Annotated in this window: 104 protein-coding genes, 2 pseudogenes and 1 other annotated feature (1 of these 107 running past the window's edge); of the genes and pseudogenes, 33 read left to right on the forward strand and 73 right to left on the reverse strand. The window is 58.4% G+C overall.

Annotated elements, in window-relative coordinates; translation table 11 throughout:
• Positions 1-127, forward strand: a pseudogene (locus JNB88_RS12985) (IS5/IS1182 family transposase); the annotation flags it as partial.
• Here JNB88_RS12985 and JNB88_RS12990 read toward each other — a convergent pair.
• Positions 99-752, reverse strand: coding sequence for a bifunctional transcriptional activator/DNA repair enzyme AdaA (locus tag JNB88_RS12990; protein ID WP_220355798.1), 654 nt, complete (start codon positions 750-752; stop codon positions 99-101). The pseudogene JNB88_RS12985 and the gene JNB88_RS12990 sit on opposite strands and share 29 nt — an antisense overlap.
• Complete coding sequence (locus JNB88_RS12995; RefSeq protein ID WP_220355799.1) at positions 752-1,156, reverse strand: YybH family protein; 405 nt, start codon at positions 1,154-1,156, stop codon at positions 752-754. The genes JNB88_RS12990 and JNB88_RS12995 overlap by 1 nt, the downstream gene beginning before the upstream one ends.
• A 175-nt stretch (positions 1,157-1,331) precedes the next feature.
• Between JNB88_RS12995 and JNB88_RS13000 the strand changes: the two genes are divergently transcribed.
• The 4 genes from JNB88_RS13000 (at position 1,332) to JNB88_RS13015 (ending at position 3,595) form a co-directional block, all read left to right on the forward strand.
• A complete protein-coding gene (locus JNB88_RS13000; protein WP_220355800.1) occupies positions 1,332-1,844 on the forward strand; it encodes an RrF2 family transcriptional regulator in 513 nt (170 codons plus the stop codon).
• An 11-nt stretch (positions 1,845-1,855) separates the two neighbouring features.
• On the forward strand, positions 1,856-2,608 hold the full coding sequence (locus tag JNB88_RS13005) for an SDR family oxidoreductase (RefSeq protein ID WP_220355801.1): 753 nt from the start codon (positions 1,856-1,858) through the stop codon (positions 2,606-2,608).
• A 14-nt stretch (positions 2,609-2,622) separates the two neighbouring features.
• Positions 2,623-3,060, forward strand: a complete 438-nt coding sequence (locus JNB88_RS13010) for a cupin domain-containing protein (protein WP_220355802.1) — start codon at positions 2,623-2,625, stop codon at positions 3,058-3,060.
• A gap of 88 nt (positions 3,061-3,148) precedes the next feature.
• Positions 3,149-3,595: a carboxymuconolactone decarboxylase family protein gene (locus tag JNB88_RS13015; RefSeq protein ID WP_220355803.1), complete on the forward strand. Its 447-nt coding sequence runs from the start codon at positions 3,149-3,151 to the stop codon at positions 3,593-3,595.
• A 264-nt stretch (positions 3,596-3,859) separates the two neighbouring features.
• On the opposite strand, the gene JNB88_RS13020 is transcribed toward JNB88_RS13015, so the two are convergent.
• Positions 3,860-4,837: an oxidoreductase gene (locus JNB88_RS13020; protein ID WP_220355804.1), complete on the reverse strand. Its 978-nt coding sequence runs from the start codon at positions 4,835-4,837 to the stop codon at positions 3,860-3,862.
• Positions 4,838-4,928: 91 nt separating this feature from the next.
• Here JNB88_RS13020 and JNB88_RS13025 point away from each other — a divergent pair, with 91 nt between their 5' ends.
• Positions 4,929-5,870: an AraC family transcriptional regulator gene (locus JNB88_RS13025; protein WP_220355805.1), complete on the forward strand. Its 942-nt coding sequence runs from the start codon at positions 4,929-4,931 to the stop codon at positions 5,868-5,870.
• 664 nt (positions 5,871-6,534) lie between these two features.
• On the forward strand, positions 6,535-7,686 hold the full coding sequence (locus JNB88_RS33560; RefSeq protein ID WP_223217181.1) for a hypothetical protein: 1,152 nt from the start codon (positions 6,535-6,537) through the stop codon (positions 7,684-7,686).
• Positions 7,687-7,895: 209 nt separating this feature from the next.
• Here JNB88_RS33560 and JNB88_RS13035 read toward each other — a convergent pair whose 3' ends face one another.
• From JNB88_RS13035 to JNB88_RS13045, 3 genes are all read right to left on the reverse strand, one after another.
• Positions 7,896-10,337: an AAA family ATPase gene (locus JNB88_RS13035; RefSeq protein WP_220355806.1), complete on the reverse strand. Its 2,442-nt coding sequence runs from the start codon at positions 10,335-10,337 to the stop codon at positions 7,896-7,898.
• The gene (locus JNB88_RS34380) at positions 10,327-11,349 is read right to left on the reverse strand and encodes an SIR2 family protein (protein WP_220355807.1); all 1,023 of its coding nucleotides are present in this window, start codon (positions 11,347-11,349) and stop codon (positions 10,327-10,329) included. Before JNB88_RS34380 ends, JNB88_RS13035 begins: the two co-directional genes overlap by 11 nt.
• Before the next feature lie 506 nt (positions 11,350-11,855).
• Entirely contained in the window at positions 11,856-12,788 is a 933-nt protein-coding gene (locus tag JNB88_RS13045; RefSeq protein WP_220355808.1) for a LysR family transcriptional regulator, read from the reverse strand.
• A gap of 82 nt (positions 12,789-12,870) precedes the next feature.
• Here JNB88_RS13045 and JNB88_RS13050 point away from each other — a divergent pair, with 82 nt between their 5' ends.
• Positions 12,871-13,215 carry a helix-turn-helix domain-containing protein gene (locus JNB88_RS13050; protein ID WP_220355809.1) on the forward strand — a complete coding sequence of 115 codons (345 nt, stop codon included), beginning with the start codon at positions 12,871-12,873 and terminating at the stop codon, positions 13,213-13,215.
• Between the two features lie 347 nt (positions 13,216-13,562).
• On the opposite strand, the gene JNB88_RS13055 is transcribed toward JNB88_RS13050, so the two are convergent.
• The 3 genes from JNB88_RS13055 to JNB88_RS13065 form a co-directional block, all read right to left on the reverse strand.
• Positions 13,563-14,792, reverse strand: a complete 1,230-nt coding sequence (locus JNB88_RS13055) for a metal-dependent hydrolase family protein (protein WP_220355810.1) — start codon at positions 14,790-14,792, stop codon at positions 13,563-13,565.
• 48 nt (positions 14,793-14,840) lie between these two features.
• A complete protein-coding gene (locus JNB88_RS13060) occupies positions 14,841-15,317 on the reverse strand; it encodes a GAF domain-containing protein (RefSeq protein WP_220355811.1) in 477 nt (158 codons plus the stop codon).
• Between the two features lie 70 nt (positions 15,318-15,387).
• Entirely contained in the window at positions 15,388-16,758 is a 1,371-nt protein-coding gene (locus tag JNB88_RS13065; RefSeq protein WP_220355812.1) for an MFS transporter, read from the reverse strand.
• A 100-nt stretch (positions 16,759-16,858) separates the two neighbouring features.
• On the opposite strand from JNB88_RS13065, the gene JNB88_RS13070 reads away from it, so the two are divergent.
• Positions 16,859-17,782, forward strand: coding sequence for a MurR/RpiR family transcriptional regulator (locus JNB88_RS13070; RefSeq protein ID WP_220355813.1), 924 nt, complete (start codon positions 16,859-16,861; stop codon positions 17,780-17,782).
• A gap of 347 nt (positions 17,783-18,129) precedes the next feature.
• Here the strand turns inward: JNB88_RS13070 and JNB88_RS13075 are convergent, their stop codons facing one another.
• Entirely contained in the window at positions 18,130-18,933 is an 804-nt protein-coding gene (locus JNB88_RS13075) for a metallophosphoesterase (protein WP_223217182.1), read from the reverse strand.
• Positions 18,934-19,304: 371 nt separating this feature from the next.
• On the opposite strand from JNB88_RS13075, the gene JNB88_RS13080 reads away from it, so the two are divergent.
• Positions 19,305-19,565, forward strand: coding sequence for a type II toxin-antitoxin system prevent-host-death family antitoxin (locus tag JNB88_RS13080; protein WP_220355814.1), 261 nt, complete (start codon positions 19,305-19,307; stop codon positions 19,563-19,565).
• 140 nt (positions 19,566-19,705) lie between these two features.
• Here the strand turns inward: JNB88_RS13080 and JNB88_RS13085 are convergent, their stop codons facing one another.
• The 3 genes and pseudogenes from JNB88_RS13085 to JNB88_RS13095 all read right to left on the reverse strand — a co-directional run bounded on the left by JNB88_RS13085 (position 19,706) and on the right by JNB88_RS13095 (position 23,533).
• Complete coding sequence (locus JNB88_RS13085; RefSeq protein ID WP_220355815.1) at positions 19,706-20,485, reverse strand: ABC transporter ATP-binding protein; 780 nt, start codon at positions 20,483-20,485, stop codon at positions 19,706-19,708.
• Positions 20,486-20,857: 372 nt separating this feature from the next.
• Complete coding sequence (locus JNB88_RS13090; protein WP_220355816.1) at positions 20,858-22,324, reverse strand: SulP family inorganic anion transporter; 1,467 nt, start codon at positions 22,322-22,324, stop codon at positions 20,858-20,860.
• Between the two features lie 69 nt (positions 22,325-22,393).
• Positions 22,394-22,449, reverse strand: a sequence feature (sul1 is cis-regulatory element that is thought to sense ions involved in sulfur or methionine metabolism; They are found in Alphaproteobacteria).
• Between the two features lie 177 nt (positions 22,450-22,626).
• A pseudogene (locus tag JNB88_RS13095) lies at positions 22,627-23,533 on the reverse strand (LysR family transcriptional regulator).
• A 104-nt stretch (positions 23,534-23,637) separates the two neighbouring features.
• Between JNB88_RS13095 and JNB88_RS13100 the strand changes: the two are divergent.
• The 7 genes from JNB88_RS13100 (at position 23,638) to JNB88_RS34590 (ending at position 28,785) form a co-directional block, all read left to right on the forward strand.
• Entirely contained in the window at positions 23,638-23,847 is a 210-nt protein-coding gene (locus JNB88_RS13100) for a helix-turn-helix domain-containing protein (protein WP_220355817.1), read from the forward strand.
• Positions 23,848-23,914: 67 nt separating this feature from the next.
• Positions 23,915-24,892: a helix-turn-helix domain-containing protein gene (locus JNB88_RS13105; protein WP_220355818.1), complete on the forward strand. Its 978-nt coding sequence runs from the start codon at positions 23,915-23,917 to the stop codon at positions 24,890-24,892.
• 55 nt (positions 24,893-24,947) lie between these two features.
• Positions 24,948-25,466 carry a hypothetical protein gene (locus tag JNB88_RS13110; RefSeq protein WP_220355819.1) on the forward strand — a complete coding sequence of 173 codons (519 nt, stop codon included), beginning with the start codon at positions 24,948-24,950 and terminating at the stop codon, positions 25,464-25,466.
• Positions 25,467-25,589: 123 nt separating this feature from the next.
• Positions 25,590-26,579 (forward strand): AraC family transcriptional regulator, encoded by a 990-nt coding sequence (locus tag JNB88_RS13115; RefSeq protein WP_220355820.1) that lies wholly within the window; start codon positions 25,590-25,592, stop codon positions 26,577-26,579.
• Positions 26,580-26,638: 59 nt separating this feature from the next.
• Entirely contained in the window at positions 26,639-27,847 is a 1,209-nt protein-coding gene (locus tag JNB88_RS13120; RefSeq protein ID WP_220355821.1) for an MFS transporter, read from the forward strand.
• A gap of 276 nt (positions 27,848-28,123) precedes the next feature.
• Positions 28,124-28,378 (forward strand): type II toxin-antitoxin system VapB family antitoxin, encoded by a 255-nt coding sequence (locus tag JNB88_RS13125; RefSeq protein WP_220355822.1) that lies wholly within the window; start codon positions 28,124-28,126, stop codon positions 28,376-28,378.
• On the forward strand, positions 28,378-28,785 hold the full coding sequence (locus JNB88_RS34590) for a type II toxin-antitoxin system VapC family toxin (protein WP_420832186.1): 408 nt from the start codon (positions 28,378-28,380) through the stop codon (positions 28,783-28,785). Before JNB88_RS13125 ends, JNB88_RS34590 begins: the two co-directional genes overlap by 1 nt.
• Here the strand turns inward: JNB88_RS34590 and JNB88_RS13130 are convergent.
• From JNB88_RS13130 to JNB88_RS13140, 3 genes are all read right to left on the reverse strand, one after another.
• On the reverse strand, positions 28,694-29,728 hold the full coding sequence (locus tag JNB88_RS13130; protein ID WP_338110989.1) for a D-alanyl-D-alanine carboxypeptidase family protein: 1,035 nt from the start codon (positions 29,726-29,728) through the stop codon (positions 28,694-28,696). The genes JNB88_RS34590 and JNB88_RS13130 overlap by 92 nt on opposite strands.
• A gap of 219 nt (positions 29,729-29,947) precedes the next feature.
• Positions 29,948-30,607 carry an HAD-IA family hydrolase gene (locus JNB88_RS13135; RefSeq protein ID WP_220355824.1) on the reverse strand — a complete coding sequence of 220 codons (660 nt, stop codon included), beginning with the start codon at positions 30,605-30,607 and terminating at the stop codon, positions 29,948-29,950.
• A 162-nt stretch (positions 30,608-30,769) separates the two neighbouring features.
• Positions 30,770-31,549 (reverse strand): thermonuclease family protein, encoded by a 780-nt coding sequence (locus tag JNB88_RS13140; protein WP_220355825.1) that lies wholly within the window; start codon positions 31,547-31,549, stop codon positions 30,770-30,772.
• Positions 31,550-32,076: 527 nt separating this feature from the next.
• Between JNB88_RS13140 and JNB88_RS13145 the strand changes: the two genes are divergently transcribed.
• On the forward strand, positions 32,077-33,117 hold the full coding sequence (locus JNB88_RS13145) for a porin (RefSeq protein WP_220356076.1): 1,041 nt from the start codon (positions 32,077-32,079) through the stop codon (positions 33,115-33,117).
• 264 nt (positions 33,118-33,381) lie between these two features.
• Here the strand turns inward: JNB88_RS13145 and JNB88_RS13150 are convergent, their stop codons facing one another.
• Both JNB88_RS13150 and JNB88_RS13155 read right to left on the reverse strand, forming a co-directional pair.
• The gene (locus JNB88_RS13150) at positions 33,382-34,173 is read right to left on the reverse strand and encodes an aldolase (protein WP_220355826.1); all 792 of its coding nucleotides are present in this window, start codon (positions 34,171-34,173) and stop codon (positions 33,382-33,384) included.
• 13 nt (positions 34,174-34,186) lie between these two features.
• Positions 34,187-34,894: a haloacid dehalogenase type II gene (locus tag JNB88_RS13155; RefSeq protein ID WP_220355827.1), complete on the reverse strand. Its 708-nt coding sequence runs from the start codon at positions 34,892-34,894 to the stop codon at positions 34,187-34,189.
• Positions 34,895-34,983: 89 nt separating this feature from the next.
• On the opposite strand from JNB88_RS13155, the gene JNB88_RS13160 reads away from it, so the two are divergent.
• The 4 genes from JNB88_RS13160 to JNB88_RS13175 all read left to right on the forward strand — a co-directional run bounded on the left by JNB88_RS13160 (position 34,984) and on the right by JNB88_RS13175 (position 37,139).
• Positions 34,984-35,841 (forward strand): LysR family transcriptional regulator, encoded by an 858-nt coding sequence (locus tag JNB88_RS13160; protein WP_220355828.1) that lies wholly within the window; start codon positions 34,984-34,986, stop codon positions 35,839-35,841.
• A gap of 148 nt (positions 35,842-35,989) precedes the next feature.
• Positions 35,990-36,304 carry an ArsR/SmtB family transcription factor gene (locus JNB88_RS13165; protein WP_220355829.1) on the forward strand — a complete coding sequence of 105 codons (315 nt, stop codon included), beginning with the start codon at positions 35,990-35,992 and terminating at the stop codon, positions 36,302-36,304.
• Between the two features lie 89 nt (positions 36,305-36,393).
• Positions 36,394-36,801, forward strand: coding sequence for a PAS domain-containing protein (locus tag JNB88_RS13170; RefSeq protein ID WP_220355830.1), 408 nt, complete (start codon positions 36,394-36,396; stop codon positions 36,799-36,801).
• Between the two features lie 122 nt (positions 36,802-36,923).
• The gene (locus JNB88_RS13175) at positions 36,924-37,139 is read left to right on the forward strand and encodes a hypothetical protein (RefSeq protein ID WP_220355831.1); all 216 of its coding nucleotides are present in this window, start codon (positions 36,924-36,926) and stop codon (positions 37,137-37,139) included.
• A 68-nt stretch (positions 37,140-37,207) separates the two neighbouring features.
• Here JNB88_RS13175 and JNB88_RS13180 read toward each other — a convergent pair whose 3' ends face one another.
• The 5 genes from JNB88_RS13180 to JNB88_RS13200 form a co-directional block, all read right to left on the reverse strand.
• Entirely contained in the window at positions 37,208-37,807 is a 600-nt protein-coding gene (locus tag JNB88_RS13180; RefSeq protein ID WP_220355832.1) for an Isoquinoline 1-oxidoreductase subunit, read from the reverse strand.
• Between the two features lies 1 nt (position 37,808).
• Positions 37,809-40,076: a xanthine dehydrogenase family protein molybdopterin-binding subunit gene (locus JNB88_RS13185; protein ID WP_220355833.1), complete on the reverse strand. Its 2,268-nt coding sequence runs from the start codon at positions 40,074-40,076 to the stop codon at positions 37,809-37,811.
• Positions 40,073-40,555, reverse strand: coding sequence for a (2Fe-2S)-binding protein (locus JNB88_RS13190; protein WP_220355834.1), 483 nt, complete (start codon positions 40,553-40,555; stop codon positions 40,073-40,075). Before JNB88_RS13190 ends, JNB88_RS13185 begins: the two co-directional genes overlap by 4 nt.
• 438 nt (positions 40,556-40,993) lie before the next feature.
• On the reverse strand, positions 40,994-42,007 hold the full coding sequence (locus JNB88_RS13195) for an aldo/keto reductase (protein WP_220355835.1): 1,014 nt from the start codon (positions 42,005-42,007) through the stop codon (positions 40,994-40,996).
• 219 nt (positions 42,008-42,226) lie between these two features.
• Positions 42,227-43,153, reverse strand: coding sequence for a glycine betaine ABC transporter substrate-binding protein (locus tag JNB88_RS13200; protein ID WP_220355836.1), 927 nt, complete (start codon positions 43,151-43,153; stop codon positions 42,227-42,229).
• A gap of 414 nt (positions 43,154-43,567) precedes the next feature.
• On the opposite strand from JNB88_RS13200, the gene JNB88_RS13205 reads away from it, so the two are divergent.
• Entirely contained in the window at positions 43,568-44,026 is a 459-nt protein-coding gene (locus JNB88_RS13205; protein ID WP_220355837.1) for an MEKHLA domain-containing protein, read from the forward strand.
• Positions 44,027-44,563: 537 nt separating this feature from the next.
• Positions 44,564-45,238 (forward strand): type 1 glutamine amidotransferase domain-containing protein, encoded by a 675-nt coding sequence (locus JNB88_RS13210; RefSeq protein ID WP_220355838.1) that lies wholly within the window; start codon positions 44,564-44,566, stop codon positions 45,236-45,238.
• Between the two features lie 441 nt (positions 45,239-45,679).
• Here the strand turns inward: JNB88_RS13210 and JNB88_RS34785 are convergent, their stop codons facing one another.
• Positions 45,680-48,418: a winged helix-turn-helix domain-containing protein gene (locus JNB88_RS34785; RefSeq protein WP_223217205.1), complete on the reverse strand. Its 2,739-nt coding sequence runs from the start codon at positions 48,416-48,418 to the stop codon at positions 45,680-45,682.
• Here JNB88_RS34785 and JNB88_RS33575 point away from each other — a divergent pair.
• Positions 48,314-48,643 (forward strand): hypothetical protein, encoded by a 330-nt coding sequence (locus tag JNB88_RS33575; RefSeq protein WP_223217216.1) that lies wholly within the window; start codon positions 48,314-48,316, stop codon positions 48,641-48,643. The genes JNB88_RS34785 and JNB88_RS33575 overlap by 105 nt on opposite strands.
• Positions 48,644-49,100: 457 nt before the next feature.
• Positions 49,101-49,406, forward strand: a complete 306-nt coding sequence (locus tag JNB88_RS13220) for a UBP-type zinc finger domain-containing protein (RefSeq protein WP_081931133.1) — start codon at positions 49,101-49,103, stop codon at positions 49,404-49,406.
• A gap of 209 nt (positions 49,407-49,615) precedes the next feature.
• Here the strand turns inward: JNB88_RS13220 and JNB88_RS13225 are convergent, their stop codons facing one another.
• From JNB88_RS13225 to JNB88_RS13270, 10 genes are all read right to left on the reverse strand, one after another.
• Entirely contained in the window at positions 49,616-50,647 is a 1,032-nt protein-coding gene (locus JNB88_RS13225; RefSeq protein ID WP_220355840.1) for an L-idonate 5-dehydrogenase, read from the reverse strand.
• Positions 50,648-50,656: 9 nt separating this feature from the next.
• On the reverse strand, positions 50,657-51,604 hold the full coding sequence (locus tag JNB88_RS13230) for a 2-hydroxyacid dehydrogenase (protein ID WP_220355841.1): 948 nt from the start codon (positions 51,602-51,604) through the stop codon (positions 50,657-50,659).
• Positions 51,605-51,615: 11 nt separating this feature from the next.
• Complete coding sequence (locus JNB88_RS13235; RefSeq protein ID WP_220355842.1) at positions 51,616-52,182, reverse strand: gluconokinase; 567 nt, start codon at positions 52,180-52,182, stop codon at positions 51,616-51,618.
• Positions 52,151-52,918, reverse strand: a complete 768-nt coding sequence (locus JNB88_RS13240) for an SDR family oxidoreductase (protein WP_037136563.1) — start codon at positions 52,916-52,918, stop codon at positions 52,151-52,153. The genes JNB88_RS13235 and JNB88_RS13240 overlap by 32 nt, the downstream gene beginning before the upstream one ends.
• A gap of 28 nt (positions 52,919-52,946) precedes the next feature.
• Entirely contained in the window at positions 52,947-53,621 is a 675-nt protein-coding gene (locus JNB88_RS13245; RefSeq protein WP_037136564.1) for a 4-carboxy-4-hydroxy-2-oxoadipate aldolase/oxaloacetate decarboxylase, read from the reverse strand.
• A 226-nt stretch (positions 53,622-53,847) separates the two neighbouring features.
• Positions 53,848-54,606, reverse strand: coding sequence for an amino acid ABC transporter ATP-binding protein (locus JNB88_RS13250; RefSeq protein ID WP_222858017.1), 759 nt, complete (start codon positions 54,604-54,606; stop codon positions 53,848-53,850).
• Between the two features lie 12 nt (positions 54,607-54,618).
• Positions 54,619-55,350 (reverse strand): amino acid ABC transporter ATP-binding protein, encoded by a 732-nt coding sequence (locus JNB88_RS13255; protein ID WP_220355843.1) that lies wholly within the window; start codon positions 55,348-55,350, stop codon positions 54,619-54,621.
• The gene (locus JNB88_RS13260) at positions 55,347-56,057 is read right to left on the reverse strand and encodes an amino acid ABC transporter permease (RefSeq protein ID WP_220355844.1); all 711 of its coding nucleotides are present in this window, start codon (positions 56,055-56,057) and stop codon (positions 55,347-55,349) included. The genes JNB88_RS13255 and JNB88_RS13260 overlap by 4 nt, the downstream gene beginning before the upstream one ends.
• On the reverse strand, positions 56,057-56,755 hold the full coding sequence (locus tag JNB88_RS13265; RefSeq protein WP_220355845.1) for an amino acid ABC transporter permease: 699 nt from the start codon (positions 56,753-56,755) through the stop codon (positions 56,057-56,059). Before JNB88_RS13265 ends, JNB88_RS13260 begins: the two co-directional genes overlap by 1 nt.
• Positions 56,756-56,775: 20 nt before the next feature.
• Positions 56,776-57,612, reverse strand: coding sequence for a transporter substrate-binding domain-containing protein (locus tag JNB88_RS13270; protein WP_220355846.1), 837 nt, complete (start codon positions 57,610-57,612; stop codon positions 56,776-56,778).
• A 122-nt stretch (positions 57,613-57,734) separates the two neighbouring features.
• On the opposite strand from JNB88_RS13270, the gene JNB88_RS13275 reads away from it, so the two are divergent.
• Positions 57,735-58,664 carry a LysR family transcriptional regulator gene (locus tag JNB88_RS13275; RefSeq protein ID WP_220355847.1) on the forward strand — a complete coding sequence of 310 codons (930 nt, stop codon included), beginning with the start codon at positions 57,735-57,737 and terminating at the stop codon, positions 58,662-58,664.
• 117 nt (positions 58,665-58,781) lie between these two features.
• Here JNB88_RS13275 and JNB88_RS13280 read toward each other — a convergent pair whose 3' ends face one another.
• From JNB88_RS13280 to JNB88_RS13300, 5 genes are read right to left on the reverse strand one after another with little or no spacing between them, the layout of a single operon-like run.
• Complete coding sequence (locus JNB88_RS13280) at positions 58,782-59,615, reverse strand: ABC transporter substrate-binding protein (RefSeq protein ID WP_220355848.1); 834 nt, start codon at positions 59,613-59,615, stop codon at positions 58,782-58,784.
• A 32-nt stretch (positions 59,616-59,647) separates the two neighbouring features.
• Positions 59,648-60,415, reverse strand: a complete 768-nt coding sequence (locus JNB88_RS13285) for an amino acid ABC transporter ATP-binding protein (protein WP_220355849.1) — start codon at positions 60,413-60,415, stop codon at positions 59,648-59,650.
• Complete coding sequence (locus JNB88_RS13290) at positions 60,412-61,170, reverse strand: amino acid ABC transporter permease (RefSeq protein ID WP_220355850.1); 759 nt, start codon at positions 61,168-61,170, stop codon at positions 60,412-60,414. The genes JNB88_RS13285 and JNB88_RS13290 overlap by 4 nt, the downstream gene beginning before the upstream one ends.
• Positions 61,167-61,874, reverse strand: a complete 708-nt coding sequence (locus tag JNB88_RS13295; protein WP_220355851.1) for an amino acid ABC transporter permease — start codon at positions 61,872-61,874, stop codon at positions 61,167-61,169. The genes JNB88_RS13290 and JNB88_RS13295 overlap by 4 nt, the downstream gene beginning before the upstream one ends.
• Entirely contained in the window at positions 61,871-62,650 is a 780-nt protein-coding gene (locus JNB88_RS13300; RefSeq protein ID WP_220355852.1) for an SDR family oxidoreductase, read from the reverse strand. The genes JNB88_RS13295 and JNB88_RS13300 overlap by 4 nt, the downstream gene beginning before the upstream one ends.
• 219 nt (positions 62,651-62,869) lie before the next feature.
• Here JNB88_RS13300 and nac point away from each other — a divergent pair, with 219 nt between their 5' ends.
• On the forward strand, positions 62,870-63,775 hold the full coding sequence (gene nac / locus JNB88_RS13305) for a nitrogen assimilation transcriptional regulator NAC (protein WP_220355853.1): 906 nt from the start codon (positions 62,870-62,872) through the stop codon (positions 63,773-63,775).
• Positions 63,776-63,782: 7 nt separating this feature from the next.
• On the opposite strand, the gene JNB88_RS13310 is transcribed toward nac, so the two are convergent.
• The 34 genes from JNB88_RS13310 to JNB88_RS13475 all read right to left on the reverse strand — a co-directional run bounded on the left by JNB88_RS13310 (position 63,783) and on the right by JNB88_RS13475 (position 111,586).
• A complete protein-coding gene (locus JNB88_RS13310) occupies positions 63,783-64,988 on the reverse strand; it encodes a pyridoxal phosphate-dependent aminotransferase (RefSeq protein WP_220355854.1) in 1,206 nt (401 codons plus the stop codon).
• Positions 64,989-65,029: 41 nt separating this feature from the next.
• Complete coding sequence (locus JNB88_RS13315) at positions 65,030-65,797, reverse strand: 5-oxoprolinase subunit PxpA (protein WP_220355855.1); 768 nt, start codon at positions 65,795-65,797, stop codon at positions 65,030-65,032.
• A gap of 28 nt (positions 65,798-65,825) precedes the next feature.
• The gene (locus JNB88_RS13320) at positions 65,826-66,821 is read right to left on the reverse strand and encodes a 5-oxoprolinase subunit C family protein (RefSeq protein ID WP_220355856.1); all 996 of its coding nucleotides are present in this window, start codon (positions 66,819-66,821) and stop codon (positions 65,826-65,828) included.
• Positions 66,818-67,525 carry a 5-oxoprolinase subunit PxpB gene (gene pxpB / locus JNB88_RS13325; RefSeq protein WP_220355857.1) on the reverse strand — a complete coding sequence of 236 codons (708 nt, stop codon included), beginning with the start codon at positions 67,523-67,525 and terminating at the stop codon, positions 66,818-66,820. The genes JNB88_RS13320 and pxpB overlap by 4 nt, the downstream gene beginning before the upstream one ends.
• Position 67,526: 1 nt before the next feature.
• Positions 67,527-67,934, reverse strand: coding sequence for an acetyl-CoA carboxylase (locus JNB88_RS13330; RefSeq protein ID WP_220355858.1), 408 nt, complete (start codon positions 67,932-67,934; stop codon positions 67,527-67,529).
• Positions 67,931-69,319, reverse strand: coding sequence for an acetyl-CoA carboxylase biotin carboxylase subunit (locus JNB88_RS13335; protein ID WP_220355859.1), 1,389 nt, complete (start codon positions 69,317-69,319; stop codon positions 67,931-67,933). The genes JNB88_RS13330 and JNB88_RS13335 overlap by 4 nt, the downstream gene beginning before the upstream one ends.
• Positions 69,316-69,744, reverse strand: a complete 429-nt coding sequence (locus JNB88_RS13340) for an acetyl-CoA carboxylase biotin carboxyl carrier protein (protein WP_220355860.1) — start codon at positions 69,742-69,744, stop codon at positions 69,316-69,318. The genes JNB88_RS13335 and JNB88_RS13340 overlap by 4 nt, the downstream gene beginning before the upstream one ends.
• A 316-nt stretch (positions 69,745-70,060) precedes the next feature.
• On the reverse strand, positions 70,061-70,870 hold the full coding sequence (locus tag JNB88_RS13345) for a hypothetical protein (RefSeq protein WP_220355861.1): 810 nt from the start codon (positions 70,868-70,870) through the stop codon (positions 70,061-70,063).
• Positions 70,871-70,886: 16 nt separating this feature from the next.
• On the reverse strand, positions 70,887-77,873 hold the full coding sequence (locus JNB88_RS13350; protein WP_220355862.1) for a hypothetical protein: 6,987 nt from the start codon (positions 77,871-77,873) through the stop codon (positions 70,887-70,889).
• A 2-nt stretch (positions 77,874-77,875) separates the two neighbouring features.
• Positions 77,876-79,999: an ATP-binding protein gene (locus tag JNB88_RS13355; RefSeq protein ID WP_220355863.1), complete on the reverse strand. Its 2,124-nt coding sequence runs from the start codon at positions 79,997-79,999 to the stop codon at positions 77,876-77,878.
• On the reverse strand, positions 79,996-81,849 hold the full coding sequence (locus tag JNB88_RS13360) for a hypothetical protein (RefSeq protein ID WP_220355864.1): 1,854 nt from the start codon (positions 81,847-81,849) through the stop codon (positions 79,996-79,998). Before JNB88_RS13360 ends, JNB88_RS13355 begins: the two co-directional genes overlap by 4 nt.
• A gap of 44 nt (positions 81,850-81,893) precedes the next feature.
• On the reverse strand, positions 81,894-82,115 hold the full coding sequence (locus tag JNB88_RS13365) for a hypothetical protein (protein WP_220355865.1): 222 nt from the start codon (positions 82,113-82,115) through the stop codon (positions 81,894-81,896).
• Positions 82,112-82,360 (reverse strand): hypothetical protein, encoded by a 249-nt coding sequence (locus tag JNB88_RS13370; protein ID WP_220355866.1) that lies wholly within the window; start codon positions 82,358-82,360, stop codon positions 82,112-82,114. The genes JNB88_RS13365 and JNB88_RS13370 overlap by 4 nt, the downstream gene beginning before the upstream one ends.
• Before the next feature lie 14 nt (positions 82,361-82,374).
• Positions 82,375-84,438, reverse strand: coding sequence for a hypothetical protein (locus JNB88_RS13375; RefSeq protein WP_220355867.1), 2,064 nt, complete (start codon positions 84,436-84,438; stop codon positions 82,375-82,377).
• 31 nt (positions 84,439-84,469) lie between these two features.
• Positions 84,470-86,362 carry a hypothetical protein gene (locus JNB88_RS13380; protein WP_220355868.1) on the reverse strand — a complete coding sequence of 631 codons (1,893 nt, stop codon included), beginning with the start codon at positions 86,360-86,362 and terminating at the stop codon, positions 84,470-84,472.
• A complete protein-coding gene (locus JNB88_RS13385) occupies positions 86,359-88,956 on the reverse strand; it encodes a lactonase family protein (RefSeq protein WP_220355869.1) in 2,598 nt (865 codons plus the stop codon). The genes JNB88_RS13380 and JNB88_RS13385 overlap by 4 nt, the downstream gene beginning before the upstream one ends.
• Before the next feature lie 12 nt (positions 88,957-88,968).
• Positions 88,969-91,173 (reverse strand): phage tail protein, encoded by a 2,205-nt coding sequence (locus JNB88_RS13390; protein WP_220355870.1) that lies wholly within the window; start codon positions 91,171-91,173, stop codon positions 88,969-88,971.
• Complete coding sequence (locus JNB88_RS13395) at positions 91,173-93,179, reverse strand: putative baseplate assembly protein (protein WP_220355871.1); 2,007 nt, start codon at positions 93,177-93,179, stop codon at positions 91,173-91,175. The genes JNB88_RS13390 and JNB88_RS13395 overlap by 1 nt, the downstream gene beginning before the upstream one ends.
• Positions 93,180-93,181: 2 nt before the next feature.
• Complete coding sequence (locus JNB88_RS13400; RefSeq protein ID WP_220355872.1) at positions 93,182-93,598, reverse strand: GPW/gp25 family protein; 417 nt, start codon at positions 93,596-93,598, stop codon at positions 93,182-93,184.
• On the reverse strand, positions 93,595-94,356 hold the full coding sequence (locus JNB88_RS13405) for a hypothetical protein (protein WP_220355873.1): 762 nt from the start codon (positions 94,354-94,356) through the stop codon (positions 93,595-93,597). The genes JNB88_RS13400 and JNB88_RS13405 overlap by 4 nt, the downstream gene beginning before the upstream one ends.
• Before the next feature lie 12 nt (positions 94,357-94,368).
• Positions 94,369-94,884 carry a phage baseplate assembly protein V gene (locus JNB88_RS13410; protein WP_220355874.1) on the reverse strand — a complete coding sequence of 172 codons (516 nt, stop codon included), beginning with the start codon at positions 94,882-94,884 and terminating at the stop codon, positions 94,369-94,371.
• Positions 94,881-96,116 (reverse strand): phage late control D family protein, encoded by a 1,236-nt coding sequence (locus tag JNB88_RS13415; protein ID WP_220355875.1) that lies wholly within the window; start codon positions 96,114-96,116, stop codon positions 94,881-94,883. Before JNB88_RS13415 ends, JNB88_RS13410 begins: the two co-directional genes overlap by 4 nt.
• An 8-nt stretch (positions 96,117-96,124) precedes the next feature.
• Complete coding sequence (locus JNB88_RS13420) at positions 96,125-96,826, reverse strand: CIS tube protein (protein ID WP_220355876.1); 702 nt, start codon at positions 96,824-96,826, stop codon at positions 96,125-96,127.
• Position 96,827: 1 nt separating this feature from the next.
• Complete coding sequence (locus JNB88_RS13425; protein ID WP_220355877.1) at positions 96,828-97,010, reverse strand: hypothetical protein; 183 nt, start codon at positions 97,008-97,010, stop codon at positions 96,828-96,830.
• 27 nt (positions 97,011-97,037) lie between these two features.
• Entirely contained in the window at positions 97,038-97,565 is a 528-nt protein-coding gene (locus JNB88_RS13430) for a phage tail protein (protein ID WP_220355878.1), read from the reverse strand.
• On the reverse strand, positions 97,562-99,919 hold the full coding sequence (locus tag JNB88_RS13435) for a phage tail sheath subtilisin-like domain-containing protein (protein ID WP_220355879.1): 2,358 nt from the start codon (positions 99,917-99,919) through the stop codon (positions 97,562-97,564). The genes JNB88_RS13430 and JNB88_RS13435 overlap by 4 nt, the downstream gene beginning before the upstream one ends.
• A 6-nt stretch (positions 99,920-99,925) precedes the next feature.
• On the reverse strand, positions 99,926-100,372 hold the full coding sequence (locus JNB88_RS13440; RefSeq protein ID WP_037123514.1) for a phage tail protein: 447 nt from the start codon (positions 100,370-100,372) through the stop codon (positions 99,926-99,928).
• Positions 100,373-100,390: 18 nt separating this feature from the next.
• On the reverse strand, positions 100,391-102,451 hold the full coding sequence (locus tag JNB88_RS13445; protein ID WP_220355880.1) for a phage tail sheath subtilisin-like domain-containing protein: 2,061 nt from the start codon (positions 102,449-102,451) through the stop codon (positions 100,391-100,393).
• A 31-nt stretch (positions 102,452-102,482) separates the two neighbouring features.
• Complete coding sequence (locus JNB88_RS13450) at positions 102,483-103,571, reverse strand: hypothetical protein (protein ID WP_220355881.1); 1,089 nt, start codon at positions 103,569-103,571, stop codon at positions 102,483-102,485.
• Between the two features lie 8 nt (positions 103,572-103,579).
• Positions 103,580-104,167 carry a Pvc16 family protein gene (locus tag JNB88_RS13455; RefSeq protein WP_220355882.1) on the reverse strand — a complete coding sequence of 196 codons (588 nt, stop codon included), beginning with the start codon at positions 104,165-104,167 and terminating at the stop codon, positions 103,580-103,582.
• A gap of 2 nt (positions 104,168-104,169) precedes the next feature.
• Positions 104,170-104,544 carry a hypothetical protein gene (locus JNB88_RS13460; protein WP_220355883.1) on the reverse strand — a complete coding sequence of 125 codons (375 nt, stop codon included), beginning with the start codon at positions 104,542-104,544 and terminating at the stop codon, positions 104,170-104,172.
• Positions 104,545-104,831: 287 nt separating this feature from the next.
• Positions 104,832-105,518 (reverse strand): LuxR C-terminal-related transcriptional regulator, encoded by a 687-nt coding sequence (locus JNB88_RS13465; protein WP_220355884.1) that lies wholly within the window; start codon positions 105,516-105,518, stop codon positions 104,832-104,834.
• Between the two features lie 565 nt (positions 105,519-106,083).
• On the reverse strand, positions 106,084-108,411 hold the full coding sequence (locus JNB88_RS13470) for a peptidoglycan-binding protein (protein ID WP_220355885.1): 2,328 nt from the start codon (positions 108,409-108,411) through the stop codon (positions 106,084-106,086).
• 106 nt (positions 108,412-108,517) lie between these two features.
• The gene (locus JNB88_RS13475) at positions 108,518-111,586 is read right to left on the reverse strand and encodes a type 2 periplasmic-binding domain-containing protein (protein ID WP_220355886.1); all 3,069 of its coding nucleotides are present in this window, start codon (positions 111,584-111,586) and stop codon (positions 108,518-108,520) included.
• Positions 111,587-111,967: 381 nt separating this feature from the next.
• On the opposite strand from JNB88_RS13475, the gene JNB88_RS34790 reads away from it, so the two are divergent.
• The 5 genes from JNB88_RS34790 to JNB88_RS13500 form a co-directional block, all read left to right on the forward strand.
• Entirely contained in the window at positions 111,968-112,372 is a 405-nt protein-coding gene (locus JNB88_RS34790) for a hypothetical protein (RefSeq protein ID WP_476705529.1), read from the forward strand.
• Positions 112,369-112,644: an AbrB/MazE/SpoVT family DNA-binding domain-containing protein gene (locus JNB88_RS13485; protein ID WP_220355888.1), complete on the forward strand. Its 276-nt coding sequence runs from the start codon at positions 112,369-112,371 to the stop codon at positions 112,642-112,644. The genes JNB88_RS34790 and JNB88_RS13485 overlap by 4 nt, the downstream gene beginning before the upstream one ends.
• Positions 112,641-113,045, forward strand: coding sequence for a type II toxin-antitoxin system VapC family toxin (locus JNB88_RS13490; protein WP_220355889.1), 405 nt, complete (start codon positions 112,641-112,643; stop codon positions 113,043-113,045). Before JNB88_RS13485 ends, JNB88_RS13490 begins: the two co-directional genes overlap by 4 nt.
• A gap of 258 nt (positions 113,046-113,303) precedes the next feature.
• Complete coding sequence (locus JNB88_RS13495) at positions 113,304-114,458, forward strand: MFS transporter (RefSeq protein WP_220355890.1); 1,155 nt, start codon at positions 113,304-113,306, stop codon at positions 114,456-114,458.
• A 196-nt stretch (positions 114,459-114,654) separates the two neighbouring features.
• On the forward strand, positions 114,655-115,343 hold the 5' portion of the coding sequence (locus tag JNB88_RS13500) for an RNA polymerase sigma factor (RefSeq protein ID WP_220355891.1). It continues 16 nt past the right edge of the window; 689 of the gene's 705 nt are visible here — the first part of the coding sequence; the start codon lies at positions 114,655-114,657; its stop codon lies beyond the right edge, outside the window.

The raw sequence follows: 115,343 nt of genomic DNA on the forward strand, positions 1-115,343 counted from the left end.
CAATCGTATCAAACACATGCGGGGCTTGGCCACGCGCTACGACCGCCGCCCTGACAATTACCTTGCTGCACTGAAACTCGTTGCGACAAGAATTTGGATCAATTCAGTTTGCGAGTCCACGTCCTAGCCGGATCATCCCCCATCAGGATCGCGACGACGCCCTTTTTGCTCGACGCGACGAGGATCGAGCCAAGAGACGCCAGACCGAGGGCGAAGCGGAGAGTTTCCGCGCGTCCGCCAGCGCGGTAGTCTGCAGGCGCCATCCCGAGAGCACGATTGGACACCGCGTAGAACCGGCTGCTCGAGCCGTATCCCGCCTCGTAGAAGGTCGCCGTCACTGATATTCCCGGCCGTAGTCCTTCTCGTAAGAGGGCTGCCCGCTTCTCCTGAATGTATGCTCGCGGGGTCACTCCTGTCTGCGCGCGGAACGTCCGGTGGAAGTGCCCCTCGCTGATCCCCAAGGCATGCGCGAGAGCCGCCACCGTCGGCGAGCTGTCTCCAGCGTCGATCAGCCTGCAGGCCTCCGCGACCAAGGCCGTGTTTCTCTTTGCGAACTCCTCATCGTTCGGGCGGCATCGCCGACAAGGGCGGAAGCCGGCTGCCTCCGCCTCCGCCACGCAGACGAACCGGCGCATGTTCTCCGGCCGAGGCGGACGCGAGATGCAGTTGGTCCGGCAGTAGACGCCCGTCGTGACGACGCCGCGGAATGCGAGCGCTGTCGCTTGGGTCATAACTTCCGCGGCATCCGTCATCAGGCCGCGCTCCTCTGCATCGAGCCAAACGGGTTGTCGATCAGGTAACGCCACAGGCCATCTGGCCCGCGGCGGGCGATGTCGGTCGCGGTGGCGACAATGTTAATCTCCGTGCCGTCCCGCGCCGTGCCGATATAGGACCAGTCGAGGATGAGATACGCGACGTCGCCGGCGACGAACAGGTGGCGCTGGGTGATCGACATCTGAAGGCCGAGGCTGAAGTACTTGGCAAGCTCCTTGCCGATCGCCTCCTTGCCGACGTGAACGACGCCCGCCGCGCCGACGATCAAGCCTTCCGGGTCGTAGAAGCCGAGCATGGTCTCGACGTCGAGCGAGTTCAGATGGGCGAGAAGCGCTGGGACGATGCCTTCCGGCGTCGAGGAAAGTGCGAGCTTGGTGGTCATTCGTTGTCCTTCGTTGTTGTTCTGCTCCTGCGAGCGTCCTGACTATGGCGAGGCACCAAGGCGTCGAAACTCCGTTTTCTGATCTCATATTCCGATTTTCGACCGTTCTACGTGATCGGGGATTGACACCGATCTAAATCGTAGACATTTTATATCCACGATTAGGAGATGCAACATGAAACTGAGCGAAGGCGTCGAGCAGGCCATACACTGCACGGCATTTCTGGCAGGGTTGTCCGAGGATGGCGTGCTGTCGGCCGCGGCACTGGCCGAACTCCACGGCGTGTCGACGAGCTATCTGCTGAAGCATCTGCAGGCGCTGTCCGGCGCGGGCATCGTTGCGACGACGCCAGGTCCAAAGGGTGGCTATCGGCTGGCGAAAGCGCCAAAAGACATCAGCCTCCTCGACATCGTCCTCGCGGTCGAAGGGCCGGCGCCTGCCTTCCGGTGCGCCGAGATCCGGCAGCGAGGGCCGAACCCTCTGCCGAAGCGCTATTTCACAAAACCCTGCCAGATCAACGCCGCGATGCTGAGGGCCGAAAAGGCCTACCGCGCAGAACTCGCCAAGGTATCCGTCGCGGACCTTCTGGCGGACCTCGGTGCAGACGACGACGGCGGTATCGCCGCCCGCGGATGCGCCTTCCTCGAACTCCACGAACGCAAGACGGGCAATCGAGCCCCGTTATAGGAGCAAGCACCATGACTAAGATGAAGAAGGTCGTCGTCATCGGCGGCACGGGCCTGATCGGCTCGAAGGCAGTGAAGCTGCTGCAGGATGCCGGCCACGAGGCCGTCGTCGCCAGCTCCCGCAACGGCATCAATGCCTATACGGGAGAAGGACTGGCCGATGCGCTCGCGGGCGCCGACGCCGTCATCGACGTGTCGAACATGATGTCGTTCGACAAGGCCGTGATCACCGACTTCTTTGGAACGTCGAGCCGGAACTTGACGAGCGCCGAGCGGGCCGCGGGCGTGCGCCATCACGTCGCGCTCTCGATCGTTAATGCCGACCAGCTTGCGGCCAATCCTTACATGGCAGGAAAGCTGGCGCAGGAGCAGGCCGTCGCGTCGTCGGGCCAGGCCTATACCATCGTCCGAGCAACGCAGTTCCACGAGTTTATCGGAACCCTGGCCGGCGCATATGCAGCCGACGGCGTGGTGAATGTGCCGGATATCAACTTCCAGCCGATTGCTGCCGACGACGTCGCCGCTGCCCTGGTGGAGGCCGCGCTCGGCGAACCGAGGAACGGAACGGTGGATCTTGCCGGGCCGGAGCGGGCAACCTTCGAATCCTTCATCCGGGCGTATCTCGGCTCCAAGAGCGATGCCCGACCTGTGGCCGCCGACGCAGCAGTCGACTACTTCGGAGCCCCGGTCGTCGCAGGCTCTCTTGTTCCCGGCGGAGACTACATCAAAGGCCGCGTCACGGTCGCCGAATGGCTTAAGGCATAGAAGGACTCACCATCATGAAGACCATTGCATATGCGGCTGCGGCACTCGCGGCCACCCTTGCCACCGCGTCCGCTCACGATGTCGCTAAGCCAGGACTCGCCTACGATACGAAGGACGCCAAGGTGACGCTCGTCTACGAGCATCCCCTGCCCGACGTTCCTGGCAAGAGCGTCAAGGGCGTGCTCGTCGAATACGGGCCGGGCGGGTACAGCTCCGCTCACACACATGCGAAGTCCGCGCTGATCTACGCCACGGTTCTCGAGGGAGCGATCCAGAGCGCCGTCAACGGCGGCGAGACGAAGACTTTTACCGCCGGTCAGAACTTCACCGAGCTGCCAGGCGACCGCCATGACGTCAGCGCCAATGCAAGCAAGACCGAGCCGGCGAAGCTGCTCGCCGTCTTCGTCGTCGATACCGACGACACCGTCCTGACGACGCCGCGCAAGCCGTAGCGCTACCTACCACATCCACCCCCTCACCTACCGCAACGACGGTTTCACCGGCGAACGGAGAACCGCGTCCACAAGAAAGGAAAACAATATGTCCCGCATGAACTGGTCCGAAGTCGCGCCCGAGGGCGCAAAGGCGCTCTATGGTGTCCACCACTATGTCACAGCCAAGACGAACCTGCCGGACGAGTTGATCCACCTCGTCTTCCTGCGCGTGTCACAGATCAATGGTTGCGCCCACTGCATCGACCTGCACAGCCGCGATCTGCGCAAGACGATGTCCATCGACAAGATCACGCTGCTGCCGGTGTGGGACGAGGTGCCTCATCTATTTACCGATCAGGAACGGGCCGCTCTTGCCTGGGCCGAGGAAGTGACGAATGTCAGCCAGACACATGCCTCTGACGAGGCTTATGCCGCGGCCGCAGCCGCCTTCGAACCGAAGGAGCTCGTCGACCTGACCATCACGATCGCGGCGATGAACGCCTTCAACCGTCTCGGAGCGCCGTTCCGGCTTCCGGTAGCGGCCAAGGCCTGATCGCGCTACCAGCGCAACGCATAGGCACCTCCCTGCCGGGCCGTCGAGGTCCGACAGGGTGTTCTGGCCAGTGGCAATGCGACCATCCGCGTCGCCATCTCCCAAAGACCGAAGGCATTATCGCATCGATCACGTCATTAGGTTTCTGAAGGTGAGCCGCTGCTTTACCATTGCCCGATACCGACAGACCATAATGTAGCCGGTCGTCGACTGCCCAAAGGCCTCGCCTGGCGACATCGCAAAGCGCTAGTCTGCCGATATGCCTCAGCCTCGACGATCACCTACTGACAAGCCGGTTAAATGCTCAGAAAGCAGCCAGAGCCGTTCAGCAGCCTGTGGATCCATGGCCCACGGGGCCACGCCTCTGGTCCCATCCGTCTCTGCCTGCGGCAGGGCGACTTCGCAATCTTCGCAGTAGACGCCGCCAATACCGTTGAGTTCGGGTCGCGTTGCTGCCCAGACGCTTGTTGCTGCTCCCTGTTCCGGCGTTTTGAGATCGCGCGATGGATCAACCCGGCGATTACCATTCTCGTCATAGACATCGAAAGAATTGATCTCGTCTTCGCTCAGATGGCGGGCGAGATCGGTGAGGATAACGCCCGGGTGCAACGAAAATGCCCGCACGCCAAGCGCGGCTCCGCGGCGATCAAGTGCCAGCGCGAACAGAGCATTTGCCGTCTTCGCCTGTCCATAGGCCTGCCACTTGTCATAGGGGCGCGTCCTGAAATCGATATCGTCGAAATCGACCGGCCCGATTTGGTGGCCGCGCGACGATACAGAGATCACCCGCGCGTTGCCCGCTTTGACCAGCACAGGCCACAGACCTGCAACCAGCCGGAAATGGCCGAGATGATTGGTGGCAAACTGGCTCTCGTGCCCAGCCTCATCACGGGCAAGCGGCGTTGCCATGATGCCAGCGCTGTTGACCAGGATTGAGATCGGCATGCCCGTCGCAACGATCCTGCCAGCGAAGGCGGCAACCGATGCGGGATCTGCGAGATCCATCGCTTCGATAACAACATTGTCGATACCGGCAAGTGTGCGTTCGGCCTTTTCGCGATTGCGAGCTGGTACGATGACAGTAGCGCCGGCACCAGCGAGTGCCCGCGTCGTCTCGACGCCGAGACCGGAATAGCCGCCGGTGACAATCGCCGTCTTGCCGGAAAGATCGATGCCCTCGATGACCTCGCGCGCCGTGCTAGATGCGCTGAACCGAGATCCAATAGGTTTTTGTTCGGACATGTCGTTGCTCCTTCATTTATGGCTCTGGTGTCCCTCCCTTATATCGGATAGGTTGCTGGAGCCCCCAGCCTCCAGGATCCAGATTTCTGTCGTGATCGTCCAAAACCTCCAGGATCCCCTATCCGACGTGCTCAGCGCCATCGATGCGCGGGCGCTGTTCTCCGTGCGTTTCGCGGCCGGCGGCTCGTGGTCTGTTGCTTTTCCTCCACCGGGCTACCTCAAGTTCAACGCGATCCGCGAAGGCGGTACCTGGCTGATCCCGCAGGAAGAAGCACCGTTGCGCATTGAAGCTGGCGATTGTCTTGTGGTTAGCGGCAAGGCGTTTACGCTTTGCAGCGATCTCAACGTGAAGCCGATAGCGGCGGCAGAGGTATTTGCCGGGGGCAATCTCGATGTTTCAGTGGGCGATGGTCGGGATTTCGTTCTCCTCGGGGGCAGCGTCAACCTCGACACAGTCGACGGATCACTCCTGACTGACGCCTTGCCGCCGATCGTAGTCGTCGATCGCGAGGAGGCAGGACCGATTGGCTGGCTGCACGAACAGCTTGACCTGGAGTGGAACAGCACCGCGCCAGGTGCTCGCATCGCCTGCAACGATCTGCTGCGGCTCGTCTTCATCCATGTGCTGCGTGCCTATATGGCACGGCAGACATCGCAGCATCCCGGCTGGCTCGCCGGCCTTGCGGATGCCCGCCTGGCGCCGGCTATGCGGGCAATCCACGCCGATCCGTCGCACCGATGGACAGTGGAGGCACTGGCGTCTCTTGCGGGCCAATCCCGCTCCGGATTCGCCGAAAGATTTCGCGCCATCGTTGGAGCATCACCGATAGACTATCTAGCGGGCTGGCGGATGCGGCTTGCGGCCGCCCGGCTGAGGCGTGGAAACGAGCCGCTGCCAAAGATCGCTCAATCTCTCGGCTATGCGTCCGACAGTGCTTTTGCGGCCAGCTTCCGCCGCGCCCTCGGCCAATCGCCAGCGCGTTACCGTAGTACGTATCGCGACGCAATGCACAGTGGGGCGATCAACTCTTGACTGTCGCCTTGCCACTTGGCTGAACGAGTGGACCGGGAGATGCTGAATTTCAGCAAGTCATTGTTTGCGACCGCTTTCAATTTGGACACACTCCGCATCATACGCCTTGAAGAGATCTGAACCGGCGACGCCTTACCCAGATGGGTCAAGTGCTTGAAGAAATATAGCGCGGCGATCAGGATGAGACGGCTCACCGTGATTGTCGCCGCGCAAAGAAACGAACTTCGAGGCAAGACGCCAAATATGGGATTGTCAATCGACACCTATGCGCTTCGTGCTGGTGATTTAAAACGAGATCACCAGTCAACACGGTGCGCCCGGTAAGGCCTGTTGCTACCACGGTTGACGCTAGCAACTTGATGGCCGCCGGCGTTTTCGGCCTTCGGTGAGCGATGCGGTATCTTGGGTCGCCTTGACCCCAGCTTTAAAGGCGACGAAGAACCATTCGGTCGCTGGCTGCGCGTGCCAATTCGCCGTGGGTAAATACCGATCGGCTTGACCGTAATCGCCGTACTTGGCATACAAAGCGTGGCCCTACAACGCGGGCCGGTGTGCCCGCCACGCAAAGCTATGTCAGCGTTCCATTTTTGAAGCGTCACTCCGTGCCGACAGGCATGGTCTGACCATTAGCGGGCACATGGTCGGATCATTTCAGGATATGGATATGACCGAGACAAGAAAACTAAGCAGCCTCAAACATCTTGCTAAACGATACGCGCGGGCCAACAGGATCACGCAACACCAGGCTCTTGACTTGGTTGCGGGAAAACTGGGTTTCGCCAACTGGATCAAACTCGTCTCCGCTTGCAAGAATGAGTGGATGCCTGATTCCGACCAGATGGCAAGCATCGAAGCCTTCGTGGCACATGCTCTTCCGGCGGCAGATTTTCGGACTGGCCATCCCGAAATATTGACCCGCCGGTTTGCATATCTCGAACAGGCCGAACATGGCACGATTGGAGATCATGCATACCGCCTTCAGGTAATTTTTCACGACGTCGTTGTGGCGGGAGACGGATGGAGTATTAAGGTGCCTGAGAACCTTGGCGCAGCACCGATTGTCGAGACATCTACTGAAAATGATGGGAGGTGTCCGGTGTTTGACCCGGAATTCCTCCAGGAAGCACTTAGTCTGGCGAGAGAGCGGGCTATCCAGGTGCGTGGAGAAATCTCCACCAATTGGCCCCGACGCTCCACAAAGCCTGACCTCGACGGGGTGGTTCGCCACCCGCTATGGGGCAGCGATTCAGACGTGTGGTTTTGCTTGCATTGCAATGGAAAGATCACCGGCGCTCAGATCGCTCAAAGCCTCTGGCATTGCCCGGCGTGCGGGGCATCTCCTCTCGACATCTTTGACACGGCGTTCTGGTGCGAAGAAGGGGGCGAGTCTCTTAGGCCTATGAAAACTAACGGAGCCGTGGATAGAGCCGAGGCCGATTTTTGTGTTGTTGATGACAAGCCAAGGCTCGACCTGAATGAAGAGAAGATTATTCTTCTCATTCGCAGTGCTTTGCTCGAGGACGCTACAAACATCAGTGAAAAGCTTGGCGCTCTTCGGGCTGAGATCAACGTCGATGACGAAAATGACGTCTGTATCGCACTTGAGGAGGATTTGTGGCCGCAGGACAAGGAGCCCATTAAAGCTTTGATTGTGGCGGCGCAACTGGGACTTGAGGTTGAATTTGAATCGATGTGGTCGACAATACCTTTTGCCTGGCCAGGACTGGGCGAGGGAACCGCGAGCACGAGTGAGTATACGCAAATGATGCTAGACGCCTATGCTCAGCATGGAGCCTCACCAGACACGGAAACGTAAGTGGCTTGCGACCAACCTGCCTATCCAGAAAGCTACGTTAACGTGCAGGCTGGTTGGTCGCGATCGCCTTCCACAGGGCGATCGTGAACAGGCGCACGGCAGTCACTCAGTGGTCCACTTAGCGAAACGAGCGCAATGTGAGGGCCACTTATGCCCCGCCTCGAACGGATTCAATGATCGCGGTCTCTCTGGGGTTGCTACACACGGTGTCAGGCTGCAATCGCTTTATCAGGCTCATAATGGATGACCCTTGGTGTTGCCACCGCCGCGCCATTGAAATTACGTGTGATCTCGACCGCGATCAGACTGTCGCCGGGGTAGGATGGGCTGAGTTCGAGGGTAAGATAGTCGAAGAGCGCCCTCTCATGAACGGCGACCACAAGCTGTTTACCGTGTCCTTTCGACAATGTTCTGAGCAAGGCAGCGAACTGGGCGATGTGGACGTCATCCATGGACTGTACCGGATCATCGAGCACTAGCCACGGCATGCGGGCAGGAACCGACAGGTGCAGCGCAAGGAACAGGGTCAGGGCGGCAGTATTCAGATTGCCCTGGCTGAGCATCGCGCCCGGCGATCCCGACGACTGTCCAGATCGATGGATGGTTTCAAGAACAGCTTCGACTTTGTCTTTGTCACTCGCCGGAAGTTTGAACATCGGCACGAACTGTTCCGATGGAGCAAGTCGCACGAAGAGGTCGCGCCAGAGCTTGTTCAACGTGTTGTTGAAGACCGATTTGATGATCTTGGCGCGTGCTTTTTCAGCGGCATCTGAAATCACTTTTGCGCCGCTTCTGACGTCGTCGACTTTGGCGATTGCCGCCTCTAGATCGCGTTCTTCTGCCAACAACTGTTCGCGGCGCTGCGCCAATTGCGCGAGAACTCGAAGGTCTTCCTCATAGAGCCCGATTTCAGATAGTGCCAGCACGCGTTTAGATACCAACGCTTCGGCAGCCTCAATGCGTTGATCCACGATTGTCATTGCTCGCGGCAACGCCTCGTCGATGCTCTCCGAAATCATGGGGGCCGCGCCAGTCACCCATCCGAGGAGCGAGTGAACGTCGGGGACAATCGAGGCCGAGAGTTCGTCCTGCCGCCGGGCAAGGGCTGCATAATCGCGAGCTGTCGACGCTGCCCGCGTCAATCGTGCGCCTTCCGCGGCGCTTTCCTTCAGCATGTCGAGCCGCTGAACAATTTCCTCCATCCTTGCGGCGCGATTGGCGAAGTCCGCTTGATCCTCGGCGGAGAGGAGCTGTTGCTCAACGCTTAAGCGTTCGCGCTGCGCGGTTGTGAGGCGGCCTGTCTCATTCGCCCGTTCAGTCGCAAACGCCTGCAGTCGGCCGGCTTCGCTAGTCAGCGCGGCAATTCTTGCGGCAATGTGGAGTGTGAGCGGCTCGGATGAGTGTTCGCTGTAATTTCGTTCGCAGACCGGGCAGATGTCGCCGTCGACATGCGGAGCGATACCAGCAAGAGCATTGGCGAGTGCACGTGCATCCTGCGCCCCTGCCGATAGGGCAAGATCAATTTCGCCAAGGCGGGCCGTGGCCCGCTGGATCGTTGCGTCGATCGTCTCGAGGCGCTGGCTGGCGGCCAGTCCGCTTGCAAGCAGGTTCCGCGAGCGCTCGGCTTCTCCTGCCGCCGAGCGCCGCGCCGCCTCAACTGAGGATTCGGGATCGGCATCGAACTCGGGGAGATCCGGAAAATCGGCCTTCAAATCCGCCAGCAACGACTGGATCACCGCGCCATTGCTGTCACGCCAGGCAGCGAGTTCTGTCGCCGAAACCGCTTCGAGACGCTCCCGCTCTGCCCGGTCGCGGGCTGGGCCTTCGGGTAGCGCCTGCCAGCGCAAGCTAATCGAATTCAGTTCTGAACGTTGGCGGGTTAGTTCTGCCAGAGAATGGTCTTCGTCACGAGCTCCGGCAAGCCGCGACGCAATGTCGCCGATCGTGGCTTGGCTGATCGAATGTTTCTCGCCGGGCAGGATGTCCTGTAGCAGGGCATTTATGGTCTGTTCTCGGGTCCGCGCTGCGGTCCGTCTGGTTTCGCTCAGAACTACGTTCGATTTTAAATCTTCGCCGACGCCGGCCTTCTGTGTCTCTATGCGCCGAAAATCTGGCACGAGGCTTCGGATACGAGTGACATTGAACACTGGAAAAAGCCCGTCGACGAGCGCATCGAGTGGATCTAGGCCCAGCAGTTCCTTGACGAATTGCGTCAGAGGCGACGATGTATTGGTTTTGCGGGCATCGTAAATTTCGAGAAGGCGGCCGAGTGTCGCTTGCGGCAGGTAGGCCCTCTCGGCAAAGAATCGCGCATCCTCCCCCGAAAGAAGCGGTTCCGGTGAAAACGTCTCGTCGCTAAATTGCAGCTTGCCGCTTGCCCGCGCATTCGGACTCAACAGCTCTGATGTCGTCAATTCGATCGAACCACCCTCGGTGCCGAGATTGGTAAGATACGTCTGATAGCGGCTACCGCTATTGGAGAGATGGTTGATCTTGCCGGTCAGTCCGAGTTCGATTGCCGAGAGTACGCTCGTCTTGCCCATCCCGTTAGACCCATGAACGAGCACGACCTGTGCGTCGAGGGGGATGACGACCTTACCGCGCAGGCTTCTAAAATTCTCGATTACGAGCGTCTTTAACCTAGCGGGCATCTGACAGAGCCTTCGTCAGTGCGCTCTCCACGGGCGCGGAAATGTTCTCTCTGAGGACGTTCTCGACCGCCTCCTTGCCGAGGGGAGCGGCATTCAAGAGTTGGCTGGTTAGCGGGTCGTCCGTTTCCTGTTCAAGCAGCACGGAGTCCCATTTCCACCCCTTGTGCGCGCCAATCTTCGCAAAGAGGTTCTGAATATTAACGTCCTGTGCCGACAAACCGATCATCAGTGTCTGGCGACGTTGAATCAGCGCCAAAAGCTGGTCACGAACGATCTTGAACGTGTCATTGTTCATCCATTGGACTATCTGCGCGCTCCTCGCAATCAACAGTTTGCGATAGTGGTTCTCATCTTCGATTGCGCGCAACGCGCAACCGTGAAACTTGTAAACGATCCCGGCGGCGGGCGGACCGCGCAGATCGTCACCATCGACGGTAATTTGAAAGAAAGTCCGAGGGTCGTATCCGAGGTCTCTGATGGCCGCTTCCAAAAGACCGTCCCAGTTAGCTGTTGCCACGCTGCCAACGGATCCTTCGAGGGCAAGCATCGCGATCGCGAGGTGCTCGACGTCTGGAAGCTGATTGCCAAATGTCACCGGAAAGTCGAGAGCGTCCCACAGCAGAAAATCCTGCCCCTCCCCTGAAACCGGTACGGAAAGAACTTCTGAATATTTGTTCCAGAGACGCGAGATCAGCGCCTTCAGACATGGCCATTCCGTTGCCGGACGAGCCATATCGATCGTCTCCATGTCTGAATCAGTCGGCTCGGCCATCTTCAGGACCCGCATGAGCGCATCTTTGAAACGGCAACCGACATCCTCGGTGGCATGTTGCCGCAGAAACTCGATGAGTTTCGACAGGATGCCGTCGAGGCCAATGACCCGATCCCGCGAGATGCCCGATCCAAGCCAGAAAGCGTATGAGCCTTGGGCGACACCGGATTTGACGGCCGAAAACGGCCCGTCAAGAAGATCAAGCGTCTCCTTGAGAGTAATAGAACTAGCGGTAGGCACTCATGAATTCCCCATTTCCCGTTACAAGTGTAACGCAGGAAATTGTGCCGATAAAGGGGGGAGCGGGCAATCCGGGTTGAAATGTGATCATGGCGGATCCCTGAGATCCCTGTGAGCTCGCCTGTCGAAAGCGATGTCACTACGATCGCGTCAAAAGGTTGCGGCCATGAACCGAGGCCTAAGCATCAAGGAGGCTTCACACTCGGTGCCGACTTCTACATCGGGATCATGAATATCGTAACCCATTGGAATCATGGTAAACACTCTATTAATCAGAAGCGATATCACATTTACCTTCCGTCATGGCGGCGAATTTTGAGCGACGTTCTCACCATCGATAATGATCGGTTATCGATAGGTAGTGAACTTTGCCTAACAAAATCATGAACTTAGTGCGCGCTATCAAACGCCGTCCTTCCGGCGTATGCAGCCGCTTTCAAACGCCAAACAGACAGCGTCCGTAACCTTGCCATTTCGCGAGTTGTGAGATCGCAAAGGTTAACGTCCTATCGGCCGGCTGTGACGGTCGGTGGAACTTTGTCCACTATTCCGCGCCCCGGCCTAGCCAAAGACCGTGCGATATCAACAATGTCATCGCGCGAGGCGGTTGGGTCCTCCCTATTCCAGGCAACGCCAAGGCCGATCCGGAAGTCGATCCCCCTCACCTTCTTGAGCTCGAATGCACGGTTTGGAAGCTCAAGCGTCCATTCCGGCGCAAAGCCGATGCCAAGACCGGCCGAGACCAGGGATACCAAAGACCAGGTGTCGTCACAGGAATAGGCGATGTTCTTGGTCAGGTCGTATTCCTCGAACTTCTCATTGAAGTAGCGCTCCGTGAACGACAGGTTCTGCCGGTTGAAGGCGATAATCTTCTGGTCGCGCAGATCATCGATGGTGATGTCATCACGCTTTGCCAGCGGATTGGAATGGCCAACGGCCAGATAGTAGCGTTCATGGGCAATCGAGAAGAAGCGCAGCGAGCCGATGTTCTCGACCGGGCGGATGAAGCCGAGATTGATCTGGCCACTCTCCAAATTGCGGATGATGTCGCCGGTGTTACCCGACGAGATATGGATACGGACATCGGGGAACTTGCGGGCGATCTTCGACAGGAACGTCGGCAGCATGCCAATGGTGGCGGGATAGACGGTGCCGATCCTGATTTGGCGGATGCGGCTGCCGCCGGCAGCCCTCGTCAGCTCGGTGCCGAGCTCGACCTCGCTGAGGATGCGGACACAGCGATCGTAGAAGGTTTCCCCTGCCCTGGTCAGTTCGACCCGCCTGGTCGAGCGGATGAACAGGGCACAGCCAAGCTCCCGTTCCAGCGACATGACATGATTGCTCAGCGCTGGCTGGGCAATCCGCATCTTGGCTGCCGCCCTGCCGAAGTGCAGTTCCTCGGCCACTGCTTTGAAATAGGAGAGTTGGCGCAATTCCATATCCGGAACACCACATAACGTTCACATATAATACCACGTATTGTACATAGACCCGTTTGGTTTGTCATGAACAAAATGTGGTATGGACCCATTTTCGACGAATCTTAAAAGACGTGCCGAACAGCTCGGCATTACAAATGCTGAAGTAGCCAGACGCGCCGGCCTGAGCGACCGAAGGTATGGGAACTACGTCAACGGTGTGCGCGAGCCCGATCTCGCAACACTCGTCCGAATTGCAACAATCTTAGAGACATCCGTCGACGAACTACTGGGACTTCGTGGTGAGGAACGAGTTCGGAGTGTGGAAGAGGTTTTTCAAGAGCGTATCTCGTCGGCGCTAAAGGCCTTGCATGAGCAAGATCTAGCACAACTAGTTGTGATGATAGAGGCGTTAGCGAAGGCGAAAGGCAAGGCTAACTCGCGGTAAGAACGTTGTCGTCGATGACAAATTCAGAGCAGGCCGATGCTTCTTCAATGAGGATCTTCCTGATTATGGTCGACGTCACCTTGCGCGATAATGGCGTCGTCCGTCACGGCAATTCGGTCCGTGGCATGCCCCCTGTTGTTCAGATCGCGTGGAACGGGGCGCCAGATTTTGGTTAGATCGGCCTGTGCGGAAGGCCGTGGCTCCCGGTGGCACAATGAAATTCGTGAACCTCCTCGAGCTTACAGCTGACGACCGCGGGAGAAGATAAAGTTGAATTTCGGCCGGCCCCGTCGTTTCCAACTAGGCCGACCGCACTGCGCACGACAGCATGCGCAGCGCATTGCTCGTTACAATTGGTCTTTGACGATCTGGCCGCCTTTGATGATAAGCGGCATGTGACGACCCTGGCCCGTCAACAGCGACAGGTCTTCGAGCGGATTGCCGTTAACGACGATCAAATCGGCGAAGGCGCCGGCCGTAACGGCTCCAAGTTTACCCTCGTATCCGAGCGCCTTTGCTGCATCCAGAGTTGCGGAGCGGATAACATCTACTGCCGGCAGATGTTCTCCTCTCAGCACAAACTCCTCCGACTGATGTTCATGCATTTCACCGAGGAGGTCGGTGCCGTAAATCATCGTCACTCCCACCTCCTGAAGAACTTTCAATGCGTTGAAGCCGGCACTGCGTACGTCCTCGATCTTAGCGACGGACACCGGTGGAAGCCCAAGTGATGCGCCATCCTTGGCCAGACGGTCATAAACAATATTGGTTGGCACGACGAATGCACCGTGTTCCTTGGCCAGTTTTGCTGTCTCCGGCGTGATCAGGTTGCCGTGCTCGATAGATTTCACGCCGCATTCAATGGCACGACGGATGGCAGCGTCCGTATAGAGGTGGGCAGCCACGTAGGTCTGGGCGTTTTCTGCTTCCTCTACGGCGGCCAGCAACTCCTCGCGGGAGAATCCGAGATTGGCAATCGGGTCGGTCGGCGAAGAGACCCCGCCATTGGCCATCAGCTTGATGAACTGCGCGCCACCCTTTATTTCCTCGCGGCAGGCGCGACGGACTTCGTTCACACCGTCGCAGACGCGACCAAGCGCGCCAAGCTGATCCGGATAATGCTCGATCGAGCGACGATTGAACCGGCCACGATAGTCCGTATGGCCACCCGTTTGTGAGAGTGCCTTGCTACAGATGATCAGGCGCGGCCCAACGATCGCGCCCTCTTCCAGAGCTTCCACGAGACCATGATCCGCACCGCCAAGATCGCGAACAGTTGTAAAGCCGCGCATCAACATCGCCTTCAGGATGTTGGCTGAACGCAGGGCCACCAGCGAATTGGGAAGATCGGCATTGGCGCCGAGATCGAGCATGGTGGCGATCACGTGGACATGGCCGTCGATCAGACCCGGCATTACCGTCTTGCCCGCAAGATCGATCACAGTATCGGCCTCCTCGCTCAGGCCGTTGCCGACCTCTGCGATCAGGTCGTCGCGAATAAGGATGTCGACCGGATCGGTCGGCGTGTCCTGAGATCCATCGACCACACGGGCATTTTTCAGGAGAATTATTGTCATGGTAGAAGCCTTCAATAGAAATTCAAAGGGTGTTGGGGCGACGCCACCTCAAGCCTGCCGGGCAGCCTGGAGGAAGTAAGGCACGAGCCAAGGCGCGAATGCTTCTGCACGCGCCAGATGAGTTTCGTCGTAGACGCCTTCACGATGGGTGAGATTGATCGTTCCGATACAGGCGCCGTCGAATACGACCGGCACGTTGATCTGCGTACCGCCCCCAAGGCTTGCAATCAGTTCATGATCAAAAAAGGCCCATTTCAGGCTGTCCATGTCCTTGCCGAGAAAGCTCTTCTTTTCACCGATGACATGGCGACCCCATGGCGTATCGGTCATCGGCTTTCGGCCGGATACCGGATAATGCTCGGTATCCGACGAATAGATGCGCACGACCTCGGCGCCATCGACGGCAAGCAGGGTGAAGAGGACATAGCCGACTTCCTCGTGCAGCAGGGCGTCCAGTTCCTGAAAAAAGGGTGCAGGCTGGTTCAGCTTTTGCATAGCCTGGTAAAGGCGCGTTTCATGATGCATTGCAGCTATCCTTTGCAATAGCGGGAGCGGACACCGCCGCTCCCGGAAGCTGGATTGAACGTGGTCCGGCTCAGTTGCCGGTCGGGGCGAATTCTTCAGCCTCGATTTCCTCCAGCGAGCGGTTCTTCGTCGGGATACCGAGGAGGAGAACGGACAGCGCTCCGACGAAGAGGATCACCGTCGTCATACCGAATACGCCGGCGAACCCGCCGATCGGGTAGACGGCGCCGACCAGGATCGGCGCTGCGATGCCACCGATGCGTCCGATGGCCGAGGCCGTCCCGACACCGGTCGCACGAATGCGGGTCGGGAACACTTCAGGCGTATAGGCATATTCGCCGGCGGCGACACCGTTGATAAAGAAGGACAGGGTCATGGCGAGGACGATGACCTGCATGTCACCGGTCGCGAATGCCAATGAAAGAGCCGAGACGGCGGCGAGCGCCATGTAGAGGACGATCGTATATGGACGGCCGATTTTTTCGCAAAACCACGCGGCGGTGAAATAGCCCGGGATCTGGGCGGCAAAAATCAGAATCGAGAACGAAAAGCTCTTGGTCATCGTCATGCCGCGCTCAACAAGCAGGCTTGGGATCCAGGTCATGAATGCGTAGATGCTGAACGTAACAGAAACCCACAAAAGCCAGGTCATGATTGTGATGCGCAGAAAGCGCGGCGAAAGCAGGACCTTGAAATTGGCGATAAGCGAGGTGTTGGGGGTCGCGACAACCTTTGGCGCCGGAGCAACCGGAGGCAGGGAAACGCCTCGGGCGACATAGTCCCGTTCGATCGCTGTCACGATCGCGTTTGCCTCTTCATGACGCCCCTGGTTCTCCAGCCAACGGGGAGATTCGGTTAGGCCGCGACGCCACCATAGAACTATCACCACCGGCATCGCCGTCACGACCAAGGCATAACGCCATCCGTCATCAGAAGCCGGCACAAGGAGGTAGCCTAGAACGGCGGAAACCACGAAGCCGAAGGAAAAGAATGCGGCGAGCGAAGCAGTAAACCGTCCACGATACTTGGCACCGACGAATTCGGACAGGAACGGTGCGATGATGGCGGCTTCCGCGCCCATGCCGATACCGCCGATCACCCGCAGTGCGAAAAACTGGTGCCAGTCGTTGACGGCTGCGCCCGCAAGGCTCGCCAGGCAAAAGAGTACGAGCGCCCATAGCATGACGTTCTTCCGACCGTATCGGTCGCCGATTGCGCCCGCGATCAGCGCGCCAATCAGAAATCCGACATACGTGCTGCTGGCCAGATAACCGACCTGGAGACTGGTCAGCTGCCATTGCACGCGTAGCGCGGGCAGGAGGAAGGCGATGATGCCGGCGTCCCAGGCTTCAAACATGTAGCCAAGGCCGCCCATCATGAGCAGCTTGTACTGGAAACGGCCGACGGGCAGCCTTTCAAGTCGTGCAGCGGTATTCGACATTTTTGTTCCCCAACATATGGTATGACCGCGGTCCGCAGGTGCAGCGGACCGGGTAGAGCTGTAATATCACGCAATATTTTTTGCATGAGGTGAAACAAATATGCAATACGCAAAAAACGCTGCAGACGATTTTGCGGAATCTCTTGAGGACTGGCTTCGCAACCTCGATGAAAAATACGGCTTAACGCCTGCGGCCCACGAGGTCGTCCAGGCAGTGATAAATGACCCTCGACATGCCTCCTTTGCCTCAGCGGCAGAGCTTGCAAAGAAGGCCGAAGTCAACGTGGCGACAATCACGCGAACCGCGCAAAGCCTTGGTTTTTCTGGGTGGCCGGACCTGCGCCAGGAAATTCGCGCCCGTTTCATGAGCAAGCTCTCCGCACCGGAGGTCAGCGTCGTTCACCAGCAGGAGACCGGCAACGACCGTCCGTTTGACGCGGCGGTGAACCGACAGATCGAGCAACTAACAGCGCTGCGCCGGCGGACCGACCGGCAATCGGTCCGCGACGTTGCAAAAATTATTGCAGGTGCAAAGCGACGAATCGTACTTGGATCGGGAAGTTTCGAGTCGATTGCCAACATTCTTGCGCACCATTCGACGCTCTGTGGTTATCGCATGGAACTGGCGACCGATGGAGTGACGATCGCGAACGCGCTGGGAGATGTGAAAGAAGGCGACGTGGTGATCATAATCACCTTCTGGCGCCTATATAACTCGGCGATCAAGGCGGCCCGGCAAGCCAAGGCGAAGGGCGCGACAACTTGCGTTATTACCGATGCGGCCGTCGATGCATTGGCAGAGACCGCCGATCACCTTTTGTTGGCGCCAGCGGAAAGCACCTCGTTCTTCGCGACCATCCTTCCCGCCATCAGCCTTGTGGAGGGTATATCAGCGGAACTCGGCGCACTCGATCCTGAAGTGAGCAGCCGCTCCGTCGCACGCTTCGAGGAGCAGTGGCAGGATCAGGATTTGCTTTTTACCAAGACCGCGCCAATGGCAGGCAAGCCTTTTGATTCCATTTGATAAAGACCAAAAGTCCGATGGTAAGTGGATACGTCGTATTTGTTGGTCTTGAAAGGCCCCAAACCGGCGACACGCGAAGGCAGAATTGCATGTCGTTCCGCACACAAGGTCGCCGGCGGGCTGCGCGTGAAACTGCCCATTTCAGCGGGTTCATAGTCTCAACTTCACCCTCAACCGGGACCACTATCGCTCGAAATGCCCGCGCGGTAGTGGGGATGCGAAGATTCACGGCAACGATATCCCCATAAAAGCGGAGATTACTGCCATTCTGCGCATTTGCACCCTATTTGGGGACAGGCCTATATCGTTCCGCTGTCAACCAGCACGCTGCAATAACCTTCAAGTGGTTACCCGACTTCCAACGTGCGCGAGGTCATGTCCTCAGTACCCCATTCTTCGATTGTGATATCGCCTCCCAGATCAAGCTTCGTACAAATGAAATGCGACAGCGCGTCCTTCCGGATCACCGCCGCGCTCAGACGTCCGGTTCGGTATGCTGCGGTATCGACGGCAATGCGATTGTCGTAAACTTCAGGGCGCAGCGAGCTTGTGATCGTGTGGCCATGCACGACGACATGATCGAAAGGGTTCACGTGGTCGAGGAACCCTGCCCTGATCCATCGCAAGTCGTAATCGGTCTGTGCGGACAGAGGAACCCCGGGACGGACGCCAGCATGGACAAAACAATATCGTCCAATCTCCCTGTAGGTCAGCGCACTATCAAGAAGGGCCGCATGATGGGGGAAGGCCTCGCGAACGTCTGCAGCAATACCCTTGAAATCTGGAACCGGACGCCTCGAATAGGCATTGACGGTCGCCATCCCGCCCCAGTCCATCCAGTTCACAGCATCTTCGGGAGACAGTTCCTCGCGGAGCAACGAGCGGAGGTAGAAATCGTGATTGCCCAGGACGAGTGACGAACCGGGATAAAGGTCAAGCGTCGAAGCGACGAGATCAAGCACCTTCGGACTGCGAGGGCCGCGATCGATCAAATCACCCAAGAATATCACAATCGGCTTCGTGGAGCTCTTATTGGCCGAGACAGCGATGTGAGACAACAGGACTTCGAGAAGATCGACACGACCGTGAATATCGGCTATTGCATAAATTTCCGGCACGGCATCATCGTTCATAGCGATCAAACTCTCCATTGCAAACATCCTGCGCCATCGCGCCTGGGACGGCAAAGCTCTACCTCACCGGTTGTGTACTACACAAGACGACGACGAATGAGCAGACAAACGGTCGTCTCCACCGTGAGCACCACGGCCAAGATGATAGTCGGGCCCTTGACTAGAAAATGTCAGCATCGGACACGCCCGTCGGGGTCATGGTCGTCGGAAAGCAGGCCGGCGGACTGCTCTTTCTCTCCGTGCTCGTCCCAATCGTCGGGACGGGCCGGAGGAAGGAAAGGTGCACCCGCACGGCATTACTAGCTGATGCAAAAAGGATGCGCTTAAACGCTTGTTCCTGCAAAAATAGAGAATCTGGATATTCTGAAAATCCCAATCGGAGTTCGTTCATGCGCCAGTTCACAACGGGTGACCTCAATAAGCTGATCGGTAACGTCACCGATGCAGCGAGCCGCGAGCCGGTTGTGCTCACCAAACACCGGAAACCGCGGTTTGTCCTTATGAGCTACGATCACTACGAGCGTCTACGCAGCGGCGGCGATAGTCGCACAGTGCATCGTGCGTCGGAAATGCCAGCAAAGCATCTAGAGCTTCTTGAAGCGGAAGTCGATCGTCTGGCGCGTGGCGAGGGTTACGGCGATGAGCCGTGAATTTCTCCCCGGCCAAATCATCGCCGTCGATCCGCTTGACCATGGCATGTCAACGAAATGCGCGAACGAATAGAGATGGCCGGAACGATGTCGAGGCGACACCAATCGTGGTAAGCTCAGCGTTCATGATCGCCCTGCCGTTAGAGCATGTAGCTGATCGGTACGTCGCTGACCGGGTGCGGGAAGACGCCCATGTCCACGCCGAACACCGACTTTAGGACCTCCGACTGAACAATATCTGCGGGACGGCCTTGCGCCGCAATCCGGCCGCCGTTGAGAGCGATGATTTCGTCGCAGTAGCGCGCAGCGAGATTGATGTCATGGAGGACGACCACGATGGTCAAACCGCGCTCGTGACTAAGCTCGCGCAAAAGCGCGAGGACCCCGTCCTGGTGAAGCAGATCAAGCGCCGAAGTGGGTTCATCGAGGAGCAGGCAGCTTGCGTTTTGAGCAAGCATCATGGCGATCCAGGCGCGCTGGCGCTCACCGCCGGACATGTTCGCTACCAGACTGTCCCGGAAACGTTCAAGATCAGTCCGTTCGATCGCGTTGTCGACAAGCTCCTGATCGGCCTTGGTAAAGCGGCCAAGCGTCCCATGCCAAGGGAAGCGGCCAAGCGCCACCAGCTCGCTGACCGTCATGCCGTCGGTTGCGGGCGTGAATTGCGGCATATAGGCCACCTGGCGCGCGAAAGCCCTGTTTGCCCAGCGTGCCGCAGGCTCTCCCTGTAGCGAAAGATCGCCTGACGTTGGTACGACCTGACGAGCCATGATCTTGAGAAGGGTGCTCTTGCCGCTGCCGTTTTGGCCGACCAGCCCGTACACTCGTGCTTTTTCGAGGCTAAGGTCGATACCCTGTAGGATGCGCTTGCCACTTGCTTCAAACTGTAGCTGAGACATTGTCAGGAATGCGCATGCCATTCTAGGCTCTCCGTATGCCAGGGTCGATGGATCACCTCACGCTCCTGCGAAACTTTACCTCGCCTGTCAACTTATAACTACTTAGCGGGCCGTCGCGTGGGTGATTTCGGGCTGTCTTGGTCTAGGGGGTGGTGGGCGGCTAAGTTGAAATCACTTCGAGACCACACCCGTGAACTCGAGCAGGTCTAAAGTAACGAGCCCGGCAAGAGTAGAAGCTTCCGACTAGGCTCCTCATGTTTTTCGACTGGAACGTCGCCGGCAGTAGCGTGCTCCGCTCGTTACCCAAAGCTGAAAGAGGTGGCGCCTCTCGTCTCATCGGCCCCGATGGGACGCTGCCCACCAAAATTCGCAAGGACCACATCCAGGCGAAGATCAGACTTCCCTAGGCCGTGTTGGCCCCTCCAAACTTCCAATCAGGGTCGCGCTTGCATCGTTCAAACCTAGGACTTCCGTAGGAATATTATGGACCGTGAACCGTTTCACGACCCGATCGAGGGCCGCGACGGCTGTGATGTCCCAGAAGTGAGCCTGAGACACATCGATTATCACTGCACGGCCAACTGCTGCCTCAATGTCAAATGCGTCGATGAAGATATCTGCGGAGGCGAAGAACACCTGCCCTGATACTCGATATTTCACCTCGTTCCTGACATCGTCGATCTCGGTCTTCACCTGAAGCAGACGGGCCACCTTGAAGGTGAAAAACACCCCGCTCAACAAGACACCAACAGTTACACCAAGAGCAAGATTGGCGCTGAACACCGTGACAAGAACGGTCATCACCATAACCGCGCTCGACATCTTTGGATGGACCACCACAGTCCTTAGCGACGACCAATCGAACGTGTCGATCGACACCATTACCATGATAGAAACCAATGCTGCGACGGGAACCTGGGAAACCCATGGCTTCAGGAGGACCATCAGTACGAGCAAAAACGCACCGGCAAAAAGTGTCGAGAGACGTCCGCGGCCTCCGTATTTCACGTTGCTGACGGTCTGGCCGATCATGCCACAGCCCGCGATCCCACCAAACAGACTAGCAGCCAGATTGGCGATACCGAGACCTGTGCATTCCCTGTTCTTCGAGCTCGACGTGCCGGTGAGATCGTCGACGACGCTCGCCGTCATCATGGACTCCAGCATACCAACCATGGCGATGGCCAGCGCGGGCCCTGCGATTATCTTCAGGGTTTCCAACGTTACTGGCACGATGGGCCAGCTGAAGATTGGGAAAGAGTCCGGCAGTTTACCGAGATCCGCGACCGTCGTGACCGGAAGATGCAACGAGATCGATGCGGCCGTCAGAACGAGAATGCAAATCAACGGAGACGGAATCGCTGTTGTAATCCTGGGCACCAGATAGATGACAGCCAATCCCGCGGCCAGCATGCCATAAGATAGCCAGTCGCCACCGATGATATGCGGAAGCTGCGCTGCAAAGATGAGAATCGCCAAGGCATTGACGAAGCCGGTACGAACAGACTTCGACACGAACCTCATGAGAACGCCAAGACGCAGAAGTCCAAACGCAACTTGAAACACGCCTGCGAGCAATCCGGCAGCGAGAAGATATGGCAATCCGTGGGCATGAACCAGAGGAGCTGCGACAAGTGCAACTGATCCGGCAGCTGCAGAAATCATGGCAGGACGACCGCCGGTGAACGCGATGACGATGCCTATAACAAAGGAGGCGAACAGACCGACTTGCGGGTCAACGCCGGCGACAAAGGAAAAAGCAATAACCTCGGGGATCAGTGCGAAGGTTGCGACGGCACCGGCGAGCATCTCGCGTGTGGGATTGGCGGACCACTCCCGACGTATGGAAGAAAAATGCATAGTTGAATTCTCGCAAAGCATGGCGGCGCCCTCGTGTGGGACGGCCGATTGAATCGCATGCAGGTTTTGCGTGGTCTGGCGGATCGGCGGCCAGAAGAGCCACCCGGAGTTTCACCGGGTCCGTGGTGAGTGAATTTGTAATATCGCAATCTTTCCGCGATGCAACATGCAATCTCGGGGACTATCTGGATGCCCCGCGGCCTAAACAACCTAGATAGGGCTATAGATGCTTTAAGGATGGAGTGGCGGAAGGCAGCGAGCCCTGCTGCTGAAAATTCCACGGCAAAGGCGAGTCCTGGACCTTATGCGCGACTGCCGACTTTTCCGGGTCTTGCCAGTGACCGTGCGATATCGACGATATCGTCACGCGAGGCGGTTGGGTCCTCCTTGTTCCAGGCAACGCCAAGCCCGATCCGGAAGTCGACCCCCCTCACCTTCTTCAGTTCGAACGCACGGTTCGGAAGCTCAAGCGTCCATTCCGGCGCAAAGCCGATGCCAAGACCGGCCGAGACTAGCGATACCAAAGACCAGGTGTCGTCACAGGAATAGGCGATGTTCTTGGTCAGGTCGTATTCCTCGAACTTCTCATTGAAGTACCGTTCCGTGAACGACAGGTTCTGCCGGTTGAAGGCGATGATCTTCTGATCCCTCAGATCATCGATCGAAATGTCATCGCGCTTTGCCAGCGGATTGGAGTGGCCGACGGCCAGATAGTAGCGCTCATGGGCAATCGAGAAGAAGCGCAGCGAGCCAATGTTTTCGACCGGGCGGATGAAGCCGAGATTGATCTGGCCACTCTCCAGGTTGCGGATGATGTCGCCGGTATTGCCCGACGAGATATGGATGCGGACATCGGGGAACTTGCGGGCGATCTTCGACAGGAACGTTGGCAGCATACCCGATGGTGGCGGGATAGACGGTGCCGATCCTGATCTGGCGGATGCGGCTGCCGCCGGCAGCCCTGGTCAGCTCGGTGCCGAGCTCGACCTCGCTGAGGATGCGGACACAGCGATCGTAGAAGGTTTCCCCTGCCCTGGTCAGTTCGACCCGCCTGGTCGAGCGGATGAACAGGGCACAGCCAAGCTCCCGTTCCAGCGACATGACATGATTGCTCAGCGCTGGCTGGGCAATCCGCATCTTGGCTGCCGCCCTGCCGAAGTGCAGTTCCTCGGCCACCGCTTTGAAGTATGAGAGTTGGCGCAGTTCCAAAGCCGGCACTCCTCCAGGCAAAATATCTGTCCACGCGACATCGATATCGATTTTTGTAGAGTATACTCCGTGGAGAAATACTCCACAAGAATTTTCCTGCTAAAATGGAAATTCGGGAGACATTCGCGCGGAACTTGAGGCGAATGCGACAGGCCAGCGGCATGTCGCAGGAGGATCTCGCGCACAAAGCTGAGATTGATCGGACGTACGTAAGTTCGCTCGAGAGAGCGGTCTACAGCCCAACTATCGAAGTCGTCGACAAGCTCGCCAAGGCACTAGGCACCGACGCCGCCGAACTACTCAAGAAATCCTAGCGGTCGCGGAGACAAAGGGTTGGGGCCTCGGTGTATTATCCCGCCCCTTCGGACGACACTCGATCGCATGCGCTTATTGACACAATTCGTGTCTCCGTTCATATCCAATACAGACACTACCGATGACGAGAGACTTCGTATGGCTGACAGAATCAGGCTGACGATAGGAAGATTCTTTGCCAAGTTTGACACGGTGCCGACCTCGACGCTGGCTAACAAGCTCGGCGTGAACGACAGAACCATGCAGCGAATGCGCGACGGAACCAATGAGCCGAGTGACGGCACTCTCCGTAGAATGCTCGAGCTCATCGATGCCCACGACGCCGAAGCCCTTGCAACCGATGAAGAACGACTAGCCCGTGCAGAGCAGCTTCGGGCCAATCACGAAAAGCGCCAACGCGACATTGCTCTTTCCGCATACAAGGACAATAGGGAAAAGCGTTACCCGCGGTGGTTCGATAGAGTGATCGCCAACATGAATGCTGGGGATTATCAGCAGGTCATTGACACCATCTTGGACCACCTGGATGACCCGATCACCAGCCCTTCCATTCCCAAGGAAGCATATCCATACATTGTGCATGCGCTCGGCACGGCATTCTACCGGACGGGCCGCAATCTTGAAGCCTCCCAGTATTCGACAGAAGCCATTGTCGCTCTCAATAAAGCTCATCCGAACGACAAACCCACCAAGCTTGAAGCTTGGTGCATCATCATTCGAGGGCTCTCAAAGATGAGGATGTGGCGGACCAGAGAGGCGTTTGCCGACTTTGAAGAAGCCATCCTTGTCGATCGCGAGGTGGATGGAGGCTATTATAACGCGCTTTGCTGCGCGAGCCTTCTCAATGCTGAAGACCTCGTGGGGCTGTGGACAGGAAGGTACATCGAAGCGGCTGCGCGGTTTGGCTTCGATGACATAAACGATGTCCTTGACCGCGTCGAGAATGACAAAGATCTTGACTTCTTCAGGAAGCTGCCCATCTTTAAAGACTTCAAGGAAAGGCTTCTTCAGATCCAATCAGAGAAGCAAAAACGGAGCAAGTGAGATGCTGAGAGACAAGCCAGGGTGGGTCACCAACGGCTGAGAGCAAGGGCGCTAGATGTCCAAAGAAAAATTCGTCGTTCCTACACAGGCGGATACGCGGCTTCGAACGCGTATCCGTAAAAGGCTTAGGCGGCTTTTCCATTCGAGTTCCACGCTTTCAAACGAAAGCCTTCCCAATCGCTGGTTAGCTGGTGGAGTGGCGTGGATTGCGAGCGCGGTCTTTTCATTCAGTGTCCTTATAAACTTCATTCCGAAGTTTTTCCCCGGTATCGGGTTCAGTTACACTCAGTTGGCACTCATTTCCCTCGGGGTGGGTTTTCTGCCTGCGCTTTGGGTTTTCCTTTACATCACACATTCGAAAACCGTGTTGAAGCGCGGCTTCCTTGCTGCAGCATTCATGACCCTCTTTGCGATTGTCGGGTATTCGTTCAAGATTACAGCAGACAGTGGTACCGGAAAGCCTGTATCTATTGTTGCCGAGGCAACTCCTCTGCAGGGATGGTCCATCGTGGCGGCCATCGCGGTGGTTACCCTTCTCTTCTTTGCCATGATCAATGAATCCAAAAGCTCCTGAAACTAGACAGCCATTCCAACCCTCGTCCTAAGGTTACGGCGGAAGGCGCGAGCGATCGCAGACACAACTGTATCGCGGAGCGTCGTGCTTGAATGCCGGACGGCTTATACCTAGATTGGTCAAATGCTTGACCCTTCGTCTCGACCCTTGTCGCCGTCAAATATCCCAATGGATGCGCTGAGCGAAGTCTTGCAGGACTTTCGCTTGAGCGGGGTCAATTACGGGCGCTGCGAGCTCAGGCATCCCTGGAGCATCACCTTTCCGCCTCAACCCTTGCTTCGTTTCCACTTTGTCAGCCAGGGTCCATGCTGGATCCATACCGAACCCCAGGGATGGCAGGAGTTGAACGATGGCGATCTGGTGTTGCTGCCGCAAGGCATAGAGCATCGATTGGCCAGCGCACCTGATGTAGAGGGTGATTGCCTCAAAAGCTGTCACATAACTCGGGTGGGGAGCAACGTCTGCGAAGTGGTACGGGAGGGAACGGGTGCAACAAGCACACTCTTTTGCGGCTCCATGGCTTTGGGCGCTCATGCACTGAACCCCTTGATCGCTCTGATGCCACCGATCATCAGGGGCTGCGATGTGGCCGGCAACGACCCTGTGGTTGCCCCCTTGCTGGCAGCCATGTCGGCGGAGGCGACACATCCTCAAATGGGGAGCGCTACTGTGTTATCGCGAATGGCGGACTTGCTGACTGCACGGCTCATTCGCTGCTGGGTCAATTGCAGCGGGGTCTCGACCACAGGTTGGCTCGCCGCCATCCGCGACCCTCAGATTGGGCGTGTGTTGGCAGCTATGCATCGAGACCCTGGCCGTAACTGGACCGTGGAAAGCCTCGCCGGCGTGGCAGGCCAGTCGCGCTCCATCTTTGCCGAGCGCTTCAGCGCTATTTTGGGGGAAGGCGCGGCACATTATCTCGCTCGCCTGCGCATGCAGCTTGCCCGCGAGTTGCTGGGGCAGAATGGCCTTTCCGTTGCCGAGGTCGCTTCACGGTTAGGCTATGAATCCGAGGCATCTTTCGCGCGCGCTTTCAAACGGATCACAAGCGTCTCGCCGGGCGTTGTGCGTCGCACAAATTCCGGACGAATGGACATGGAATTCGGATTATAGGGTACATATAATCCTGATTGGTTCGTCTATCACGTCTCCTATCTTAAGGAGGCACACCTATGACGGACACAACATCACAGCTTGACGGCGCAGAACTTGGCCTGGATACCGCTGAGCCAACCACGTGGAACGCGGCGACCTGGTTTGCGGTACTTTCTATGGCGGCCACCAGCTTTGCACTGGTATCGGCTGAGTTCCTGCCGGCTGGCCTGCTGACGCCGTTGGCGCGAGATCTCGGGATTACAGAGGGAACGGCCGGCCAGGTTGTTACCGCTACCGCTTCCGTCGGTGCGGTCACTGCCCTACTGAGCAATGTTCTAATCGGGAGATTGAATCGCAAGACGGTGCTAGTCGATCTCAGCGCATTGGCCATTGCATCCAATATTCTTGCAGCGCTAGCGACCGATTTTTGGCTATTGTTGCTCGGCCGGGCCGGTCTGGGCATAGCGCTTAGCGGGTTTTGGGCACTCTCAGTTGCCGTCGTGGCGAGACTAGTCGGCGACACTGCGACCGGCCGGGGCATGGCTATCGTCACACTCGGCGTGTCACTTGCCACGATAGCTGCCCCATCGCTGGGTGCTTTGATCAGCGACTGGCTGGGGTGGCGTAGCGCCATGGCAATGACAGCGGGGCTTGCCGCGTTTGCAATGCTGCTGCAAGCGCTCAGCTTGCCAACACTGCCGGCAAGTACGAGCAACAGTCTCGCCGATGTTTTCCGGCTCACACAGCGGCGTGGGGTACAGCTTGGAATGCTGGCTATCCTCTTGCTTATGACCGGCCATTTTGCTGGCTCGGTTTATGTGCGTCCCTTCCTCGAAAAGGTGACCCTCCTTGAAACCGGATCGATCGCCGTTGCCCTGCTTGGGTTTGGTATCGCCTCCGTGATCGGCAACGTCGCAGGTGGCCGCATGGCCGACGCCAGTATCCGTTTGGCGCTCGCGGTCACGGCAGGGTTGATGGCTTTTGCTGCACTGACACTGGTACTTTGGGGCGCTCATACTGGCGTCGCCTTCGCCCTCGTCACACTTTGGGGATTCGCCTTCGGCATGGCGCCGGTCGTACTGCCCACCAATCTTTCCCGCGGGGCAACGGACGCTCTGGAGGCCGCAGGCAGCCTGATGGTCGTCTCTTTTCAGGTCGCCATTAGTATCGGCGCGGTGTTCGGCGGTTATGTCGTGGACCACTACGGCGCTGTTGGGCCTCTGACGCTTACCGCCATCCTCGCTGCCTCAACCGTCGCTCTGGCATCAATGAAGCCTAGCAGTTGATCGTGGCTTTGGGTTGACCAGTAAAACCATTGGACTGAGGACTTTGTGAGACCAGCTTGCCTTGGCGCTTCGCGAGCAAGAGACTATTGCGTCGCGAAGCGCCGGGCTCACAGCCTGTCGCCCTCCCCGCTTACAGATTGGGAGCCGTATCGACGGTTAAGGATTGGGAGTTGCAAGTGGTACAAATCCAGCCAAAACGGCGTTGAGGTCGTTTCACGGGCACGGTGATCGTTCTCAGGTACAATAAAGACCACCAGGAACCTCGGACGACAAAAGATGGCGCTAATTATCAAGGACCACGACACCGAGCAACTCGCCCGTACCCTTGCACAACGGACTGGTGAAAGCATCACACTAGCGATCAAGCGCGCCCTCGAAGAACGCCTGCTACGGCTTAACTCCGACGGGCGCAAATTCACGCTCCTTGAGGACCTTCAAGCAATCCAGCGACGCTGGAATACCATGCCAGTGCTGGATCACCGCACAGCCGACGAGATTCTTGGCTACGACGGAAATGGACTGCCATCCTGATGGTCATTGATACCTCCGTCCTTGCCGCGATCGCCTTCAATGAGCCGGAAGGCAAGACCTTCCATGAGCACATCGCAGATGACCCATCCGCCTGGCGCTCCAAGGCGGACGTAGAAATCGTCCCTATCACCGCGGAACACTCTTATAATGCGCGGCGGGCCTGGCATAGGTTTGGCAACGGCCGTCATCCCGCCAGCCTCAACTACGGCGACTGCTTTTCGCAAAAGGGAAGGCCGGTCACGTTAGCGCATGGCCGACCTCATGAACGAAGTGTCGACGATAAATCGAGAAGCACCACCAGTCGCGGCAGTCGCCTCAGCCAGCGGGACCAGTCTGTTGTTGAGCGAGTGCCGGACGTGGAGAGGGGATTGGCACCTCTATCACGCTGCTGTTCGCCCACGAGTTGATCGCATGAACCTGCTCCGGCATCTCGTCCCGTAGGAAAGTTTCGTGACCCGGAAGCCCCATTGGATAAAGGGCGTTGCGGCTTGCCTCATAAGCAGCGCTCTGGTCAGTGCATAGACGTAAACGCATGTCCTGCGGCCTGACATCTGCCCTGTTTTTCAGCTCGTCCACGAGACCTGAACTGGAGGAAAGACGGCCCTCGAAAGCCTGCGTAAGGTATTGCGCAGATCGCTCGTTGCGTTCCCGTTCAGTGGTGGCCCCAAGAATGACCACCATCACCCGCCTTCCGTCCTTCTGGGCGATCCCGACATAGTTCCTTCCGGACGCGCAGAGAAATCCTGTCTTCATTCCCACCGTGCCGCTAAAGCGAGTAAGTAGAAGATTGTTGGACTTGATCTTCTTTCCGTCGATTACAACTGCCGACGCTCGGAAGAAGCGGCTGTATTCAGGGTACTGCCGGTCCACCTCCATTCCAAGAATCGCGAGATCGCGAGCAGTCGAATAGTTGTTGCGGTCGAACAAGCCGTTCGGACTGGAGAAGTGGGTGCCGGTCATTCCAAGACGCGCAGCTTCCTCGTTCATTCGCTTCACAAACGATGGCTCGTTGGAAGCCACTGTTTCCGCCAAGGCAACCGCCACATCGTTTGCCGAAGCGGTAATCGTGGCAAAGAGGGCATCTTCAAGTGTCATGGTCCGGCCCAAGGTTAGCCCGGACTCCAAAAACGCCTGTTTCACCGAGTTCTTTGTCATGGTGACCGGCGTCGTGAGTGACACATCGCCGGCACGAAGCGCTTCGAATACGACGAGCGCCGTCATCAACTTGGTTGTTGAAGCAGGATACCATGGCACTCCGGCATCTTCCTGATAGAGCACCTCGCGATTACTGGTATCTACGACGAGTACAGGCGTCGCCATAACAGGCGTCGCCACCAACAGCGAGATCACCGGAAGCGAGGCCCTGAGCAATGCTCTCGCTGTCGATATCATCGTCATGGCTGTCTCCAAAGTCGTACGGTTCTACCGATCAGCCGGTGTTATCCAGTAGACAGCTATCGTAAGCAACCAGCTTCCGACGCGCCCACGCGATGTGCTGCTCAACTTTTTGTGCTCAGAGTCCGGGATGGGGGAAAATCCACATCACGTAGGGCAAGCCGGTCTCCGCTCCTAGCCGCGTCGCGCCCAATGGAGGGCCAGAGAACCTTCTACCAGCGAGGCGCTAAGACCTGAGTAGTCAGCTACTGCCGGCCGGTTCTGCAGCGTTGCACTGTTGGTGTGGGTAATCACGACAACAGAGGCACCAGCAGCCTCCGCAGCATGTATCCCCGCGTCAGCATCCTCAAACACCAGGCAGCGCGCGGGATCAACGGAAAGAAGCTTTGCACCAGCAAGAAAAGGATCGGGCTTTGGCTTTCCTCGCTTTACGTCCTCCGCGGCAATGATGGCCTTCGGTTGAGGCAAGCCGGCTGCAGCGATCCGCCTCAACGCAAGTTCCTTTGGCGCAGATGTTACGACTGCCCATTTCCCGCTGGGGAGCGACTTCAGAAATTCGATCGCTCCCGGGATAGGAACAACGCCCTTTAGATCCACGAGTTCGCGTTCTGTGATTTCGGCCGCAGCCTTCTGCGGATCAATGCCCGAGGCACCAAGGTCAGACATGGTGTCCTCTACCCGCCGACCATGATAGGGAGGTGTTGGAATTCCGTTCTCCCTAGCCCAGTCTCCCCAAACTCGCTCCGATGCAGCGCTGGAGTCGAGGATTGTTCCGTCCATGTCGAACAGGAATGCGTCAAAGGACTGGGATTCAATCGGGTTGGACGACAACATTACTTCTTCTGCCTAGTGAATGAGTGATTGAAGGATAGCGGCCCGTCAGGGTGCCATCGCCCATCCACACGCAATCTGTCAAATCACACGAAATATCCGATAGTAAAACTAAAATCTTTTAGCTGTCTGCTGAACGTAGCGTCCAAGAGACACCCAGTAGAACTATCCACACCATGGCCGCGGCGTGGGCGGGCATTTCGCTTTGCTGCACACGAACGGCACAGCCAGCCCCTCCCCGACCATAATGCTGCTCACATCCCGCCCACTGACGTAGAGAACCGCACAGGAGCGACCGTAATTGCAACGGTCTGTTCCCTCTGTCCCCGGTATGCACGCGCATGGAACCCTGGAGAGATTGACTGGTCCGGCTCTCACCAATTCCTTGAGACGGTCCGTCGCACGATCTCCGAGTTCCTTTTCGGATGCACATCTGGGACTGAACACCTCGGGCGCATTGTAACCGACGAGCCTGGTGCCATTAACCTCACCATCTACGTGAATCGTGTCGCCGTCTGTGACGCTGAACCTCGATGAAGAAAAGTCGCTACTGGCGGATGACGGCGGTGCGCTTACCACGTCGAACTTGTGTCCTGTGATGACCTGGAAACACGCAATCACGGCAAGGAGGACCAACACCGCCACGAGTATCTTCTGGCTCCAGGTCAGCCGATGCGAACGCCGCTTACGATACTTGGGCCGGAAGTTGCCAGGCTGACGATGGGGGAACTGTGCTGACGTCCTTTGCCGAAGGGTAACCACATTGGAGCGAGAGCCCAATACCTCGAAGACTTTGCTCCATTGCTTCTCGGTGAGAGTGAACCTGTCGCCGCCGCGGTCAATACGCGCCAAAATGTCGTTCAGGAATGTTCGCTGCCACGCATTGAGGTCAGAACGACGTAGCGCGGCGTCGATGTCGCTTCTAAGATTCTTGGCAGTTTCCATCGATCACCGAATCCGTTTGACGGATTTTAGTCCCGAAACAACTAAAAGATGCCTTCTGCTACAAAAGCCTCCGTGTTCGCAATGGTGACAGTGGCCCGCAATTGGCGGAATGAGGCCTGGGCTTTAGCCCTGTTCCGCTGGATTGGCGACTGCGCAACGGTCGCTTTGCGCCGTTCCATAGCTGAGGCTTATCAATCCTCTGAAATCTAGATTTGCCAATCCGTCTGATGCACAGCGAGGTAGCGCAGGGAACTAGCCAAAATCCGACGTGTCATGACGTTCGTTTTCGACAAGGACATGCCGCGTTCAAAGTAGTTCCCATTGGGGTGTCTCAACGGAGTTAGGGGGTAATCCGTGCACGTTTCACGTCGACAAAATCAAACATAGTCGATGCATTCCATAGAATGCTGATACAGCCGCTACGCTGAAACGGAGGCGTTTCCGCGGAAGCTCAACAAAAACGGGAAAGGTTATGCCGTTTTCGGCAGCGATGACCTGTGCCCAATCGAAAGAAGATTGAATTGACTATGAACATTAATATGATGCTTATGAGCTCGGCGGCAGCATTGGCTGCCTTCTCGAGCGCCCAGGCTGCAGACGCCATCGTTGCTGCCGAGCCGGAGGCGGTCGAATACGTCCGCGTTTGCGACGCTTACGGAAGCGGCTACTTTTACATTCCGGGCACCGAAACCTGCCTGAAGATCAGCGGTTACATCCGTTTCCAGACCAACGGCGGCCCAAACGCCAGCGCAACCATTGGCAACGGCACCACTGTCGCCAACAACTCGGATTGGGACGCCTACACGCGTGGCCAGGTGCAATTCACTGCGAAAAGCGACACCGAGTACGGTCCGCTGACGGGCGTCATTGTTTATCAGCTGAACGCCGACAATGCTTCATCACAGCTTGCGAAGCTCGACTCGGCTTACATCGACGTCGCCGGCTTCCGCGCCGGTCTGTTCTACAGCTGGTGGGACGATGGTCTCTCGGGCGAAACGGACGACATCGGCAGCAAGGTTACGCTGCACAACTCCATCCGTTATCAGTACGAAGCCGACAACTTCTACGCCGGTATCAGCGTTGATGAACTGGAAGACGGCTACTACAGCACCGGCGAACGTCCGAACAACGTCGGCGTAGCAATCGGCATCGGCGGCAAGGCTGGCGCATTCGGCTACCAGATCACGGCCGGCTACGATGTCGACAACGAGGAAGGTGCGGTTCGCGCCATGGGTACGGTTGCTATCGGTCCGGGCAACCTCGGCCTCGCAGGTATCTATTCCAGCGCTCCGAACTCCTACTACCAGGCTGCTGAGTGGGTTGTCGCCGGCGAATACGCGTTCAAGGCTACCGACAAGCTGAAGATCACCCCCGGCTTCCAGTACTACGGCAACTACGGCATCGTCGCTGGCGACTTCAACGACGACAACGACGCCTGGAAGGTTGGTCTGACGGCTGACTATCAGATCGCCGACAACATCTATGCCAAAGCCACCGTCAATTACCTCGACCCGGACACCGGCAACGACGTAACGACGGGCTTCTTCCGCCTTCAGCGCGCATTCTAATCAAACGTGGCGCCGCGTTTCCGAGATGGCTAAGGACAGGCGCAAGGAAACGCGGCCCGATCGAATTGACTTCGAGGTCTACCTTCGAAATGCCGAAGAGGTTTTTCAGGACCCATCTTTGCGACAATTGATGCCTTGCAACGACATCACCTGTAGCGAATGGTTGGAGAGAACGGCTTGGGGCTCTGAACCCTATCGCCCCTCTTCCAATACGCTCAATGACAGCTGGCAAGACAAAATCAGAATTCTAGGCCTTTATCGCATTTAGTCGCGATATTCCGGCTCATGCCGGTCGAGCACACGCCGGATGCTCTCCAGATGCATGCGCGCACTTTCCGGATCCCCTTCGCGCATCTGCCTAGCCACCCGCGAAGCAATTTCTGGTGATACCGGCAAGAGTTTGCGCCCGGAACCCATGGCCTTCAGCTGAACTTCGGCAGCCCGTTCCAGATAGTATAGATCGTCCCAAGCCTCCGCGATGTTCGGCGCGCAAACCATGACACCATGGTTTCTCATGAACAGGATGTCCTTGTCTCCAAGAACCGAGGCAATCCTGTCACCCTCGCCTTCATCAAGGGCAAGGCCATTATAGTTCTCGTCGACTGCCACGCGCCCATAGAATTTAAGCGCCGTCTGCCCTGCCCAGACCAACGGCTCGCCCTCCACCATGCTGAGCGCGGTCGCATTCGGCATGTGAGTGTGGAAAGCCGCCCCGGCACGCGGAACCATCTTGTGCAGCCGCGCATGAATATAAAAGGCGGTCGCCTCCGGGAAGCCATCGCCAGCCACCACGTTGCCATCGAAATCGCAGATGAGCAATGACGATGCCGTTGCCTCCTGAAAGGCCCAGCCCAAGCGGTTGACGATAAAGAGATCCGAATGCCCAGGCACGACAGCGGAAAAATGATTGCAGATCCCCTCTTCGAGCCCAAGACGGGCTGCCGTCCTCAGGCACGCAGCAATATCCCTTCGCGCTTGCCAGATCTCATCCGTATCCAATGAGACGTTCCGCCGCAAAGCGGGTTGCGATGACTTAATGTCGAGTTCGTGTGCCATGTGGTTTCCTCAGCTAAGCTTTCATCCATCCTGCCGCCGTGAACAGTGCGGGTACCCTGTCGAGCGTCGGAACGATTTCATCCGGCTGATAGTCCGGCAGCGGTTTACGCCCCGTTCCGCGATCAACCCAGACTGAACGAAATCCGAGTTCACGAGCCGCCGCAAGGTCCAGATGCGGGGAGGCACAGATATGCACGAAATCGTTCATGCCAATGCCGAGGCTGCTCCAGGCGTGGCGGAATATTTTGGCGGACGGCTTATAGGCTCCTGCTTGCTCCGCAGTGATAACCCGGTCGACGTGACCGCCGAGCTGGGCGACATTGCCGGCTATGATAGCGTCGTCCGTGTTCGAGATGATGGCCAGACGAAAACCGGCGGCCTTCAGTGTCTCAAGGGTGCCGACGACTTCCGGGAAGGGTGGCATCTTGCCGATCGACGATGTTAGGATTTCCGCGTCCCTGGGATCAAAGGTCAGTCCCAGTTCACCCATGGCCCCCTGAAGGGCAAGTCTGCTCACGTCGGCGAAAGTGCGGTGAGGTCGCTCTTCCTCCAGCGCATGTTCGTAGCGGTCATAAACCGAGATGAAGTCCCGTTGGTTGATGCCGCTGCCCTTTGGCTTGAGTATTACTTCCATCGCAGCGAGAAGCCCCTCGTCCCATTGGATCAGGGTTCCATAGCAATCAAACGTCAGCCACGTTGGTTTAGGTCCGGCAAGTGTCATCGCGTAATCTCCATCAAATACCCAGACATTGACAAAACCTCCCGACATTGAGAAATTAAATCTCTCAATCCACATTATTGAAAAATCAAATGAGCTTTGGATTTGATCTCGATCTGTTGAAGACCTTTGTTGCGATCATTGATTGCGGCGGCTTTACGAAAGCAGGCGAACGGGTTCACCTGACGCAATCGACCGTAAGTCAGCAGATAAAGAAGCTTGAGTCCAATCTCGGCGTCGTTCTGTTGCATCGGGAAAAGTCAACGGGCAGTGTCGAAACGACAGAAGAAGGTGAGCTACTTCTGAGTTATGCGCGACGGATGCTCGCGACGGCGGCGGAGGCGGCGGAGGTCATGCGACGACCGTCTGCGCCGCGTACGGTCCGCCTTGGTGTGCCAGAGGACTTCGCAGGACGGCGCCTCATCGATTTGCTATCAGGATTTTCGGCCGCGTCGCCCCAAATCAGGCTTGATACGGTGAGTGGTTGGAGCACTGAGCTACGTCGATTGCTTGATGCGGGCGAGATCGACTTGGCATTGATCAAGCGTGAGCCAGGAGTTGGGGGGTGTATTGCGAGCTGGGCTGAGGAGCTTATATGGGTAGGGAGCGCGACCGGGGCGGTCGAAACCGATCCGGTTCCACTGGCTGTCTTTCCGGTTGGTTGCATTTACCGGGATCGCGCCATTCGCGCGATCGAGCAAAGCGGCCGTCGCTGGAGGATCGCCTACACCAGCCAGGGCCTTATGGGCGTTCAGGCAGCAGTCGCCTCCGGTCTTGGTATCAGTCTCCTGCCTTCAGACGCAGTCCTTCCGGAACATCGAAAACTTGAAGCGTCGGAAGGCTTCGGTGATCAGCCTGCATCGGAATTAGCCTTGGTGAAGGGACGAGCAACACTGTCTGCCGAAGCAAAATCCCTTGGGCATTTTCTAACCGACAATCTGCCGTCCTGAACGACCGATAATTCGGTATAACTCTGCTCACTTGCTCGAAGGTCATGCCGGCCGGTTGGTGTATCCCCAAAATGCTGTGTTGGTGGCACTAGCGCAAACGCCATCTTACGTATAAGTCACTGCTGACTTAACTGGCTGGTGAATTGAAATGCATGATGACTCGGCGTTCGCTGAACAGGCGAAGCTGCTTGCCCTACTTGCCAATGAAAAGCGGCTACTCATTGCTTCCCATATTTTAAGCGGCGAACTGAGCGTTAACGACCTCGCCGAAAAGGTTGGGCTCTCGCAATCGGCTCTTTCTCAACATCTTGCGAAATTTCGCGCAGCCAAGGTCGTGACCACCCGACGTGACGCGCAGACGATCTACTATTCGACGTCACACGTTGGCGTTTGCAAACTCCTGGAAGTCGTTTCGCAGCTCTTTGAGCCGGGCGATAGCCGGATGGGCGTCAGGGCAAAATAACTTCTGGATGTCGCACACTTCTCTTAAAGGTCAACTTGCGGGCGCCTCCGGCTAGAGGCATGCTTTGCGAAATGGCAATAGGAGGACGAATGGCTCCGGATGCAAAGCATCACTTCATTACCCACATCTCGGGTGAACGAATGCCTGACGCTGGCCTATTTACGTGGGATATGAACGCCGATCTCCTATATGCGGATGGCGCCCTGGCCGAGTTGTTTGGCCTTGATCCGAAGGCGACAGAACGGGGATTACCGGTTCAGAGCTATCTCGATCGTGTTCATCCTGATGATGTGGCAACATTGGCCAAGCAGATAAGCGATGCCATTGTAGCCGAACATCCAACTGTGCAGCACTATCGGTCACAGAAGGCGGATGGTTCCTACGTGCAGGTTTCGGCATTCGGCCGGTGCTTTCGGGACCGCGATGACAATCCGGCCCACTACGCCGGTATCGTGGTGCCAGACGAAACCTCCGAGTTTGCCGGCACCACTCACTGAAGCACGACACTACTCTCTAATGACTCGACGGCTAGCCAGGGCCAGGGACCGATTTCCACTTTTGATGTAGCGATCGCGGGGGCATTATAAGGGCGCCACCAACCTTTGATGGAGATCGGCAAATGCATACCTTCACCGTAATCGTGACGAATAAAGTTCAGGCCGACACGGAAGAAGAAGCGGCACTGCTTTTCTATCAAGAATTATCCGCAGGACCGCCGCCGCTAACCTTTCGCCTAAGCAACGAAGTGGGCCAAACAACAGAGTTGGTGCTTGATCGTGCAAAGGCGGAGGAGTTTGCACGCATGGACCATACCGCTGATCCGGGCAACTGGTAGACAACGCGGCCCCCAAACTCCGCAGGAGTGCTCTGCGGACGATCTTTTGCAGGCAATAATCGAATAACCTACATGGGACATGCCGCTCCGCTTTCGATCCAGGCTTTCGTCAGCGCGGCAAATATGTCCTGAGAACCGGGTGCGGGCTTTCGCCCCTCCCCTGGGTGCCAGGCCGATCCGACGAGGGCGTCGGTCGCATGGTGGTGTTCGATGTCCGCCAAGCTTCTCTTTCCATTGCGTGCTGGATCTTTCAGTTGCTCGCAAATCTGAGCATGCGACAAACCGATCCATCCCATGCTCTTTGGCGCAAGCCTCCAGGGCACGTGTCCAGGAATCGAACCCGGTGTGCCCACGAACTTGACGGGCTCGTCGCCGTGGCAGGATGAACAGCGTAGGCCGGGCGGGCCGAAGTCGCCGTCATCCCATCTAACGACTGGTGGCATGTGGAGGTGCGAGTCCTCGCCTTGTCTGGGGCGATTGTCGACCGGATGGCAGTTAATGCATCTCGGATCGGTAATGACCTTTGTCATCTCTTCAAAGATAGCCACCGAGCGCTCCGAAGGGTTCTTGATAGTATCAAAATCCTTCGGCGACCGGAGAGCTTCCTGCGCCGCTGTCTCGCCGACCGTAAGTGCGAAGAGGAGTGTAAGTGCCAAGCGTGCGTGCATGTCACACCTCCAGAGCTTTGATGATCGCTTCGGGACGGATGGGTAGGGCCCGAACGCGGGCACCCACCGCATCGAAGATCGCGTTACCGATGGCTGGAGCTACAGTTATTACACCCGGCTCGCCAAGGCCGACGGGCATATGATCGTTTTGAACGAACTCGATATCGATCTCGGGAACATCCTGCATCCGAACAGGGGTATAGGTGTCGAAATTCAGATCGCGGGGGAGACCCCGTTCAAAGGCGGTGCCTTCGTGTAGGGCAATCGAGAGCCCCCAAAGCATCCCGCCCTCGATTTGCGCCAGCGCTCCTCCGGGGTGGGCAAGGGTTCCGGCGTCTACCACACTTGTGAGCCGCTTCACATTGACCTGGCCCGTTCCCCGATCAACCCCAACATGCGCAACCGTAGCGCTCCATGTCGGCATTGTGCGCTCCTGACCAGCTGCCAATGCTATCCCCAGCCCCTCGTCTTTCGGAAGATTGCGGCGATCGTTCCAACCCGACTTCTGCAAAGCAAGGTCGAGCACATTGCGAAGGCGAGCCGCGCCATCGACTGCATGGGGGACCTCGCCAGCATTTCTGCCCCTGCCCGTTAAAAGCGATCTCCGATATTCGGCAGGGTCACGACCGAGCCGATGAGCAACTTCATCAATGTGGGTTTCGAGAGCCCAATAGGTGTAGCCTGGCGCAACGGAGCGCAGGTAACCTGGAAGGAAAACGGACTCACCGACCTCGTTGCTGATCGCTCGAATGTCTTGAAAGGCTGCATCATACCAATGATCCGCCCCGCTTATGGCAAAGAGATCAATCTTCCCCTTTCCGTCGAAGGCATCGGCAAGGAAACCCGGATTCTGGATCTTGGTCGGCCATCCTGATGCGCCCCGGTACTCATAGGATTGCAAGGAACCGTCCGCCGCCGTCGATGTCCGGATTACCTGGACGGTCGGCGATCTTGGCTGACAGAACTTTGTGTCATCTGGTCGGGAGAACAATAGCTTGACCGGACGTCCGACCGCTTTTGCCGTTAAGGCTGCCGGGACAACGAACTCACAATAAAGCCGCCGTCCAAAGCCCCCACCGAGATACGAACTCTCCATCCGCACGTTCAGTGGTTCGACCCCCAACGCCCGCGCGACAAGTGGCTGGGTAACAGAAGGGTGCTGATCGCTCGTGTGTACGCGCCACTGATCGCCATCGGCCCACACGAGCGCGTTAATTGGTTCCAGGGGCATCTGCAGCACCGATCCAGTGATGTAGGTTCCTTCGAAGACCTCACCCTTCTCTCTTGGAGGCTCTCCTTCCCGATAAAATAGCGATCCCGCCCCCTCCATTGCGGTAAGGCGGCGACCCTCGTCCAGGATCTCCTGTTCACCCAGCTCGCTAGCAGGACCGCTGCTATAGGTGACCTCTATCAGATCCGCGGCGTTCGACGCCGCCGGCCAATCCTTTGCAATGGCTACAAGCCAACCCTGGCAAGTGCCTGTTGGGTCGTCAATCATGACCGTCTGGAGGTAGCCCGGGACCTCCCTGGCCTTGTCATCTTTCCACGAGACGATTTTGCTTCCGTATCTGGTGGGCGGCATAATCGGCCGAGCGTAAACCATATCCGGGACGTGTCGGTCGATGCCAAACACAGCGGTTCCGTCTACCTTGGCGGGGATATCACGGGCATCAACATCTCTGTTGAGCAGGCGGCGCTCGGACGCGGGCTTCAGCTTGATGTCTTCAAGCTCCTTTGCAGCAAAAACCCTGCCAGCAGTCCCGGCCGACACGATTTCCCCGTAGGTCACCGACTGATCGCCGGAACGGACCGTGCTGTTGAGCGCACTGCAGTCTTTCGCAGCCACCCCAAGCATCTTCGCCCCCGCTTCGATCAAGGCTAGGCGGCCCGCCGCACCCGCCCGACTGAACGGAAGGAAACTGTGGTTCACCGACCACGACCCTCCCGTAATCATGTAGCCCCACTTTGGATCGAGATCGACGTGCACCACCTCAACGTCTTCCCATTTGGCCTCAAGTTCTTCTGCGACAATTCTTGCGATCGCCGTTCCGACGTGTTGGCCCATTTCCGCGAGTGGGACGTGAATAAGAACACGACCGTCGCCTTGTATGACGTACCAGATGGTGGGGCTATAGCCCTCGCTGTTGCCTGAGATCATCGGCACGGCCGCAACCGACTCTCTTGAAAGGAACCCTGTCGCAAGGACAGCACTTCCTACAGATGCGAGAAACCAGCGCCGCGAAACGTTAAAGTCGGAGCGGATGTTCATTGCGCCAACTCCTTGCCTGCCTGCGCTGCAAGCTTGATCGCCTTGCGGATACGGATGTACGCCATGCAACGACAGAGATTTCCTGCCATCGATGCCGTTATTTCTTCATCTGTTGGGTCGGGGCTTTCGCTGAGGAGGGCTGCCGCCTGCATGATCTGTCCGGATTGACAATAACCACACTGAGGTGCTTGAGCCTCGATCCAAGCTTTCTGGACTGGATGAAGCTCCCCCGGCTTTCCATGAGTGGCCGCCAGACCTTCGATGGTCGTGACGGTCGCACCCTCCAGTGTTGAAACGGGCGTGACACAGGAGCGGCGGGACTGCCCGTTGACATGGACGGTGCAGGCACCGCATTGCGCAACCCCGCAGCCAAACTTCGTTCCCGTCAGAAGCAATTGATCCCGGAGCGCCCACAGAAGTGGCATATCGCCGTCAACGGTCAGTTCTACTGGATTGCCATTCAATACGAACGAAATCATTGTCCACCTCTCAATTCACGGTATCGGCGTCCCCTTCGCCTGATTTCCGACATCCTCCAGGAACGTCCAAAACGCATCCGGGAAATGTGGAACATTCGGGGGGCATGGGCCCGTTAAAGGTTGGGAAATCGGGTGAATTTTGTCTTCTGCCAACGCTTGACGAAGGTGCGGTGAATGCGCAGGTCGGGGCTCGCATCCGCCGCCTCACGACATGAAATCGAATCCATGTGGTTCTCACCCCTGGAGATGGGTTCTGGTAGAGCGAACGTCCATCGCCATTCAGAAGCTCGGACGTTGTCACGTTCCAACGACTTATAACGGCCCCTTCTCCGGCCAGGAGTGGAATCCGTCGCTGTCACGATAGTCGGGCGCTGGCAAGCAGAGCATCGCAACAAGCAGCGGAAGTCTCGCATCACACCCCGCTACCCAGCTGGGCCCCTATCGATCAATCGGAAGAGGAGCTTCAGGGGACACCAGTCGTTCACGCCGCAACTCCTGCCAGAACTCTGGGGGAACAGGCGTTTTCAACGCCGCGTGATCCTCCGCAATGCGCTCCGGCTTGCTCGCACCCGGGATGACGGCGGCGGAAGCTGGGTGTGCCAGACAGAACTGAAGGGCAGCGGCCTTAATGGGTACGTTATAGCGTGCGGCGGTCGCTTTGATTTTCTCGACTTTTGCGACTATCGCCGGTGGCGCTGCAGCGTATTCGAAATGCGCTCCGCCGGCCAGAATTCCCGAACTGTAGGGCCCCCCAACGACAATCTGAACTCCTTTTTCGACCGCTGCAGGCATCAGTCTCTGCAGGGCATACTCGTGATCGAGGAGCGTGTAGCGACCCGCCAGCAGCGCGCCATCAGGTTTTGGGTCAGATAGACCAAGCATCAGTTCAACGGGTTCGACCTTGTTGACACCGAGCCCCCACCCCTTGATGACCCCCTGGTCTCGAAGACTATCAAGGACTTTCATCGCCCCAGTGCGTGCGGTCTCGAACATACCCAGCCACGCATCGCCGTGAAAATCCTGCGCGATGTCATGAATCCAGACGAAGTCGATGCGATCAACGCCAAGTCGCTTGAGGCTGCCCTCGATCGAACGCATGGTTCCGTCGGCTGAATAGTCGTTGATGACCTTGTTTTTGCGCCCGTACTGAAACAGGGTGCCTTTCTCGCCGAACTCCTGGGGACCGCTGACGATCTCATCGAGGATGATCCGACCGACTTTGGTGCTCAGAACGTAATCATCCCGCTTCCGCCGTGCCAGATTTTTCCCAAGCCGAATTTCCGCTAGCCCTGCCCCATAAAACGGGGCGGTGTCGAAGAAGCGGGTTCCCGCGTCCCAGGCCGCTTCAACCGTCGCGTCAGCTTCGTCGTCGGGAATATTCCGAAACATGTTTCCGAGCGGGGCCGTGCCGAAACCGAGTGGTCCCGCGACCAACGTGCCTTTAATGGTCATGGAGATCTCCCGTGAAGAATTATAGACTCTTGAAAACTAGCTCACCGTCAAGCGGCGCGCGCGTTAAGGCTCGCAAACTCGCGTGAAAAGTAAGTCGGGGAGCAGCGCTTCGAAACAAACGCTCGTCATCCGTGCCGGGGCCATCAAGTCGCCCATGCAATTGGTCGCCGGACATCCAATTGCATCCGTGGGATATTCGGCCGCCTCTCTCCGCTGGCACTAGACCTCGAACCAACGTTCTACTTCGTCGGAATTCGCCGTCATCCAACGACGCGCCGCATTGCGGGGCGTAAGCCGCTCTACATTCACAAACCAGTCCATTTCGGTGACCGCTTCTGTCTCGAGGTGAATGCGGCTCAGCGTCGTTGCCGTTGCATGCGGAAGCCCGGCAAACCGAGAGCGTGAACCAACCAACGATGCGCGGTTACTCTTGCCTAGCACGCCTTTGGGATCGTCCAGTGCCCTGAGACGGCCATCGCGATTGAGAAATTGCGGCGTCCAGGTAGGGAACACAAACCAACGTCGATCCGAGATCCCATTGCGGTAGGCGTCAATCCAGTCCTTCTGGCTCCCGTAGTGAAGCGAATACCCCACCTGCTCCAGGCCATAGTCTCTGATGGCAGTCTCCGAGAAGGCTGTAATTGTTGCCCCGGGTCCTATCCCCTGGATCATCCTCGTCATTTTTTGGGCGACATCCGGCTTTGTCAGGTCAGCGATCGACATAACCGCTTCAGGCGGTACGTAGTCGGGCACAGCCCAAAAGAAGCGCGCACCGTCGTATAATCTGGCAACTTCCAGGGCCCCTTTCCCATACTGATCCCAATATCGAGCGTGCCCTTCCGGTAGCCACGCCGCTGCCATCAGGTCGATGGAACCTTCGCCCAATAACGGGAAGATTTTCTCATGGGGCCCTTCCTCCACCACCACAGAGTAACCTAGCCTCTCAAGAGCTTCCTGCACGACAGCTCCGGTTACGGCATAGAAACTCAACGATACCTGCCCGAGGACCAGTGTCTTGTCTGCCGCCGCCTTGGCGCGCGCGGTACCTCCCAGAACCGCAACGGCTCCCGCTACCAGGATTTGGCGGCGTGTAGGCCTGCTCGCCGCCGGGGCATTTTGCCTAAGACACGGTGCGTCGTTCGTCATCCAACCAGCGATCCCATCGGAAGTCGGTACTAAATTCCAACGCTACATCCGGCTACCCTCATAAACCCGCGAAAAGATGTTAAACGACGTGAAGTCTGTGCCGACGCTTTCGGCATCCATCCGGGCACTACGAACTGTTCGCTCGAGCCGCCCTTCCCAAACGGAGGCCGGTCCTGGCCTGACTATCGAAAGGAACAGGCAGACTATACGCCAAGCTAGATTGGCGCCGGTGTCGGCTCCGGCTAGAAGGCGTTGAGCCTTCAAGGCGCAAGATAAGACGCCGAGGAATGAGAGAAAGCTACAGGTCGGGTGCCAGTGTTACAGCGCAAACCGTCTTGAGTATCAGCGACACCCGACAGACATTCTTTTAACGGATCACGGGCATTTCAAGGGTCGACCACGAAAGGAACTGACATGAAACTGAGCGACGGGGTTAACCCATACGATCCGGCGTTTTTCGAACTTCTGACCGGAAGTTTTAAACGCCTGGTGGGAAGGCCCTTGGTCGAACAGGATCGGGGACCCGAATGGCTCTACGGTGACGCGCCCTTCGTGGTGGTCGCTCACAACACGGATACCGACCCGACCTTCGTCTACGCAAACCTCACTGCGCAACGAGTGTTCGGATACAGCTGGTCCGAATTCACGAAGTTGAGGTCGAAGCTGTCTGCCGGCCCAAGCGAGCGGAGCGAACGTCAGGCTCTCCTGGATGCGGTGGCTCAAAACGGCTTTATGGCGGGCTATCGCGGGCTTCGTGTTACCAGGTCCGGAGGGCATTTTTGGATGGAGGACGGGATCGTTTGGCAGTTGCGGGGCAGCAACGGCGAAGACTTCGGACAGGCAGCGATGTTCTCCAAATGGACTGATGTCTAGCCATTGGAGCGTCATGGGAAAATGATAGAATGACGACGAGGGTTCAGTGCCATACTCCCTAAGAGAGTTCGCCCGGATATGTGCGCGGGCTGAAGCGCGCGGGTTCGAAGTCGAGCAAGGCAGTTGCGCTTCTCGCCGCAATGAAGCTGCAAAAGCTAGACCGCAGGAAGAATTCGTTTCCCAAGGATTTGCGACGATTAACTCGTTGACCCTGTAACCATCAGGCATAGTCCCTCGTGAAGTCACTATCGTTTGGGTCTTGGAATGTTCCGGAGATAAGATATCCCCGAAGAAGGTGCGCACCCCAATCCGCCCGATCTTCCTCGGCTGAGTTTCACATCCTTGATACCGGACACTTCGCCTTCGAAGACAAGCGGATGAGATGGCACAGCTAATTCTCAATTTCCTGGATCGCAATGCCGAGAAACCCTGGTCGCGGGGCACCATCGGTCCATCTGGTCGCCCCACCGACGGCAAGCATTGAGACGGCGTGCGTCGCCGTCGCTTCAGATCCTCGTTAAACCCAAGGAGAAGGAAATGACGCAACACGTTCTGTTCATCGTGACCAATGCCGCCGTGATAGGGCCGCACAACCGGAAGACCGGTTTCTTCTTCGGAGAGGTCGCTCATCCCTTTGACGTCCTCGACAAGGCAGGCATTGCGGTTGAGTTTGCTTCACTCGCAGGCGGGTGGACACCCTATGATGCTTATGATGAGAAAGATCCGGCCCAGAAGAGCTTTTTTGAGAGCAAGGCCTTTCGCCGGCTGAATCGCAGCCGCAAGCTATCCGAGGTGGACGCGGCGGATTACGACGCTATTCTGATGCCGGGTGGCCTAGGCCCAATGGTCGATATCGCACGCAATGCAGAGGTTCAGAAGGCGGTCGTGCGCGCCTGGACAACAGGCAAGTTCGTCACTGCTGTTTGCCATGGCCCCTGCTCCTTGCTCGGCGTGGACCTCGGAGATGGAACGCCATTTGTGCGTGGCAAGAAGCTGACGGCTTTCTCAAGGAAGGAGGAGTACGACTACGCCCGCGAGGACGTACCGTACGAACTTGAGGATGCGTTGCGCGCCGAAGGTGCCGAGTACTCGTCTGCAGGCAATTGGGAACCTCATGTCGTCGTTGATGGCCGCCTCATCACCGGTCAGAATCCTGCCTCGGCGGGACCGCTGGCGAAGGAATTGCTTGCGGCTTTCAGGAAGCAGGCGTGAAGCTCTGAAACGCTCGACTGCGTCGCAACGATGGACACAGTCAATGCTGAGCATGTCCGTCTCGGTCATCGGCATCGTCGCGAGCCGAACAATTTAGGCACTTGGAGTTCTCAGCTTTGACAAACTACGGAACGGCAGCTTCCTGTCGCACAATCATCGCCCGGGGTATCCATCCAGGGCGATGGCGTCCATGTAGCTGCGCCATCACAATTTCACGCGACACGCTGCGGGATGCTTATCGCTCAAACGTCTGAGGTTGATCCTATTTCAGCGCTCTGGTATCGGTGCGCCTGAGAAGGTCCGTGCCTTGAGCACCAGGGATCTTCGTCCCGAGGGCCGGTGCGACGAACGGGCGGGCCTGCGACAATCGATTGGTGACGAAGTTCCAAATCGACGGCGCGTCCCTCAGGCCTGAACTTCAGATTTAACTCGATAACGCTGTTACTTTTTCCCGGCGCGCACTGCATCTGCCAGCACTCTGGTCGCCGCGAGGTAGTCCTTTGTAGTGAATCCTTCGCTCAACTGATCCATCACAGGTCGAAGCATCGCGGACGCATCGGCGAAACGCCCGGTTTGGTTAAACTGATTTGCTAGATCCGTAGCGATGCGCAGTTGATGCGACCGCGCGCCCCGGGTCCGAGCATCCTCCAACGCCATGATATAAAGCTGTTCAGCCTCGGCGACCCTATTTGTTTGCTGCATAAATTTGGCTCTGACCCGCCGAAGCTCTGCTCGGCACCATCCCTCACTCTGCTGCTTCTCGTATTTTTCAGCCAGGTCCAGTGCATCGCTCGCCAGGTCAAACTTGCCTTTGCGGATGTAGATTTCGGCCAGGATACCAATCAAACCCGGAAGCCGCAGAACGAAACGGCTGTCGACAAAGTCGTCGATCGCGATCCGCATCCGCACCTCGGCACTATCGTCGCCCCGAAGATCGTCGAGCGCGGCAGCAAAGAAGCTTTGAACTGGAAACCATACACCGATGTTCTCCATTTCGAGGATTGAGCGTAGCTTTGCCACGTTCGTTTCCAGGGCTGCAAGGTCCCCGCGAAAATACGACACGGGGCAAACCGCCTGAGCCAGAACATTTGACTGAGACATGAAGTACCCTTCGCGTTCGGCCTGGCCAAGGGTCCCCAATGCAAGCTCAGCCGCGTAGTCGACTCGTCCGGCGATCCAAGCGAAGAATGGAATGTGGCCGGTGATCCCCGCCGTTCGATCAGCGAGCAGGCCGCCTTTTCGTGGTCCGTGGCTAACGCGGACATGTGCATCTGCGAGGCTTTCAAGATCGCTGATACTTTGGAGAATGTCGCCCGCATGGCCTTTTGCCCAGGCCAGTGCACTCCCATACTCGGGATCGAACTCATGATAGTGATGGCTGTCCGCGAGAGTTCGAAATTCATTTAGCAGGACAATTGCCTGATCGATATTTCCGGTATCCATCGAAAAGTAGGCTGCTCCGACAAGCGCCTGAAGCTGATAATCGATCGATCCCGCTTGACGGGCAAACTCAAATGCAGACAACCATGCCTGCCCCATGTCGGGTGTATAGGGCCTCCCGAACATCATGCTCCACGAACGGGCAAGAGAAAGCTTCGCTTTGAGCAATGGCGCGCATTCTGTCGTCTGCGAAACGACCAAGGCAGCCTCTACTCTGGTTCTGGCCTCTGCGACCAGTGACGACTCAAACCATAGTGGAAGGGTTGCAGCTGTTAGCTGAATTCCAAGAAGGGCGTCCCCATCTTCGCCGAATGCCCATAGGAAAGCGCTTCGCAAGTCAGCGAGGCGGGTGAGGTAACTTTGGGTCCAGTCAGCCCTTTCCCGCCAGCCCCATTCACTGCCCGATTGCTCGAAGATACGGAGCATGCGCTCGGCGTGCGCTTGCCGGCACCGCTTGTCCAGCTGTTGTTCTTTGAGGCGTCTGGCTCCATAGCGACGCGTGCTGTCCAACACTCTGTATCGCAGGCCAGCGCCGTTAACTTGCGCGGTGATTAGTGACTTTCCGACCAGCGCACCGAGGGCGGCAATAACATCCACGGTGGTAAGACCGAGCGAGGCAGCGACAGCTACGCCGTCTTCGAGTTCGAAACTGTCGGCGAAAACAGACGAGATACAGAATACCGTTGCCTCTGTGTTCGACAAGAGACTGAAGCTCCAGTCGATGGTAGCGAGTAGCGTCTCGTGCCTATCGGGCAAGTCGGACCCTGCGTGGCGATGGCGAAAGTCCAGGAATTCGTCGAGCATCGCGAGCAGGTCTGTCGCACTTGTCTGCTCCAGGTTTGCCGCGGCTAGCTCAAGCGCAAGGGGAAGGCCTTCAAGCGCCCGGCAGATGCCAGCGACTGTTTCGCAATCATTGTCGCTCAGTTGATACCCGTTCCACTCGGCTGCTCGATGCACAAATAGCTCGACTGCCGGAAAGCGCAAAATGCTCTCTGCCGTAGAGGCAGCGTCGTCGTCCGGGACCGCAAGGTTGTTCAGCAAATAGACGTGCTCGGTTGGCACGCGCACGGGCTCGCGGCTCGTTACCAAAAGCTTGCATCGGCTTTGCTTTGTACGGAGCTTTGAGACAAAGATGGAAACTGCCGAGAGTATATGCTCGCAATTGTCCAGTAGTAGAAGCAGCTGACGTTGTCTCAAGAAGTCAGTGACCGCTGTCAGCGGATCGCCCAATTCGCCGCGCAGACCAAGGGCGGCGGCCAATGCGGAAGGCAGTATGGAAGGATCGTCAACCTTCGACAAATCCACATAGCAAATGCCCGCCGACCGCTCTTGGGCAAAAAGATATGCGGCCGCCACGGCGACGGTTGTCTTGCCGACACCCCCGGCTCCGGCGACCGTTACGAGGGGGTCTTTGCCAAAAAGAAGGTCCAGTAGGTGCTGGATCTCCATCTCTCTACCAACGACCTCACGTTGGGGAGGTAACGTGCTTGACACCGAATACTCTACGGAAATCGCAAAGTCGTCTTCGTCCGCGAACCCGATCTCGACGCGTGCGACAAAGCGATACCCCCGCCCTGCTATCGTCGCGATATATTCGGGCTGCTTTTGAGTGTCGCCAAGCGAGCGCCGCAGACTATGCAAATTGACCTTGAGATTGCTCTCATGCACGAAGACGCCGGGCCATGCGGCGGCAGTGAGGTCCTCCTTGCCCACAATCTCCCCATTTCGGCGTACAAGCAGATGAAGAAGTTCGAAAGCTCTGCCGCCAAGCTTTACGGCTATACCGTCTCGTACCAGAAGTTGGCGATCAGGATGAAGGCGGAAGGGTCCGAACGAATAGACGAGACTGTTCTTCCGACTATCTGGAATTTGGTCCATTGGGGAGCGCTTCGTAACCATTCAACAGTGGCGACCGAAGCAATTTGGCATGATTTACAGCAACTTGGCAAATCACCCAAGGTTTGAGTGCGCGACATTTATCCCTGTGGTTGAGTCTGGCTAATCGCTTAAGCGTCTAACGGCTCCAGGTAATATATCTGTGGTTGACCTGAAGGAGCATCCGCAGCTGATACTTCCCGCCACGTTCCCTAGCCAAGTGGATAGGTGTTGATATACCTCAGCCCAATTCCGCGGCGCCGCTATTAGAGCTAGTATCTATGGTGTCGCTCAAGTCCTCCCAATAGCGACCAGGACCACGGCGGTAGCCTCCCCCTCAGCTACGGTCGGGAAAATGGTCCTCGAGAGCCGCCCCTTGTCCGCCCGGGGGCGGCTCCTCCGCGTTGAGATGCAGTCTGTGCACTACCGTCGAATCCCAATGCTGGCAATTGGGCGCGTTCTTGCATCGACCATCCCTATACCGGAGTACAATTGCCACGTTCCGATTGCCGCGATAGTTATCGTACGAAAGGAGAGCGGGGCATCAATGGTAATATCATGTGACCATGTTCGATTGGCTCGAAGCGTCAAACCGCTTACCGCTGGATGCGAAGAGTGCCTGGCTGAGGGTGAAATCTGGTTTCACCTGCGGCTCTGCAGGGAGTGCGGTCATGTCGGCTGTTGCGACCAGTCTGCAGGCAAACACGCCACAAAGCATTTCGAGGAGACCGGACACCCGATCATCGAAGGCTACGATCCTCCTGAAGGATGGGGCTGGTGTTTCCTCGACCAAGACTTTGTCGAGTTGCCCAATCAGACCCCGCAAGAGGGCAAGATTCCACGGTACTATTGACGCCCGAGGTTCAGAAGAGCAACCCGATCGAACGCTCCTGCAAAGGCAAGGCCTGCGGTACTGCCGCGGGGCAAACCCGGCCGGGCCGTTGCTATGGACGATGCCGAAGCCTGGAGTGGGCGGCGTCCGACAGCTCAAGCCGCCCACGGACATGATCACATCGATGATGTCGCCTTTGCTTTGACCATCAGACTCTGCAGGGGCTCGGGTCAGAACGCCAGTTGCACCTTCATCGACTTACTACGATCGCCAGCGGCTTCGAATGCCTGGATTGCATCGACCAATGGATAAATCCCGCTAAGCAGAGCTCTAAGATCAACCCGACGAGAGTTGATGAGATCTACGGCAACGCCGAATTCCTCGTGAAAGCGGAATGTGCCCCTTATCTCGATTTCCTTTGCGACCACCATGTTTTGCGGTATCGACACATCGCCGCCCAGCCCGAGCTGCACAAGTGTTGCACGCGGCTTTAAGACCTCAAGGCCGGAGCGCACGGCGCTGCCGTTGCCAGATGCCTCGAAGTGGACGTCGAAGTATCCCTTGTTGGCGGAATAGCTTGAAAGTTCCTCAGGTGCGTTCGCAACGTTGATCGTGCGATCGGCACCCACTTCGCCAGCCTTCTTGAGCACCGCATCCATCACGTCGGTGGCGACGATCTCGCGGGCCCCGTGGGCGCGGGCGGCAATGATCGAAAGTGCACCAATTGGACCACAGCCCGTGACCAGCACGCGCTTGCCAGCCAGCGAGCCGGCGCGATTGACGGCGTGCAATGTCACCGCGAACGGTTCAGCAAAGGCTGCTTCATTAATGGAGATGTCGTCAGCCACCTTGTGGCACTGCCAATCTTCGGCGATCAGCCGTTGTCTGAAAGCACCCTGGATATGTGGCATCGGCATGGCACTGCCGTAGAAGCGCATGTTGACGCATTGGTTCTGCTGCCCTTTGAGGCAATAGTCACAAGCATTGCACGGGCGGCTCGGCGAGACCGCAACGCGGTCGCCGGTCACCAGATGCGATACGCCCTCACCGACCGCCTTGATCGTGCCGGCGACCTCGTGCCCCAGGATCATCGGCTCGCGCACGCGGACCGTGCCAAACCCACCGTGGTTGTAGTAGTGCAGATCCGAACCGCAGATCCCGCCAGCTTCGATGGCGACCTCGACTTGGCCCTTGCCGAGCGTTTCGAGTTCGCGGTCCTCGATGCGCAGGTCCTTGGCGGCGTGGATTACGACAGCTTTCATCTCATCACCTCAAACAACTGGAGTGGGCAGCGGCGCATTTGCGAAGTGTGCTGCCAGATTATCGCGCACAAGCTGACCCATCGCCTTTCGGGTTTCTATCGTACCCGATGCATGGTGCGGCTGCAGCAGCACATTGTCGAGAGAGAGGAACCGAGGATTGAGTTTCGGCTCGCCCTCGAAGACGTCGAGCGCAGCCGAGCCAAGCACACCGTTTTCCAGCGCTTCGAGCAGAGCGTCCTCGTCGATGTTGGACGCACGAGAGATGTTAATCAGCATGCCCTCCGGTCCAAGCGCCGTAATGACGTCACGCGAGACGATGTGGCGTGTGGCTGCAGACGCTGCCAGCGTCACGAAGAGGAAGTCCGAGCGCTCGGCGAGCGCGACTGGATCAGCGATATAGGTCATACCTTCCGCATAAGGTTTTTCCGACACATCGCTATAGGCGATATCCATGTCGAATCCCTTGAGACGCTTGGCAACTTCAAAACCGATACGGCCAAGGCCGAGCACGCCGACCCTGCGACCCCAGACGCGGCGCTTCAATGGGTAGAGGCCTTTTGCGGCCCAGCTTCCATCCTTGACCCAGCGTTCTGCACCGATCATGCCTCTGGATTGGGCGAGCATCATCGCGATGCCTAAATCGGCGACATCATTGGTCAGGACGTCCGGTGTATTGGTGACATGGATGCCCCTTGCGCGGCATGCGGGAAGATCGACCGCATCATACCCCACCCCGTAGACAGAGACGATCTGCACATTTGGCAGCTTCTCGATCATCGCAGCCGACGCACCGAGTTCTCCGCGGGTGGCAACCGCACGGATGCCGGCGGCCCTGTCGCTCAGGAAAGCGTCTTTGTCGGTAGCCTCGTAGAGTTTGTGGACGACGTACTGTTTCTCTAGTTCGACCAGATCCCATTCCGGATAGGGCCCCACGAGGAGAATCTCGGGTTTCGACATGGTTTCCTCCACTACTTTTTGGATGGTTCAGATTGCCGGTTGGACAAGGAGGCGAGCGATGCCATCGCCACCGACACGATGCGCTCGACCGGCTGATCAACCTCGATGGTGACGACGTCACGCTCTCCTACCGGTAGTTCGAGGGTCGCCAGCTGACTATCGAGCAAGGAGAGCGGCATGTAGTGAGCCTTGCGATTGCTCATCCTGGCTGCAAGCGTCGAGCGATCCCCCTGCAGGAAAACGAACTTGATCGGGCCGCCTGCCCGGCGCCGCAGCAGATCTCGATACGACCGCTTCAACGCCGAGCAGGAAATCACTGTGTCCGCTGCCGATGCGAGTTCCTCACCGAGCAATTCGAGCCAGGGCCAGCGGTCGTCGTCGCTTAGGGCAACGCCTGCCGTCATCTTTTCGACGTTGACGGCTGGATGCCTGCTGTCGCCCTCGACAAATCGGTATCCGAGTTGAGAGGCGAGCATCTTGCCAACCGATGTCTTGCCGCACCCCGAGACGCCCATCACGACGATAGGGCCAAGGTGCAGACCTGAACTAGAGGCAGGTTGTGATGCCACCGTCGACATAGAGCGTGTGTCCGTTCACAAAGGAGGAAGCCTTGCCGGCGAGAAAGACGGCAGCGCCGACCAGTTCGTCGACATCTCCCCAACGGGCGGCCGGCGTGCGCTTCTCCAACCAGGACGAAAACTCCGTGCTGTCGACGAGCGCCTGATTGAGTGGGGTCTTGAAGTAACCAGGGGCGATCGCGTTGATCTGAAGTCCGTACTTTGCCCAGTCGGCGCACATCCCTCGTGTCAGGTTCTTTACCGCACCCTTCGTCGCCGTATAGGGGGCAATGCCTGGACGAGCGAGTTCACTCTGCACGGACGCAATATTGATGATCTTGCCGGAACCGCGCTTGATCATGTGACGGGCGACAGCCTGTCCCACATAGAAGACGCTGGAAATGTTGGTCTTCAGCAGTTGCTCCCAGCGCTCTGCGGGGAAGTCCTCAAGCGGCGTGCGGAACTGCATACCAGCATTGTTGATCAGAATGTCGATGGCGCCGACATCGTCTTCGATCTTGCCAACGCCTCTCTCGACGGCCTGAGCATCGGTGACGTCGAAGTCGGCGGTGGCGACCGAATGGCCAGCCGCGATAAACTCACGGGCGGCGGCGGCAAGCTTTCCGGCATCTCTACCGTTCAGGACGACGCTTGCGCCGTGCTCAGCAAGGCCCTTGGCCAACGCAAGACCGATGCCCTGTGAGGAGCCGGTCACAAGTGCCCGGCGACCGGAAAGATCAAAGAGAGGATAAGTCATTCTGTACTCCAACCGTCGACGAACGGCGTCAGCCTTCAACGAGAAGGCCTTTTGCCTTCAACACGCCTTCGAGGTTAGACACTTCCACGACAGATTTTCCAGCCTTATACGCAGCGATATAGCCTGCCTCGGCATCTTCTCGTGCCTGAGCGAGCTTGGCGACCTCGGCTGCTTCGCCTTTCCGGACGACGACAAGCCCATCGGCATCGCCAACGATGATGTCACCCGGGTTGATGATTTCGTCTCCGACGGTGATAGGCTCGTTTGTAATCCCAACGGTTTCCTTCACCGTGCCCTTGATGCAGACACTGAGCGAGAACACCGGAAAGCCAAGCTCGCGCAACTGAAGGGTGTCACGAACGCCAGTATCGGTCACGAGACCACCAATGCCTTTTGCGAGGCACGCGTTGGCAAGCACATCGCCGAAGGAGCCGGCCTCTTCGTATTCACCGGCCGACACGACGATGATGTCGCCAGGCTGAGCATAGTTTATCGCCACCTGCAGCATGATATTGTCGCGTGGCGCACACTTGACGGTGAACGCAGGACCACAGAGCTTCATTGTGTAGTCGACTGGCTTGATGCGCGAAGAAAGCGCGCCCTTGCGACCCTGTGCCTCATGGAGCGTTGCCGGGGAAAACTTCGAAATCGCCGCGACATCTTCTTTCGATGGACGGTCTATCTTCTGATTGAGCTTGATCATCTGTTTCCTCCTTGGCGCAGCGTATATGGGCTGGCTCCTTAATGATCGCGTCATACCAGCGGGCAGAGGCATCGCGCAAATATATGTTCTCGATGCCAGCTATAACTTCAATGTATGGACAACCGGGCCTGACATAAGAGCCACTCGGGACAGCGCACCTCGGGGTGCCCATGCATCGTTGGTCGAGGATGTGCGGTGAGTAGGAACAAGGTTCGCTGATGGCGGCCTAGTGCAGGAGCTGGCTGAGAAATAGCCTTGTGCGCTCGTGCTGCGGATTGTCGAAGAACGCAGTTGGCGAGTTCTGTTCGACGATCTGCCCCTGATCCATGAAGATGACACGGTTGGCGACCTGGCGGGCAAAGCCCATTTCGTGAGTGACGCACAGCATCGTCATCCCCTCTTCCGCCAGACCGACCATGGTGTCGAGCACTTCCTTGACCATCTCGGGGTCGAGTGCCGATGTCGGTTCGTCGAACAGCATGATCTTTGGGCGCATGCAGAGCGCGCGTGCAATGGCAACGCGCTGCTGCTGACCACCCGATAGCTGGCCCGGATACTTCTTTGCCTGCTCGGGGATCTTGACGCGGGCAAGGAAATGCATGGCAACTTCCTCTGCCTGCTTCCTGGGCATCTTGCGCGCCCAGAGGGGCGCCAGCATGCAGTTCTCAAGGATCGTCAGGTGGGGAAAGAGGTTGAAGTGCTGGAACACCATGCCGACTTCGCGGCGGACCTCGCCGATTTTTTTCATGTCGCCGGTGAGTTCATTTCCATCGACGATGATCTGGCCCTTCTGGTGCTCCTCCAGGCGATTGATGCAGCGGATCATCGTCGACTTGCCGGAGCCCGATGGGCCTGCAATCACGATGCGCTCGCCGCGCATAACGGTGAGATTGATATCACGAAGGACGTGAAAATCGCCGTACCACTTCTGAACATTCGAGATCTCCACGATAGCGGAGGCGTCTTTCGTGCGTGCTTGCTCCAAGCGGGAAATCCTTCAATGCGTACGGTTGACAGCGGAAAGGAAAGACCGGACCTCGGATGGTGCATCAGTCGAGAAGAAAGCTGTCGGTTCATCATCAAACCTGAGCTCGCCCTTCTTCAGAAACCAGATTCGGTCAGACACCTCGCGCGCAAACCCCATCTCGTGTGTGACGCACATCATGGTCATCCCGTCCTCGGAAAGCTTCCTCAAAAGTTTGAGCACCTCTCCGACCATCTCTGGATCGAGCGCGCTTGTCGGCTCGTCCAGAATGAGCACCCCGGGATTCAGGATGAGCGATCGAGCTATTGCTACGCGCTGCGACTGGCCGCCGGAAATATCGGCCGGAAGCGATTTCGCTTTCTCGGCAAGCCCGACGCGTGAAAGCATCTCCATCGCCAGTGGTGCGGCGTCCTTGCGCGAGTAGCTGCGAATACGCTGCAGCGGCAGCATCACATTTTCGAGCACCGTCAGGTGTGGGAAGAGGTTGAACTGCTGGAAGACGAAGCCGATCCCGGTCCTGAGCTTGTTGACGTCGACGCCGGTTGCATGGATGTCGCGACCATCGATTGTTATCGTTCCTTCCTGGATCGGCTCCAGCCGATTGACAGTGCGGGCAAGTGTTGACTTGCCGGATCCCGACGGTCCGCAAAGCACGACCGTACTGCCCTTCGCGACAGATGCGGATACTGATGTCAGGACCTTGACCGCGCCGAACCATTTCGAGACCTTGTCGAACTCGATCACGCCAATGCCTCCACGAAAAAACGCCCTGTGCGCTTGTTTGCGATTCGACGCTCCAGCCAGTTCGTTGCCTGAGAAAGGCAGAAGCAGAGGATGAAATATGTCGCGGCCAGGATGCCGAAAATCTGCAGTGGCTTTGTCACTTCGTTGGAGTTGACCTGAAGCATGACGTAGGACAGCTCGGAGACGGCGATAATCGAGCCCAGCGAGCTTTCCTTGATGATTGTCGTCAACTGATTGATGATGCCGGGAATGACATTAAAGAGCGCCTGAGGCAGTATGACCCTGAAAGTTGTCGGGACATAACCGAGCCCGAGCGCCTTTGCGGCTTCGGCCTGGCCCTTTGGCAACCCGTTGATCCCTGCTGCAATGATCTCGCCGAGGTAGGCGGTTTGATAGATAACGATTGCAACGACAAGCGTGACCGTCGCATCGATTGGAAAGCCAATGAGCATTGGCAGTGCGAAGTAGGCCCAAAAGATCAACATCAGAAGCGGAATGGCCCGCACTGAATGCACAAATCCGGTTGCCAGCTTCTGCAACCAGGCTACGCGGCTTGTCCGTGCAAGTGCGATGACAACGCTGCACGGAAATGTCGCAAAGAGGCTGACGAAGGAGATGATCAAGGTGAGGGCGAGCCCACCGAGCTTGCCGTGCGGGTACTCGCCAATCAGAAGCATCAACCCGTATTCGTGGAGGATTTCCAACATCACTTGACCTGCAATTGGAAGCGCTTTTCGAGCACGGATGAGATCCACATGATCGCGAAAGAGATCACCATGTAGATGGCGGTCGTTATCCCGTAGGCTTCAAAAATCCTGAATGACTGCTCTTCGACGTAGCGGGCCTGATAAGAGAGCTCCGCCACTCCGATCGCGGCGCCGAGGCTGGTCGCCTTGAAAAGGATCAGCGTCTGGCCGAGAAGCGCCGGCAGTGCGAGCCTCCAGGCCTGAGGAAGGATAACCCACCGCATGGCACCGAGATATGTCAGGCCGATTGATCTGGCTGCTTCGAACTGAGCGGGGTGGATGGATCTCAGGCCGCTGCGAAAATCCTCCGACATATATGCCGCCTTGTTCAGCGCAAGCGCCACAATGGCGTAGCCAATCTCGGCACCAATGTCGTTTAGGAAGTCATTGACCGAATCCGGCAGAATGACTGCAAATCCGAAGTACCAGACGAAAAGCTGGATCAAGATCGGCACATTTCGATGATACTCGACAAATGCGGCGACCATAAATTCGGTCGGCTTGAATTCGATCGCCCGGACGACTGTCAGGACGATCGCAAGGATTAGTCCGAGGATCCACGAGACAACGAAGAGGATCATCGTTGTCTCCAGACCCTGCAGGATCATGTCCAGATACTGGCCCTGGAGGACCTTGCCGAAGTCGAGTTGGTATCCCATGCAAGTGAGGCCCTGGACGATCAGTTGGTAAACCAGGTTTCCTGCGGTTTGCCGAATTCGAACTTGCGCGTCGCCTTGAGGTCCGAATCCTTGCCGAGCCATTTGTCGTAGAGCTTCTGACCCTCGCCAGACGTTTCGAGCTTGGCGAGAAAATCATTGGCTGCCTTCACAAGCTCAGCCGATCCCTTTTGGAAAGCAAATCCGGATGGCATCGACAGCAGCGGCTCGTCCAGGAACCGTAGTGGCTTGATGCCGTCGCCAGCATTGCGCTCGACTGCCTTGCCCTCGGAATAGCGATAGACCGTTGCCTTCACCTTGCCCTGTTGGAGAGCAAGGAACGAAGCTGCGCTCGTTTCGAAAGACAGGACACGGGCGTCTGGAAGCCGCTTTTCTGTCAACGGAATGAGTACCGAGCCCTTGACCAGACCGATCCGCTGATTTGAGAGGTCGTCAACCTTCTTTATGTCAGATTGATCGAGAACGACGAAATTGAAGTCTTCAGCTATATAGGCGCCGCTGAAGTCGACTTGCTCGGCCCGTTCCTTGCTGTAGCTGAGCAACGACGCCAGAACGTCAACGCGGCCCTGTACGAGTTCGGCCATGCGCGTTTGTGGAGACACCGGCACCAATTGCGCGGTAACGCCTATCGACTGTGCAAACTGACGGCAGATATCGATCTCGTAGCCTGCGGGCTCCCGCGTCTTGGGATCCTGAAATCCGAGGGGCGGCGAATTTGTAAGGACGCCGCAGGTGATCTTGCCAGCCGCCTTGATGTCGTCGAGCTCGCCTGCCGAGACCGTGTGCGTGAACGCCGCAATGCCAATGACCGATGCAGCAATCAGTTTAATCATGTCCATGAAACCCTCCCTGGTGCGCTTCCTCTCGCTGAGAAAATATCTAAGCAGGTTGCGTTATTCACACAAATATATATTGAAGATGACAGATATAACATAATTGTATGGACCCATTGCGAGGGGCTGTGGCACTCGACCTATTGAAGCTTCGCTATTTTTCGAAGATCGCCGAGTTCGGCTCGTTCACCCGCGCCTCGCATGAATTGGGGGTTGCCCAACCGGCCTTGAGCCTTCACATGCGTTCGCTTGAGGAACAGCTTGCGGTTCAGCTTTTAACGCGTACGCCACGCGGTGTGGTCGTGACGGAGGCGGGCAAGATCCTGCTCACCCATACCTTGGCGATCCTGAAAGCGCTCGATCAGGCAGAGGCTGCAACGAAAGAACAAGCCCTTAATCCGACCGGCGATGTATCGCTTGGCGTGCTCGCCTCGATAGCGCCATCCATCGTCGTCCCTCTCATCCAGCTGTGTGAACAGCGCTTCCCCAAGATCCGCCTGACGATCAGTGAAGGTGACAGCCAGACTCTCCGTTTGGCAATAGAGACAAAAACACACGATCTGGCGATCAATCTTGAAGAAGTCGCCAGGCCGACGGCCGTCGCGCTCTTCGACGAGACGTTGTATGCGGTCGCCCCGGCAGGGCATTTTCCCCCTCGTGACACGCCCATCTCCATCGGTGATGCGCTCGATCTCCCGTTGATCCTCCCGACGCGGCGGCACGGCATCCGCATCCTGCTTGAACGTCAGGCGCTGATGCTTGGCAAGGGGATCAACATCGTGCGCGAGATCGAGGGACTTGCCAGTACCAAAGCCGCTATTAGAGCCGGAGTAGGCTTTGCGGTCCTGGGACGTGGCGCCATCTTCGAAGATTATCAACGCGGCATTCTGTCGGCGCTTCCCCTTGCCGGCAAAGGGTTTACGCGCAGACTTGTTCTTGATAGCCCCGTTGACCACCCGGCCACCAAAGCCGTAATCGAGGTTCGCAAGATCTTGCTCGAAGTGGTGGGTCAACAGGGGGAACTGGGGAGCTGGAAGTGCGTCCCACCCGTTGAGTAGCGACGCCCATTTGGCCTCGCGAAGAACGTTTCTCTCATTGTGCAAGGTAATAGGTTCGGCGGGCCAAAGCCCGCCGCATAGGCTGATTGGTTCAGGCTGTATCACCCGAGCCTCTGCTTAGGGGATGACGTCGAACTTAAGTTCGGTGAGGGGAGCAACCTTGTCGGTGCGCGTCATTTTGTATTCGGTGTTCGGCCCAAGCCAGGTGTCCCAGATCTTGTTGATCTCACCGGTGTCATCGAGCTTATGGAGAATTTCGTTGACCTTGGCCGTCAGCGCCGGCTGGTCCTTCTGCATGCCGATCCCGATCGGCTGATAGAGCATCGGCTCCTCGATCATGCGCATCTTCTTGCCGCGCGTTTGCGATTCATTGACGAGCTTGGTGGTCGTCATTGTGTTTGCGACCATGCCGCGTGCCTTACCCTGCTGGACCGCAAGATAGGCCGAACCGGTATCCTGGAAGGTGAGTGGTTCGGACTTGTTGAGTTTGATGGAGAGTTCCGAGGTCGACCCCTTGGTCGAGGCGATCCGCTGACCCTGGTAATCGGCCTTTGCCTTGCCGGCGTCGTCGGCCGGAACGATCAGCATTTCCTTGGCGATGTAGTAGGGATCGCTGTACTGGATCTGCTCGGCGCGGCTCTTCGTGTAGGCGAGGTTTGCGACAGTAATGTCCACTCGTCCGAGCTTAACTTCTGGAACACGGGCTTCGACCGAGATCGGCTTGATCTCGGCCGTTACGCCGAGTTCGCGAGCGATCGCCTTGCAGAGATCGACGTCAAAGCCGACCATTTCACGGGTCTTCAGGTCTGGAGAGGAAAACGGAGGGACATCCGCGTAGGTTGCGCAACGCAGCGTCTTGTTGGACAGAATGGTATCGAGCTGATCAGCCTTTGCCGGGAGCGATGCGGCTCCTACAAGCGCTGCACTTACAATAAGGCATTTCCAGTTCATTTGCTGTTCTCCTTGTTATGAAGTCTTGGCGGTCAGTGCCTCAGATCCGACAGGAAGCGCTGCGCGCGCGGATGGCGGGGGTTCTTGAAAAACTCGTCGGGCGTTCCGGTCTCCAGGATTTCGCCGGCGTCGATGAACCAGATGCGATCAGCCACATCACGGGCAAAGTTCATCTCGTGAGTGACGCAAAGCATCGTCATCCCTTCGGAGGCGAGGTTCTTCATGACACTCAGCACTTCTCCGACCATCTCGGGATCCAGCGCGCTTGTCGGTTCATCAAAGAGCATGACCGGCGGCTCCATTGCCAGCGCACGTGCAATGGCAACTCGTTGTTGCTGGCCGCCGGAAAGCTGTGCGGGATAGGAATTTGCCTTGTCAGCGAGCCCGACCCGATCAAGCAGCGCCAATGCCTTTGCCCGCGCTACTTGCGCTGCCTCTCCCTTCACCTTGATCGGGGACATCGAAACGTTGTCGACCACCGAAAGATGCGGAAACAGATTGAAGCTCTGGAAGACGAAGCCGATCCTGCTGCGCAGCCTGTTCAATTGGCTTGACGGCATCTTGGCATGGATGTTTTGTCCTTCGAACTCGATCGAGCCGCTGCTGATTTCTTCCAGGCGGTTGACGGTTCGGATGAGTGTCGATTTTCCCGAGCCGGACGGGCCGCAGATGACCACGACCTCTCCCCGGCGGACCTCGGCGTCGATGCTCTTGAGCACCTGATAGTCGCCATAGTTCTTGCAGACGCCCGTCAGGCGGATTGCCTGCGCCTCCTGCGATTTTGTTTCAGGCGTGCTCATAGCTGCTCCGTAAGGGTTTTAAGGGGCATTGGGTCGGGTTGAAGCCGGACATTCACGGGTCCGGACCGTCGTCGTGTGATGCGCCTCTCGACGCTGTTGGCGATGAACGTAAGCGTCCAGCAGAGCGCGTAGTAGACAAGGGCAAGCACCAGGAAGACCTGGAATGGCTGCGACAGGAGCTGATTGTTCACCTGGCTGGCGGCGAAGGTCAGATCGGGAACATTGATCACATAACCGAGCGTGGTGTCCTTGATCGTGGATACGTACGTGGAGATCATGCTCGGTATCATGTTGTAGAGGGCCTGCGGGAGGATCACGTAGAGCATGGCTCCCAGGTAGCTGTGACCGAGGGCTCTGGCAGCGTCCATCTGACCCTGCCCAAGCGACACGATACCGGCTCGAACGACCTCGCTGAGGAATGCACCCTCGTAAATGACGAGCGTTACGAGCATGATCCAGAAGCTTGGCACATCGGCACCGGTCCATAAGGGTACCAGGAAGTAGCACCACAGGATCAGCATCAGCAGCGGCACGCCGCGCGTGACATAGACAAGACCGGTCACAGGCCAACGCAGTGCGGCCCATTTTGACAGTCTGGCTAGCGCCAGAAGAATACTGACGGGAAACGCAAGCCCGATGGCGAGTACCGAGAGAAGCAACGTGCTTGCGAGGCCGCCAAGTGGTCCGTTCGGATACTGGCCAATCAGGAGCAGGAGCCAGTAGTCTTTGATGATATTGATGATGTCCTGGATCATCGGCGTCCCCTCCCCGCAAGGTCGGTGCGCATGGAGACCGATGCACCGATGCCCATGATGATCAGGGAAAAGAACAGATAGATCACCGTGCCGACGAGATAGATCTCAAAGGTACGGAAGCTCAAATTGTCGATTTCCTTGACCGCATGCGTCAGCTCGGACGCACCGACGACGATGGCGAGACTGCTGTTCTTGAACAGGGAGACGCTATGGTTGATCAGAGGCGGAAGTGCGTTGCGAATGCCCTGTGGCATGATGACGAACCGCATGGCTGACACATAGCCGTGCCCGAGCGCCTTGGCCGCTTCCATCTGCCCGGGGCTGACCGAACGCAGACCTGATCGCAGGTCCTCGCTGAAGTAGGCGGCCTGGCAAAGGCCGAGCCCGATCACAGCAAATATTGCCTCGGCGTTGTGGTTGGCCAGCCAGTCCGTCAGGCCCTGCGGCATCAGGGTGTAGATCCCGAAGTACCAGAGCATGAGCTGCACAAGGGTCGGGACGTTCCGATGATAGGAGACATATCCCTTGACGACCGGCTCGGCAAAGCGAAGCGGTGAAATCCTGATACCCAGCAAGAGGATTGCGAGCGACATCGCCAGTATCCACGAGCCGGCGTAGATGATGAAGGTCATCTCGACGCCGTGCACAAGCATTGCCCGGTACTCGGGATTTGCGAGTATTGCCGAGAGATCAAATCCGCTCACGGTTTTGTCCTCTCGGCGGAGCGCTCGCTGCCTGGAGCTTGCGGCTTTGCCGTCTGAAGGCCACCCATCACTTGAAGTGTCGGCGTGATCTCCATGTGCCCGATGTTGACGGCGACCGGTGCGGCGACGGCAAATGCGATCGCATCAGCGATATCGCAAGCCTGCGGCAGCTCAAAGCCATCAATGAACCGCTCCCGCACGCTGGGGTCGTTGCCATGGACGTGGTTGAAGATGTCCGTAGCAACGCGGCCGGGGCACACTTCAGTCACTCGAACACGTTTGCCGAATGCATCGATGCGGAGCTGGTTGGATAGCATCGCAACACCGGCCTTCACGGCGTGATAGGTTGAGTTTCCGCCAAAGTTGTAATTGCCTGCGATGGAGGAGATGTTGATCACGTGCCCACGATCACGGGCCACCATTCCTGGGACGATCAGCCGGCAAATATGGAGCACTGCGCGCAGGTTTACATCGACCAGTAGATCGATGTCGCCCTCGTCCGCCTCCAGGAATTTCTTCGGACGGTCAACGCCGGCATTGTTGACCAGGATATCGAATTCATACTGGCCCGCCAGATCAGCGATTGCCTGGCGGTCGGTGACGTCAATTGCATGAGCGATGCAGCCGGTGCGAGCGGCAAGTTCCTCCAAAGCGCCTGCACTGCGAGCAATCGCGTGAACTTCAATGTTCTCGCGACTGAACCGCTCAACGATGGCCGCACCAATGCCGGACGATGCGCCTGTGACCAAAGCTGTCTTGTAATCGGAGAAAGGCATATCAGTTCCCTTGTTGTTACCTGGACCTTAGCGAAGCGCGTGGCGCTTGCCTAAGACCGATTATTTCTGGAGTAATAAGCAAGTCTTATGGAGCACATGCGCCGCTACCGGACCGCCCAAACTTACCCGCTCGGCACGCGCGTTGGTTTGCCCGCATTGCAAATGCCGGGCAGTGCTGTAGACATGCCGTCACAGAAGATCGCAACGGTTTGATCTGACATGGATATCAAACGCCTTAGGTCCTTTATCGTCATCGTCGACAGCGGCAGCATCACCAGGGCTGCTGACATACTTCATCTGGCCCAGCCAGCGCTTAGCCAGCAGTTGGCCGCCCTTGAGGAACACTTCGGACAAAAACTGCTTTTGCGAAGCCAGCAGGGCGTGACAATGACCGATGCAGGCCATGCCGTTTACAGGCATGCGCAGATCATTCTGCGCCAGATGGAGCAGGCCCAGGCAGACGCCGCCGCAGCGGGAAACTCGCTCGCAGGCCGAGTCTCCGTAGGCCTTGTCCCATTCAGCAGCGCTGCCACCTTGTCGGTCGAACTCCTCGCTGAAACAAGAAAAAGGCACCCCGGGATATTGCTGCACCTGACCGAGAGTGTCGGGCAGACGTACAGCCAGTTGATAATGAACGGAAAACTGGAAATGGCGCTCATTCACGGCGAGGGCCCAATCAAAGGCGTGCGATTCGATCCAATATTGAGCGAGGAATTCTACCTCGTCGCTCCGCAGGGCTTCGCCATCGACGACGGCTCAAAGCCCGTGCCCATCGGCGCGCTTGACGGCATTCCGCTGCTTCTTCCACCGGCCTACAATTTCGTGCGGCGAGCCGTGGATACAGCCTTCACGCGCAGCAGGATCAATCTCAAGATCGTCGCCGAAGTCGAGATCGTAAGGACCCTTGCGCGAGCGGTTGCGAGCGGCCTCGGCGCCACAATCATGCCAAAGGCGATCGCCGACCGCATTGTGAAAGAATCGAGCGAGCCGCTTGTTTGTCGGCTCGTCTCACCACGGATTGAGGAAACGTTGTCGCTTTGTACGTCGGATCAGAGTTCACTTTCCGAACCGGCACTTGCGGTCAAGGACATCCTTATTGAGTTGACCGAACAGCTGAAGCGATAAAAGTGCCTCAGCGCATATCCTTGCAGAACTGCTCGATGCGGGCACAACCCTCGCGCAGCATCTCCATGCTGGTCGCATAGGAGACGCGGAAATAGGGGCTCATGCCATAGGCAGCACCTTGCACCGTAGCCACGTGATGTTCCTCGACCAGAGCCATGACGAAATCGACATCGGTCTCGATTTTCCGGCCACCCTTTGTGGTCCTGCCGATTACGGCGGACATGTTGGGATAGACGTAGAATGCGCCTTCGGGCTTGTGGCAACGTAGCCCGTCGATCTTCGAAAGCGTGTCGACAACAAAGTCACGTCTCTCTCGATAGATCGCCGCCCGCTCCTTGAGCAAATCCTGGGGGCCATTCAGTGCCGCGATCGCCGCAGCCTGCGCGACCGTCGAGATCCCTCCGCCGTTTTGACCGTTCACGTTGCTGATCGCAGCCACCAGCTGTTTTGAGCCGCTAGCACAAAATCCAAGGCGCCAGCCAGTCATCGCATAGGCCTTCGAGACGCCGTTCATGGTCAAAACCCGGTCGTATAGCCGCGGCTCCACCTCTGCAATCGTGCAAAAGTCGAAGCCGTCATAGACGAGATGCTCGTAGATATCGTCCGTCAAAATCCAAATGTCGGGATGACGCAGCATGACCTCTGCGATTGCGGCCATTTCGGCGCGCGAGCAGGCCGCACCGGTAGGGTTGTTTGGAAAGTTCAAAATAAGCCATTTCGTCCGGGGCGTGATTGCAGCTTCGAGGTCCTCGGCCCGAAGTTTGAAGCCTGCCTGTTCGAAACACGGGACTGCAACCGGGGTGCCGCCAGCAAACTTGACGATATCAGCATAGCTGACCCATGACGGTGTCGGTATGACAACTTCGTCACCGGGATTGCAGGTTGCAAGCATGGCGTTGAAAATCACTTGCTTGCCACCGCCAGAAACGACGATCTGGCTTGCCTCATAGTCGAGGTTGTTGTCTCGCTTGAATTTCGCGGCAATTGCCGCCTTGAGCGCGGGCGTGCCATCCATGGGTGGATACTTGGTGTCCCCGCCAAGGGCGGCTGCATGAGCCGCTTCGATGGCATGGACAGGCGTCGGAAAATCCGGTTCCCCCGAAGACAGGCTGACGACCTTGATCCCCTTTGCGGAAAGCTCTCGGGCACGCTGGGTCATGGCGGCGGATGCGGACACGGACACATTTTTCAAGCGGTCGGCTACGGAGGGCATTGTGTTGATCTTTCAATTGAATGGATCGGGTTGGTTTGTTGTCAGGATGCCAGTTCGACGGCCGGCGCCAACGTTGCGCCGACGGACACAATTTCGTTGCGGATCAGGCTCGCCAGTTCCAGAGATCCTGGTGTGTCGCTGTGCACGAGGATCGAGCGGGCCGGCATCTGAATGACGGTTCCATCTATCGCCTCGACTGTTCCTTCGATGAGGAAGCGTCGGACGCGCGTGCGCACAGATGCTTCATCCTTCACCAGAGCTCCGGGAAGACCGCGGGCAACCAGCTTTCCTGCCGCATCGTAGGCGCGATCGGCCAGGAAGAGCGCCAGTGACCGGAGCTTGGCTCGCCTGGCTGCCCTTTCGATCTCGCTATCGGGGGTTACAAGGATCACAAGATCGGGGGCGACCTTCGAAATGGCGTCCATCATCAAGTCAGCCAATGCAGGGTCGCGGTTTACCATGTTGCCCATCGCGGCATGAAAGCTGAAATGACCAACAGTCATCCCCTCGCCCTTGGCAATCGCCGTGAGGGCCCCGAGTTGATAAAGCAGCTGTTGTCTCAGTTCGTCGGGCTGAAACGCTATTTCCTTGCGCCCGAACCCGGCTCGATCCGGTAAGCCGGGGTGCGCACCAATACCGACACCATTTGCTTTCGCCAGACGTACCATCCTCGCCATCGTGTCCGGATCGCCGCCATGGAACCCACAAGCAATGTTGGCCGAAGACACAACCTTCATCATGGCCTCGTCATCGCATAGCCGGTAGGGACCAAATCCTTCGCCCATATCGGAATTGAGATCGATCCTCATCCTGTCCTCGCTCGTTTGGCCGAATTCGTCATCCAATCACTCCAAGCGCCCGTTTGACCATTTCCGCTGTGCGCTTGACGTCTCCAACGTACGCAGCGATCGCCTTTTCGTTTTCGAGCGCCTCAGCGTGGGTCGAGCGGACGAACCTGATCTTGCTTCCGATGCGCGCCTGACCAAGACGCCACAGGTCGCTCTCAATCACACCAGCGATCTTTGGATAGCCGCCGGCGGTATTGGCGTCGCTCATCTGAATGATCGGCTCTCCGCCGGGAGGTACCTGGACAACACCTGGCACGACACCGTGTGAGCGCATCTCTACCGGGGCAGTGGGCTTGATCGCGTTTCCAGACAGCCGGTAACCGGTCCGATCGCTCTGCGACGATATCCGCCAGTGCTGGGTCCAGAAGCGATCGGCATCGTCACCGAACAGGTCGTGCTCGCCGGCTGCGATGGCGCGGATCGCGAGTTCGTCATCCGAAGACTCGGGCAACAAGTCGCGCAAGGCGCTCGCCGGGCTGACGACCGCGATCCCGTTGCTTGGCAGGCGCAGAGAACCCGTTGACGCAGCGATTGTCAGTCTGTCACCGTTCATCAGCGGGCGACCGGCATTTCCGCCAAACCCACCGCGCAAGGTGGTGCTTCGCGACCCCATGAGAACAGGGACGTCAAGACCGCCAGCGAACATAATGTAAGCGCGCGCTAACTTTTCTGGATGAGCAATCTCGAGAATTTGTCCCGCCTCGACCAGATGCGTGCACCAGGGAAGGATTTCGGTCCCATCCAACCTGAGCTCGCCATCTGCTCCGGTGACCGCAAACGCACCACTTACACAAAAGGTGAGCTTGAAAGGAAACGTCTGCACCTCGATAGCTGCAGCCCCTTCGTCGTTTCCCAGGAGTATGTTACCGATCCTGACGGCAAGCGGATCCATTGCACCACTTGCAGAGACCCCGATGTTTCGGTAACCAGGTCGCCCCAGATCCTGCACGGTGTTCAACGGGCCTGTGGCAAGAATCTCGATCATAGTTCGATCCTTTCAGGCACGAACCGCACGGTGTCGCCGGGTGCCATCAACGCGGGTTGGGCGGCACCGGGATCAAACATATTGAAGTCGGCGTGCCCGATCGAATTCCAACCATTCGGTCCGGTGAGCATGGCAACTCCGGTCTGCATACCGCCTATCGTCACACAGCCTTTCTCCATTCGAAGAGACGGAACCTTCTTGCGGGGCATGTATATTTGTGGGTTGAGGCCATGGAGATAGGCAAATCCGGGTGCGCTTCCGAGGGCAAAGACGCGGTAGTGCCCCTCATGGTGGAGTCGAACGACCTCACGGTCGGTGAGGCCCGACAGGTCGCAGAGTGCGGGAAGATCCGTGGCGAACTCACCGCCGTAATGGACGGGAACCTCGATCGTTTTCCCGGCGATGTCGATACCGTCGGCTTCTTTCCACGCCGCCTGGAGGCGCTCGACGACAGTCTGAGGATCCTCAGGCGTCTCTTTGAATATCGCCAGCACATTGGTCATACCGGGAATGACTTCCGAAACATCTGGCCAACCCTGTACCGTCCGCGATACCGCCCATATCAGCCTTTGAGCGGGAAGATCGAAATCCCCAGGCGACTCGAGGAGGAATGCCTTTGCGCCAATGAACGAGATGCGGGCGCTGGTTTGAGAAGCGGCATGCACCTCAAAAATCTGGGCTACGTTTGTTGAGGAAATTGTCATGTCACGGGCTCAGTTCGAAGAGAGGTTCACCAAAGCCGACCAGATCGCCGACGCTGGCGATCTGCCGTGCGGATGAAAACGAATGGCTGGCGCAGACCGGAAGAAGAACGGGACCGACCTCAATAAACCCGAGGAGGTGACCTTTTGCTGCTTTTTGGGATAGTCCATTGGCTTCCCCGGGAGCATGCGAAATAAAATGGCCCGCCATCGGGGCCTTCACGAGAATTGGCGTCCCGGCCTGTTTTTCTCGTTTCCCAATTGGCGTAACCTGGACGTCCCTACCAGTATCAACCACGATCCGTACGTGGCCTGTGCTGTTGGTGATTTCCAGACCACTCACCCCGGCCATTTCGAGCGCATCTGCCAATGCTGAGAGCGTAGCGGTGTCGGTAACATCTATCGCGCTCATGCCGCTCCCCTGTGCTTGATCCACTTTTCAAGGTAGTGAATGTCCGTCTCCCCTCGCGCAAATCCCTCGTCTTGAAGGAGTTCACGAAGGAATGGGAGATTGGTCTCAATTCCCTCTATCCGCATATCCGCCAGCGCCTCGCGCATTGTTGCGATTGCGGCCGATCTGGTCGGCGCGTGCACAATCAGCTTGGCGATGAGAGAGTCATAGTAGGGGGACACGCGATAGCCGTCGTGGATGTGCGTATCGACGCGAACGCCCTGCCCTTTGGGAAGAACGACCTCTGCAACCGCACCGGCAGATGGCATAAATGTCTTCGGATCCTCAGCATTGATGCGGCACTCAATCGAATGGCCGGTACATGCAACTTGGCTTTGATCCATCGGCAGCGGGGTGCCCTGAGCGACCATTATCTGCTCACGCACGATGTCTATGCCGCTCGTCATTTCCGTCACAGGATGCTCGACCTGCAGGCGAGTGTTCATTTCAATAAAATAAAACGCGCCGTCCTCGTAGAGAAACTCGAACGTCCCGACCCCTCGATAGCCAATCTGCTTGCAGGCCTCGACGCAGGCTCGTCCGACAGGCTCAATGAACTGGGGCGAAATTCCAGGCGCAGGTGCTTCTTCCACCACCTTCTGGTGCCGGCGCTGCATCGAGCAATCGCGATGCCCGAGCCACACGCCGTTGCCGTGGTTGTCGCAAATGACTTGTATCTCGATGTGTCGCGGATGCTCCAGGAACTTTTCCATGTAAAGGTCCGCAGACCCGAAAGCCTGGCGCGCTTCTTCGCGCGTCAGCGCGATCGCCTCGTGGAGAGAGCCTGGCTCGGTTACGACGCGCATTCCCCTCCCGCCTCCGCCGCCGGCTGCCTTTACGATTACGGGATATCCAATCTCGGTTGCGGTGCGTTCGACAGCCAGGGCGTCATCGGGTAGCGCGGTATCCGGACCTGGCACACAAGGCACGCCAGCGGCAATCATCGCGCGCTTTGCTGATATTTTGTCGCCCATTGTCGCAATTGCGGAAGCCGGTGGTCCAATGAATGCCAGGCCAGCCTTTGCGACGGCGTCCGAAAAGGACGCTTTTTCCGAAAGAAATCCATAACCTGGATGAACCGCTCCCGCGCCGGTCAATCGAGCTGCCAGGATAATGGCATCCTGATTCAGATAGCTTTTGCCAGCAGTAGCCGGCCCTATGCACAGGAACTGGTCGCTTCGTTTTCCATACTCCGCATGTCTGTCTGCCTCCGAGCAGATCATTACGGTCTTTAAACCCAATTCTCGGCAGGCTCGCTCAATACGAACCGCGATTTCGCCTCGGTTGGCAATCAGAACCGTTTGAAACGGAAGGGTTTGAGCGGAGGTGAGGGGGTTATCGCTCATATTGCGATCTCCGCAAGTACATCTCCGGCCTGGACCTCGCTCCCATCAAGGTCCGAGAGACGTGCGATGCGGCCGGATCTTGGCGAGGAAATTGTGTTGAATACCTTCATGGCTTCGATGATGAAGAGTGTCTGGCCTTCTTCAACTTCATCGCCAACGTTGATAAAGGGCGGTTCGTTTGGTGACGGAGCTCGATGGACGATCCCGAAGACGGGCGCCTTGACCTGAACGGATTTGCCTGTTTCGATAGGCCCATCAGCAGCGTCAACGAGTGGCTGTCCGGCGGGCGATGAAGCTTCTGCTCGCTCATGTCGATCACGGTTGCGGAATATGCGAACCGCGGTGCCTTTCTCCTCCACAAAAAGCTCCGTGACGTTGGACTGGCCAACGAAGGCGATCAGGGTTTTTATCTTGTCCACATCCATCAACTGTCTCGGAAGTCTGGAATTCAATCCGTCGATCGGGGCACTGTGCTGCCAATCGCTTCGACTTTCCGTAGCACGATCATTCGGATGATGGGGTCAGACGAACTTTTGATGACCCGACCTTTGAACTGTCGGACTGACGCGGACGGCGGCTTCTGCGGCGAGTATTGATTGCCAAGAAAATCGCTTATGCCGTCACCTGAGAAAGTGCGGGGCTACTGCTCCAGCCCGAAAGGCAGGAACACCTCCAGCACCCGCAATTCGGATATGCCTTCAGGATGTTAGGCTCTATTTGACGAACCGGCCCACCCGCGTTTCATTCCTGAGCATGGCCGCTCATGAGTTTGGCGACAAGCGGTGCAGCGACCGAATGGTTGCCTCGAGGATCGCCAGAGAGGAGGTAATGCAATTCTGCCTGGAAGGAGCGCCTCAGTGCGGCGACGGCCTCGTCCTTGCCATCGCCGGGTCCCGAAGAGGGAGGGAGCCCAAGCCCGACGTCATGAGCCGCCTGCCTGAGCGCCATAAGCAACCGCCTGTCTTGTTGGCTAACAGCCTTCCTTCCGACTTGCGGGACCTCCGCCTTCATCGCGAGAGGCGCGAGGTCTGCAAGACCAAGGCGTCCGATAGCAAGCATCGCCGTCATTCGCACACGCCAGTCCGGATCGCTAAGGCCGGCGCGGATCAGAGACCGGACAAGGGTCGAGTTCGCGTCGCTGTAGCAGGCGACCGCCGTCTGAAGAATATGCCAACCACTGGAGTTTCCCCGCGTTGAAGTACCGCTGCGCCGTGGCCGCTCCATCGCCGCAACGAACGCGTCTTCGACGCTTCCGACATCGATCGCGCCGAGTCGCGATGCCAACGTTTCTGCCACTCCAGCGACCCGCTCGCCTCTTAACGCGAGCCAGGAGACATTATCCTTAGAATGGAAATCAATCTCCAGATCGTCCCCCTCTCCCCCCGACCAGGACGCAAAAGACGGTCGTCCGGAGGCATCCACTTCAACGCTCCCGCGATCCGGATCGCGTACCAGCCCCTGCTCCTCGATCGCAACAGCAGTATCGATGAAGGAATGACCGGAAACGGTCAAAATCCGGTGATTGTCAGTGCGCATTGGGTAATCCTGCATTTGCCCCACCTCCACATTATCTGATGACGGAGATACCGAAATTGCGATGTGAAGCGGGAATGGATCTGATATTTCCAGCGGCGCTTGTAACCTTGAGTTCGATCCCATAGTCGGCCAAAATCTTGGCGAACTTTTTCTGGTTAGCCGGCTTTTTATAGTCGCCGGGCTTCCAGTTGCCGGTAAGGTCGGTCAGGGCGCTGGCAGCAGCCTCATATCGGTGGATCGCATCCCTCGTTTTTGCATCAAGCGGATAGCCGGTGGCTCGCGCCGACTCTTCTATGGATCGGAAGGCCTTACTGTCTGCGGTCATGTTCTTGGCAAGATTCGTTGTAAGTGGGGCCAGAGCCTCAGCCGGAAGGTTGGTGCTCCGATGCGACTTGTCGTCAATGATCCAGATCGTGCCATCCTGCTTGAAGCCGACAAGGTCCGTGCCTGCCTGCTTCGGATTGAGCGTCCGTTGCCCGGTCACTGGGTTTATGTCGACTGGATCCTTCAGAAAGCGCAGCTCGGATGGTAGAGAGGTTTTGCTCGGCGACCTGGCCGACCGGCGTTGACCGAGTTCAAAGCTGGCAGTCATTTCGGCGAGTGCGGGTCGAAGCTGGGTAATGACGGCGCCCTGCTTTCCACGCAAGTAGGTGACAAAGCCAGACCGGCTCGGAGGATCTTCCTTAAGATTGCGGTTATAGTTATCCCAATGGTCCTGGAGTGAAAGACTCTCCAACTGCTGGCCGCGCTTTGTAACGCCTGCATCCAGACGCAGCCGGTCAATATCAGCCCAGGGTCCAAGGATATGCTTGTCTTTTGCGACCATCTCGCGCAGCACCGGATCCTCGATATGGGCCAGCGTATCCTCTCGTATCCGTTGGCGTAGCGTGCCTCCTCCTTCCATCGCCTTATAACGTGCTTTGCCCATCTCGGGGATCGCGCGCCGCAGTGCGTTGATCTCGCCATTGGTCATGCCTGCCCTTGCAAGCTCGGTTGCGAGACCCACCACTGCCTTTCCCTTTGGATGTAACGGCGGGCCACCCTCGAGCGCGCGGGCCTGGCCAGACTGCGTTTCCATTGCCATCAGATGGTTCAAACCCTTCGGATCGAGCTTCTTGGCCTTTAGATAAGCATCGTGGGCTGCTCTGTCAGTTTTTGCCAGTTCTTTTAACGCTTTGGCCTCATACCTCGCCCTCGGCCTGGTTTGCTCCCCAAGCGCGATGTCACGTTCCGTGGGTGCCCTGGCATTCTTCGATGCCTTGCTAGGAAATGCCTCGTCGAGTTTTGAGGCCAGATGATCGACAGAATCGATTATCTCACGTGTTGCGGCATCCGGCTGGGGCGATCGCTTCCCTCGCGGCCTGCCTTCGGCCGCGACATGTCCGATCGATTCTGCGGCAGCACCCATCTCAAAGCGCCTGCTGGCGTCCAGATACTGACGCTCCAGGTGAGCTATATCAGCCTCGATTCCGGAACGGGCCCGCGGATCCAGGCCTTCCTGTGAAAGACGCCCGATACGCTCCTCAATTATTCCAGGCAGCTTCTGGAGCTCGAGCGCTGCTTCAAATTGACCTTTCTTCAACGGTGAAACCACATCGATGGCCAAGCGCAATTGGACTTTCTCAATCGTCACACGCAGACGCCCGAGAAGACCGGTGTACTTGCGCATCGCATCAATGACGCCAACGTGCTTCTGGATATCGACGGCACGTGCGTTTGGCCCGATCTCAACCTTAACGCCCTTGATATGACCATTGGGATGATAGTCCGGCACGACGCGAACCGTGTCGCTGGCAAGTGTTGGATTGACCTCAACTGGAACCCGGTTGCGCAGCCGTGACGGCATGGCATCCGCCGGATTGACGGTACGCCCGGCGGTGCCTGGCTGAACGAGATCGCGTAAGGCCTGGGTGTGCGCGGACGCAGCTGAAGCTGGAGCGCCCTCCCGAATGATGAGCGCAACCTGCCCGTCCTTTACATGGACGATCGCATCCCCGCCCTTGCCCTTGTTCAGCGCTTTGAATTCGGCCTCGGGGACCCGGATGACCGGCACATCGGCGAAACCCTTGCGCTCGGCGGGCGGAATGTTTTTCAGCATCTCGCGGCGGGCATCCTTGAGGAATTTGGACGTTTCGGCCGCACGCTGCGATTCTACCGCCTGCTTGGCTTCCATATGCGCGACAAATTCCGAATGAGGTCTGCCGGGATTCTGTTTTTGCCACGACTTGAATTCCGACAGACGTACACCCGCCGGAGTGGTTGATGGCGGGTGCACGGTCAACACATGGCCAAGGCCAAATTTCAGGGCCTTGCTGCCAGCACTCATCCCGAAGCTTTGCACGAGGTTCTCACCTGCGCCGCGAAGGGTGTTCTTGGTGATGTTGACCAGAGGGTTGCCGTTGCGCCAATTGTTCTCGTCAGCGAGATTGGCAGCAAGCGCCGTTGGCAGGGCTGACAGAAACTCGTGCGGCTGTTCCTTGATGATGCCCTCGATCAGGTTTGCGCCACCCTTGAGCAAGCGTATGGCGAGAGCTTCTTCGCCGGCTTTTGCGCCGAACGAGGCAGCGGCCTTTCCAATGGCCTTGCCGAGACTTGCCTTGACCGAGCTTGCCATAAGTTGCTTGAGCTCGGCCTTGGCAGCGGCCAGGAGATTGCCACCTTTGACCGTGCCGAGCGTCGCAATGGTTACGATAAGGTCGACAGCGCCAACCACCAGATCCGTGGCGATTTCGCCGGCACCATAGTCGGATCCCTTGATTGCCGCCTTTATCGCCATCGAGCCCAATGTACCAATGATCGAGCCGGCGATGGCGATGATGGCCGGCAACGCCGCACCACCCGTGACAATGGTTGCGATTACGCCAGCGACGACAGCGATGGCGCCGACAACATAGGAAAAGATTTGCGACGCCATATCGGCGATGGAATCAACAGCCGCGCGTTGCGCTTCGATCGCTTCCTTGAGGTTTTCCATGCGCAGATCGAAATCGAGGCTCAGCTGTTCGCGCCGTTCCTGCGAAAGGTTTGGATCCTTCATCTCGGCCTGGAGCGCGTCGAGCCGCGCCAGCTGCGCCTTTGTCCACGCCGATTCCTCCTTCGAGGCCCATGCCCCGACCGGACCGACCGCTTCCTCGTCCGCTTTGATCCGCCTGCGCTGCTCATCGATCTGCTCGGCCACCGTTTCGGGCATGCCGTATTTGTACTGATCCATCAGGTCGCGCTGTTCGCGCCCGCTGGTGTCGCCCTCTATCGCCTCACCGAGCGTCTCGCCGTCATGATCCTTCTTCCATTGTTCGTTGGCTTCCGCGATCTCCTTTTGGGTCATTCCCGCCATGGTCGTGCGCAGTTCCTCGACATCTGTGCCGAGACCCTCGATCGAATAGCGAAGACGGTCGTAGTTGAATTGCTTGCGAAGCTGCTCTGGCGGATCCGTTGAGCGCATCAGCTGGCGATTGGCGCGCGCCTGGTCGAGGTCGGCGCCGGACATGTTGTTCTCGATCAGATTGTCGAGCGACGTGCCGTATTTGTGCTGCATCAGATCATCCAGCACAGCGGACTTGGCCTGCGCGGCGACCAGGGCCTTTTCAGACATCGTCGCGTTCATCTTGCGCTCGAGTTCGAGCCGCTTGTTTTGCTCTTCCTCCCAGGTTGCGGGCTTCGTCGCACCAGACTTGTCTTTGCGTGCAGCCTCGCGCCTCTCCATCGAGAACAGGGCCACTTCGCGCTTTACGCCCGCTCGCCGCTCCGGTCCTTCGTCGAGCTGAACCTCAAAGAGGGAACGGTCATATTGCGAGCGCAATACACGATTGATGACGTCGTCGTCGGCATAGACGCCCTGTCGCTCGACCTGGAGCTTGGCAGCGTCGGCCGCTGTCATATTGTTGTCGGCGAGCGCGTTGTTCAGATCGCGCTCGGCTCGTGTTGCACCAAATCGCAGTCCACCGCGCAGTGCACCCTCGTCGCTGCGATATTGTGGAACGTTCTTGAATTTCTGATTGAAGGTCGCCTCGATGTCGGCGTTGCGGGCCTGAACCTCAGCCTCATATTCGGAAGAGGTCCATTGTTCGGCTTGCGCCTGCGCCTTCACCTCATCTCGCACCTGGTCATAGACGGCGTGGATGCCCTCCTGATCCGGAATGCCGCTCCAGGTCTGGCGCATGGCGGCATCGAGGCCATAGACGTCAGCCTCCTTCTTGTCGCCTCGTGCGAGCGCGCGCGCTTGCGAAAGCTCGCTTCCCGAAAGGTCGCCGGCAAGTGCGGCGTCGAGGGTCTCGCCATGGACCTCGAGGTATTTGGCCTCGACTGCTGCACGCCGCTCCGCTGGCATGGCGCGCAACGTGTCCATGACCAGCTTCTCGTCGGTGCCGGCGCCCTGGATGGCGTAGTAAATGGATGATACGTCGGCCAGTACCGGATCGCCCTTCATCAGGTCCTTGGCGTGCTTCCAGTCCTCGCCCGACATCTCGTCATCAAGATCGCCGTAGAGCGTGTGGCCTGGATGCATCTGCTGGTAGCGCGTCTTGACGAGCTCCATCTGGAGTTCATCGAGACCAGTCAGTGCCTTGAATATCTCGTCCTCGTCCGTTCCAAGCTTGGCCACCCCATACTTCCAGACACGGTTTGCGATATTGTCGGGGTTGAAACCTGGCGACTTCGTCCGGATGATATGCGAGAGTTTGTCAGCATCGTCCTTGGACAGCGAGCGGTCCTGTGCCATTGGGAGGAGCAGGTCGAGAACGGCCTTCTGCACCTCCTCCTTGCGGGTCGCAGCCACGCGGCGGCGCATGGACATTGCAAGCTGCTCAGCTGGTCCGCGGCCGGCTGTTTCGTAGATGAACCGGCGGCGGACGGAATCGGTATTTTCGAGATAGTCGTTGACGCCCTTGCGTCCGCCTTCCTTTGCAAGCTCGCCACGCTGCTTTTCATCCTTGACGCCCTTGTTCTCCTTGAGCGCTCCTTCTTCACCTGCGATCTGAGCCTGGACCAGTTCATTGATGGTGCCAAGGTCGCGCTGCATTTCGAGCCGTGCCAGCTTGGTCTCGGCACTCGCCCACGTCGTGGCGGTCGAATGGACATCCAGTGCCCAACGGTCGAGCTGGCCGGCGGTTTCAAGCCACCAGCTTTCGGTGACGAGGTTCTGTGACGAGGCCCACGCCTTCAGTTCCGTGTAGGCGTCACCCCCGGCGCTTTCGACGCCAGAGATATATCCTTCGGTTTTCAGCTTGGCCTCGTTCTTCAGGCTGTCTACCGTCTTGCGCATGAGGCCTGCTTGCTCACGGGACCAGCGGTGGCTCGCGGCAATAGCCTCACGAGTTTGCTTTTCCTTGGAAAAGTTGGAAATGGCTCCCTGTGCCGGCGCGCCCTGCGGCCGCAATGCAAGCTCGTCGGCCATGGCGGCGCGGCGATAGGCGGCTGCATATTTTTCCGCGGCGTCGTCGAGAGCGGTGTTGCGGTCTTTCAGCGCAAGTCGGTACCGGGCAATTGCCTCGCCCACCTTGTCCTGAATGCGCTTGATGGAATCCTTGACCTGATCCTGCGCAGTCGGCTTGGGTGGCTTTGCCATCCTTTCCGCCTTGGCCTTTGCGTCCTTGGATGCGGTATCGGCTGCTGCTTTGGCCTTGGCCTGTTTGATGGCGGCCGCGGTTGCCGCATCTGACCCAGCCTTGCTCGCGGCATCACCGAGGGTCTTGTCAGCATCCTTGCGCGCCTTTTCGACTTCCTCGCGGCGGGTCTTGACTGCATCGTCCAATGTCTGACCGGCCACTCCCAATTCTGCCGCAAGCGGCTGCACCGCCTGTGTGAGCGCAGCCGACAACACAGGCATCTCTTCCTTCCGGCCGAGCTCCGGGAGTTGGCTCTCGACAATGCCGCCAGGATACTTCTCAATTTCCTTCTTGATGAGTGACAGCATCTCCTTTGCCTGCCCGTCCAGATCTTCCATGAGAACCGCGAGCGCGGCGGTAAAGATCTTCTGCTGGGCAGAGGTTATTGACGCCGGCGGCAAAGGTTCGGAGTGGATAACAACGGGGGTCGGCGCAACCGGCATGACGGGAACACCGGCAGAGGCAGGTTCGGCAGGCTTCAATATCCCGTCCCGGATCTCGCGCACCCGCTTGATCTGGTCGCGAATGTTCTTCGCTTCCTTCTTCGCCTCATCCGATCCGACGGCATCGAATTTCTTGGCAGCCTCCTCGGTCAGGCCCGCATTTTGCAGCGCTGGTTCGCCAAGCAGGATCAGCCGCATTTCGGCTTGCGTCAGAGGCTTTGCCGCTACATCAGGCATGTGATGGCCGGGGCTTTCCTTGACCTCCGGCATGGTCTGATCGGGCAATGCCTGATTGGCAGCTTTTTCGATCGTCTCTGTCGCTTTGGGGATCGGGTCCGGGGCCTTGGGCTGTGGTAAGACATTGACCGGGACGGGCGGCTTGCCGGCCTTACGCTGCAGGGCTGCAGGGCTTGGGCTGTACTGGCCAGAACTTGGAGGCGGGAATTGCGGGACGTTGCGCTGAACGGCGCTGTCGCCTGGTGGCATGTCTTTGGCAATCTGGCTTGCGCGCGCCTTGGCTCCTTCCGGTGTAGGCGCACCTCCACCCATGGCCGGTTCGCTTGGCCACTCACCTGCGGCTACTGGGGGCCTTGCTGCGACCGCAGCACCGACGGCTTGTGGCTTGGATGCTCCTGACTTTGCTTCGGCGGGAGCTTGCTCGGCGGTCGGTTCCACCCGGTCTTCGGCGGCCAAAGCACTTGTCGCGGCTTTCTGGTCGCCCACTTTGGGAGCAACGGCCCCGGATTTTTCCGTCGCACTTCCCTGCTCCGCAAGACGCAGTGCCTGAACAGTCGCATTTCCAGCAGTAGACTGCAGCCCGGCTGCGACCTGAGCAGTCATTCTCGCCTGGCGCACGAGTGGCGATTCCGGCCCGTATTTTGTCCAGAGAGCGCTATAGCGCTCCTCCGCCGGCAGGATCGCCTCTGCAGGCGGCTCTGCGACCACGCGCGGGGCTGACAACAACGGACGCATGGTCAGGCATCCGGGACGGCAAGCAGGCTGTAGCTGTCGCCGAAATCGGACTCGATCGGAGGCCGCCCGATCTTTTCCAATTCGATGGCTATCGCCTGCAGGACATGGCGTTGGCCGATTGCCTCGTTACGGGCTGCTGCAAGATACGCGCTGGCGAGCGCAGCGTTGCGAATATTCCCCCCGGTCAGTTCGAAATTGCGCGCCAATGCCTGCAGATCAAGATCGGTGGCGATTGGCGCCTCTATCGGGAACGCCTTTACCCAAAGCTTTTCTCGCATCGCTGTATCGGGAAGCGGGAAATGAACGACATGGTTGAGGCGCCGCGAAAAGGCCTCGTCCATGTTTCCCGAAAGGTTGGTCGCAAGAACGATCACCCCTTCATAGGATTCAATACGCTGAAGCAGGTAGGCAACACTCAGGTTGGCATAGCGGTCATGCGCGTCCTTGACTTCGCTGCGCTTGGAAAAGAGGACATCGCATTCATCGAAGAAAATGGCCGCGTTGGTTGCTTCCATGGCGGCGAACGTTCGCTCGAGGTTTTTCTCGGTCTCCCCGATGTACTTGTCGACCATGGTTGACAGGTCGATGCGGTAGAGGTCCAGTCCGATTGTCGATGCAATCACCGCAGCGGCCATGGACTTCCCGGTGCCGCTTGCGCCCGAAAACAGAACGATATTGTTGAAGCCGGTTCCAGTCTTGCCCGCAAAATTCCAGTCGTGCAGCACGCGCGGTGCATATTCAAGTTCGCAGCAAATCTGACGCAAGCGCGTCACCTGCTTTTCGGGCAATACAAGATCGTCCCACTGCCAATTGTGCCGGACCAACCGGGCAAGCGCCGGGACCTCGGCGCGCGTTGCCCGTCGTGCAATGCCGGCGAGCGTCCTGAACCTGAGTGGCTTCTCAGGATCAAGTGCGCTGACCGTTCGCTCAACGGCATCGGGTCCACAGCGCAATGAAAGCCCAAGGCGCAGTGGAAGTCCCGGCTCGCGATCATGGCCTTGTTTCGCCAGCGCCGCACGCCACCAGCCGCCCCGTATGTCAGCGGTAACAGCGGGCATGGCAATGTCGACAACAGGTAGGGAGCTTGCGAGCTCGGTTGCCGAAATCGTACCCGGCGATGCGGCGACGAATACTGAAGCGCCAGCGCGAACTGCTGCAGAAACAGTACTGTCATGACGAAGGTCCAATGCGAGATCGCGCACCGTCATCAGTAGGGCGGAACCCTCAAGCATGGCTTCACGCGCCAGAAGCCGCCCGAGCTCTCTTTCAGGGATAGACGAGGCGCCAGGGCTGGACAGATCGGCGGCAATCAGTCCCATGTCCGCAGCGCTGCATGCTGCCATGGCAAGTTGGCGTTGGCCGCAATCGGCAGGTCCCTCGAGAAGCAAGGCCACTCCGTGATTGTGATGTTGAAGCGCTGCTACGGCCCGTTCGACAAGTGCGCCATCGCGCCATGGCACAAGGGTCTCATCTAGTCTGGCGATGAAGGCTGCGACGCGCTCATCCCCACCGCAACCCTGCCCAAGCAGTGCAAAGACAACACGCTCGTCGATGCACATTCCCCGTCCAACCAGAGGCCTGGATAACTCCGTTGCCGAAAAGTGGATCAGATCGCTGCGCAAGAGCTTGGAATGTGGAGAGAAGCTTTGCAGCAACGAAAGCCGGTGCGTCGGCCCTTCTGCCAACAGTGCGAGTGCCAAGCCAACGCTCGGCGCTTTGCGCGACACGTCGTTGTGGGCGTAGGCGAACAGGACTTCATATCGCGGGTCTATCGCGGCCGCGGTTGCCATCAGCAGGCAAGCTCTTTCGAATTCGTTCAGACCGAAGCGGCTGGCAATCATCGGTATTGGCAAACCGACGCTGTCGGCAAGGCGCGCATCGATCACAGCACGTTTCGAGCCGATGCGGAGATCATAGTCGCCGGCCGGCTCACTCACCGTCTGCAGCCGGGAGGAGACCTCGGCATCTGAAATGTAGAGACCGCGCAACGGATCTTCATTGAACTGCCCGGTCGCACGTAGCCAGGCGACATGACGGGCAAGCATCAGGTCAAGCCAGGAGAGTTCGTCAGCCAGGTGTTCGGCTGCAGATCGGTAGGCAACAACGGGAGCTGGCGCTACGCTCATTGCGCTGCCCTCGCCATGTTGAGCCTGATGCTGCGGCCGTCTGCCAATCGAAAGACGGTGCCGTCCATCCCGGTCATTCGCCAGATGAAGTCGAACGGCATCGAGGGAAGATCGACCTCGGCGTCCACGTCCACATTGGCTGGCAGGTTTGCGCGCAGGCGACCGATACCGTGAATGGCGTTGCGACCAAGGTAAGAAGCACTGGAACCCATCAGACCCGGGAGCCGTCTTCCCAAATCGGCATAGGCCGCGCGGGCGAAGAGCATCATCGTCAGCCCCATTTCCGAGAAGCCATCGGCTCCGGAAAGATAGGCAAGGTCGGGGGCCACGGGCCTGAGTTCCTCAACTGCGCGCGCTGTTTGGCTCAGCACGCCCTCGTCCGGGTCGACACCCCGGGTGAACAGGATGTGTCGCTCATCCGGCAAGGGGCTCGACGCCCAACCTGGCAACTGATCACACAGTTCAGCCGCGATGGTAGCTGGCACAAGGATTGATGTGATATCGCAGTCGGGCAGGCTTGGCAGGCCGCCTTCGCCCCGCACAAAGTACCAGTCCTGCGTGATGAGATCCTGCAGGATGGTGACGCCGCTTTCCTGCACCATGGCCAGGCGTATCGGGCGGACGGGTCTCAAGCCGGTCAGAGTACGAAAGAGCGCCTGCTGAAGTAGCGCCGCTTCCCCGCTTGCAAACGTACCGGCTTTGCCGACCTCCGGCTCCTCATGTCGGGTCAACCACCTGAGTGCTTCATCGTCGGCAGCGTCGGCCTGTGCCGGGCCAGACAAGGCTACTGCCAGGCAGTGACGCCTTGCCTTTGCTTCAACGGCTTCGCATCCACCGGTCAGCACTTCATCAAGTTGCATGTCGATGATCGAACGCCAAAGCAGGAAGACGCCTGCGCGCGGCGTCAGGATATCGTCCACTGCAGCGCGAACACTCCTTGCCTGCTTGCGGTCCGGATAGGAGCTATGAGCCAACAGGTTGATCAGTCGCCTGAGCTCAGATGCGCCATCCTCTGGTTTGAGGCTATCGGGCATGACATCCTTAGCCGGCAAATCCAGTCTTGCAGTGGGACCGTTGGTTCGAAGTGTTTTTTGAACGCGAGCCAATACGGCATTCATCGCACTCAGGAGGACATCAGGCGGCAGGTTGATCACAGTGCCGATTGAGACAAGCAATTTCAGCTGATCCTTCGCAAGCACGGGAAGGGACATCGGCGTGGCCTGCTTCAGGAGAAACTCACAGACCGAGATCATGGCATTCTCAGGCGGCTCTGTGCCTGCTCTATCGCCAAGCAAGCGAAGTATCCGCAAGGCTTCTCCCTCACTCAGACGCATGAGGAACTGCGGCAGGCGCCCGCGCGCGTTCAAGGCGACCAGCACACTGAATGCATGGTCTGGCTCTGCCTCCAGCACCATGCAGGCGGCGATGCCTGTCGGAATTGCATCGAACCGCCGAAAAGCGGAGAAGTACCACCGATCCCTCGCGGTTCCGTCGACAAGGTCACAGAGAAACTGCGCGAGATAGGTGGGGCGATCAGGAAAACGGATCGCAAGATCGGAGGCCTCGCCTGAAAAAACGCGGAGTAGCGTCCTGCGCATTTCCTCTGCGAGTGCGTCCGCGGTACGGCGCGACTCCCAGTTCGGCCCCCCAGCGAGATCGAAATCGAGCCTTGAGATAATCCAAACACTTGGGTCACCAGCATCACAAATCGGTGCCAGCATGTCGCCAAGCGCGGCCGCAAGGTCTCCGGTGAAGGCCGGCGATGGATCGCTGGTGGGGCCGGAGCTGACGGCCTGCTGATAGGGGACGCGGGTCTCGAGATTGAGCCGGCCAATTCTCACCCTGGACATGGCGGAAGGTTCGTTAGGAGCGGGAAGCATGTCGCTGCCCGCCCCTATTGCCTGCCGGCTTCGCCGAGGTCCGCTCCACTCAGTTCCTCAAGCACCTGGATTGCTCCTGCAATGCGTAGCAGCGTATCGCGCGTCTTTGCACGCTCCGTGTCGAGTGCTTCCATGCGCCGTTGTCCCTCGCTCCATTCGGCACGCAGTTGCGTAAGGCGTTCAACAATACCCGTTTCCACGGTGTCGGGTGTCGGTTGCTGGACATGCTGGTTCATGAGATGAACCCCCTCTCGATGGCGCGCTTCAAGATCGCAATCTCCTCCTGGGTCAGCGAAAGGCGCGAAGGTTTTTGTTGCTCCACGAGCTCCTTCTTGCTGAGGGCTATGATCTTGCCGTCGCTGATCCGGTACATGGCTGGGTTGGCCTCGAAACCGTCTGGCGGCTTGACCTTCTTGAAGCCGGGTGGGATCGCCGCCCCATCGGGCAGTTGCATCAGAGCCTTGTCTTGAATGAGCCACATCCGATCAGTCCTTTTCAGCCATAGAAGACGACCACGAAATTGAAGGCGAGCAGGTGGCCGTCTGAATCGCCCACCTCGCACTTGATCTGGAACACCGCATTCGAGCCGCCGATGATCTTGTTTCCGTCCCAGCTCACGGCCCATCGGGCATCAGTGGCGGTATGCTGGTTGCCGATGTCGGCAAGCGCCACCATGATGTGGGCATTCGAGACGTTGGCGATCCGGCTGGTCGAGGCGGCGACCGATACCATGCCTGTGCCGCCGGAAGTCTGTCCAACGTAGCAACGACCGGTAACAACATCGATTGCCGGCGGTATCTTGCTGCCGCGAATATAAAAGTCACCGGCAGGAACGTGCACGTCGCCATTGTTTTGAACGACGAATTTTTCCTGAAAGCCAAGACCCGTTACCGGCCCGACCACAAAGCGGTCATCACCCCCCACATTATCGCCGATCACGACGCGCAGGTCGTTCTGATCGGCAGCTCCCCTGTTGACGCGCAAGATCTCCATCGGGTCGGTATCGGTCCCACCGAAGCTGGTCAGAAACTCCACCTTGGAGCCGAGCAGCGAAATGGACGAATAGCTGGACACGCCACCGGCGACAGACAACCGGCTATTGGAGTCGAGCCACATGGCACGCGTACCACCGCCGGGATCGAGATATCCCATGCTTGGACCACCGCCGCGATACCACGCAAAGTCGGAGAATGAGCGCTGATAAAGTGTCCTGTCCTGAACGCCGAGACCGAAGGATTGGCCGTTGGCGTTTACGTTGAGCACCTGGCGAAAATCGTTCGAGAAATAGAGACTGCCCTGGGCAGACAATTGCATCAGTCGGACGCCGTTGTTGCCCGGATCGCCGTTGGAATCGCTGTGTTCGCCATTGAGATGCCAATAGAAATCGCCGCCGGTTCGAAAATACGTTGCTCCGCTCTGGACGCCGATGCCGTAGGGAGCAATCGCATTGTCGTCGACACCACACAGGTCGATGTGCTGACGCGTCTGGGCGCCGAACCGCAGACGGCCGGTCGGAATGTCAACCTTGTCGTCTCCGCGAACGCCAAGCACGATCTTTTCCGTCGCGGTCGTGGCGGGAACCGGCCCCGGACCAATCGTCAGGCGTGCATTCTTGGCCGGGTTGTCGCCGATATGGATGCGAAGATCCGCGCCACTGCCGATGCCAGCCGGCAACCGTTGCAGCCAAAGCGGAATGGTCTCGTCTGAGCCGCCCGACGCCTGCAGCGACACCTTGCCGCCATGCAGGTACACATCCTTCTTTGCGACAATGCGCCCATTGACCTGCAAACGGCCGTCCACGGTCGCAAAATCCGCCGCGTCGGGATCGGAAGCGCTCGTTCGCGGCGCGACCCGCAACGCACCGCTTTCAGCCAAGAGCGAACTGCCCACGAAGCCGGCATAGCGGCGGCCATCGGTCAGTGTTCCTGCCGCGGCGGGACGAAACTTGCGCACCGTGCCATCCCAGTGGCACATGCCGAGCCTGATGAGCCAGCGCGCCTGTCGCTCCTCGTCTGGAAAATCCTGGAACGGAATGGATTCATCTGCCGGTATGACCGAGTCATCGGGGACAGCTGTTGCCGCAGGTTGTGCGGTTCGACCGGCGACGACGATGTCGTCGTGGCTCGGGTCGATCGTGCCGACTGCGAAGCGATATGTCTCGCGCAGCCGCGCATAGCTTTCAGCATCGGTGCACGGTGCAAAGCCACCCGTCGCAGTCTGTGCTGCAAGCTCGTCGTAGGCGATCCACAATTCGAGATGCCGGTCAGTGTTATAGGCGGCAAACAGCTCGGGGTTGATCTGGACCGGTTCCAGCACGACGATCTCGCGACCATAGCCATCGACACAAATGCCGGGAAGGACATAGCAGTCCACAAACGGTGCGTCGCCCTCACGGGGTTTCTCAACGATTGTAAGGCCAGTGACGATGCCCGTGGTGTGGGGACCGAGATTGTGCCTGCGCCGCATGTCGCGGTGATAGGCTTGCTGGGCGAGCAGGTCCTCGGCTCCGAGATACTGGAACTGGAAGTAATTCAGTCTCTCGATCGGTTCGGCAGGCATCACATAGCCTCCTTCATTTGATCTTTGCCGTTCACTTCTGCCGCTTCAGCGCGCGGACTTCCTTTCGCAACTCGTCGAGCTCATTGCGAAGTTCCGTCATCTCGGCGCTTGGCGATCCCGCTGGCGTTACTGCAACGAGACGATCGCCGCGTTTGTGGAGAACGACACTGTCACCTGGCTGCACCAGCGGATGGCGCAGCATTGCGTTGACCAGGCTGTCCGCAGCCTCCTCGTCGATCTCGCGTTCTTCGACCGAGACATCCGCTGCCTTGAATGCAGCCTTCGCTTGCCTGACCGACCCACCTGCCTGGCCTGCAGTGACAAGCCCCGAATAAAGACGCGAAAGCAGCTTGGCTCCAAAGGACGAGGGATCGAGTGTCTTGGCGATCTGCTCGACGTAAAGTCGGGGCAGTCTGAAGTTCTCATCCGTTACGGCGCGCCTCAGACGGCCGCTTGGATCGATGAGATCGAGCGTCGGGACGAGATCGTTCACGAGCGGCGAATTGCGTCGCACCAGTTCCGGGCGGCAGCACAGGGTCGCCAGCAGCTTGCCGATCAGCGGCAGCACCGGAACCAGCGACATCCAGTAGAAGGTGGAAGGAAACGCACCGGCATAGCGTCGGCATGAATGGTTGCAAATGCGAAGGATCTTGTCACCTTTTACCGTCACGCAGGCGATCTCGACCCGATCATCGCAAGGGTCGTCGTCGCACTGAGGAATGAAGGCATGGCATACGCAGTCGATCATAAGCTGGATCCACACCGCGAGAAGATCACGCAATGCGTCACGCGCCTGCTCGGTGTAACTGGCAGGATCCCTTTCATCGAGTGGCGTTGGCGCTGGCAGGATGATGGTACCAGCCGTCACACGCATCTGGCACCGGACGGGATGGTCATCATCTCCGAGCAGACCCATCACAACCTGTCGAAAGCGCACCACCGTCGTATGCATTTCGGATGCGGAAACTTGTGGGTTCGCGCCCGCAAACAGCGCCAGAATAATCGACTTCTGGCGCTGATCGAGGACGGACAAGGCGTCAATCTTGGCCTTCACGCAGGAGATGATGCGGCCGAGCAGGCTATCGTCGGGGATCAGCGCCTGCATGACCTTTGTAGCGTAAGGGGTGCGATCGTCGCCACCGCGCTCAAACAGGGTGGGCATGCAGCCGTGTGGCGATTCAACAATGCCGATGTCGAAGCACTCGCGAAGTCGTCGTGGCGAACAATTGTTGTTCTGGGAAAGTGAGGAGGCGGTGCTCCCCCACTGCAGGCCCTTTGCGGTCACCGATTGTGATTTTGAACCGCCGCAGCCACAGCCGCAATCTCCACTGGATTTGGATTTTCCACCGCAACCGCAGCCGCCCGAGCCCTTGGACTTGCCGCCGCAGCCACAGCCCCCCGACGTACCGCCGCAGCCGCAACTGCACGATTGCGCTGGACCTGGCATCGAGGTGGCCAGAGCCCTGACGTAGGAGGCCTCGACCTCCCTGTATTTCAGGGAGATGCACCAATGCGTCTCAAGGTCCTTGCAGCCGGGATCAGGCGGCGGCGCCCATGGATCGCAGTCGCCGCTCTTCGAGCGCTTGGCATCGGAGCACTCTCGTATCGCCTTGATCACATCGAAACGCGTGTCGCAGGAGACAACAATGTCCTCTCCGCATGGATCGATGGCATAGCCCGAACGCACCGTTACCGAGCCCTCGCAGTCGTCGCACACGACCTCGAGGCCGCAAACAACGCCCCAGCCATGAAGGTAGCGGTTGTGCAGACGGTTCTTGCCCTTGACATAGGCCTCAAGGCTGGAGAGGTCGGCTGCGCTCAGCACCTGGCCGGGAGCAAAAAGGGGTTGCTCGAACGGCTTCAGGCCCCGGCAGGTCGGGCAGCAGCAGTTGCTGCCGTGATGCGTTTGGACATCCTGTTTCATTGATTTTCCTCCGGCGGCCTGCCGTCTCGATTGATGGTGAACCAGCTCAGGAACCGTCCGCCCTCGACGCGGTCTCCAGTCGGGCAGCGGCGACGGTCCGGGTCGGGATCGGTCAAGCCGAAACCGAAATGGTTGCCGTCAAGCGCCGGGAAGACCTTGCGCTTTTCACCAGGATTGCCCGGATCGGAGACCTCGATCATCTCGGCGCCGAGAATGAAGTTGCCTTCGAGCACGACGCGGTATCGTCCCTGCGGAAAGGGGATCGGCTCACCGATGTACTCGCCATCTGCACCACATGCGCGGAAACGCACCCCGGTCACGACGTTTCCGGGTACCAGCGGGATATCTTCGTCGGGAACATCGAACCGCTCTCCGCACTTGGCTTCAAGCCTGAGCCCGCTGGCACGACCGACAACCTGGCAGTAGCACCGTGTGTAGATATACCGCCGACCGACCTGATGGCTCTCGGGTTCTTCCTGGAACAGCAGCTGGACCGTCTGAAGGTTCAATGTCTCTGCAAGGATTGGTCTTTCGGGGTCGAAGGCAATGACAATGCCTTCGCGATCGAGGATGTTGCCGTCCTCGGCCAGGTATCCGTCATGAGGCCAATTGATGCCGACGATCCGCGGATAATCGTCGCGCAGTCCCTCGCCATCCTTGCCCGGCGCGCCGTCCTGTCCCGGGAGGCCGTCTCGACCTGGAGCTCCATCCTGGCCATCCTGACCATCGATGCCATTTGTTCCATTGGTCCCGTTGGTTCCGTTCATGCCGGGCGCGCCTTGCGGACCGGGTGGGCCCTGAGGTCCCTCCGTCGCGCCGCCGCCCTCACAATCGATCAGGCACTGGATCGCCTCTGTAAGGACTGCCGTGGAGGCAAGCAGCTTGCGGCCTGTGATGTTGTCGATGCGTTGTGTCGTCAAAGGGTCGCCGAACTTGTAGTCGACGATTGTCGCCAGAACGATCTCGTCGCCTTCCTCGCAGGACGGGCATGCGTCGAGCGACTTCAGCAATATGTCGCCGCACTCACAGCCGCCGGTCTCGAAAATAGCGATCCCGCCAGGTATGCGCGGATCGACGGTGTCCGCGCTCCCGTGAAAGGCAAGGTAGAGGTGCCCTCCCACGCCATCGACCACGATCTGCTGGGGCTGAATACCGGCCGGGGCGGCCGCACTCATGAACGGTGTGAGGTTCGCGGCTCGGCGATCTACAGAGATGATTGTCGCAGTCCCCTTTCCATCCGCGGCCGACGACAGCAGGTAGAGCCACTTGCCGCCCTGAGAGAATGCGAGCGCGACGGGCACGTCAGGGAGACCGGTGAGTGGTGCGCCTGTACTCACCGTGCGGTCGGCAACATTGGCCGCCTCCGGCAGCGCCTTGAACAGGTAAAGCGCCGAGGCTGTTTTGTCGGCGACGGCGACGAGGTCGGCATTGTCGCGCTGCGAGACGGCGATCGCCGATGGCCTGGCAGCACCGCCTGTGCCGACGTCCAGGGTCACCGTGGTCAGGTCTGCAAGCTTGACCGCGACGAGCTTTGCTGCACCGCCAACTGCGATATAGGCAAACTTGCCGAGCGGACCGATGGCCAGTTCAAAAGGCCCATCCGAGACGGCGATGGAGGTCGGCGCGGTCGGAGTTGCCGTGATGACATCGGGCTGCCAGACCAGCACCTCATTGTTCTTGGGGCTGGCTGCGAGCAGGCGTCCGTCTGATATTGCCAGTAGCCGGACCTCGCCATCACCCGCACCTGATATCGTGATGTCGGGCTGCGGTGGGGCCGAGAGGTTTGCCGCGTCCAACACACGCAGCACTGCGTCACCGCCAGCGTCCGGTCGCAATACGCAGAAGACGTTCTTGCCGTCATTAGAGACCGAGATGTCGACGCCTGCGTGACCCGCAAAAGCAACCGATGCCTGGATGCTCTTGTTTGCGATATCCAGCGCGACCAGCATGGCCGGGCTTTCTCCTGTCAGCACGTACAACCTGTCAGTGGCTTCGTGCAGGGCAAGGCGCTTGGCGTGGTCAATGTTGTTGGTGCATTCCCACTCAAGTTCCTTGACATTGGCTGGCAGGTCCTGCGGTGGGCGATCAAGTAGGGCTGCGAAGGAAAAGCCCTCAAGTATCTTTGACGGCAGGCAGGCAGCCTCACCGCTGCCGCAGCCCTCGAATACGGCGGGTACGGGATCGGTCGGGCATTCAGTGTAGCGCACCACAAGCTCCAGCCGGTGCGGCTGGTCGTCAGGCTCGACATTTCTGCCATTCTTGAGCGTCCAGGCCTCAAGGGCGGCTGCGCGAAAATCGAGCATGGCATTGTGCCGCACAAGAATTTCGCGGCCACAGCAATCCACCGCCGCGCCTGACGTCACGATGACATATTGTGGCCGGCAATCCGGATTCGGATGTTCCAGGACCTTCATGCCACAGACCGTTCCCCAGCCATGAAGGAGCTGGTTGTGTCGCCGGTCCTTGCCCATGAAGTAGTGCTGCTCGTCGAGGAAATCCTGCGCCGACATGATCTTGCCGTCGAACAGCGTGTTGCGCGCCATTTGTGGAATTTCGCACTCGGGGCAGCCGTCGGTGACGCAAACGTGTTTCATCAATCTACCCTCTCACTCCAGAATGGTGTCGCGGCCGATGCGCAGGCCAGCGTTCAGCGCGAACGGCCGGGGCGGCCGTTCCAGCAAGATTTCCTCACCCAGGATGGCTTCATCGATGCGCGCAGGCATGGTGTGGCGGCCGAGCACAGTGTTGATGCCAAGCACAAGATCGCAGCCGATGACGAAGCGTGGCCGCATCAGTCGCACGTCGATCTCGACATGGGCAGGCTTGGCCAGCTCGATGATCGCTTCGAGTGCAGCAAGGTCCGCGTCTGCGAAACCATCGCCAGCTGGCACGTAAAGCGTCGCGCGATGCGCGAAGGCGTCGAATGGGTCTGTCAGCGGGTCGCCACCATCGATCAACTGGAATCTGCCGATTTCGGAATAGGCGTCGAGCTGCAGGCGGCGTACGATCTCCGGTCCCCAAAGCGCTGCGGTATCGCCAAGCCTTCCTTCGTCCAGCGAAAGCCAGCGGCGCAGACGGAAGTGCTCGACCGCCTGCGGCTCCGTGCCGGTGTAAAGCGCGACGTGACGCTTCAACCCCTTGACGGTTCCGCGGATCCTGAAAAGGGTTGGTGCTTCGGCCACCAGCCTGCGACGACGCTCGACGGTCCAGTTGCGGTCGAGGGCTAGTCCGATCCAGCCGCCCAGCCAATCCAGGAAGTCAGCCCCCTGCTCGCCGCGCTCGGCCGTAGGGGTAGCCAATGGGTCGAAATAGGCAGGCAATCTTTCCAGTGGATCGAGTGCACCTGCACGGGCCCGATCGAAGATCTCGATGAATCGGGCGAAGAAATCGGCACTTTCCGGCCCTTCGGAGAAGACAGCCGGCAGGTGTTGCGCAGAAGTCTGTCGCGGCCAGCGCAGAGTTGCAGAACTCACTGTCGGCGTGGCTGCTCCGTCACCTTCGAAAGTAAGGCGTAGCCAAAGAAACCGTCCGGGGCGGCTGCGAACCGAGCATTCAAAGTAGCCCTTGCTGTGCCCGGACACCGGCGTAAATGTCCACTGATCGTCGCTCAGAGCATCGACTTCGGCCGGCATGAGGTCGAAATGGCTCGTGGCCGTGGCAATCGACAGCCGCGTACCGAAGGGGGTCGATGCATCGATCTCGACCCTATCCCACACGCAGCCCGTGAGGCCGGAATCGAGAGTAAGGCTCGTATAGGCGCCCGAGATTTCGTAGCGTGTGGCGTCGTTGCGCATCAGGCAGGGGCTACGCGTATCGCCGAAGATGGCATTTCCGGAGGCATCAAACGCCAGTAGTGCGCACTCTGCGGGAGTGAGCCGCACGCGCTCGGCCGGCAGGCACTGGCCGGCGCAGGACCGGCGAACACGGCAGACGTCGCCAGACACGCGATCGGATATCCAGATCGTGCCATCCTCATCAACGGCGAGTGCTGGCCGCTCAAACCGCGAGGCGACGGCATCGACCACCGCCACACGTTGCTCGATGTGGCCCGCCTTGTCGATGACGGCAACGGCTGCCTCGCCGTCCTCCACCACGTATATAAAGCCGTGCCGATCGGCTGCCATCACTGTTGGCGCTGCAAGGCCGGCCTGACCGTCTGTTGCTCCATCGAAGGATGTGAGGTGGCTGAATCGCGCTCCGAACAGGTGGATGAGATTGTTCTGTCGATCGCTGATGGCTATGCGCCCATCCGGCAACAAGACCATGCCGGCTGGCGCCCAGGCCTGCTCCGGGAATATCGACGCGCCGGTAGGGACACCGGTCAGCGGGTCGAGTTCGGGCTTCGGCTTGATGCGAACAAGTCGTTCCTCGAGCCAGGCGAATGGGCCGATGGCTCCACGCAGGCGCCAATCGGCAGAAGACCAGATCTCTACTTTGCGGTTGCCGGCGTCGAGGACAAGAAGATCGCCACGGCAGTCGACGAGAAGTCCTGCCGGATCACGCTCGGGGACCGCGGTGCCACCAGTCCCTGGCAGGCAGGCAGCAGGCACAAACGTCTCCGAGCATGCGTCGTAGATGAGGATAGTGCCGGTTCGCCGGTCGAGCAGGTATATTTCGCCTGCCTTTCCGAGAGCAATGGTAACCGGCGTCGACAGGCCACCGAAGCTGCCCGAGGGGGAACCGAGTGGGACGACGCTTGCCGGGATCTTGGCGAGTTCAAGAGCGCCACCTGCGCCCGAAATGTGCGCCATGACGGAGGCACGCCAACCTGCCGTGGCGTCCATTCGGAAGGCGGGAGCGGGCTTGCCCATCAGCGACCTCCATCCTGTGCAGCGAGAATGTTGAGATCGTGACCCTCGGCATAGACGAGCTCGCCGGGACAGAGCGGAATGTCCCGGCAGAAGGGGGCGGCATCGCCATCGACGCTCATCGTGAGCTGTCCGTCTGCGATACGCAGCACACCGAGCGTTTCAAGAATCAGCCGGTAGATGTCAGAGAAGAATACTGTCCCGCCAAATGGCCAGCCGAGCCCATCCGGCCCCCCGGTCAACGGATGCAGGAAACCATTGAGCCGGGTTTCGAGATTGCGTCGCACATCTGCAAAGTCAGCGTTTCTAGCCGCCAGCACATCTGCACCGACGCGGATCAGCCTGTAAACGGGGGCGCGGACATGCACCTCGGTGGTCATCAGACGGTACTTGTCGAGATGGGCGCAAACGGTAGCGAGCGTCGTGGAATTGGGCATAGGGTTTGCCTGGTCGCCATCAGGCACGACAATGACTGTGACGGCGCCTGGAATTTTTGCCCCGGGATAGCGCGGATGGGTAAGCGGCAAGGCCTTGGCACGCATGACACCGGCTTCCAGAGCACGAACCTCGAAGTCCTCGCAGGTAACCGCGCGGCAGTTGCTCTTGATCTCGGCGGCCGCCCGCAACTTGGTCGCGGCGACGCTTTCCTCCTCGCTCCCGCCCTCAGCCGGAAACGGATTGGTGGCGCTTTCAATGCCGGGCAAGAACGTCTGGATCTCACTCACTGTGGCTGCAGCAAGCATGCCGCGACGGCCGCCTCCGGTCAGATAATGCCGCGCAACAATGTTGCCGCCGAGACCCGGCGGCTCGTAGGCAAGCGGGATGCGCCCGTGAACACCGTCGCCAAACTGGATTGCACCAAGGTTGCGGTTGAGCAGGTAGTGCGGGTCAGAGGGACCGGACGCGTAGAAGTCGTCCACTTCCTGCCATGCGGCAAAGCCCTGGCCTTCGTCGATTTCAAGCGTGAGGCTCTTTATCTGCACGCGCGCGCCATAAGCGCCGTCGACCCATTCGTCTTCAATGGTCGGCAGGACCGGCCGGCTGGCCAGCGAGAAGCTCTGATCAGGACGGCCATTGCTCGCACCAACGATTTCATCGCGGTTTGTTGCCGCCTGCATTGCGGGTACTGTGTTGATCAGCACGGCGTCGAGCCGGGGCGCCCGCTCGTAGTTCGGCGCCTCGAGACGGCAGCGCAGCCAGTAAAGGGGCGCGGTCACATCGCCGAGCTTGGCAAGACGGCAGGCCGCCCCTGGACCGCGCAGCATGATATGCCCATCCTTCAAAAGGCATTGCGTCTCGTCCCGCAGCAACACAAGTGGCTGCCAGCGAACGAGGTCCCAGTATTCCCAGGTGAGGTTCGCGGGTGCGGGTATCGCAGCCAGTCCTTCCGTCGGTCCTTCGCACGCAAGAGGCGCGGGTGCCTTGGTGTCCTTGGCCACTTTGATCGCCAGCTCGATCGTACCCGCGGTCAAAGCGACCTGGGATGCGAAACCCAGCATCAATGCAGCGCCATCACGTGTGTTGGCGCCGAACGGATAAAACCACTGCCCACCCGTCGCTGCCTTGGTCGTGTCGACGGAATAGCCAAAGCCGTCGAAGGACTGTACGGCGGCGAGCGTCGCGCCGAGGACGGTCAGCGGGCGGATCGTCTCGAAGATGATCGGACCTTCGGCATCTGCGGGCGCGGCAACCTGAGTGCCCTGTGGCACGAAAATCTCCGCAACGTCCGTTCGCGCCGGAGCGAAGCTGATCTCGGTGCGACTGGCGGAGGCCGCTCGGCGCTCGACGCCAACCATCTGCAGAAACTTGATGTACGCGCGCTCCGGCACCTGGTTCAGCCGCCAAAGGGTAAGCTCGGTAGACCAGGCAAACAGCTTGGCAATCGCCATGCCTGGGTCACTGTCGTTGTGGTCCGTCCATTCCGGCGCGTAGCGCGGGATCAGCGTGCGGATCTCGGCTACGAGGTCGGCGAAGCGGCGATCGTCCAGTTCGGGTGCGGCAAGCGGCATGGTCATTCACCCCGCAGTTCGCCAATGTAGAAGGGATAGACGAGGCTGCCGAGGGCGTGGTTCGCCTTCAGCCTGTAATCGATCTCGATTAGAAGCGTCGACGGGCTCTCCCCTTCCACGACACGCACATCTGTCAGGTCAATGCGCTTTTCCCATTCCAACAGCGCCATGCGCACTTGATGGGCTATTGATGCGCGGTTGGCCGGGGTATTGTCGGTAAAGACATACTCGTGAATGCCGCAACCGAACCGCGGATTCATCTGCATTTCCCCACGTGCAGTTGACAGGATGATCCAGATGGAGCGCTGGACATTGGTTTCGCCGCTTGTCCAGCTGAAGCCGCCGCGCGCATTGACCATGAGCGGAAACCCGAATCCACTGCCAAGAAACGCACGTGACTGGTTAAGGAGACCGCTCATGGCAACGTCTCCAGTATTGTCTCGATGTTGGTAACCACATCCTCGAGGCTCTGGATGGTCTCCGAGAGAGCGGCACTGTCCTCGGCACTTCCGATAGCGGGAATTTTCAGTTCGATACCCGCGATTTCCAGAAAGGGGCCCACGAGACCGATGACATTGATGACCGGCTCCATCGCCTGTTGGGAATGCTCGGCCGAACGCTGAGCGTTCTTCTTGGCACAGCCCAGCGCCCTTACCAGCTCTGTATTTCCGAGTGCCTCGGCGTCAGCGATCTTGAGCTCAATTCCTTGCATGATCGCCAGGATCGTCTTCAGCTGACCTACGAGGCACTTGATCAACTTGATGATGAGCAGCAACAGGTCCTTCAGGAAGGCGAATATCCGACCGCCAGGCACGATCATCAGCAGGCAGTCTTTCAGGCCATCCACGGCCTTGAGAAAATCCGGCAACGCCTCTGCGGCCTTGATCGGGTTCGGAGGCACAAGTGCCTGGATAAGCGTTGCCAGGGGCTTGATGACGCCAAGCACTTTCAGCAGGCACTCGATCGACGCCAGAAACGGCGAAATCTGCAACAGCAGATTGGCGCTGAGCGAGCAATCGTTGGGAATGCCCTTGGACAGGTCTGCGATGGCGGTGAAGGTTCCGCCGTTGGGCAATCGCACCTTCAGCGGCTGCGGCTTGGGCAGCGCCAGTGCCTCACAGTCGGGTAGCTCGAAAAGCTGCTGGAGGTTAACCGAAACCGGAATCTCGCGTCGCATCGCTGTTTCCCCTCAGATCGGCGTATTCGTGGGCGAAACGTTGCGACGCCAACCCGGCCCCGCCAGCGAAATCATCGGCGCCTCGATCTCGACCAGTGCAACACCCTTCAGGTGGATCTTGCCGTTGGAAAGCGTGATCGTGTTACCGTTGGCGTCTTCAATGACGACGGCACCGAAGCCGTTCGGCCCCCGTTCCTCGTCGATCAGGCGTATGGTGTGGCCGTTGAACGAACGGATCATGCGCTCACGCGGATGCGTCGATGGTGGAGCGTCCTTGCCGTTCCAGGTGGCTCCAACAATGATCGGCTGCTCGGGATCACCGCCGAGATATGCGACAATGACCTCGTCCTCCAGTTCGGGCATGAACCAGGCACCACGACCTCCGCCAGCCATGAGTGAAGCGACTGGCGCCCAGGCGGTGCGGCTGCGGCCGGTTAGCGTCGCAATGTCGACCTTGATGCGGCCCTGGCCACTCGGGTCCTCCACGCTCTTGACGACGCCGACCATCATTCCGTTGTTGCGGCTCATGGTGTTGCCTTTCTCTTGTCGGTCGGCGGCTCGACCCGCCTGGCGGAAAAGCTCGTTCGGTAGCCGGAGGAATCGAAACTGTGGGTGGAGGACAGAACGGTGTAGAGACCGTCAAACTGGACACCGGTTCGCTTGATCGAAACGGATTTCCCTGCCCGCAGGTCCGGCAAACCGACTGTGGTTCCCGTTGCCTCGACCATGCGACCAATCATCTTGATCAACACCTCGTCGGCACGTTTCCTGGCTTCCTCGACCGTGCGCGCGGGCGGGTCGGTAATGACCTCCTCACGGTTGGCGGCACGGGCCACCGGAACATGGTCGGCATTGGGAAGAACAGGCTTTCCTGATTTACCGGCCTCTGCCAGCAGATCGTCCAGCGTCCGGCGCTCCTCGATGCGCTTCTTTGCAGTGCGGTCCCAGCCGCAGACCCGCGCAGCAAATATCTGTTGCGCACTGGCGAAGGTTGGATGGAAGGAGACTAGCGACTTGCCCCATTCCAGTTCATAGGTGACATTGCGCAAGGAAACGGTCGGACCGAAATAAAGGAAGCGGTTGATCTTCGGGTTCTTCGGCGTACTGCCGGGCAACTCCTCCTCGCCCACCAGCACCTCGTAACCGCAGCGACGGGCACGTTCCATCAGAAAGATGATAGGGAACTGGTTGTTCATGAATATGTGCGGCAGCAAGGGTTCCTTGGCTGCTGCATTCTTGTCGATCTGGACCTCGATGCCCAACCCGGGTCGCCCGGCCTTCTCATCGGCGGGAAACTGGAGCCACTGTGCGATTTCGCTGTCGCGGACGCCGCCTTCGTTTCCGTCGTCCGGCCATGACCAGGTGTATTGCTTGGTTCGAAGGCGCTCGAGCACGTTCAGCCCGCTGACCACGATCCGCGACGAGCCAGCTTCAGGAAACTGCACGTCGATGGAGGTGATCATGCCCGTCATCATCAGGCGCAAGTCACCCTGATAGCCCATGAAAAGCCTGATTTCGTTGCCCGGGGCAAAGATGCCGGGATCCGCCTCGTGGCCGTAATAGAGCGGCTTTTGCGTGACGGTATTCCAGTTGTTGACGGTCAGGGTGAAGCCATCAATCCTTTCGATACCGTCCTCGTAGCGAAGTTCGATCACATCGCGTACCGGGACCTTGCTGCCCTTCACGTGCAATTCGAAGGCAGGCACATAGAAGGGCTGTGTCTCCTGTTGCAGCGGTATGATTTTGGCGGCGGCGTTCATGATCTCTCCTAGAGGGCCGGAACTTCGAGAATTTGCCCGGGGACGAGATCGAACGGGTTCTCGATACCATTGTGTTCAGCAATACGGCGCCAGTCTGCGCCGCTACCGCTCGTGAGTTCGGCAATGCGTGTGATTGTTTGCCCTGATTGCACCGCGTGTGCCTTGGTACGATCGGGCGACAAAAGCCCGAGTTCGGCAAGCTGCTCGGGTAACGTCTTGTACTCCTTGAGCACCAGCGACAGCACGGCACGCAATGGCAGGCCGAGCGAGGAGAACATGGTGTAGCGCTGGCGAACGCTCTCGATGACCCCTTTGAAACCGCTTCGCGCCTGGCTGGCTTGTGCAGGATCCGTCCCATGACCCGGAAACGCATCACCGCCCCAGGTGAAGAGGACGATCGGCGGCGCGTGTGTTTCCGCCTCGATCTTGATGAGCTTGTAGAAGGGGTCGGTCTTTTCGGTCACCGACTTAGCGTCAGCGCCAGTCCCGTTATCTGTTGAATCGAAAAACAGATCGACGGTCATTGTCTCGGTCTGGCCGCGTACGAACTGCAGCAACGGCTGGTCGAGCCCAGGTATGGCTATTTCGGCGATCTGATTGGACTTGGCGAGTGTGTATTCGGTGGGATTGTAGAGCACCTCCAGGGCATCACCGATGCCGATACCGTCGGCGTGCATCCGCTGGATTTGTGCCTTCGCGAGCCAGCTCATCTTACGCAACTCCATCCGGGCGGTCATAGGCTGTACGGCGCAGACGTGTCTCTTCCTCGCGCCGGTGCCGCAGACGCTGTTCGTCGTCAATGCGCAACATCACGGTACGCACGATGTCGGCCTGCATCCGGTCGATGTCGAACAATGTGACCTTGGTGTTGACCTCTTCGACATGCACGTCCATCGCGCTTCTCCTGACGATAAAGGGATGTCACGAAAACAGGTTCGAGACTGCCGAAACCAGATTTCCTCCACCCGCACCGGTGGCGCGGATTCCCTCATGGGCAATCTCGATCTCTTCGACCGCGACCTGCGACTGAATTGCATTGAGCGACGGGCCGACCCAACGCACTGGCAGTCCGCGCTTGAACCGCCAGCTCCTAACCGCCTTGCCGCGCTCGTCCTGAAGCGTGATGACGCCGTCGCGTCGCTTGCCGTGGCCTTCAAGGTAGTCGTAGTGCCACTGCCACAGATCCGCGGTTGTCACGATTCCGCGCTTCAGGCGAATGTTCGTCCAGGTGGCACGGCCCGTGAACTTCAGCATGGCACCATTGTTGCCACCCTCGGCATATGTCTCTGGCTGGAGCGTCACCTCAAGGCCACTGCACTCGCTGAAGCCGGCCTGGCGCGGGGCGACGCCCAGGGTCGCCTGGATGGTGGCGCCGGCACTTGCCGTTTCGACCAGCGAAACCGAAAAATTGAAACCGAGAACGGGGTCGGGACGTGAACGAGCCATCATGCATCCTCCCCTTGCTTTTCCGTGTCCTCGACGATCTCGAGGCGGTCCTCGGTGCGCGATAGCCTGAGCACGACGAACTCAGCGGGGATGACCGGTGCGACGCCAATTTCCAGGATGAACTCGCCGCGGTCGTAAGCCGCCCGATCAACGATCTGGCGAACATAAAATGCCTCGTCAGCGGTGCGGCCCGACAACCGACGTTCATCCCATTCGGTTTCGAGAAAACCTTCCACCTGAGCAAACACGGCGTCATAGAAGATGTTGTTCTGAGGCTCGAACACTGCCCATTGCATGCCCCGGTTCAATGCCCGCTTCAGCCGGATGATCAACCGGGGGACGTTCAGGAAGCGCCATTGCGGATCACTCGAAAGGGTCCGAGCACCATAAATGCGGATGCCGCGCCCCAGGAACGATCGGATGCAGTTGATGCCGGCCGGGTTCAACCCTTCCTGCGCAGCTGAGTCGATCGAATGGGGCAGGCTCGAAAGCCATTGCAGCGGCATGTTCGCAGGCGCGGCCTGGGTTCCCCGGACAGAATCTGTTCTCGCAATGCAGCCCGCTGCATGACCCGAGGGCGGCACTTCGCGAGGCGCGCCGTTCGGCAGGGTGAGCGGGTCAGTCAGTTCGATCCAGGGGAAATAGAGTGCTGCATAGGAGCTGTCGAAACGCTGCCGCCAGGCCATGGTTGCATCAACATCATAGGGATCCGGCCGATCGCGCCAACGCGGCACGTCGATCAGTGCGATGCGGTCACCACGCGTCTCGCAATGCGCTACGAGCGTCGATTGCATCGCCAGAACGTCGTCCAACGAAAAACTAGGGGTCGCCTCGATCATCGGCGGCGGGGCAACGGGAGGAGCGGGCAACGCTGGGCAGAGGCAGCAGGGGTCGGTTTCCTCCTTTGGTGGAGGCGCTGTCATCAGAGCCGGCATCGGCTCGATCATGAAATCGGGCACCGCAAGGGTGGCCGGCTCGTCCACAGTCTCGAACACGCGGACACCGCGCCGCGTTTCCAGCGAAAGGTCTCCGACAATGGCATCGTGCGAGAGCATGGCAATCCCGTCGCGTCCTCCAGACAGAGTGCACAGGCCATTTGGCTGCAGGGGCAGTGTTGGATCCGGTTGCGCATAGTCCGACCCGCCCAGACGGGAAATACGGATAAGCTTCGATTGCTCGTTGACCAGCGAAGCATCAGGATCAGCAAGCGTCGGCAGGTCGAGATCACCAAACGTCTCGGCGAGCTTCCCTTTCAGTCGCACCGACAAGGAGGTGACGTGACGACGCACCCGGATCGGGTTTGTGCCGTTGGCAGCCGCGACAAGGTCGAATGGCGCAGCCAGATCCGTATCCCAGAAAAGCCGACGCGTCTTCACGTCGACCGCAGCAATACGGCGACGAACAAGTGGAGCACCTACCTGAATGATTTCAACGATCGAGCCCTTGGCAAATCCCGTAACGGCCTCGACAGAAAGCCAATGGGGTTTGTCTGGTTCAAGGCACAGGCGTGAGCGGGCTTCCAGACCACGCGAGTGACGCACGGATACGGAAAGGCCGTCGCCCCATTGGCCAGGATTAAATGCTTCGATCGAGATGAGCGGCAGAGCATCCTCGTCATAGATCGTGCCGTTTGAAGCGCCGGCCCCGGCCGCAAAATTGATCGCCTTGGTCTGATCGAAGGCCGGATCGAGGGCTGCGTTCCAGACGATCTGATCTGCTGAGAGAGACTGAACGAGGCGGGAGCAGCGATGCTGGGAGAAAAGCGTAAACGGTTGCGCGATGTCGACAAGGGCATCCAATGGTTCGCGCCAACGGATTTCGTTGCCACCGGCGTTGATGAACACTGGTTGCGCAAAGCATGGTCTCTTCCCGGGCTGACGTATGACCACCAAACGGTGTGCGGCGAAGCCACCGATGTCGGCAACAATGGTCGAGCCCCTGTCTGTCGGTTGCACGCCCGCAGCCGTGGTCGTGACCGCTTGGTCGGCGACAACCAGAGCTCCCGGCGAAATGCTTGCTGTAGACAAGACAAACGAAGACGAATTGTCCGCTGGCTGAATGACCGTCGGATCAAGATCAAGGGCAGTGCGCACTTCGCTGGCAGCCACCCTCACGACATGGCACCTTTGTCCACCATTCTCGAAGAAGGCTCGCACAGAATAAGCGAGGTAAGCGTTCGGCAGAAAATTGCCAAAGATGTCGAGAAAGGCCGGCCAGCCGTCGAGGGCAACGGCCTTGTCGACCGGCCCCCTCTCGGCAATACCAACAAAACCAGCGACGTCCATGCGCACGGCAGCAAGCCCTTCCTGTGGACGGGGGTGCTCGACATAGACGCCGGGTGCATAATGGAGTGCCATGGCCGCTTATCCCGTAACCGTCATTTCGACACGGTCGACGGCGATTTCGATCATCTCGACGGCGATATCGTTTGAGGTCGCGTTAAAGCCCGGGCCCTCCCATTTGGTGATGAAGCCGTTCTTGAAGCTCCAGCGCAGCTTGTCGGTCTGAAGTTCATCGGTCAGAACGACTGCGCCGTCGCGCAATCTGGCGCCGCCGTTCAGCACCTCCTTGTACCAGTCGTAGAGCTGCCCATCGGTGGTAATGCCGCGCTTCAGCTGAATGTTTGTGAATTTGCGCAGCCCGAACATCTTGCGGACGTGCAGGTTCTTCTCGTCGCCTTCCCGGTATTCGACCGGGTCGGTCTCGAATGTCAGGCCGCTGCATTCGCGGAACGCCGCACCCGTCACGCCATCGATCTCGACGCGGAAATTGTAGCCGCGAAATGGATCGGGTCTTTCTCGCTCAGCCATGGGTGGCCTCCTGGGCTATCACACCTCTTCGGTGAAGGAACCGCCGGCCCACTGGCCAATGCGGATGATGACAAATTCGGCAGGTTTGACGGGGCATAGCCCTATCTCCATGATCAGCCTGCCATTATCGATGTCGTCCAAGCTCATCGTGTCGAAACCGCAATTGATGTAATAGGAGTCTTCCCTCTTCTCTCCGAACAGGGCACCTTCACGCCAAAGGCCGCCCAGGAAAGAATCGACGCTGTCCTTCAGTTTCGACCAAAGCCGCTGGTCGTTCGGCTCCAGCACGGCCCATTGCGTGCCGATCTCGAGCGAGCGTTCGATGAAAATGAAAAGGCGGCGAACGGATAGATATTTCCAGTCGCTTGCCGAGGTAATGCAGCGCGCGCCGTAGATGCGCAGGCCCCGACCCTCGTTGCGGAAGTCACGGAAGACGTTGATGTTGTTGGGCTGCGGGTTGAGCACCTCATGCTCGCCCTTGGTGACGATGGCTTCGAGATCCAGAATATTGCGGACAGTCTCGTTGCCGGGCGCCTTCCAGACACCGCGCTCATTGTCGACGCGGGCGCAAAGCCCGGCCATGTGACCGCTAGGGCCGATAGCGCGACGGTTTCCGGCCGCATCACGCACGATAAGCCGCGGGTAGTAGATAGCGGCATACTTGCTGTCGAATTGCCGTCGCTGTGACTGAATGTCGTTCAAGCTTGGCGGGTTTCCGCCGCTGACCAAAGGATCGAGAAGCGCAACTCGGTATTTCAACCGCTCGCATTGCTCGATGAGCGCCTCCTGCACCGCTTGTTCGCCCCAGCCCGGTACGGCGATAATGGAGATGTCCTCCACTTCCTCGAGAGACTTGAGGCCGCTGCGCTTACCAGGTCCAAGATCCTGCCCGATGATGTTGATAGCGGCTGGTGGCGCATCAACGCCGGGCGTCGTCACTGTCAGCGAAAGACCATTGGCACCTGAAGGAAAGAAGAAGGGGTTTGTGGTGCCGGGCACAGCGTCGATGTGGATCAGCCGGGAGCGCGAATTCACCACGTCGGTGACGAATTTGCCCATGACGTTTTCCAACGTCAGACCACGATAGCTTTCCTGCAGGGCATCATAGGCAACTGTCAGCGAAAACTCGCAGACCGTGAAGATCGTGCTGGTCGCGCCGCCGACCGGATTGAGAGCATTCGCTGCAAGGACTGCTCCGTCCAGTTCAACGATGTTGCCGCTGACCGAGACGACCTGACGGAAGAGCTTCGCGGTTGCCCCGTTGCCGCGATCAATCTCGACCCAGGCCTTCGGATAAAAACCGGAGGCGGATTTAAGTCGGATGCGATTGGCACCGAGGTTTGCATCGTATTCGCCACGAGCCCCGTCTGTGTGCCCTGCCTGCACGACGACTTCGCTTCCCCAGGCGCCGGCATCTGCGGCGGTGAACAGGATGCTGGCTGGCAGCGGCGCGCCTTCAGTTGCTTGCGAATTGTTCAAATTGTTGATGCGGGTGATTACCGCGGTCGACCTCGTCATAAACGAAGCCTTGCCGGCTGGCGTGATCGTTATGTTATTGTCCAGCGTCACCTCGCCTGTTGCTCGGTTGATGCCGCCAGCCGCAACTTGCAGCACGTTCGAATCGTAGGTTACGCCGTCCTCCACCATCTGCAGGCGGATCTCCTTGCCCTGTGCAAGACCGCGCAACGTTGCTGGCTTTATGATGTTTTGGCCGACCAGGGCATCCGATCCCGGCGCGAGCCGCGTGATCATACCGCCAGCGGTCTGCGAGGCCGCTTTGACAGCACCGGCCCCGACGACACGCGAGACATAAAGGCGGCGTCCACCGTTGGCGAAAAAGCCCTCCGCCGCCAGGAACAACTCCTCCTTGCCGAGGACAGCTGGATCTGCGGTGAGCATCGGACGACCGAAGCTCTGCCGAAACTGCAGCATGTTGGTGACCAGCACTGGCCTGCCGATGGTCGGGCCGCGGGTCGTGTAGCCAACCACACCGGTCGTGCTTGTGGAGACGCCCTCAATGGAAGGCGGCTTCAGATCAACTTCCTCGAGGAAAACGCCTGGCGCTAGATACTCGGGCATGGGCTGGCTCCTTCAAAGGAGGGGGCGCGTGTCATGGTGCCATCCTCCAGTCGAGTGTGGATAAAGGCTCGCTCCACCGCATCGGCACGGTTCGAGTAAGTGCACTGAAGCCAGCGGCACTTGCGCGAAGGACGGGCCTGCGCAGGCGACTAATGCCCTGGATCAGGTAACGGCCAATAGGGTCGCAGACCACGCCCTGTCCGTGGAATGCGGGCGGCTCAGCGGCGTCGGTGATGGCGAGAACGTCGCCCGTCGGCGCCGCATCAAGCACCAGCACCGCCTCACCGGCATATGCCTGGCCGACGGGGGTTGCGTTTACCCCTGCGGGGGCACCAAGCGTGAAGGGAGCCGCCGGATCGTCCATGCGCACGCCGCGCGCAAGCGGCGCAGTGAGCGTCACCGTACCTGGCAGTGCAAGGTTTGCCGGGCTTGGAGAAACCGACTGGATCTGAGCAAAATGTGCCCGATGTTCCGGCCCGAACCGCAGTAGCTGATTTGCAGCAAGGTTCTGACGATCGTCGAGCAAGATCTCGACAGAGCCGGCGGGCGTCTCCTCCTTGGCGGCCTTTATCGGAACCGCCGAGGCTACGGGACTGACAGTCCTGCCGCGTATCGAGGCGGCCGCGCCAAGCGACCGCGCCAGCGGCGAGGAAAGCAGGATTGCGCGCTGTGGATTGGCAAGGGTTGGGCCGGCAAGTTCGATGCGTGCACCGGAAACGGGATTGCCGGTGGCGAGCTCGATAACGCGACCGGACAGCGAAACCGGCAGACGACGCAGAGCGGTGTCTGTCATCTCCACCGGAAAAACCGGCAAAGCAGGAACGTTGACGGTTACGTCCAGATCATGAAAACCAACGGACGTTATGCCGACATCCAGTGCGTACGGGATAGTGTGGTCGACAAGCGCAACATCGGGATCGCCGGCCAAGGCGAAGTGCCCAACATTTGACGACGCGCGCAAGAGAGGTTCATTGACGGTGACCACAAACGGCGCGGCAACCGGCAGCGGCTCGTCCGCGCAATCGTCAATTACCGCACCATGTGCCATCACCTGCCAGACCGCTGAGCGCTCGCTGATGACGTCATAGACATGGCCGTTGCTGAGAACTTGAGCGTCCATCGCTACCCTCACCGAACCGTTTCGATCGCGGTGTAGCGATCGGTCTTGACGAGGACAGGCGGTCCTTCAACCACCTCGCGGCGTGAGACGATGGGCACATATTGAACGACGTAGGTCGCGGATAGCTCGTAGGGCTCCTGCAGCGCGTGCCAGATACGCGTCAGTTCCTCGAGCGTGTGTGGTTCGAGGTGCAGCGACAGGGAATGCAAGCCGCTGTCTATCAACTGCGGCACCAGAAAATCCGCGGTAAGCAGCGCGTGGTCGTGCATAGCCTGCATCGCCAGCCCCAACAGACGCTGCTCGGTAAGTGTATCGCGCGCTAGAGGCGTAACGAGGTAGGTGAGATTGAGCGGTAGCGGCCGCTGCATGATACCAGGCGCGACACGCACGGGTGGCGCGTTGACCAGGTCCTCGACCCGGCTGACCTGATAGAGCCAGAGTGAGACTATGCTTTGCTGCACGCCGGCGCGACGGATTTCCTTCGGCGATCTGAGGTCGATCTGCGTGCCGGCGAACGGACCGACATCGGTGATCACGGAGCGCAACAGGTTCTGCAGGCTCTGGCTGACGAAACCGATCCCCGATGCGTCCGCCATCGTTACGCCTCCATGCCAATGCGGCCCTGCGCCTGCAATAGTGCAGTGCGCATGGCGGCCGAAGACAGAGGACTGATGTCTTTCACATAAGGCTGCAGCCAGTGGACAAATGCCATGCCCTGATGTGGTGTGATTGCCAGCACACGCATCGTCGGCTGACTGATCAGCAGCCGCTCGAAGCGTGAGGGCGCGTTATCGTGCTCCTCATTGATCACAATCACCATGTCAGGGATTTCTTCCGTCACACCGGCTTCGAGCGACACCTGGTCGGCCCTGCGCTCGACGATCTCGCATAGGGGTTCGACGGGCAGAATGCCCTTGACGATACCCGCCATGATGTCCGGTACGTCGTACATGAGGATGCGAACGGGTTTCACGCTAGGTGCCACTTCTATTTTGAGCCGCAGGCCCGCTTGAACATCTGGCAAGGATAGGCGGCGACAGCGCGCACTGTGAATGGATCGTCCAGGGCGTTCGTTGGGCCGGTTCGATTGGTCCACCGAGCAACGCCGAACCGGCTAGGCGTTCAGCAGGGCATGATGAACCGCGATCTGGACCAAATGGGCTATGTGAACTCGAGAGAGACCCTGACGGAGCGCTCACGAAAACGCCCCGTTTGAGGACGGGGCGTTGGTGTTCGTGTCTCAGCAATGGATCTGGTGGTCTAGATCGAAGAGTGGTCCCCGTCCGTGGCCGGAGGCTGGCCGCTCAATAAAGCAGGCACCTGCGAACGACGGCGCACGGAAAGCTTTTCCAGTATGTTGTGAACGTGGTTCTTCACTGTCGCGTCGCTAATACCCAGTCCGCGACCAATCTCCTTGTTCGAGAGGCCGCGCTGCATGAGGCTGACGATCTCGCATTCACGAACCGTCAGCCGTCCAGCCAGTGGGTGCTGCGATGGTGCGGGGGCGGCCCGTGCCACTTGTTCCAGGAGAAAAGCTGCGAACTTCGGAGAGCAATAGAGTTCTCCGCGCGCCGCATGCAGAGCAGTCATGATGATATCTTCGATCGTGCCGTCCCTTGGGATGTAGCCGCAAATACCGGCCCTGGCGCATGCCACGATATCTTCCCTGAGGTCCGAGACTGCAAAGGCAACGACCCGAACCTCGGGCCGACGTTCGCGAAGGGACCGCACGATGCCAAGGCTGTCATGCATGGAGAGGTCCATGATGATGACGTCGGTGCGAGCGAATTCAAGCGTCGAGACAAGTTCGGGGGTTGGGGGACCGGCGCCGACCAGGTGGACTCGGCGGTCCTTTTCGAGCTGACGCGAGAGACCTTCCCTATAGAGAAGTACGTCGCTGAGAACGAAGACTTTCACCTGACAATCAGGCACAGCGGGCGTTTTCATGAGATTCTCTCTCATTAACTCTAGGCGGCTCGCATTACACCAACGGCGCAAACGCTCCCCTCCCGCTCAACAAGCGGGATACCTGGCTATTCTTAAACTGCTGTTCTGACCTGCCCTCTTGGTCGCCCCTCCTGCGATACGGCATTCCCAGCCCGCGCCGCCCGCCAATAAAATAAAAAAGGAAAAACCAATTCGCCCGCAGCGCCGCAGAGTGCGACCGCCGGAGAAGGCATGCTGGCACTTTCAACTATAAGATGCTGTAACGGCTTCCTACTTTACGTAAAGTACCCCTTGAACGGGTTCCGATCAAGCAGCAAATCGATTAACGCGAAAAGTAAGTACCCGCAATCGACTGCGCCAGAGTCCGGAGCAACCTTCATTGTAGTTCACAGCATCCAATATATCGGCCGCTTTTCCTTTCCAAACATGGTGTAGGCGAAGAATTCACTGGAAAGTGGAAGGGACCATTGGCTATCGGTCAACGCTGCCAGCCAATTCCTCGTTTTCTGTTCGCTGCCGATCGTATCGCTAGCTGACTGTCATCAGCTACCATCTGCAGGTCAGTTCAACCCAGAACTTCCCTTCCATCCATGACCGTGGTCATAAAGCGATATCCATTGCTCGCTATATAACGTGGATCGGCCTTAAGTAATTTCATGAATTCACGATGGCCGTCGGTGCTCCTTCCGACCAGGCAGCCCGCGCTCGATTTCCCCAGATCCAGTTGATCGTTATCGTAGCCCCAATGCTGATTGATACCAAAGAGGCCTTCGTAGATCTTGTCACCCTGCCTTAGGTAGTCCTTGTTGAGGTCTCGATAGACCCGCAACGGATCGACCTGCACGAGCGCCTCGTGTGCGCTTGGTGTGCCGGCCCTATGGGTGCCCACCCGCCAGGCTTTGTACTGACCAAATGCGATGCGAGCCGCACCTCTGTCATCCATCGGATTCAAGGTCCAGAATCGACCAGGCTCCGACGTCGCCTCCCAAGCCTTGGCCTTCAGGCTTCCTCTATTGTCGATCCAGAATACGAGACGTACATCGTTGAAGGCGTTGGGAGCGTTTGCGTTTAACGTTCCATCAATGCTGGTACCTTCGAGATAGACGATGTTCTTGCAATCCGGATATCTGCAGATCCAATATTTTCTGGACGCCATGAAGTCGATCACGCGGTCCAGCCATGCCTCAGTTCTCGGGAGAGGTGGCAAGGCACGTGCAGGGTCACCAAGGGCAGTTTGAATGCCTGTCGGAATGGGTCCTCCGTCATAGGCAATTCCGTTCCTGGCGCAGTAGACGGCCAACGCCCATTTGGAGACCGGTCCAAAATCACCGTCCGGCGGCGGATCGAGGTACCCAAGATCCGAGAGCATCTGCTGAATCTGCTTGTCGCCGGTCAGGGCTGCTGCGTCGGTCGCCGCGCTTGGGACTGGTTGCACCGTACGCGGCTGGCCACTCGCTTGACCAAAAAGTGCTGCAAGGCTTGGAATATCCGGTGATCGTGCCCAGTTCTCGTCTGCGCTAACCCGCATGGCATCCGCAAACCATGTAACAAACTTGTCGATGTGATTGCCTGTGCCGGTCGGGTAGCAAAGCAGCCGCCATCGATTGGCTTCGGCGGCATCCTTGCGAAGGGAACCTGCATTGTAGGCGGCTGCGACGAGGGGTGCATCAAAATGGGTATTGCCACGTTGCTTGGCGATGTAGGCGGTGCCCGCGTTGATTGAGAGTGCAGGATCCAAGAGATCGTCGCCATTGATACTCTGCCGCCCCAAAGCATCCCTAGCGGTCCCAACGAGGGTCTGCATGAGCCCGACACTCTCGTCTCTGATCTTGGGTTCAGCTCGCCGAACGTCGGGCTTGCCGCTGCTCTCTGTAGCGATCGTGGCAACGATCAATTCGATCGGGACACCATATTGCTTGGCGGATCGGATGCACAGTTCGCCGTATTTCGACCAGATGTCTCGCACCGTGGCGGGCTTGCCTGCACTTCCGACGGCTGCGGCTCCTTCAATCGAAATCCCCGTCGCCGTCAGGCACCAGTCAACGCTTTCGGGGTACACCTTGTGCGGCGTCGTCAGCTCTTTGAACAGTTCCGCCAACAGAGTGATCCGGGCGGGCGTCACGCCAGTCGATACCGGCCCTGCAATTGTCGGATCAGCAGCAACAACCGGCTGGGTGGCAGGGATCGAAGGAGGGGGAACGGGCGGTGGCGAATAGGTTGGTACGCTGCGGGCTTCGGCAAGGTCGATCATGGACGCGACCATCGCATCCGACTTTTCTTTTGAGCCCTGACTGCTGCCCCAGTAAAAGCTGACAACGGTGCCGGCGATGCCGTTGATGAAGCCGACGACAGTGCCGATGAGGCCGAAGGCCGCGACAGAAAATTGGCTGTTGGTGTCGAGTTTGAAATAACCGGAGGCCAAAAGAACAAGCGCGCCAACCATGACAAGCATGCCAAAGATGGCAATCCCAACGAGCCACATGCCCGCCTTGAAAACGAGAGGCGCAATGTTGGCGCTAGACTGGAAATCCCCGGCTCGCGCACGATCCTTGATCGCAAGCTCGGCAAACTTCAAACCCGTATCGAGCTCATACTTCCTGAGATCATTTTCAGCCTGTGTAAGAGACAGCAACAACTGCGGGCTGGTTGAGTTCTGCTCAACGATCCTGACGACATCCTCGGGTGTGAGCACTTTGGCAGCAGCTGCTCCGGTCGAAACGGAACCGGAGGGTGTCACGGCCGACGCAGTCTGGCCGCCTGGCGAAAACTGGCGAAGCGCGGTTGATGCCACCGCCGCCGCAATGAGGTTGAAGGGCGGCGGGATTGCGAGCGCTGTCAAAAGTGTAGGCGCAGCAGACCGCAGAACGTCGGACACGATTCGAGATAATGCCATCTCCCTTCCCTCCCCGCCTTGCAAAAACTCCCCAAGAGGCAACCAAAGTTTCATACCAATTTGTCATCGACCCAACCGGCGATACGAACCTGCATACCTTGTCTCGTCAGCGCGCCGACGGAGGCTCCACACCGGACTTCTGGTCAAAGAGATAGCTCGGAACCGTGTCATACATTGGCTCATCGATACCGTTCAGAAGCATCAGGTTCGCCATCATCGGCGACATCTGGACATCAGGAAAATATGTCGTGAACAGGCCGATTGCTTTTGACCGGTGCGAGAAGAAATCATAGACACGTCGCTGCACGAAGCGGGCGAGTTCGGGCCGATCGCGAGAAACCAGCAGGGCATAGGGCTCGTATGTGTAGAACGCCGCAAACCGCTCGACATCCTGCTCATGGCAGTCCCTGGCAGTCCGCCATGAATCGAATTTCGCCTGGATGATTTCCCGGTCGCCAAAGTAGACCTGCTGGCGTCCTAGCTGCTGGGTGCAGAACCATTCCGTGAGCGCATTGTATGTCTCAAAGTAGCAAAGCCTGACCGGGGGCGTCTTCCATGTGATACCGGTTGAATTTGAGCAATCACCTATGCGCTTCGTGCAGTCTTTCGATTGGCCCACAGACGAGTTGACACCAAAGAGATCGACCTCGCACGCACGCACGGCAACCTGCTCGGCCGTTGTGTTCTCGACGTAGGCGAAATCAGTGCCGGCGCGGGATCCAGATACGCGACGAACCAGGTAGGAAACGCCTGTGACAAACACGATCGGCGAGAAGTAGCCATCTATGGTCTCGTTGTTTCTCCAAAATCGCAACGTAGTCGGGTCGCAGAGAATGTCGATCTGTGTCTTCTCTCTGGGCGTGTTCGTTCGAAAGCTGTCGAACCGGTTGGTCGCAGTCACCTCCACTTCCTCGAGGTGATAAGGGGAGTTGGCAAAGATGCTGTAACAAAGATCGGCAACATAGCCTCGGTGGCGCTGCGTGCTGAGCGGACCTGCCTTGTACGAAAAGGGCTCGGCGTCGGCACGAAATCCGGCCCTCACGGTCGTCGGCTCTGTCATTGGCAATTGACGCCCGGTCTCTTGGGCAAATGCGCTGCTGCTCAAGGCCGCCAGCATGAGCGTAACGGTCACGACAGATAGGAACGACGCGGCCGTGCGGACCAGTCCTAATCGTTCTCGCGTCCTTTGATGTGCAGGGTTGCTCTCAGTTACCTGCCTGGACGCGGGCCAGGCGGCATTGGTGACCGCGACGAAGACTACAGTAAAGTAGACGATCAGATCGGTGAGATTATAAAAACGGTAGAGCACCGATCTCTCGGGATTGAAGTGGATAGTTTTCAGCGTCTGGTATGGCGTGCAGGCGACATCCGTCAGGCATCCGGAAAGCCACGCAAGACTAAGTGCGAGCACCACTACCGCAGTTATTGACGCGGCAAAAACACCGTAGGTGATTGCGGCGAGCCTGCCTTGGGCGCGGTGCTCCGACGCACGCACGACAAAGCACACGAAGATAGCAGCGCAAATGCACTTTGGTATGAAAACGGCGAACGCTGACTGCCTGCGTGTGTAGAGCAAATCGAGAAAGCGATCCGTGTTCTCGGCAATCAAGGCCGTCCAGAACATGGCGAGAAGCGTCAAACCACATGCTGCGACGACGGTGGCAGTCGCTATGTAGTAAATCATTCGCTCGGCAGATTGCCTGTTGGAGTGGAAATTTCCGAGGTGTCGACGCCTATCAACGTCGGTCAGATATTGGCGGAGTGCGGTCACCGCGAGCACCGGTAGCCAGAAGATCACCGCGACCTGCAGCGTTTCAAGGGCCGCGGTGGCAAAGACCGTCATCGAGGTCAGCTCGACATCGGAAAGCGGTGAGTGAAGGCCAAGCCGCGTCATGAGAGCATAGGTGCAGAAAATCAGCGGCAGGAGAATCAAAACCCAGAAACCTGTCTCCGAGCGTCGCTCAACTGGCGTGATCTCCTTGACCGCTGCCTTCAGCGTCCGGTGCAGATCGGTCGCCTTGCCTCGTCGTTGACCAGTAAGGCCAATTGGCTCTTCGAGATACGGGCTCCGTTCGGCATAGACGGCCAAAATGGCAGCAAGCTCAAGACGGGACTTGTCGATTTTTGCGACCGTGTCGTCCAGCATCGTTTCCACCTGACGGCGTTGGCGGGCACGCACTTCCTTCTCAGCCTCCTGGTCGGCCGATCCGGTCGTGACGCTCTCCTTGCTTTCCTCCGGGTAAACGGATTCGATGAGGTCTTCGAGGGCAAGCAATGCGCTCTCCGCCGCCTGGCGTTGCTCGCGCGCAAGGGGCTGCAATTCGTCGAGGACAAGTGTATCTGGCCAGGAACCGGGATCGCGGATCGCCTCGGTCATGATTTCGAGTTCGGTCCACTTCCTGATAAGCGGAGCAAAATTGCCGGTACGCTCGAGAAGAATGCGCATCCACGGCTTAATGCTTCTCACTTTTTGAGCGATTGGATCTTCGCCAGCCCTTTCTTCCATTGCGACGCCGTGGCTTTGCCCGTTAGCCGGACCCGGTTTGTGGGAATTCCCATTTGCAAGGATTGCCTTTTGCACCGCTGACCGGGTGTGCTGATCCAGGGTCAGCAACAGACGGCGGGTGCGCTCCTTGAGCTGCATCGGAACCCCAGCCCATCCGTGGACCTGTCGCCGGAGCCAGGTCTCCACGATTTCGACGGGTTTAAGCAGTGGCGCAAATCCCGCCATGGCAATTGCGAGCGTAAGGGGCCAGCTTGGGCTCGTCAGCGTGTCGCGTCCGATGTCGACCTCCAGTCCCGCCATCGGGATGTAGTTCACGGCCTTGAAGATCAGGCCGCCGAAAAAGGTCAACGCAGCATAGATCGCCACAAGGATACCAGCGTAATAGAAGTAGGCTTGGCGCATCGCATCGCCGCCGCGCAATTGCGTCGGTGATAGTCGCTTGACCACTTCGTAATCATATTCATCGGGTTGGGAACTTGGCTGCCGGAACCGTTGCCATGCAAAGACTGCGACCAACGCTGCGCCGAACAGAAACGCAAACACGAAATCCCATTCCAGCCGGACGCCCATCAGCGGCAATAGATCGCGCTGCTCCGGCCGGAGCAGATGATAGCTCCAGAGGGACACGGGGACGTCTTGCGGCCAGACATTCACGACCTTGTCGTTCACGTCCGCCCCCAAAAATGTAGCTTAGGATACTGAACTTTCAGCGTTCAGCATTTCTGGACGTTGGGATCGCACGGTCCGGCCGAAAACGCGGAACCCGAAGGTACCGCTGATGCGAACACGGACATTAGCAGGATCAACGCCAAAGTGATCTTACGCATGACCTTATCTCACCATACATGCATTATCGCTAATACTACTATATCTTGTATACAACAACAAGAACAATTCCGGCAACTTAAGGCAGGTGCTCAGTATCCCGCGCCCTATTCTCAGAATCGCGTTTGTGCCGTCCAATATTGGCATCGGTTTTACACTTCCCTCTTTGCGGGGCGTGGAGGGCAATGGTTGTATCGGGCAAGTATTTCAAAGAAGCCCGACTGCTTGCGCGACGATCTTGGCCGGGCGGGCCGTCAGGCCAAGCATGCAAGAGCACCGATCAGATTGCCGCCTTTGGCCGCGAGATGTCCGACCTCGCGAACCGCGTCACGGTATGCGATTTCCAGTCGCATCAAAAAGGCGGAGCTTTGCCTGATCGACAGTCAGCTTCACGCTCTGGCCGGGTTGAGCACCTGGCAAAGGCAAAGCAACTCCGTCTTCAAGGACAAACTGTCCGTGGACATTTTTGCCTTCGAAAAGGTTCATGGCCGGAGAGCCGATGAAAGTGGCAACAAACGATCTAAAGATTCACCCGCTTCAGTTTGGCGTCCAGGCACCAAAAACGCGCCAATGGTTGAACGTATTGTAAAAACCGCATTACATTTAAGCGAAATAGGAGTTCTGATATGACAACATTGACCGTTACTGCTCGTGGCCAGGTCACCTTCAGGAAGGATGTTCTCAAGCATCTCGGAATTCAACCGGGTGGGAAAATCAGACTTGATTTATTGCCGGATGGACGGGCGGAACTCACGGCGGAACAGCCAACTGGCTCTTGGCAAGAGCTGCGGGGCTTTCTTGCGAGTAAAACAAACGGAGTGCGGCTTTCGATCGATGAGATCAACGAGGCGACCGCCGAGGCGGGCGCTTCAGTTGGCATGAGCGGGACCGAAAGAAAGTGAAAGTCAGCCTGGATACCAACGTGCTGTTGCGCTTGATTGTCGGCGATGACGAAAGCCAGCAGCAAAGTGTAATAGAAATACTGGAAAAGGCCGAACTGGTCGCGATCACTGTCCATGCGCTGTGCGAGTTCGTTCGGGTTCTCGATCGACGCTATGGCGTCCGCCGATCCGATATTTCTGCCGCTATCCGCCGTCTTTTGGGTGTGCGAAATATCGTTGCCAATCGCCCCACGGTCGAGGCGGGCTTGAATATTCTCGAAGCCGGCGGGGACTTCACAGATGGCGTGATCGCTTTTGAGGGACAATGGCTGGGAGCTGAAACATTTCTGTCATTCGATAAAGAGGCGGTGAAGCTTCTCAAGGACCAAGGATCTTCAGCCAAGCTACTGCCGTCCACATGACATATTCCCAGCCGTAGTATTGAGTCATTCGGGCCGGTTTCGTCCGCGTGCGCGACCGATACTATAGCCAGCTCTGTCAGGGATGAAGTTGACCATTAGCGACCCGAATACAACCATGAGGTGGCGGCGCTGAATCCGCGTTAATTGTGAGTGGACGCTGCGGGCATTAAGTTTTGAAAGGCAAACGTTTATGTTGTAGATCGCGGGAAGCTCGCTTAAAAAGAGCCTCCTACCGTCGCAATCTCCGGAGCCAACCCCATGCACATCGGACCGCAGCAGCGGATCTACGTCTGCTTCTTTCTGTTCGCTGTCTCGATGGGCGCCATGCTTTCGCGCCTCCCCGATATTCAAGACGCTCTTAAAGTCGATAAATCCGAGCTCGGTTTGACCCTTATCGGAGCCGCTATTGGCGCATTGATTTCGCTGACGTTTTCGTCCCCTATTGTGGCCAGGCTCGGTGCCCGCACCACCGCTTTTATAACCGTGTTGGGAACATCGGCCTGTCTCGCCTTTGTTCCATGGATGAGCATGGCGCCACTCGTATTTGGTATTCTCGTTTTAGAGGGCTTGCTGGCAGGAGCGTTGGAGATAAATCTCAACGTCGAAATCGACCGCATCGAGGCGCAGCTTGGCAGGGGCGTGATGAACCGCGCTCACGGGTTCTGGAGCCTTGGCTTTTTCGTAACAGCCCTCGCTTCAGCGGCGATCCGTCAAGCTGGAATACCGGTGGAGGTTCACCTCGGACTGACATTTGGCTTTGTGGTGATTGTCGGAACGTACGTTATCGCTGGAATGCGCAACGCTCCCGCCCGAACGACGCAAACTCATGCCGATGCGGGACATATCGCGCTTCCTACGGTTGCACTGCTTCCGCTCTGCGTCATAGGTATCGCGGCATTTCTCGTGGAGGGGGCGGGTATTGACTGGTCAGCAATTTATATGCGCGACACCTTCCAGTCGGAACCTTTCGTCGGGGGTCTGGGCCTTACACTCTTCACTTTCTTCATGGCGATCACACGGATATTTGCGGATCCATTTGTCGATCGCTTCGGCCCGCGGACAATCGCACTGACCTTACTCCTCGTCTCGGCCGCAGGACTTTGCGCAGTCTGGCTTGCGCCACATCAATACATAGCACTCGCGGGATTTGCGCTTATGGGCGGGGGTTGTAGCGTGGTCTACCCTCTTGCCGTTTCTGCGGCGGCACAACGTACGGACCGAGCCTCCCATCTCAACGTGGCCGCCCTGGGCCAGATGTCGTTTGTTGTGTTCTTCCTGGCTCCGCCGCTCCTGGGCTTTGTGGCGGAACACTTTGGCATAAGAACAGCCTACCTTGTATGTCTGCCGGTCATACTGTCCGCTCTGATTTGCGTCCGGTCCCTCTCTCCGCGCCGTCGACTGGCTGCTGCATAGCGCGAAGACGCCAAAGTCTCCGTCCTCATCCGCGATGAAGAGTATTGCTGGGACAGCGCCAATCAGTCATCACGCAGTTTCAACGACGTATGCGGGTTTGGACACAGAAAACGAGAACGATCGGCAGAAAGCCGAGCACCGCGGGGAACCTTGCAAGCGGTTCAGCATCTAATAAGCTTCCTGAAGGAGAAGCCAGATGCCAGCATTAACAAACGCACCGCTACAATCCTTCGCCAATAGTGACGCGGCGCTTGTCCGCCGTGCCTTGGCTGGCGATGCCCAGGCCGTCCGCGAGATCATCCGGTTTCACAATCAGCGGCTCTACCGGCTCGTACGTGCGGTACTACACAGCAACGTGGAGACAGAGGACGCGCTGCAGGACACCTATCTCCAGGCGTTTGCAAAGCTTGAGGACTTTAACGCAGACGCCTCACTGTCCACCTGGCTAGCGCGCATTGCGCTAAACACTGCTTTCATGCGCCTGCGTGCCGCCAAGCGCCTCAAGCGCTCGGGTCCTCCTCCGGGCCAGCCGGAGGCGGAGATCATCGCGCTCCACCCGTCATCTTCTACCATCGACCCGGAGCGGGGCGTGGCGCAGCGAGAGCTTCTTCGCCTCGTAGAGGAGGCCACCGATGCGCTTTCACAGGATCTCCGCATCGTGTTCGTTGCCCGCGTTATCGAGGGACTGGGTGTCGAGGAGACCGCTGCGCTCCTGAACATTCCTGCAGCGACAGTGAAGACCCGGCTTCACCGCGCGCGCAAACTCATTCGCGCGCGACTTGAAGAGCGGATCGGCCCTATCCTGATGGACGCTTTCCCCTTTGCGGGCAGGCGCTGTGAACGCCTGACCGAGGCTGTGATTGTCAAACTCGGACTCCAGGACCA

It is taken from the genome of Rhizobium cauense (assembly GCF_019511525.1).
Lineage (GTDB): Bacteria > Pseudomonadota > Alphaproteobacteria > Rhizobiales > Rhizobiaceae > Rhizobium > Rhizobium cauense.

Coding starts and splice junctions, on each gene's coding strand:
- JNB88_RS12990 (WP_220355798.1), bottom strand. CDS start 752: ATGACGGATGCCGCGGAAGTTATGACCCAAGCGACAGCGCTCGCATTC.
- JNB88_RS12995 (WP_220355799.1), bottom strand. CDS start 1,156: ATGACCACCAAGCTCGCACTTTCCTCGACGCCGGAAGGCATCGTCCCA.
- JNB88_RS13000 (WP_220355800.1), top strand. CDS start 1,332: ATGAAACTGAGCGAAGGCGTCGAGCAGGCCATACACTGCACGGCATTT.
- JNB88_RS13005 (WP_220355801.1), top strand. CDS start 1,856: ATGACTAAGATGAAGAAGGTCGTCGTCATCGGCGGCACGGGCCTGATC.
- JNB88_RS13010 (WP_220355802.1), top strand. CDS start 2,623: ATGAAGACCATTGCATATGCGGCTGCGGCACTCGCGGCCACCCTTGCC.
- JNB88_RS13015 (WP_220355803.1), top strand. CDS start 3,149: ATGTCCCGCATGAACTGGTCCGAAGTCGCGCCCGAGGGCGCAAAGGCG.
- JNB88_RS13020 (WP_220355804.1), bottom strand. CDS start 4,837: ATGTCCGAACAAAAACCTATTGGATCTCGGTTCAGCGCATCTAGCACG.
- JNB88_RS33560 (WP_223217181.1), top strand. CDS start 6,535: ATGACCGAGACAAGAAAACTAAGCAGCCTCAAACATCTTGCTAAACGA.
- JNB88_RS13035 (WP_220355806.1), bottom strand. CDS start 10,337: ATGCCCGCTAGGTTAAAGACGCTCGTAATCGAGAATTTTAGAAGCCTG.
- JNB88_RS13045 (WP_220355808.1), bottom strand. CDS start 12,788: ATGGAATTGCGCCAACTCTCCTATTTCAAAGCAGTGGCCGAGGAACTG.
- JNB88_RS13050 (WP_220355809.1), top strand. CDS start 12,871: ATGGACCCATTTTCGACGAATCTTAAAAGACGTGCCGAACAGCTCGGC.
- JNB88_RS13055 (WP_220355810.1), bottom strand. CDS start 14,792: ATGACAATAATTCTCCTGAAAAATGCCCGTGTGGTCGATGGATCTCAG.
- JNB88_RS13060 (WP_220355811.1), bottom strand. CDS start 15,317: ATGCATCATGAAACGCGCCTTTACCAGGCTATGCAAAAGCTGAACCAG.
- JNB88_RS13065 (WP_220355812.1), bottom strand. CDS start 16,758: ATGTCGAATACCGCTGCACGACTTGAAAGGCTGCCCGTCGGCCGTTTC.
- JNB88_RS13070 (WP_220355813.1), top strand. CDS start 16,859: ATGCAATACGCAAAAAACGCTGCAGACGATTTTGCGGAATCTCTTGAG.
- JNB88_RS13075 (WP_223217182.1), bottom strand. CDS start 18,933: ATGGAGAGTTTGATCGCTATGAACGATGATGCCGTGCCGGAAATTTAT.
- JNB88_RS13080 (WP_220355814.1), top strand. CDS start 19,305: ATGCGCCAGTTCACAACGGGTGACCTCAATAAGCTGATCGGTAACGTC.
- JNB88_RS13085 (WP_220355815.1), bottom strand. CDS start 20,485: ATGGCATGCGCATTCCTGACAATGTCTCAGCTACAGTTTGAAGCAAGT.
- JNB88_RS13090 (WP_220355816.1), bottom strand. CDS start 22,324: ATGCATTTTTCTTCCATACGTCGGGAGTGGTCCGCCAATCCCACACGC.
- JNB88_RS13100 (WP_220355817.1), top strand. CDS start 23,638: ATGGAAATTCGGGAGACATTCGCGCGGAACTTGAGGCGAATGCGACAG.
- JNB88_RS13105 (WP_220355818.1), top strand. CDS start 23,915: ATGCGCTTATTGACACAATTCGTGTCTCCGTTCATATCCAATACAGAC.
- JNB88_RS13110 (WP_220355819.1), top strand. CDS start 24,948: ATGTCCAAAGAAAAATTCGTCGTTCCTACACAGGCGGATACGCGGCTT.
- JNB88_RS13115 (WP_220355820.1), top strand. CDS start 25,590: ATGCTTGACCCTTCGTCTCGACCCTTGTCGCCGTCAAATATCCCAATG.
- JNB88_RS13120 (WP_220355821.1), top strand. CDS start 26,639: ATGACGGACACAACATCACAGCTTGACGGCGCAGAACTTGGCCTGGAT.
- JNB88_RS13125 (WP_220355822.1), top strand. CDS start 28,124: ATGGCGCTAATTATCAAGGACCACGACACCGAGCAACTCGCCCGTACC.
- JNB88_RS34590 (WP_420832186.1), top strand. CDS start 28,378: ATGGTCATTGATACCTCCGTCCTTGCCGCGATCGCCTTCAATGAGCCG.
- JNB88_RS13135 (WP_220355824.1), bottom strand. CDS start 30,607: ATGTTGTCGTCCAACCCGATTGAATCCCAGTCCTTTGACGCATTCCTG.
- JNB88_RS13140 (WP_220355825.1), bottom strand. CDS start 31,549: ATGGAAACTGCCAAGAATCTTAGAAGCGACATCGACGCCGCGCTACGT.
- JNB88_RS13145 (WP_220356076.1), top strand. CDS start 32,077: ATGAACATTAATATGATGCTTATGAGCTCGGCGGCAGCATTGGCTGCC.
- JNB88_RS13150 (WP_220355826.1), bottom strand. CDS start 34,173: ATGGCACACGAACTCGACATTAAGTCATCGCAACCCGCTTTGCGGCGG.
- JNB88_RS13155 (WP_220355827.1), bottom strand. CDS start 34,894: ATGACACTTGCCGGACCTAAACCAACGTGGCTGACGTTTGATTGCTAT.
- JNB88_RS13160 (WP_220355828.1), top strand. CDS start 34,984: ATGAGCTTTGGATTTGATCTCGATCTGTTGAAGACCTTTGTTGCGATC.
- JNB88_RS13165 (WP_220355829.1), top strand. CDS start 35,990: ATGCATGATGACTCGGCGTTCGCTGAACAGGCGAAGCTGCTTGCCCTA.
- JNB88_RS13170 (WP_220355830.1), top strand. CDS start 36,394: ATGGCTCCGGATGCAAAGCATCACTTCATTACCCACATCTCGGGTGAA.
- JNB88_RS13175 (WP_220355831.1), top strand. CDS start 36,924: ATGCATACCTTCACCGTAATCGTGACGAATAAAGTTCAGGCCGACACG.
- JNB88_RS13180 (WP_220355832.1), bottom strand. CDS start 37,807: ATGCACGCACGCTTGGCACTTACACTCCTCTTCGCACTTACGGTCGGC.
- JNB88_RS13185 (WP_220355833.1), bottom strand. CDS start 40,076: ATGAACATCCGCTCCGACTTTAACGTTTCGCGGCGCTGGTTTCTCGCA.
- JNB88_RS13190 (WP_220355834.1), bottom strand. CDS start 40,555: ATGATTTCGTTCGTATTGAATGGCAATCCAGTAGAACTGACCGTTGAC.
- JNB88_RS13195 (WP_220355835.1), bottom strand. CDS start 42,007: ATGACCATTAAAGGCACGTTGGTCGCGGGACCACTCGGTTTCGGCACG.
- JNB88_RS13200 (WP_220355836.1), bottom strand. CDS start 43,153: ATGACGAACGACGCACCGTGTCTTAGGCAAAATGCCCCGGCGGCGAGC.
- JNB88_RS13205 (WP_220355837.1), top strand. CDS start 43,568: ATGAAACTGAGCGACGGGGTTAACCCATACGATCCGGCGTTTTTCGAA.
- JNB88_RS13210 (WP_220355838.1), top strand. CDS start 44,564: ATGACGCAACACGTTCTGTTCATCGTGACCAATGCCGCCGTGATAGGG.
- JNB88_RS33575 (WP_223217216.1), top strand. CDS start 48,314: ATGCAAATTGACCTTGAGATTGCTCTCATGCACGAAGACGCCGGGCCA.
- JNB88_RS13220 (WP_081931133.1), top strand. CDS start 49,101: ATGGTAATATCATGTGACCATGTTCGATTGGCTCGAAGCGTCAAACCG.
- JNB88_RS13225 (WP_220355840.1), bottom strand. CDS start 50,647: ATGAAAGCTGTCGTAATCCACGCCGCCAAGGACCTGCGCATCGAGGAC.
- JNB88_RS13230 (WP_220355841.1), bottom strand. CDS start 51,604: ATGTCGAAACCCGAGATTCTCCTCGTGGGGCCCTATCCGGAATGGGAT.
- JNB88_RS13235 (WP_220355842.1), bottom strand. CDS start 52,182: ATGTCGACGGTGGCATCACAACCTGCCTCTAGTTCAGGTCTGCACCTT.
- JNB88_RS13240 (WP_037136563.1), bottom strand. CDS start 52,918: ATGACTTATCCTCTCTTTGATCTTTCCGGTCGCCGGGCACTTGTGACC.
- JNB88_RS13245 (WP_037136564.1), bottom strand. CDS start 53,621: ATGATCAAGCTCAATCAGAAGATAGACCGTCCATCGAAAGAAGATGTC.
- JNB88_RS13260 (WP_220355844.1), bottom strand. CDS start 56,057: ATGTTGGAAATCCTCCACGAATACGGGTTGATGCTTCTGATTGGCGAG.
- JNB88_RS13265 (WP_220355845.1), bottom strand. CDS start 56,755: ATGGGATACCAACTCGACTTCGGCAAGGTCCTCCAGGGCCAGTATCTG.
- JNB88_RS13270 (WP_220355846.1), bottom strand. CDS start 57,612: ATGGACATGATTAAACTGATTGCTGCATCGGTCATTGGCATTGCGGCG.
- JNB88_RS13280 (WP_220355848.1), bottom strand. CDS start 59,615: ATGAACTGGAAATGCCTTATTGTAAGTGCAGCGCTTGTAGGAGCCGCA.
- JNB88_RS13285 (WP_220355849.1), bottom strand. CDS start 60,415: ATGAGCACGCCTGAAACAAAATCGCAGGAGGCGCAGGCAATCCGCCTG.
- JNB88_RS13290 (WP_220355850.1), bottom strand. CDS start 61,170: ATGATCCAGGACATCATCAATATCATCAAAGACTACTGGCTCCTGCTC.
- JNB88_RS13300 (WP_220355852.1), bottom strand. CDS start 62,650: ATGCCTTTCTCCGATTACAAGACAGCTTTGGTCACAGGCGCATCGTCC.
- nac (WP_220355853.1), top strand. CDS start 62,870: ATGGATATCAAACGCCTTAGGTCCTTTATCGTCATCGTCGACAGCGGC.
- JNB88_RS13310 (WP_220355854.1), bottom strand. CDS start 64,988: ATGCCCTCCGTAGCCGACCGCTTGAAAAATGTGTCCGTGTCCGCATCC.
- JNB88_RS13315 (WP_220355855.1), bottom strand. CDS start 65,797: ATGAGGATCGATCTCAATTCCGATATGGGCGAAGGATTTGGTCCCTAC.
- JNB88_RS13320 (WP_220355856.1), bottom strand. CDS start 66,821: ATGATCGAGATTCTTGCCACAGGCCCGTTGAACACCGTGCAGGATCTG.
- pxpB (WP_220355857.1), bottom strand. CDS start 67,525: ATGACAATTTCCTCAACAAACGTAGCCCAGATTTTTGAGGTGCATGCC.
- JNB88_RS13330 (WP_220355858.1), bottom strand. CDS start 67,934: ATGAGCGCGATAGATGTTACCGACACCGCTACGCTCTCAGCATTGGCA.
- JNB88_RS13335 (WP_220355859.1), bottom strand. CDS start 69,319: ATGAGCGATAACCCCCTCACCTCCGCTCAAACCCTTCCGTTTCAAACG.
- JNB88_RS13340 (WP_220355860.1), bottom strand. CDS start 69,744: ATGGATGTGGACAAGATAAAAACCCTGATCGCCTTCGTTGGCCAGTCC.
- JNB88_RS13345 (WP_220355861.1), bottom strand. CDS start 70,870: ATGCAGGATTACCCAATGCGCACTGACAATCACCGGATTTTGACCGTT.
- JNB88_RS13350 (WP_220355862.1), bottom strand. CDS start 77,873: ATGCGTCCGTTGTTGTCAGCCCCGCGCGTGGTCGCAGAGCCGCCTGCA.
- JNB88_RS13355 (WP_220355863.1), bottom strand. CDS start 79,999: ATGAGCGTAGCGCCAGCTCCCGTTGTTGCCTACCGATCTGCAGCCGAA.
- JNB88_RS13360 (WP_220355864.1), bottom strand. CDS start 81,849: ATGTCCAGGGTGAGAATTGGCCGGCTCAATCTCGAGACCCGCGTCCCC.
- JNB88_RS13365 (WP_220355865.1), bottom strand. CDS start 82,115: ATGAACCAGCATGTCCAGCAACCGACACCCGACACCGTGGAAACGGGT.
- JNB88_RS13370 (WP_220355866.1), bottom strand. CDS start 82,360: ATGTGGCTCATTCAAGACAAGGCTCTGATGCAACTGCCCGATGGGGCG.
- JNB88_RS13375 (WP_220355867.1), bottom strand. CDS start 84,438: ATGCCTGCCGAACCGATCGAGAGACTGAATTACTTCCAGTTCCAGTAT.
- JNB88_RS13380 (WP_220355868.1), bottom strand. CDS start 86,362: ATGAAACAGGATGTCCAAACGCATCACGGCAGCAACTGCTGCTGCCCG.
- JNB88_RS13385 (WP_220355869.1), bottom strand. CDS start 88,956: ATGAAACACGTTTGCGTCACCGACGGCTGCCCCGAGTGCGAAATTCCA.
- JNB88_RS13390 (WP_220355870.1), bottom strand. CDS start 91,173: ATGGGCAAGCCCGCTCCCGCCTTCCGAATGGACGCCACGGCAGGTTGG.
- JNB88_RS13395 (WP_220355871.1), bottom strand. CDS start 93,179: ATGCCGCTTGCCGCACCCGAACTGGACGATCGCCGCTTCGCCGACCTC.
- JNB88_RS13400 (WP_220355872.1), bottom strand. CDS start 93,598: ATGAGCGGTCTCCTTAACCAGTCACGTGCGTTTCTTGGCAGTGGATTC.
- JNB88_RS13405 (WP_220355873.1), bottom strand. CDS start 94,356: ATGCGACGCGAGATTCCGGTTTCGGTTAACCTCCAGCAGCTTTTCGAG.
- JNB88_RS13410 (WP_220355874.1), bottom strand. CDS start 94,884: ATGAGCCGCAACAACGGAATGATGGTCGGCGTCGTCAAGAGCGTGGAG.
- JNB88_RS13415 (WP_220355875.1), bottom strand. CDS start 96,116: ATGAACGCCGCCGCCAAAATCATACCGCTGCAACAGGAGACACAGCCC.
- JNB88_RS13420 (WP_220355876.1), bottom strand. CDS start 96,826: ATGAGCTGGCTCGCGAAGGCACAAATCCAGCGGATGCACGCCGACGGT.
- JNB88_RS13425 (WP_220355877.1), bottom strand. CDS start 97,010: ATGGACGTGCATGTCGAAGAGGTCAACACCAAGGTCACATTGTTCGAC.
- JNB88_RS13430 (WP_220355878.1), bottom strand. CDS start 97,565: ATGATGGCTCGTTCACGTCCCGACCCCGTTCTCGGTTTCAATTTTTCG.
- JNB88_RS13435 (WP_220355879.1), bottom strand. CDS start 99,919: ATGGCACTCCATTATGCACCCGGCGTCTATGTCGAGCACCCCCGTCCA.
- JNB88_RS13440 (WP_037123514.1), bottom strand. CDS start 100,372: ATGGCTGAGCGAGAAAGACCCGATCCATTTCGCGGCTACAATTTCCGC.
- JNB88_RS13445 (WP_220355880.1), bottom strand. CDS start 102,451: ATGCCCGAGTATCTAGCGCCAGGCGTTTTCCTCGAGGAAGTTGATCTG.
- JNB88_RS13450 (WP_220355881.1), bottom strand. CDS start 103,571: ATGGACGCTCAAGTTCTCAGCAACGGCCATGTCTATGACGTCATCAGC.
- JNB88_RS13455 (WP_220355882.1), bottom strand. CDS start 104,167: ATGGCGGACGCATCGGGGATCGGTTTCGTCAGCCAGAGCCTGCAGAAC.
- JNB88_RS13465 (WP_220355884.1), bottom strand. CDS start 105,518: ATGAAAACGCCCGCTGTGCCTGATTGTCAGGTGAAAGTCTTCGTTCTC.
- JNB88_RS13470 (WP_220355885.1), bottom strand. CDS start 108,411: ATGGCATTATCTCGAATCGTGTCCGACGTTCTGCGGTCTGCTGCGCCT.
- JNB88_RS13485 (WP_220355888.1), top strand. CDS start 112,369: ATGACAACATTGACCGTTACTGCTCGTGGCCAGGTCACCTTCAGGAAG.
- JNB88_RS13495 (WP_220355890.1), top strand. CDS start 113,304: ATGCACATCGGACCGCAGCAGCGGATCTACGTCTGCTTCTTTCTGTTC.